The organism is Marinobacter shunpengi (assembly GCF_045449695.1).
Classification (GTDB): Bacteria; Pseudomonadota; Gammaproteobacteria; order Pseudomonadales; family Oleiphilaceae; genus Marinobacter.
On the sequence record NZ_JBJJKZ010000015.1, the window covers coordinates 401,261 to 515,188 of the forward strand.

A 113,928-nucleotide genomic window follows, 5' to 3' on the forward strand; every position below is an offset into this window, starting at 1 on the left:
GGTCTTGATGTGACCTTTGAGCCCACGCCGGAAGGCGAGCCGGTCAAGGTGATCCTCGGTGGCGAGGACGTGACCCGGGAGATCCGCACCGAGCAGACCGGCGATGACGCCTCCCGTGTCGCCGTGATCCAGGTGGTGCGGGACGCCCTGTTACAGCGCCAGCGGGACTTCCGCAAGGCACCGGGGCTGGTGGCCGACGGCCGGGACATGGGCACGGTGGTTTTTCCCGAAGCGCCGGTGAAGGTTTTCCTCACCGCCAGTGCCGAGGAAAGGGCCCAACGGCGCTATCTCCAGTTGAAGGAGGCCGGTGCGGATGTTAGTATTGACCACCTTTTAGACGAGATCCGGGCTCGCGATGAACGTGACATGAACCGTTCCGCAGCCCCGCTTAAGCCTGCAGAAGATGCGCAAGTCATTGACTCTACGGGTTTAAGTATCGAAGAGGTGCTGTCAAAAGTCATGGCCCTTGTGGGTCAGGCCTGACTGCACCCTTTTGCTATTTCTGTTGTATTTTTGAGCAGTTTTACAGCGGAAATGGCGGGTAAAGGATCCGGTGGCGGTGTGAATGCCAGCCCCTTGCCACTGCCGGATATTGCTAACAGACCGTGCTGCTGGCGGCGCGGAAGAAACTTGCGTTGATCACATAGGACACATAATGAGCGAGAGCTTTGCTGATCTTTTCGAAGAAAGCCTGAAAGAAATTGACATGCAACCGGGTTCCATCGTCCAGGGAACCGTGGTGGATATCGACAACGACTGGGTCACCGTTAACGCCGGACTGAAGTCCGAAGGCGTTATCCCCGCCTCCCAGTTCCTGAATGAAAAAGGCGAGTTGGAAATTGCTGTCGGCGACGTTGTCGATGTAGCTCTCGATGCGGTTGAAGACGGTTTCGGTGAAACCCGTCTGTCCCGCGAAAAGGCCAAGCGTGCCGAAGCCTGGAAAGTACTGGAAAAGTCCTTCGAGGCGGAAGAAGTTGTCAAGGGCATGATCAATGGCAAGGTCAAGGGCGGTTTCACCGTCGACCTGTCCGGCATCCGTGCCTTCCTGCCGGGCTCCCTGGTAGACGTTCGTCCGGTCCGCGACACCGCGCACCTGGAGAACAAGGAACTGGAATTCAAGGTTATCAAGCTGGACCAGAAGCGTAACAACGTGGTGGTGTCCCGCCGCGCCGTTCTGGAAGCTGAAAACAGTGCCGAGCGTGAAGCCCTGCTGGAAACCCTGACCGAGGGCATGACCCTGCAGGGTATCGTCAAGAACCTGACCGATTACGGCGCGTTCGTTGACCTGGGTGGCGTTGACGGCCTGCTGCACATCACCGACATGGCCTGGAAGCGCATCAAGCATCCGAGCGAGATCGTGAACGTGGGTGACGAGATCACCATCAAGGTCCTGAAATTCGACCGTGAGCGCAACCGGGTTTCCCTGGGTCTGAAGCAACTGGGCGAAGATCCCTGGGTGGATATCAAGGGTCGCTATCCGGAAGGCAGCAAGGTTACCGCCCGGGTGACCAACCTGACCGACTATGGCTGCTTCGCCGAGCTGGAAGAGGGTGTTGAAGGTCTGGTACACGTGTCCGAAATGGACTGGACCAACAAGAACATCCATCCGTCCAAGGTGGTTCAGGTCGGTGACGAAGTGGAAGTCATGATCCTGGACATCGACGAAGAGCGTCGTCGTATCTCCCTGGGCATCAAGCAGTGCGTGCCGAACCCCTGGGAAGAGTTCTCCGCGAACTACAACAAGGGTGACAAGGTGTCCGGCAAGATCAAGTCCATCACGGACTTCGGTATCTTTATCGGCCTGGACGGCGGCATCGACGGCCTGGTTCACCTGTCCGACATCAGTTGGAACGAGACTGGCGAAGAAGCCGTTCGCGAGTACAAGAAGGGTGACGAGGTTGAGACCGTTATCCTGTCTGTTGATCCCGAGCGTGAGCGTATCTCCCTGGGTATCAAGCAGCTTGAAAGCGATCCGTTTGCCGAGTTCGTACAGTTGAACGACAAGGGCTCCATCGTGCGTGGCACCGTTTCCGCGGTTGATGCCAAGGCAGCCACCATCGCCCTGAACGACGAGGTTGAAGCGGTACTGAAGGCCTCCGAAATCAGTCGCGACAAGGTGGAAGACGCCCGCAACGCGCTGAAGGAAGGCGAAGAGGTTGAAGCGAAGATCATCAGCATCGATCGCAAGAACCGCGTCATCAACCTGTCCGTGAAGTCCAAGGACGTTGAAGACGACAAGCAGGCCCTTGAAGGCGTACGCGCCAAGGCCGCTGAAACTTCTGGTGCGACCACCATCGGTGATCTTATCAAGGAGCAGATGCAGCAGCAAAACGCCAATAAAGAGTGATTCGATCCTCTTGAAGGCAAAAAAACGGGCTCTAAGAGCCCGTTTTTTTTGTCTTTTTTTCAGCATTAGCTAAACTAGCAGTGTCTTTGCCTGTTACCTAAGTCATTGGTTGGGTTAGCTGGAATCTGGCTGGTCGGGAATGGGTTGAGACTTGAGAAGCTGACTCTAGGGGTGTGCGAGGTATGGATCGCAGCGGTGCGGGTTGCTACCACGTGGAACTCCAGAGGCTTCGTAATAAAAATGAAAAGGGATGGGCCTCATGACAAAGTCTGAACTGGTCGAACTGATTGCCTCGAAACAGACTCAGCTGTCTGTGAAGGATGTGGAACTGGCTGTTAAAACGGTTATCGAGCACATGTCTCAGTCACTGGCGGATGGGCAGCGGATAGAAATCCGTGGATTCGGCAGTTTCTCCCTCCATTATCGGGCGGCCAGGACCGGTCGCAATCCGAAAACCGGAGAAGCGGTACAGTTGCCGGCGAAATACGTTCCGCATTTCAAGCCGGGCAAGGAACTGCGTGAGCAGGTCAACGACAGTATGAAGAAGGGCTACTGAACCGGTCTCCGCATTCTGGCGTTAGCCACCCGAACCCTGAATTCGGGTACAATTGGCGTGGTTCATCGTGAATTCCCAATTCCTGGAGCAGGGGTGCTATGGCAGGGTTTCAGAAGATAATTCTCCTTCTGGTCGTGATACTGGTCGCCATTGCGGTGCTGGTGTTTTCCATGAACAACCAGATGGCGGTCTCCCTCAACTTCCTGTTTTTTGAAACCCGGCCCCATGGTGTTGCGGTCTGGGTCATCCTGGGGTTCACTTTCGGTATTCTTCTTGGTGTGGTATTAACTCTTTTGGCGACTGTTCGTGTATCGGTCTCCCGACGTCAGCTACGTAAGCGTCTGGACAAGGCGGAGCGAGCCCTGGAACAAAACAGAACCCCTGACGATCGGGCGCTCTAAATGGATATGTTTTTTCAGTGGCTGCTGCTGACGGCTGCCGTCGCTGCAGGCTGGTTTATCGGACGATACTTCCGTTCCGACCATAGGGCGGCCAAGAATATCTCGGATGAGTCGTCCGTCCGAGAGCGTTTGCAGTTCCTGTTCACCAACTACTCCGACCAGGCCGTTGAGAACTTCGTCCAGTCCCTGGCGGTCAACAAGGATACCGTTGGCCTGCACCTGTCCATCGGCGCCCATTTCCGAAACAAGGGTGAAACCGACCGGGCCATCCTGATCCATCAGAATCTGCTGGCCCGCCCGGAGCTACCCGCCCATTTTTCTCCCCAGGTCACCTTCGAGCTGGCCCGGGACTATCTGGCCGCCGGCCTGCTGGACCGGGCCGAGGCGCTGTTCCACCAGTTGATGGATGACCGGGGCTATGGCGAACGTGCCGCCGGCCAGCTTATCGAGCTTTACCAGCAGGAGCGTGAGTGGGGCAAGGCAGCTCAGGTGGCCCGCACCCTGATGAAGGGTGCCTTGAACCCGAAGCTGGCACGACAGCTTGCCTATATCACCTGTGAACTGGCGGATGAGAGCCTTCACAAGGACGACCGCTGGAGCGCCCAGAAGCTGGCACGGGAAGCGCTGTCCATCGACCCTGACTGCGTCCGCGCCAGCTTTATCCTCTCCACCCTCCAGGGGCGCCAGGGTAACTACCGGGAAGCGGCCAATGCCTGCCTGAAGGTTTTCGAGCAGAATCCGGAGTTCGGTCCGGAAGCCATCGACCGTTTCATGAAGCTGGAGCGCTCCCATGGCAACGTGGGGGGCAACGTCAAGCGTCTGCGCAAGCTTTACGAACAGCACCACGGCACCAGTCTGTTGCTGGCGCTGGCGGAAGCAGTGGAGCGTTCTTCAGGCCGTCAGGCCGCCATCGACCTGCTGCGCAGCGAGCTGGAGTCCCGGCCCAGTGTGCGTGGCCTCCTCAGGCTGGTGGAGCTTGCGGGCTACGAACGGGGCCTGGCCACCGGGGAAGGTCGGCTGGTCAGCCGTATCGGCCAGTTGATCCTGACCAACCGCCCCGTCTACCGTTGCGTCAACTGTGGTTTTTCCGGCCAGCAGCTCCACTGGCTCTGCCCGAGCTGCAAGGAGTGGGAGACGGTACGCCCGATCCAGGGAGTGGAGGCAGAGTAAGGCGTTTTCTGCCATAATCCCTGCCCGAACCGTTCCGGCCCCACCGGAGCTTCCCACCGTTCGGACACAGGAGCCTGCCCATGACCGATGCCCTCGGCCCCCGTATTGTTGTTGCCCTCGATTTTCCTTCCGAAGCGCCGGCCCTGGCGCTGGTGGATACCCTGGATCCGGCCCTGTGCCGTCTGAAGGTGGGAAAGGAACTGTTTACCCGCTGTGGTCCGGATCTGGTGCGCAAGCTGCACGACCGGGGCTTTGAGGTGTTCCTGGACCTGAAATTCCACGATATTCCCAATACCACCTCGGCGGCGGTTGCTGCGGCGGCGGAGCTTGGCGTGTGGATGGTGAATGTCCATGCCTCCGGCGGTGAAAAGATGATGGTGGCCTGTCGGGAACGTCTGGAGTCCTTCGGTGCCGATCGTCCGCTGCTGATTGCGGTCACGGTGTTGACCAGCATGGGGCCGGACGATCTGGCGGGTATCGGTATTACCGACTCGCCGGCGGATCAGGTAAACAGGCTGGCAACGTTGACCCGTAACTGTGGTCTGGATGGGGTGGTGTGTTCGGCCCAGGAGGCGCCGGTCCTGAAGCGGGAGCAGGGCGCCGGGTTCAAGCTGGTTACTCCGGGTATTCGGCCTGCCAGTGCCGATCACGGGGATCAGCAGCGCGTTATGACGCCTTCTGCGGCTATGGCTGCCGGCAGTGACTATCTGGTGGTTGGTCGGCCCATTACCCAGGCTTCTGACCCTTTGGCCTCTTTGAAGGCTATCGTTTCTGAGATTTCCTGACCTGTGGGAGATTGGCCTTGTAGCCTTCTGGTTTGGTGCCAGGTCGTTCCTTCTTTTGTAGCCTTCTAGTACGTGCCTGAGGGTCAGGTCGATATCCTTTTCTGGGGGACGCCCGGCAAGTACGTCCATGCAGGGCTTGACGAAAACCGTCCCTGGTTTTCGACACCCCCAGAAAAAGCTCTCAACCGGCCCCTTTCTATCTTTGGGTGATATCGCTTTGGGCGCTTTGATCTATACACAGCGCCACACGCAGATATTGATGCAAAAGCTGCGGGACTGTTCCCGCCAAGGCGATATTCGGAAAGTTGGAGAGGGACATTTTCGGGACCTTCAAAAACATGGACGTTTTTGAAGAGCCTACAGGGATGTATTCACGGCGTGTCCCGAAAAACGTTCTCGACCTGGCACTCCTGGCACCGAGCCTGAAGGCTGCAAGGCCAGGTTCCAAAAAAGAAAGGCAAAAACGAAAAAAACCGCGTCTGAAACATCAGAGGCGGCTTTTCGGAATAGTGGCTCCCCGAGCTGGGCTCGAACCAGCGACAAACGGATTAACAGTCCGTTGCTCTACCAACTGAGCTATCGGGGAACAGTCGGTGTCGACGAGGCGCGTATATTAAAGAGCCGTTACCACCCCGTCAACCCTTTCAGTGGACTTTTTGGTGACCCCCGAGAAACCCCTCCGGAGACACCGTCCAGCTTGGTTGTACCGGCTCAGGAGAGCGCCTTCTTCAGGCGAGCAACCGCCTCCTTGAGGACATCCATACTGGTGGCAAAGCTCAGCCGCATATGCCCGGGAGCACCGAAGGCCGAACCCGGCACCAGGGCCACGCCGGCACCCTTCAGCAACACCTCGGCCATCTCCACATCGTTGGAGACATTCTCGGTCTTGTCGATGGCCCCCTGAAAGCTCGGGAACACATAGAACGTACCGTCGCCCTCCAGGCATTCCACGCCCGGAATCTCGTTCAGCGCCTTCACCAGATAATCGTGACGCTCCCTGAACGCCTTGACCATCTCGCCCACGCAGGCCTGGTCGCCCTCAAGCGCTGCCTGTGCCGCCGCCTGGGAGATCGACGCCGGGTTGGAGGTGCTCTGGGACTGGATCTTCTTCATCGCCCCGATGATCCTGGCCGGGCCTGCGGCATAGCCGATACGCCAGCCGGTCATGGAATAGGCCTTGGACACGCCGTTCAGTACGAAGGTACGGTCGTAGAGTTCCGGAGTCGCATTCAGGATGTTGCAGAACTCGCTACCTGTCCACAGAATCGGCTCGTACATGTCGTCGGTGGCGATCATGATGTTCGGATGCTTCTTCAGCACCTCGCCGATGGCCTGCAACTCCTCAAGGGAATAGGCCATGCCGCTGGGGTTGGACGGACTGTTGATCACGAACAGCCGGGTACGCTCGGTAATGGCGTCCTCCAGCTGCTTCGGAGTAATCTTGAAGCGGGTCTCGGCACTGGTCTCGATGATCACCGGCTTGCCTTCCGCCACCAGCACCATATCCGGGTAGGAGACCCAGTAGGGGGCGGGAATAATGGCCTCATCTCCCGGGTTCAGGGTGGCCAGGGCCAGGTTGAAAAAGCTCTGCTTGCCACCACTGGATACCAGTATCTGGTTGGGCTCGTAGTCCAGACCATTGTCCCGCTTGAACTTCGCGATGATCGCTTTCTTCAGCGCGGGAGTACCATCCACGGCGGTGTATTTGGTCTGACCATTGCGGATTGCTTCGATCGCCGCTTCCTTGATGTGGTCAGGGGTATCGAAATCCGGTTCCCCGGCGCCCAGGCCGATAATGTCCTGGCCGGCGGCTTTGAGCTCAGCGGCCTTGTTGGTGACGGCAAGGGTGGGGGATGGCTTGATGGCCTGTACACGGGTGGAAAGTTGAAGGTCCAAACTTGCGCTCCTTAAAGATGCGTCTGAGAGGGCTGCAGCCCGGGTAAAGTGACACCGGGTCGTTTACACAGGCTGTTTAACCCATGGATGTTACCATGGGAGCTTTGCAACGATAAGTTTCCCGCGAGGGTGGAGGTAATTCCTTGTCCAGGTTCAGAGTGGATTCTCCCTATCAGCCGGCCGGTGACCAGCCTAGGGCCATCGACGGTCTGGTGGACGGTATTGAGTCCGGGCTGGCGCACCAGACGCTGCTGGGGGTAACGGGTTCCGGCAAGACATTCACCATCGCCAATGTGGTGGAACGCATCCAGCGGCCCACCATTGTCATGGCCCACAACAAGACCCTGGCGGCCCAGTTGTACGGTGAGTTCCGGGAGTTCTTTCCGGACAACTCGGTGGAATACTTCGTGTCCTACTACGACTATTACCAGCCGGAGGCCTATGTACCGGCTTCGGACACGTTTATCGAGAAGGACGCCTCGGTCAACGAGCATATCGAGCAGATGCGCCTGTCCGCCACCAAGGCCCTGCTGGAGCGGGACGACGCCATTATCGTGGCCACCGTGTCGTCCATCTACGGCCTGGGGGATCCCCAGTCCTACCTCAAGATGATGCTGCACCTGGACCGGGGCGACGAGATTGATCAGCGCACTATCCTGCGGCGCCTGGCGGAGTTGCAGTACACCCGCAACGACGTGGAGTTCCACCGCGCCAATTACCGGGTGAGGGGAGACGTTATTGACGTGTTCCCGGCGGAATCCGAAAAAGAAGCGATCCGTATCGAGCTGTTCGACGACGAGGTGGAGAACCTGAGCTACTTCGATCCCCTGACCGGGGAGGTGCTGCGGCGGGTGCCCCGGGTCACCATCTATCCCAAGACCCACTATGTCACCCCCCGGGAAACGGTGCTTGGCGCCATCGAACGGATCAAGGTGGAACTGGACGAGCGCCTGAAACAGCTCCGGGACAACAACCGCCTGGTGGAGGCCCAGCGGCTGGAGGAGCGTACCCGCTATGACATCGAGATGATGCTGGAACTGGGCTACTGCAACGGCATCGAGAACTACAGCCGCTATCTGTCGGGTCGGGCACCGGGTGAAGCACCACCGACACTGTTTGACTACATACCGCCCAATGCCCTGCTGGTGGTGGACGAGTCCCATGTCACCATTCCCCAGATCGGCGCCATGTACAAGGGGGACCGGTCCCGCAAGGAAACCCTGGTGGAATACGGCTTCCGGCTGCCGTCGGCCCTGGACAACCGGCCCATGCGATTCGATGAATGGGAGCGGATTGCGCCCCAGATGATCTTCGTGTCCGCGACCCCCGCGAAGTACGAAGAGGAGCATGCCGGCCAGGTGGTCGAGCAGGTGGTGCGGCCCACCGGCCTGCTGGACCCGGAAATTGAAGTGCGCCCCGCTTCCACCCAGGTGGACGACCTGCTGGGCGAGATCCGCGAGCGGGTAGCGGCCGAGGAGCGGGTGCTGGTGACCACACTGACCAAGCGCATGGCGGAGGACTTGACCGACTTCCTGATGGAGCACGATGTACGGGTTCGCTACCTGCACTCGGACATCGACACGGTGGAGCGGGTGGAGATCATCCGCGACCTGCGCCGGGGCGAGTTCGACGTTCTGGTGGGCATCAACCTGCTGCGGGAAGGGCTGGACATGCCGGAAGTGTCCCTGGTGGCCATCCTGGATGCGGACAAGGAGGGTTTCCTGCGCTCGGAGCGCTCGCTGATCCAGACCATTGGCCGGGCGGCCCGGAACGTGCGGGGCAAATCCATCCTCTACGGCGATGTCATCACCGGCTCCATGCAGCGGGCCATTGATGAGACCGCACGCCGGCGGGCCAAGCAGCAGGCCCATAACGAGGAGCATGGTATTACGCCCCAGGGGCTGAACAAGAAGATTGCCGACATTATGGAGGGGGCCCACGGCGGTGGCCGGGGCCGTCGCCGTGCCGAGCGACCGGGCCAGAAGGCCGCCGAGGAGGCGGAACACTACCAGGTCAAGGCGAAGGGCAAGTCGCCGGAGGAACTGCTCAAGGATATTACCCGTCTGGAGGACGACATGTACAAGGCGGCCTCGGACCTGGACTTCGAGAAAGCAGCCCGGATCCGTGACGAGATCGCCGAACTCAAGGAAGCCGCGGTTCGCCTGGGATGATGGGCTGTTGGTAATCTTGCATTACCGTCAGTGACTTGCCAGTCTTAAGGAGCAACCTCGACAGCCCCCTGACCTTCAATCAGCCAGACGGAAGACCGGATGAGTAACCTGAAGCAGACCCTTTTCTGGATGTCCCTGTTCCTGGCCGTAGTGGTGGCGGTCTGTGCCGCGATCTACCGTCCACTGGAAACGGCCTTCATGGCCAACTGGGTTTTTAACCTGCTGATTGTCCTGGTGTTGCTGGTGGGCATCGTGCTGACCTACCGGCAGGTGCTGGTGCTGCGCCCGGAGATGCGCTGGGTGGCCCAGTTCCGTACCGGCCATTCCGGGCTGTCCGTGCTCCAGGAGCCCCGCCTGCTCAAGCCCCTGGCCAGGCAACTGGGGGAGGATGCCAAGCGGGACCAGTTCAAGCTCTCAACCATGTCCCTGCGCACGGTGCTTGACGGCATCCACAGCCGCATGGACGAGCAGCGGGAAATCACCCGCTATTTCATCAGCCTGCTGGTGTTCCTGGGGCTGCTGGGTACCTTCTGGGGTCTGTTGGGCACCATCAACGCGGTGGGGCAGGTGATCACCGGGCTGGATATGAGCCAGGAGGATTTCGGACAGGTGTTCGGGGACCTGCAGGCGGGCCTTCTGGAGCCCCTCAAGGGGATGGGCACGGCGTTCAGCTCCTCGCTGCTGGGGCTGGGCGGCTCGCTGATCCTGGGGTTCCTGGATATCCAGGCCGGCCACGCCCAGAACCGTTTCTACGACAGCCTTGAGGAATGGCTGACCGGGGTCACCAACCTGGTGGACGCCGTGGATGGCGGAGCGCCGGTGAATACTGGTGAGGGGTCGGAGCTTGAGCGCCTGCAGGCGGAGAATGAGCGCCTCAAAGACCAGTTGTCCGACCGGGAGTAACACCATGATCACGCCCGGGAGCAGCGCCCCATGATTGGTTACCGCCGTCGTGCCCGCTCGGCCATCAACATCTGGCCGGGGTTCGTGGACGCCCTGTCCGCGCTGTTGATGCTGGTGATCTTCATGCTGCTGGTGTACGTGGTCAGCCAGCTTTACCTGTCACAGACCCTGTCGGACCGGGATTCGGAACTGGCCCGGCTCAGCAGCCGGCTGGCGGAGATTTCCAGTCTGCTGGGCCTGGAGGAGGAGCGCAATGACGCCCTGGAGCGGGAAATGCAGCGGGTCCAGCAGCAGCTTGGTGAGTCACTGGCGCTTAGCGATGAACTGGAAATGGAGCTGGAGGAAACCCGGGAGCAGGCCATCAGCCGACAGAATGACCTGGAGGCGGCCCTCGACCAGGAGGAGCGCCTGTCGGCGTCCCAGCGGGCGCTTCTGCAACAGCTCTCGGACCGCATCGGGGCCCTGCAGCAGCAACTGGCCACCATCACCAGGGCCCTGGAGCTTCAGGAAGAACTGACGGCGGAGAAGGAGTCGGAGCTTAAGGATGTCAGCCAGCGCCTGAATACGCTGTTGGCGGAGCGGGTAAACCAGTTGCAGCGTTACCAGTCGGAATTCTTTGGTCGCCTGCGGGAGATCCTGCAGGACAACGAGAACATCCGGGTGGTGGGTGACCGCTTCCTGTTACCGTCGGAGCTGCTGTTCGCCTCCGGGTCCGCCAACCTTGGCGCATCGGGCCGGCGGGAACTGGACAAGCTGGCCAGTGTGCTGCTGGACGTGGTGGAAAAGATTCCGGACGATATCGACTGGATCCTGCGCATTGACGGCCATACCGATCGTATTCCCATCGATACTCCGGCCTTCCCGTCCAACTGGGAACTGTCCACGGCCCGGGCCGTGTCGGTGGTGCGTTACCTGGCGGAGCAGGGCGTTCCGGAGGATCGCATGGCGGCAGCCGGCTTTGGCGAGTTCTTCCCGGTGGCGGAAGGCCTGTCCGAGGAGGCCCTGAGGCGGAACCGCCGTATCGAGATCAAGCTCACCGACCGTTAGGCCGGTGAGCCTGCGGCTTACCGTGACCGGCGGGGACCGACAATCACCGCCGCCTGGAGGGGCTGGTTGCGACCATAACGGGCCATGCGGTCAAACACCTTCCGTTCCACCGGCAGGTACTGCTTGTCGGCGATGGTCTCACCGTCATCCACATCCACCTCCGGATCGTGCAGGTAGACGAACTGGTCGTCCATGGCGCACACGGTTACCCAGTGGGGCACGCGGCTGCGGTTGAGCTGCCAGGTGCTGATCAGGATCATCGGGACCTTGCCGGCCAGCAGGGCGCTTTCCATGTCCGACAGGGTGAGAGGGTCGTGGTGCAGCTCGATGCCGGTCTCCCCGATATCCTGCAGGAAGCCCTCGTGCACCAGTTCCAGCACCTGTTTCTTGTCCTCGCTGCGCACGGTTTCCCGGAACAGCGGGCCTTCCTGGCTGACATAGGCAGAGGCCTCGTAGCCCCGCTTCCAGGCGGCCAGGGCCAGACCATGGGGTCCGCAGCCGCCATGGCCGGCGAGCATGAAGATGGTGGTGGCCTCCCGCCAGATCCTCAGTTCCTCCAGCGTGGTCAGGGGCTGTCCGTCATGCACCGCGGCCATAGCCATGATCAGCGACGCGGGGCCGCAAGTGAACTCGGTGGACTGGGGGTAGTAGGGCACCTCGGGGAACCGGCCCCGGGGTTCATAGAACAGGATACGCCGTTCAAACCGCAGGGCATCGCCATGGTCCTCATAGTAGTCGCGCAAGGTGCCGAACTGCCGGTAACCCAGGTGGCGGTACAGGGCGATGGCGCCGTGGTTGTCGGTGCGTACTTCCAGCCGCATGATGATGCGGCCCGCTTCGGCCGCCTGCCGTTCCGATTCCCGGACCAGGGCCTCTCCCAGGCCCCGGCCCCGCATGGCGGGGGCCACCGCAATGGAATAGATCCGCGCCAGGCGGGTATTGGCCTTCATCAATACCAGGCTGTACCCCACCAGCTCGCCCTCGGCTTCCGCGAGGATAACCCGGTCCCGTGGCATGTCGATAAAGCGCCGGAAGCTGCGTCGGGAGATGCGATCCTCCTCGAAACAGCGGTTCTCCAGGCGTACCAGGGCATCGGTGTCGGCCAGCGTGGCATTGCGAAAGGTCAGATCAGCCATAGTTGTGTACAGCTCGGGCCGGTGGGTGGTGGAAGCGCGCTGATTATGGGGCAAGGGGAACCCGGAGGATAGCGCCTCTTCATGCGTAAAATCACGCACGTGCCGGTGATTGCCGACTTGAGTCCTTGACTATACTGTAGCGCGAATCCGGCGATCCTGTGGCCGGGTAACCTGTCTGGCCGGAGGGCCTTCATGTCACGTCTGCTGCTTGTGGTTGACCATGCCCGGGACTGGGCACCTTATTATCCCAGCGAGGATCTGCTGACCTTCGATCAGTATCTGCAGTTCTCTGCTCCGGCCAACAGTCGGGTACGGGTGATCAACCTGTGCCAGAGTGCCCGCTATCTCAGCCAGGGCTATTACTGCTCGTTGCTGGCGGAGGCCCGGGGGCATCATGTGGTGCCGTCGGTGATGACGCTGAATGACCTGGGGCGCAAGGGACTGTTCTCCCTGCAACTGGATGAGCTGGATCCGGCGGTGATCCAGTGGCTGGACGGAGCTGCTTCCACTGGTGACAGCAAGGGTAATCGCAGTGTCCGGGTCATGACGTTCTTTGGGCACGCGGAAGTCCCGGAACTGAAGTCCGTGGCCCGGGCCCTGTTCGAGCGTCTGCCCTGTCCGATCCTGACGGTGGAGTTCCGGCACCGCAAGGGCAAGGGCTGGCAGATTGAATCCATGAAGCCGGCGGCCCCGGCCGACTTGACGGAAGCCCAGCAGGATGCCTTCGCTGCCGCCCTGGACCGGTTCAGCAGTATTGTCTGGCGCAAGCCCCGTACCCGCCGTCGCTACCGCTTCGACCTGGCCATGCTGGTGAACCCCGAGGAGGAACTGCCACCCAGTGACCAGGTGGCCCTGGAACGCTTTGAGAAGGCCGGCCGCAAGCTGGGGATCAATGTGGAGCGCATCGGCCGCCGGGACTATATGCGTCTGCCGGAGTACGACGGCCTGTTTATCCGCGAGACCACCGCCATCGACCACCATACCTATCGCTTTGCCCGCAGGGCGGAAGCGGAGGGGCTGGTGGTGATCGACGACCCGGTGTCCATCCTGCGCTGTACCAACAAGGTGTTCCTGGCGGACCTGCTTCGGACCAACCGGGTGCCCACGCCAAAGACCCTGATCCTGTCCAAGGACCAGAAGGATGCCGCCGCCCAGGTCATCGAACAGCTTGGCTTGCCGGTGGTGGTGAAGATTCCCGATGGTGCCTTTTCCCGGGGTGTGCTCAAGGCGAAGGATGAGAAGGAACTGAAGGAGGCGCTGAAAACCCTGTTCCGCCAGTCCGCGCTGGTGCTGGCCCAGGAGTACCTGTACACCGACTACGACTGGCGTATCGGGGTACTGGGTGGTCGGGCCATCTATGCCTGCAAGTACTACATGGTGAAGGGGCATTGGCAGATCTATCAGCATGGCGAAGCCAAGCAGGTGGACAGCGGAGACTTCGATACACTGCCTACCTATGAGGTTCCCCGCAACGTGATCCAGGCCGCGCTGAGCGCCACCCGCCTGATCGGCGACGGGTTGTACGGTGTGGACATCAAGCAGTCCGGCAACCGCGTGGCGGTGATTGAAGTCAACGACAATCCCAGCATCGATTCCGGGGTCGAGGACCGCTTCCTGGGCGGCGAACTCTATACCCTGATCATGCAGGAGTTCCTGACCCGGATGGAGGCGAAGCGGCGTTAGGAAACGTTGCCTGGCTGCCAGACCTTGAGGCTGCCCAGCCAGGCCGGGTGTCCGAGTTTCGCCGTTATCTGCTCCGGAGACGGCAACCGGGCGTCGGGGGCGTCGGTGAAAAGCTCCACATGCACCTGGTTGCCAAGGTAGTGAAGGCGCAGGTGATGTTTGACGGTATCCAGCTCCGGCAGGCCCTCCCGGAAAACCCCATGGATTTCGCGGCGTGTGGGCAACTGTTGGGTGGTAATGGTGCCACGCTGGTCGTTCTCGGCGTCGATGTGGAAATTGATCAGGCGGATGTGGGGCAGGGTGTCACGCATCCGTCGGATCACCTGCATGCCGATCTGATGGCCTTCGGAAACGCTGATCTCGGGCTTCACCACGAGGTGTACATCCACCAGTATGTCGCTGCCCATCCGCCGGCTGCGGAGGTCATGGACATTGAGCACGCCCTCAGTGTCGGCCGCCGCCGTCCTCAGGAGGTCGGTATCCTCGTCCGAGAGGCCGGTATCCACCAGTTCCCGCACGCTGTTCCAGGCTAGCTGCCACCCCACGTGAGCGATGATCACTGCGATCACAATGGCGGCGACGGCGTCCAGCCAGGGAAATCCCGCCATGGCCCCGGCGGCCCCCACCAGCACCACGATGGAAGAGAACGCATCGGTGCGGCTGTGCCAGGCGTTGGCCACGATCAGGTCGGACCGGATGTGTTCACCCACACGGCGGGTGTAGCGGAAGATCCATTCCTTGCCGGCCACGGAGACCAGGGCGATGGCCAGTACCGGCCAGCCGGGAACGGTCAGCGGCATGCCCGACAACATCCGCCAGGTATTGTCCCAGGCCAGCGCGCCCCCGATGGCAATCAGGAAGCTGCCGAGGACCATTGTGCCGAGGGTTTCAAAGCGCTGGTGGCCGTATGGGTGGTCGGAGTCCGGTTCGCGTCTGGAGAGCTTCATGACGGCCAGCACAACCAGGTCCGAGATAACGTCGGTAAAGGAGTGGATGCCATCCACCAACAACGCCTGGGAATGGAACAGCCATCCGCCGAAGCATTTCAGCACTCCCAGGAGGGCATCCAGGACCATTCCGATAATGGTGACCCGTGACGCGGCCCGGAACTCAGCGTCCAGGCGCTGCTGATGACTGGATGACATGTAAACTCCTGTTAAACGGCACGGAAGGTGTGGTTCGGATCACGGAATCCTGTTCGCTTTATGCACAAGAGTCGTGCATTACTGGCGAATGACGAAATGGTAGCCTAACCGGAGTTTTTATGCTTACACGTTTGCAACTTCATGAAATTAAAGAATAAAATAACTGATCAAAAAATGATCAATCCGCAGGGAGTGGCGTGAGGCAAGGGATCTGATCGGTTGAAAAGGGATTTTCAACAGAGTTATCCACAGATTTCGTGGAAAAGGTCACAAGAGCTTAACCATACAGTCATTTAGGAGTCACCGGTATGCAACAGAAGCTACTGTGGAAAACTTCCGTTATACTCCCAGACCCGATTTTTCGGCGCGGAATAATACCAGAAAACTTTCAGATTTAACCTTTGCCGGCGTTCTTTCCGGCAATGACTCCGGGGTTTCCTATGTATACGTTGCTTCGCAGGATGTTGTTCACCCTGCCACCGGAAACCGCCCACCGGGTGGCCCTGGGTGGGCTCGACCTGGCGGCGGGCAGCGGTTTGCTGAAGCCGTTCGTTCATCCGCCCGGGGATCTCCCGGTACGGGTGATGGGGCTGGATTTTCCAAATCCCGTGGGCCTTGCCGCGGGCCTCGACAAGAATGCCGATCACCTGCAGGGGCTGGGCGCCCTGGGTTTCGGTTTTATTGAGGTGGGCACGGTGACTCCGCAGCCGCAGCCGGGCAACCCGTCGCCGCGGATGTTTCGCCTGCCGGAGCATGGCGCCATCATCAACCGGATGGGCTTCAACAATGAGGGACTGGATCACCTGGTAGGTAAAGTGGCCAACCGTCGTTATACCGGTGTGCTGGGCATCAACGTGGGCAAGAACAAGGTGACGCCGGCGGAGGAGGCGGAGTCGGACTACCGCAAGGGCATTGCTGCCGTGTACGACTATGCCGACTACATTACTGTCAACGTATCCTCTCCCAATACACCCGGCCTGCGGGACCTGCAGTTTGGTGATTCCCTGAAACGGCTGCTGGCCTCAATCAAGCAGGAACAGGCAGCCCAGCACCAGCGGAGTGGCCGCTACGTGCCCCTGGCGGTGAAGATTGCGCCGGATATGGATGACGGGGAAATCGTCTTTGTGGCGAATGCCTTGAAGGAAGCCGGTATCGACGGCGTGGTGGCCACCAACACAACCATTGCCCGGGACCGGGTAAAAGGCCACCCCCATGCCGACGAAGCCGGCGGGCTCAGCGGGCAGCCGGTGCGGGAGGCCTCGCTCAGGGTCATCCAGGGGCTTTACCGGGAACTGGGCGAGGATATCCCCATTATAGGCGTGGGGGGCATCAGCGACGGCGAGAGCGCGGCGGAGAAGATCCGTGCCGGTGCCAAACTGGTTCAGATCTACACAGGCTTTATCTATCGGGGGCCGGCATTGGTCGGGGAAGCGGTGGAAGCGATCCGGGCACTGGAAAAAGAAAGGGCCCGCTGAGCGGGCCCGTGCGGGGAATAAACCCCGTGGCGACTTGACGTCTTTATGGTGCGGGTCGAGTGGACCCGATTCTGGGTTCCGGCGTTTGGTGGAGGGGGGCCGGTGCACCCCTATACTCAAGCCAGATTGTCAATGGGTTTTGTCGTCCTGCTGACGACCTTCAAAGTGTCAGTGTTATGTGTCCGCCTGAAAGCGGTTCTGTCTCTGGTGTTGCTCGAAAAAACATCCAATTAGAGACATTCTTTCAGCCCGGAGCACGCGGGGTTGGTATCAGGGCAGGTCAGGCCGTTCCGTTGGCGGCCAACCTGTGAATGCCGGAAACGCCGGTCATGCCTTCCCAGTTGTCGGTGCGTCCTTCCCGCCAGCCGCTGAGCCATTCCTGTCTGGCCTCTGGCTGGTCCAGCGGGCAGCTGTCCTTGGATTTTCCGGACACGCCGGCCTGGTATCCCCGCTTGAATGCGCGAGCGTACATGTCTCTTTTCTGTCTTTTCATGCCGTTCCTCACCTACATGGATTTACAGAACAAGCGTGTACACGTCTGTTGTTGCCGGTTTAACAAAATCCCTGTAAGAACAAACCGCTACGGGTTTGGGGATAATGTTCCCGCAAGAACAGTCAGGATCCTGAGACGGGGAAGAACCGCTGGTTTTCCCCTCAAATTTGACGCGTCAATTACACCCTATGATGAATCCGGTGACTGAGTACAGTATTTATTTCATCTATATGACGCGGTCTTTATGTTTATGTGAAATAACCCGCCTTCAGTTACCATGCGCTACCTTTTACTGTGGGCGCGTTGGCGCAGGCTCGAGTTTCCGGAGGATGTTGTGGCTGAGCAATATGAGTATTTCGTAACCTGCCCCCGGGGCATGGACACCCTCCTGCAGGAGGAACTGGTGTCCTTTGGCCTGCATCCCCTGAAGACGGCTCCGGCGGGTGTCTGGGTCCGGGGTGGGTTGGCCGAGGGCTATCGCGCCTGCCTGTGGTCCCGACTGGCCAACCGGGTGTTGCTGCACCTGGCCACGGTGGACGCACGGTCCAACGAGGCCCTGTACCAGGGCGTCTACGATATCCCCTGGGAAAATCACCTCAAGGTGACCGGCAAGTTCCGGGTGGTGTTCTCCGGCACCAACGAACTGATCCGCAATACCCAGTATGGCGCCCAGAAGGTCAAGGATGCGGTGGTGGACCGGTTGCGGGGCAAGGGCACGGTTCGCCCCAGCGTGGACCCGAAGGATCCGGATATCACCGTGTCCGCCCGCCTGCACCGTGGCCAGGTGGAACTGGCCATCGACCTCAGCGGAGACAGCCTGCACATGCGGGGCTATCGCACCGAGAAGGGCATCGCCCCGGTACGGGAGAACCTGGCCTCGGCACTGCTGCTGCGGGCCGGCTGGCCGGATATTGCCGGTGAGGGTGGTGATTTCGTGGACCCCATGTGTGGCTCCGGCACGCTATTGATCGAGGCGGCCCTGATGGCCCTGGACCAGGCGCCGGGACGATTGCGCAAGCAGTTTGGCTTCGAGCGCTGGCTGGGGCACCAGCCGGACCTGTGGCTGGAGTTGCGCCAGGAAGCCGAGCGCCGGGCCTGGGAGGGCAAGCAGGGACGACTTCCCCGGATTATCGGTTATGACCAGGACAGCCGGGTCATCGCCACGGCCTGGCGTAATATCGCCCGGGCCGGGTTGGAAGGGCTGATTCATGTGGAAGCACGATCGATGGAGGAGTTCCGCCGTGACGGCCAGTGGGCCAGTGAAGGGCTGGTGCTGGTGAACCCGCCCTATGGTGAGCGCCTGAGCGAGCGAAAGGCGCTGGGGGCTCTCTACCAGCAGTTGGGGGAGGGTGTCCGGGAGCATCTACAGGGCTGGCGGCTGGGGGTGTTCACCGGGGTGCCGGAACTGGGGCATGCCATCGGCCTGCGCAGCCATCGTCAGTACCGTCTCTTTAACGGCAAGATCCCGGCGCAACTACTGTTGTTCGACATCAATGACGACAACGCCGTGCGCCCCCGTGAGATGTCGACGCCCGGTGAAGTCCGCCCGAGGATCAGCCATCCCGAGCGTGCGAAGATGCTGGAGAACCGTCTCCGGAAGAACCTGAAATCCCTCGGGCAGTGGGCCCGCAAGCAGAATATCCCGTGCTACCGCCTCTACGACGCGGATATGCCGGAGTTTGCCCTGGCCATCGATATCTATGGTGACCGGGTGCATGTCCAGGAATACGCGGCCCCCAAGTCCGTCGATGAGAAGAGCGCCCGGGAGCGGCTGGCGGAGGCCATGGCGGTCATCCCGGAGGTGCTGGGCGTGTCGGCGGACCATGTGGTCTGTAAGCAGCGTCAGCGCCAGAGTGGCACCCGCCAGTATGAGAAGCAGGACGTTACCGGTGAGTTCATGGAGGTGGACGAGCTGGGCAGTCGTCTGAAGGTCAACCTGAGGGACTACCTGGACACCGGTCTGTTCCTGGATCATCGACCGGTGCGGCGCTGGATTCGTGACCATGCCGCCGGCAAGCGCTTCCTGAACCTGTTCTGTTACACCGGGGCGGCGACGGTGCATGCGGTTGTCGGTGGTGCCAGTCGTTCCCTGAGCCTGGATATGTCCAACACCTATGTAGACTGGGCCCGGGATAACCTGGCCCTGAACGGTGCCGACCCGAAGCGACATCTTGTGGAACAGGCGGACTGCACGGCGTGGCTGGCCGGGAAGCCGACCCCGGACCAGCGATTCGACCTGATTTTCATGGACCCGCCCACCTTCTCCAATTCCGCCCGCATGCGGGGCGTACTGGATATCCAGCGTGACCACGGCAGGCTGATTGAGCAGGCCATGGCCCGGCTGACGTCGGATGGGGTGTTGGTCTTCTCCAACAATTTCCGGCGCTTCAAGCTGGATGAGGATCTGTCGGAGCGTTACGAGGTAAAGGACGTGACGGCCTCAACCCTGGATCGGGACTTCCAGCGTAACCCCAAGATTCATCAGTGCTGGCATATCCGTCACAAGGTGTGATGGCCCACTGGTGTGCCGTGCGGCACACTAGTCGTCGGGCCCATGGTCCGGTTCGAGGATCAGGCCTTCCTGGCGGGCGAGCAGGAGCAGGGCGTAGACGCCGTTTTCCGGTAGCTGCGGTTCAAGGCCCTGTTCGAACATGAGGTTCCGCCGGTGATCTTCGAGGGTGTCCCGGTCAATACCGGGCATCAGGTCTTCCAGGGGGGCGATCTCGAAGGGAACGGGCATATCGACGGCGTCAAAGATGAGGTCGACCAGGGTTTCGTCCGGGTCCAGTCCGTCGGTGTACACCTGCTGGTCGGGCAGGTCTTCGTGGAGCGCCCGGGCCAGCTCGATCAGGGGCACGCCCTGTTCCCGGAGGTAGCGGAGTTCTTCCTCGGCCAGTTCGGCGTCGACGGGTAACCAGCTTTCGTCCGGTTCGATTACCACGGTTTTCATGCGGCCGTCGTCGAGGCTCCATGCCATGGCGGTGGGAAAGAACAGGTTGTCGTTCTGGTAGAACTCGATATCTAGAAAGTGGGGGATGCCCTGCGGCATACTGACTCCTAAGCGTTTAACGATCAGCGACTCTGAATGGAAAGTCTACACGAGAGTTAAGGTCCGGTATTGGGTCCCCTTTTCCGGGACCTTCAAAAACATGGGTGGAACGCGACAGCGTTTCACGGGCTGGCCATGGAAGGCCGGCCCTGGACCTTTACGGCGATGCAGGAGCAATTAGCCGTAAAGGTTTTTGAAGAGCGTACAGGGATGTATTTACCGCGTGTCCCGGAAAAGGGTACCCAATGGCGGGCCGCCAGGGTAGCACGGGGTTTGAGATCAAGGTCTGGTCTCAATGTATGTTGTTGGACTGCTAGTTGGGTGCCAGGGTCCAGGTGGCGGTACAATTTTTCGAGACACGCCGTGAATCCGTCCCTGGAGGCTCTTCAAAAACGTCCCTGTTTTTGAAGGTCTCGAAAAATCGTCCCCCCACCTGGCCCCTCCGACTGCAGAGTAGTTCTCGGTGTACTGATTTGAAGGCCCCGGACAATCATCCCGGCTCCAGGCCCTCTACCATCGGAGATAACTCGAATTTGGATCGCCGCCCGTCCCTTAAACCTTTGAGGGACTCGGGATACGCTAAAGCCCTCAGTAGAGAGGGCACCGGTTCTCGTGCGATACTTCAGCCAATTGAATTCCCGTTACGAGTCTTTGAGAACCTATGGAACACACCAGCTTCAACCAGAACCTGCTCGATTTCCTCTCTACCTCTCCGACGCCCTGGCATGCCACCGGGAACATGACCCGGATGCTCGACAAGGCCGGGTTTCAGGCCCTGGACGAGCGTGAGGACTGGAACCTGAAGCAGGGGCAGGGCTATTACGTGGTGCGTAACGGGTCCTCCATCGTCGCCTTCCGCACCGGAAAACGGTCGCCGCTGGAAGCCGGCATCCGCATGGCCGGAGCCCATACTGACAGCCCCTGCCTGAAAGTGAAGCCCAACCCCGAACTGCGTCGCAAGGGCTTCTATCAGGTGGGCGTGGAAGTCTATGGCGGGGTGCTGCTCAACCCCTGGTTCGACCGGGATCTGTCGTTGGCAGGGCGGGTCACGCTGTTGGATGGGCAGGGCAAGGTGCAGGATTGTCTGGTGGACTTCCGGCGTCCGGTGGCATTTATTCCCAGCCTGGCCATCCATCTGGACCGGGAAGCCAACAGCAACCGCTCCATCAATCCCCAGACCGACTTGCCGCCGGTGCTCATGCAGGTGGCTGACGATGACAAGACCGCCTTTACGGATCTGGTGGAAGCGCAGATCAAGAAGGAGCACCCGGAGCAGGGGATCAGCAGGATCCTGGGTTACGAGCTGAGTTTCTACGATGCCCAGCCGGCCAGCCTGTCAGGGCTGAAAGACGACTTCATCACGTCCGCCCGCCTGGACAACCTGCTTAGCTGCTACATCGGCCTGCAGGCGTTGCTGGACGCCTCCGGTGACGAGCCGGCGCTGCTGGTCTGTAATGACCATGAGGAAGTGGGCAGCATGTCCGCGGAAGGCGCCCAGGGGCCGTTCCTGTCGTCGGTGTTGGACCGCTGGTGTGGTCCGGAAAACCGCAGCCGGGCGGTCGCCCGTTCCATGATGATTTCCGCCGACAATGCCCACGGGGTGCATCCGAACTACATTGACCGCCACGACGAGAACCATGGCCCGCTGCTCAACCAGGGGCCGGTGATCAAGATCAACCACAACCAGCGCTACGCAACCAACAGCCGGTCCGCGGCCCTGTACCGGCACATCAGTGACGAACTGGGCCTGCCCCACCAGAGTTTCGTAGTGCGCAGCGACATGGCCTGTGGCAGCACCATCGGCCCGCTGACGGCCGGTAACCTGGGTGTGACCACCCTGGACATTGGTGTGCCACAGTTCGGTATGCATTCCATCCGTGAGCTCTGCGGCACCCGGGATGGCTATACCCTGTACCAGGTACTCAAGGCCTTTATGGGCTGGCCGGAAGTCAATTAACCGGCCAGTCGGATCCGGGAGGAGAGTTCTGTCGCTTCCCGGGCCATGGTGTCCAGTTCCGGCACACGGCGCAGGTTTTCGTCAGCGCTTTCCCGCATCTTTTCGGCGGTTTCCGCCACGTCGGTGACGTTGCGGTTGATGTCATCGGAGACGTTGGTCTGTTCCTCCGCAGCGGTGGCGACCTGGATGGTGGCTTCGTTGATCTGCGCCATGCGATTGCTGATACCCGTCAATGTTTGCCGCACCGCCTCCACGGCTTCGGAGGTTTCGCTGGCGACGATCTCACTGGCCTTCATGAACTCGGTGGCGTCGTTGGAGCCCCGGGTGATGGTCTCCACGATGCCGTCGATCCGTGTGGTAGCTTCCTGGGTCTTGGCGGCCAGGCTGCGCACTTCGTCGGCCACGACGGCAAAGCCCCGTCCGGCCTCGCCGGCGCGGGCGGCTTCAATGGCGGCGTTGAGGGCCAGCAGGTTGGTCTGGTCGGCGATCTCGCGGATCACTCCCATGACTTCACTGACTTTGCGGCCGTCTCCGGCCAGCTTTTCGACGGTTTCCGCGGACAGGCGAATCTGCTCGCTCAGCCGGCCCATGCTGTGACTTGCCTGTTGGGTGCGTTCGTCCGCCGCCGTTGCCTCAGTAGAGGCTTCACGGGTTTCGCCGGACACGGATGTGGCGTGATTCGCCACTTCCTGGGCGGTGGCCGACATCTCGTTCATGGCCGTGGCGATCTGCTCGATCCGCTGGTGTGATTGTTCCGAATGGTCTGCAACCTGCCGCGCATTGGTCTGCAGGGCCTGACTGGTATCGGATAGCTGCCCGGAGAAGCGGTTCATCAATGAGCCGGTTTCCGACAGGAATCCATGCAGGTTACGGGCGGCGTCGGCCAGGCGTCCCAGTTCGTCATTCCGTCTGAGGGTGGCCGGGCTGGAAAGGTCACCCTCACCCAGGCGGTAGAGCTGGTCGGTCAGGGTACGTACCGGGCGTACCACGGTGCGTGACAGTACCAGGATGCAGAGCAGGGTCCCGACCAGGATGGCGGCCAGCATGATGATGCCGATCAGGGTGGTATTCCGGGTGACGGATTCGTTCAACGACGATGCATCGGCAAGGGCCTGTTCGCGGATCAGCGTTGACGCTTCTTCAATCAGTTGCGCGGGCTCCCGGTCGATGCCCTGGACCGCCTGGTCGCCTTCCCGGTGGTCGTAGTCGGCGGCAACAAAATCCTCGAAGCCTGCGCGGTAGGCCTGCCCCATGCGCCGGTGGGCGTTCTGGAAGCGGCTCAGGAGCGATCGCGCCTCATTTTCGGGCAGTTGCGGAACAAGGTTGTCCAGAGCCTGCTGTATCTCGGCTTCCTGCTCCTGGAATTGCTGCCAGTAGTTGGCCCTCTGGTCATCGTCACCGCCGCGGATCAGCACATTCTTCCATTCCTGTACCTGGGTCTTGAACCGGTTGAGGACACTTTCGGCTTGCAGGGCATGGACCATCTTTTCGCTGGCCAGGGCATGGTATTCGCGGTTGGAACTGAGGGAATGGCTGAAGTAGAAAATCGCGCAAATGGCAACCAGCAGGTTCGCGGCCAGAACAACGGAAAGCACACGGCCAAGGATGCTTCGGGAGATAAGATTCATGGGTGGATATTGGCTCCTGGTAGTGACAGGGGGTGTAGTGCGGTGACTGTTTATCGGCGATGGGGGGCGGTATTTGACGATTTTCGTATGAAGGTTTTATGACAGTCGCCGAGTCCAGAACTGCATGGGTTTTGCGGTCTGTTCCTGATCCCCAACATCCGTCCAGGCGTAACCGGCGGTCAGGCCCGGTACCAGCTGGTACCCGCGATGACTGAAGAACAAGAGGTAGAGAAAGGAGCGAAACACCTCAATCCGCAGTTGTGCCACATCGTCCAGGTAGGGCAGGATATCGTTGCCAGTGATCGGGAAAATCTGAATGGTCATGACTACTTCCATAAAAAAACCGCCGACCTTGTCGAAGGCGGCGGCTTTTTCGGAATATGGCTCCCCGAGCTGGGCTCGAACCAGCGACAAACGGATTAACAGTCCGTTGCTCTACCAACTGAGCTATCGGGGATTGGCGTCGAGATGGCGCGCATATTAAGGTCTTTGGGGGGGAGGGTCAAGCCCCTGAAAACACAGGAATCGAAAATCATCCATGTCTGAATCCGTGCTTCCCGACAGCGATAGCAATACCTTCGCCGATGACTCCATTGTGAGCGCCTACCGGGCGCCCTGGTGGCTCAGGAGTGGCCATGTCCAGTCGATCTGGCCGAGCCTTTTCCGGCAGGTGAGGATGGAAGAACCCGCCGTTGAATCCATCCCCACACCCGACAACGATGAGTTGTGGCTCGACTGGTACCGCCAGGGGGCGGATCGGGTAGCCGTTATCAGTCACGGTCTGGAGGGGCACAGCCGCAGGCCCTATGTACTGGGGTTGGCCCGGGCCCTGATGTCCGACGGCTGGGATGTGCTGGCGTGGAACTACCGCTCCTGCGGTGGCGTGATGAACCACCAGCCACGGTTCTACCACAGCGGTGCCACCGATGATCTCGACGTGGTCGTGGACCACGGACTGGCCCAGGGGTATCGGGCCATGGCCCTTGCCGGTTTCAGCATGGGTGGCAACCTGACGCTCCAGTATCTCGGGGAACAGGGGGAGGTGGTGGACAGCCGCATTACCGGCGCGGTGACCTTTTCCGTGCCTTGCGACCTGGCCGGCGGGGCGGACGTCCTGGCCAGGCCCAGTCGCCGGCTCTACATGTCTCGTTTTATCAACGACCTGCGCGCGAAGATGGCCGAGAAAGCCCGTCTGTTTCCGGACCTGATCTCCATGGATGGTTTTGATGGCATCCGGCGTTTCCACGAGTTCGATGAGCGTTACACGGCGCCGCTCCACGGTTTCGAGGGCGCCCGGGACTACTGGTACCGGGCTTCGTCGCTATTCCGCCTCAAGTATATCCGGGTGCCTGCGTTGATGGTGAATGCCGCTGACGATCCCTTCCTGTCGCAGGACTGCTTCCCGGATTCCCGGGACCTGCTGGGGCCCTGGACGACCCTTGAAATGCCCCGTCACGGTGGCCATGTGGGTTTTGTCCAACGCCATGGTGACGGCTGGTACTGGTCCGATGAGCGGGCCGTGGATTTCCTGGCTCGCCTGGGTGCCTGAGGCTATGGGGAGTTAGTCAGACGTTCCCTGGGCCACGGTCTTGTTCAGTAGCGGTTGTAGATGCGGCCAGACATTCTCCAGCAATTGCGGCTGGGCCTCACCGGTGGGGTGGATGCCATCTCCCTGCATCATGCCGTCCCGGTTATAGATTCCATCCAGGAAGAAGGGAACCAATGCGGTGTCGTGGCGGTCGGACAGTTCCGGGTACAGGTTGGCGAATAGCTGTGTGTACCGGGGACCATAGTTGGGGGGGATCTGGATGCCCACCAGCAACACCCGGGCACCGGCCTTCTGGGAGGCCTCGATCATGGCTGACAGGTTGTCCCGGATGACTGTGGGCTGGAAGCCCCGCAGGCCGTCGTTGCCGCCGAGTTCCAGGATGACAATGTCCGGCTGGTGCTTCTCCAGCAGCTCGGGCAGGCGGCGGGCGCCACCGTCGGTGGTTTCACCGCTGATGCTGGCGTTGACCACCTGCCAGTCCCCGGTGTCCTGTTCGTCCAGGCGTTGGCGCAGGAGGTTGACCCAAGCCGTCTCGGTTTCCACGCCATAGGCGGCGCTCAGGCTGTCGCCCATGACCAGGATGGTGTTGGCCTGGACGGAGGCGGACGCCAGCAATGCCATGCCGGTGAGCAGCCAGAACACGAAAACCGTTGATCTCCGGCGGGAAAATACCGTACCAATAGGCATAGTGAACATCGAGTGTCCTCTTTGCAGGTGAAAAGTGCAGGTTAAGAGTGACAGACACTGAATCAGTTCCCGGAGCAGATGTGACTGACCTTTCAAGTGGACCCAACCAGCCTTCCGAACCGATCCTGACGGTAAGCAACCTGACCCAGCGTGTTGAGCTGGGCCATGAATCACTGACCATCCTGCAAGGGGTCAGCCTTGAAATCAAGCGGGGGGAATCGGTGGCCATTGTTGGCCGCTCCGGTTCCGGCAAGACCACCCTGCTGGGTCTGCTGGCTGGCCTGGATACACCCTCGGAAGGCGAGGTGGTGCTGGAGGGCAAGGCCGTCAGCCGGCTCTCCGAGGACGAGCGTGCGGCCCTGCGGGCCCGCCGGGTGGGCTTTGTGTTCCAGTCGTTCCAGTTGCTGCCGGCTCTCAGTGCCCTGGAGAACGTCATGCTTCCCCTGGAGCTGGCGGATTTTGCCGACCCTGAATCCCGGGCCCGGGACCTGCTGGAGCGTGTCGGCCTGGGCGACCGTCTGACCCATACGCCCCGGCAATTGTCCGGGGGCGAGCAGCAACGGGTGGCCATCGCCCGGGCCTTCGCCTGCGAACCGGTCATCCTGTTCGCGGATGAGCCCACTGGCAACCTGGACAACCAGACCGGGCACGAAATCCAGGAACTGATCATGGCCCTGAACCGGGAGCAGGGCACCACCCTGGTCATGGTTACCCATGACGAGACCCTGGCCGCCCGCTGCGAGCGCCGCCTGACCATTGACGCCGGTCAACTGGAGACGGACCGGGAGGTGCCAGCCTGATGTCAGCCAGCCGTAATCTGGGGTCCGTGGCGCGGGACTGGCGCCAGCGGGATGTCCGGGTGGTACTCAGCGCCCTGGTGATCGCGGTGGCGACCGTGGCCATCATCGCGCTGTTTGCCAGCCAGTTGCAGCGCACCCTGATCACCTCGGCCAGTTCCTTCCTGGCCGGTGATCGCCAGCTTGAGGCGGAGCACGGCCAGCCCATCCCGCCGGAATGGCGGGAGCAGGCCCGTTCCCGCGGCCTTGAAACCGCCCGGATGGTGGAATTTGCCACCATGATCAGTGGTGGCGAACGCTTCCAGCTGGTCTCCGTCAAGGCCGTCAGTGACGACTATCCCCTGAGGGGGCTGGTGGAGTACCAGCCGCATCCCGATGGTGAGCGGCAGGTGCTGGATCACGGTCCGCGCCCCGGTGAAGCCTGGCTCAACCCACGCCTGATGCGCCTGCTGGAACTCGAGGTGGGCGATTCCGTGGAGATCGGTAACCTGACGCTCAAAATCTCCGGGTTGCTGGTGCGGGAGCCGGACGGCGGCTTCAATATGGCCGGGCTGGCGCCCCGGGTGATGATCCATGCGGATGATGTAGACGCCACAGGGGTGGTCCAGGAAGGCAGCCGGGTGGAGTATATCAACCTGTTTGCCGGCGATGAGGCTGCGCTGAATGCCTTTCACCAGTGGCTCGAACCCCGTCTGGAGCCGTCCCATGAATGGGAGAGTATCCGTGACGGCGCCACCCTGTCGGAGTCCCTGGACCGGGCGGAGCGTTTCCTGCTGCTAGGTGGCAGTATCGCGGTATTGCTGGCCTCGGTCGCCGTAGCGGTTGCCAGCCGCCAGTACGCCGTCGGCCAGCGGGACACGGTGGCGTTGCTGAAAACCCTGGGGCTGTCCGGCCAGCGGATCGGGCGCATGTACCTGGCGCGGCTCGCCGTGTGGGGCGTTGTGGGCATGGCTGGCGGTCTGCTGGTGGCCCTGCCCGTGTATGCGTTCCTTAATAACCTGATGGAACAGGTGCTGGAGCAGGACGTGCCCTTCGTGGTGGATGTGCCTGCCCTGGCCCCCGCACTGGCCACAGCGCTGGTGTCCCTGTTCGCGTTTGCCTACCCGCCCATCCGCCGATTGCGGGAGGTTCCGGCCATGCGCGTGTTGCGCAGCCAGCCGGGAGAACCGGACGGTCGGGCCTGGACCGATATTGCCATTGCCGTGGTGGCGATTTTCGGCCTGGTCTGGCTCTATGCCCGTGAGATCATGCTGGTACTGGCGCTGATCGGTGGCCTGGTGGCACTACTGGGCATCCTGGCGTTCCTGGGCTGGGTGCTGGTGATGGGGCTGCGCCGGGTGACCGGTGGTGGCAATGCCTGGCGCCTGGCCCTGGTGGGGCTGTATCGCCACCGTCGTTCCAGCCTGTCCCAGATTGCCGTGTTCGCCATGACCCTGATGCTGGCCAGCACCCTGGTCCTGGTGCGTTCCTCGCTGCTGGCGGACTGGCAGGCGCAACTTCCTGAACAGACGCCCAACCATTTCCTGATCAACATCGCCCCGGAGGCAGTGGACGAGGTGGAAGCCTTCTGGGATGAACGAGGGCAGGGGCTGGATACGGTCTATCCCATGGTTCGGGGACGCCTTACCGAGATCAACGGCGAGCCGGTGCGCCAGGTGGTCAGCAAGGACGACAGCGTGAACGCCCTGAACCGGGAACTGAACCTCACCTGGATGGATGACCTCCCGGAGGACAACCGGATCGTGGACGGCGCCTGGGTCAACGACCAGCAACAGGAAGGGGTGTCCGTGGAGGCGGAACTGGCCGCCGAACTGGGCGTTGAAGTGGGGGATGTACTGGGTTTCACCGTGGGCTCGGACACCATTGCCGAGCCCATTACCAGCATCCGTACCGTGCAGTGGGAAAGCATGAAGCCCAATTTCTACATGGCCTTTCCGCCCGGCGGTGCGCTGGAGGGGCTGCCCGCCACCTGGATCACCAGCTTTTACCTGCCACCGTCCCAGAAGCCGGCGCTGAACGATTTCACGCGACAGTTCCCGACGGTGTCGTTGCTGGAGGTGGACCACATTATCGAGCGCATCCAGCAGATCGTCCGCCAGGTGACCCAGGCCATCGAGGCCATCCTGGCCCTGATCCTGGCGGCATCGCTGGTGGTGATGGCAGCGGTGGTGAGCGCCACATTGCAGGACCGGCAGCGAGAAGGGGCGCTGCTGCGGACCCTGGGTGGTCAGCAGTCCCTGCTGGTACGCAGCACCATGCTGGAATTCGGCCTGGCCGGGTTGATGGCGGGTATCCTGGGCGTACTGGCTGCCGAGACGGCGGTCTGGGCCCTGCAATACCGGATGTTCGGTGGCGAGTTCCGGTGGCACTGGGCGGTGGCGCTGCCGATTCCCCTGGTCAGTGCCGTGGTCCTGGCCCTGCTTGGACGCTGGCAGTTAAGGCCAGTGCTGCAGGTGAGCCCGATGCTGTTGTTGAGGCGTCTGGAATAGTTGCGGCGCCTGGAATAACAGCGGGCATGACGGGTCAGCGGTACTGGTCCAGTATTTCCTCCAGTTCACCGCTGGCCTTCATCTGCTCAAGCCGCTTGTTGAAGGCCTCGACAAAGGACGTCCAGCCGGGGCGTACCATCAGCCGATAACCGAACTCGCTGATCGCCCGTTCACTGTGTTTGAACTTGCCCTGCCAGTCGTTCTGGCGGATGATCCACTGGCCGACTGCCATGTCTGCCACACCGGCGTCGATGCCCTGACCAAACAGCAGGAAGGTAAAGATATCCCGGTCCTGGGATACCTCGTATCTTTCCAGGGCGCCACTGTCGAACAGGGGTTGCAGTTCGGGGTACTTGTATCCCAGGGGCGTCACCAGGGTCATGCCCCTCAACGAATGCTCTCCCTGGTACCGGAAGTCCGAATCGGCGGTACTGAAGAATACCTCCCGCACCGGAACAATGGTATCGGTGAACAGGAATCTGTCCGGTTCCGCAGTCCATTCACGGGCACGGGGGGTGGCGTCGATAAGGCCATCCAGCAACAGGTCGTCGACCCGCTTGCGGGGAATCTCGTGGGCCTGCACCCGATATCCCATCCGGTCAGCGATGCGGGTCACCACGTCATAGGCAATGCCGCTGTACTCATGGTCATCGGAGACGATCAGGTAGGGCGGATAGCCACCGGTGGACACATTCAGTTTGAGGACCGGCGCCTCGCTATCGGAGGTGGTTTCGCTGGTCAGGCCGGCAACGGGAAAAACGACGAGAGCGGCCATGACAAGACGGCGGATGGGAGCACACAGCATAGACAACAGAGACCCTGTGGAGGCGGTGGTTCATGTAATTGTCAGACATCCATGCCGCAGGGTTCGGACTGAATGCTCCATGCAAGACCGCCTACCCTGGTCAGCACATTATCCAAAAAATATGCCTGGAACGCATAGACCAAGGTAAGTTGGCTGATTGTCACTGGTTTCGCTATGCGAATCAACCCGGAAAGCGCTGAAAATCCCGGGACTCAGAGCGATTCCTGCCGCGCAGAGTGCTAACCCCAGGCTTTTTCAAGTATGTTCTGTATATCTTTCAGTGAGGCCTCACGGGGATTGTAGATAATGGCACCATCATCCAGTGCCTGGCGGGCGATGGCGTCCAGTTGATCTTCCCGGATCTTGCCGGTCTCCCGGAGCGTTCGGGGAAGCTCACAACGGTGGTGCAGCTCATCCCGCAGGTGACGGATAGCGGATATGGTGGCTTCGGCACGTCGGGAGGCGGGCGTTGCGGTCCAGACTTCCGGCCCCTCCAGGTACAGCAGGAGTTCCGACAGCGGCCCGCGTATCTCCTCCAGGTTGTACTCCAGCACATAGGGCAGGTAGAGGCTCATGCACAGGCCGTGGGGCAGGTGGCAGAGGGCGCCGGTGGCATGCCCCAGGGCGTGGACCAGTCCCACCATGGAGTTGGAAAAGGCGATGCCCGCCATGGTGGAGGCTTCCGCCAGATCCAACCGGCCCTGCTCGTCCCTCGGGTTGTTCATCACCGTCAGCAGGGAGTGACCGATCTTTTTGACCGCAGCGGTGGCATAGGCATCGCTGAGCGGGTTCTTGGCCATGCAGGTATAGGCTTCGGTGGCATGGGTCAGTGCATCCATGGCCGTGGCGGCGGTAATCTGCGGTGGCAGTGTCAGGGTCATCCGGGGGTCGATGATGGCGGCATTGGGCAGCAGGAACGACGAGGTGAATGGCAGCTTGACCGACCGCTCCCGGTCCGCGATCACCGCCACCGAAGTGACTTCGGAGCCGGTGCCTGCGGTGGTGGGGATGACGAAGAAGGGTCTGAGCGGCCGGGTGAGGACGCCCGCGCCGCTGTACTCGGCGATATCGTCGCCACCCTCGGACACCAGGATGTTGACGGCCTTGGCGGTGTCGATGGACGAGCCGCCGCCAATGGCTATCAGCGCGTCGCACTGTTGCTGGCGGTAGAGGTTGGCGATGTCCCGGACAATGGTGGTGGACGAGTCCGGGGGTACCTCGTCATAGATGGCGGCAATGGTGACGTCGCTTTCCTGACAGGCGGCAATCACCGGATCCAGCAGACCCGCCGAGCGGACGCCCTGGTCGGTCACGATCATGGGGCGGGTGGATGCAATGCCGGTCAGTTCGTAGGGCAGGTGCTCCAGGGCGGCCTGGCCGGCGATAACCTTGACCGGGCAGTAGAACTCGTAATAACGGCTCATATCGGCAGTGCCTCCTTTCTCAGATCCCGGATCATACCGGTGAGCACCCGGCGATAGATGCCGATGGCGCCAGGTACCTTCTCCAGCAAGCCAAGATCCGCCGGGTACTCCTTAACAGCCCGGCTGGCGATCAGTCTTGGCAGGATGATGGACTCCAGACGGTTAAGGATTCGTGTCATGCGGACGCCGTAACCGATATCCCCATCGACCACCATGCGGTCGTTGGCAAAGGCCTCCGTGGTCTTTTCCTGGAACGACAGCACCAGGAAGGCATGGGCCATGTGCTTGAAGCGGATGGACAGGTCCACCTTGCCATCATAGTCACCGCCCAGGTATCGCAACTCACCCTGGCCGGTATGTTCCAGCACCAGCGACGGACCGGATGGCAGCACCATCATCTGGAAGATAAAGCCTTCCGGCAACGGACGGGCGTCGTCGGTCACCTTCTGGTCACTGCGGGAAATGGCCTCCAGGGCGTGGCCCATGAACCGGAACATGGTCCGGACGTACTGTCGTCTGGCCCTGAGGGCGGCGGAACGGGTCAGCTTTGCAAGCATGGGCGGCACCTGTGCTTTGAGCCTGGGAAAGCCTTTGTCGGAAGAATCCACAGATTGGCCGTGGCTTTTCCGACCTCTTACTGCCGTTTTAGAGTTATTGCTCTAACAAGTCAATGCCTGAATCAGGGACGGGGTGGGGATGAAGAAGGCCCGGCGGGGGATAGATTCCCGCCGGGCCCTCAGCGTCACGCAGTAGTTTAACGAATCACCCAGACGGGGCACTACGCCTGGTTACTGCAGGTTGGATAGCTTGCGACGGGCTTCTTCGCCGATCTCGCCCCCGGCCTTGGCAACTTCATTGTAGTAGGCGGCCGCCTTGTTCCGGTCACCCCTCTGGGCGGCGATATCCCCCAGTCTCAGGTAGGCGATGGAGGTCGGAACCACCTGGGCGGAGGCTTCCAGGTCCGCCTGCGCCTTATCGATGTTACCCTTGTCCAGTTCATTCAGGCCTCGATACAGGCGATAGCTGAACATCTCCGGATACAGCTCCACGGCGCGGTCGTAGTCTTCCGTCGCTTTCTCGGGGTTTTCCAGTGCTTCCTGGATCCGTGCCCGGGTGGCGAAGAACGCTGCCTCGCGGGGGGCCATCTCGATCGCCTCGTTGACCTTGGCGAGAGCAGCCTGGTAGTCCTCTTCGCCGGCCAGTTTCAGGGCTTCGTCGTGCAGCTCATAGGCGGGCTGTAGACGTTTGGCTTCGGCAATCCTGTCCTGATACTCCTCACGGCCCCGGTAGCCACCGGTGCCGTACTTCTCGGCCAACTTGCGATTCGCGTCCACGCGGGCCTGGGAAGGCGGGTGGGTGGCAAACAGACCATCGATAAAGCTGGACTGCTGTCCCTCGGACAGCTTGAGGAAAATTTCCTGAAGCTCAACCGCCGCCTGGGGATCGTAGCCCGCCTCCACCATGTACTCGATGCCATAGCGATCCGATTCCAGTTCGTGGGACTGGCTGTACTGGGCCAGGGCCATCTGGCTGCCGACGGCTGCACCGCCCATGATCAGCCCGCCCCATTCGTTATCACCCAGGGCCAGGCCAATTCCGGCCATGCCGGCACTCAGCAGCATCCCCTGTTGCATCCGCTGTACACTGTGGCGGGCGGCAGCATGAACAATCTCATGGCCCAGGACCGAGGCGAGCTGGGCCTCGTCTTCCAGCTTGACCAGCAGGCCCCGGTTGATGGCGATCTTGCCCCCGGGCAGGGCCCAGGCGTTGGGCACGCTGCTGTTGAGTACGGCGAACTCGTAGGGCAGGTCGGGGCGGTCGCTGACCTCGGCCAGCTTGTTGCCCACCTCCTGGATGTAGACGGTCAGTTCCGGGTCCAGGTAGAAGCGCCCGCCCTGGGTCTGGATGGTGGGCTGGTAGTTCTCCCGCCCCATCTGGTGTTCCTCACCCTCTCCAATCAGCGACAGTTGCGTCTTCCCGGTTACGGGATTGGTGGCACAACCGCTGGTCATCATGACCAGGGCGCTGATCAGAAGTAGAAGAGCCATCCTGGCCCTGCTGGAATAACATGGTTTCACTGGGATCTCCTTGCCAGATTACGTCTTTGGTCCTGTAATGTTGTCCTGACCGTCCGGTTTTCCGGGGGCGATGCCGGCCCTTGCGGAAAGTGCGGAACGGAACACTGCCAATGATAACGGAATCTGTAGCCGGAGCTAGTGGGCAATGTTCAGGGGAAACCTGAAATGGGGTATGATCCCGGCGCGTTTTCCCGGTAAATCACAGGACTGCTATGACTGACAAAGACCTCGCGGACCGTGTCGAACGGTTCATCAACACCCTGAACCAGGCCCGGGAACTTGGCCTGACCGTGGTGGATGCCGCCCCGGGGCAACTGACGCTGAGCCTGCCCTACAGCGAACGGATCATCGGTAATCCGGAAACCGGTGTGATCCATGGTGGCGCCATCACCACGCTGATGGATACCACCTCCGGTTCGGTGATGATCTGTGGCCTGGACGATTTCGAGCTTTGTCCCACGCTGGACCTGCGGGTGGACTACATGCGCCCGGCGGAACCGGGCAAGCCGGTCCATGCCCGGGCGGAGATCCGCAAGATGACCCGCAACATCGCCTTCACCCGCTGTGAGGCTTTCCAGGAAGACGGTGAAGTGGTTGCCACCTGCGTTGGTACCTTCATGCGTATCGGCAAGGAGGCAACACCCAAGGCCTTCCGTGACATGATCGCCGGGGTAGAGCAATGAACGGTACCGCAATGAACATGGCAGAGGTGCTGCGGGAAACCCGCAAAACCGGTGATTTCACACCGCTGCTTGAGAGCATCCCTTATGCTGGCTACATCGGCCTCCAGTGCGAACGCTTCGGAGATGACCTGATCTTCCGCCTGCCCCGAAAGGACTCCAACCTGGGTAACCCGCTGCTGCCGGCCATCCATGGCGGCGTGATCGGTGGGTTCATGGAAGTATCTGCCGCTATCTACCTGATGATGTCCCAGGACACCTTCCGGGTGCCCCGGATCGTGGACTTCTCCCTGGACTACCTGCGCGCCGGCCTGGACCGGGAGACCTACGCCGAGTGCCACCTGACCCGCCAGGGCAACCGGGTGGCCAACGTGATGATCAATGCCTGGCAGAAATCCCGCCGGGAACCCATCGCCACCGCGAGGGCGCATTTCCTTCTGGACCAGTGACGTCGGACGTCATCGCTCACTCACAAGCCTTGAAAAGCCCGGCCGGGCCCCCAAATTTAGCTCCACGTAATGGTTAACCGCGCCGTTTGCCCTGACTGAGGCAGGCGGCGCCTGTCGTATTCGTGTGTGCAAGAAAGCAGGAGACACCCCACCATGACGGTTGAAACCCGCAAAGAAACCCTTGGCTTCCAGACCGAAGTGAAGCAGTTGCTTCAACTGATGATCCACTCCCTGTACTCCAACAAGGAAATCTTCCTGCGGGAGCTGATCTCCAACGCGTCCGACGCGGAAGACAAGCTGCGTTTCGCGGCCCTGAAGGACGACAGCCTGTACGAAGGCGATCCGGACCTGAAGATCCGCCTGGACTACGATGCCGAAGCCGGCACCGTCACCCTGACTGACAACGGTATCGGCATGAGCCGGGACGATATCATCCAGAACCTGGGCACCATCGCCAAATCCGGCACCGCCGAATTTCTCAAGCAGCTCTCTGGCGATGAGAAGAAGGACAGCAAGCTGATCGGCCAGTTTGGCGTCGGTTTCTACTCCGCCTTCATTGTGGCGGACCGGGTGGAAGTGTTTACCCGTCGTGCCGGCAGTGACAAAAGCGAAGGCGTGCACTGGGAATCCAGCGGTGATGGCGAGTTCACCATCGAGAACGTGGATCTGGACAACCGCGGCACCCGCATCGTGCTGCACCTGAAGAAGGACGAGAAGGACTTTGCCGACGGCTGGCGCCTGCGCAATCTGGTGAAGAAGTACTCCGACCATATCTCCTTCCCGGTCGTCATGAAGGTCGAGTCCGAGGAAGAGGAGCAAAAGGACGAGTACGAAACTGTCAACGACGCCACCGCCCTGTGGACCCTGCCGCGTACCGAGATCAAGGACGAAGAGTACAAGGAGTTCTACAAGCATATCGCCCACGACTTCGAGGACCCGCTCACCTGGTCTCACAACAAGGTGGAGGGCAAGCTCGACTACACCAGCCTGCTGTACATCCCCAAGCGGGCGCCCTTCGACCTGTACAACCGTGAAGCGCCCCGTGGCCTGAAGCTCTACGTACAGCGGGTGTTCATCATGGATGACGCCGAGCAGTTCCTGCCCCTGTACCTGCGCTTCACCAAGGGCGTAATCGACTCCAACGACCTGTCTCTGAACGTGTCCCGGGAAATCCTGCAGAACGACAGCACCGTGGAATCCATCCGCAACGCCATGACCAAGCGGGTGCTGGACATGCTGTCCAAGATGGCCAAGAAGACTCCCGAGGACTACCAGACGTTCTGGAATGAATTCGGCTCCGTGCTCAAGGAAGGCCCGGCGGAAGACTTCGGCAACCGCGAGAAAATCGCCGGCCTGCTACGCTTTGCCTCCACCCACACTGGCGAGAGCACCCAGGACGTGTCCCTGAACGACTACATCGGTCGCATGAAAGAGGGGCAGAACAAGATCTACTACATCACCGCCGACAGCCATACGGCAGCCAGCAGCAGCCCCCACCTGGAAGTCTTCCGCAAGAAGGGCATCGAGGTGCTGATCCTGTCCGACCGCATCGACGAGTGGATGATGGGCTACCTCAACGAATACGACGGCAAGCAACTCCAGGACGTGGCCCGGGGCGACCTGGACCTGGGCGAGGTGGAAACCGAGGACGACAAGAAGCAGCAGGAAGAGGCCGAAAAGGAACACGAAGGCCTATTGGAACGCCTCAAGACCGCCCTGCAGGACCGTGTCCAGGAAGTCCGCGTCACCAAGCGCCTGACCGACTCACCGGCCTGCCTGGTGGTTGGTCAGTTCGACATGGGCAACCAGATGAAGAAGATCATGGAAGCCGCCGGGCAGAAGGTACCGGACAGCAAGCCCATCTTCGAAGTTAACGTGGACCACCCGCTGGTCCAGCGCCTGGAAAGCGAGAAGGGCGACGAACGCTTCAGCGAACTGTCCGCCGTCCTCTTCGACCAGGCCACCCTGGCGAGCGGTGAACAGCTTAAAGATCCGGGTGCATATGTCAGCCGGCTTAACCGGTTGTTGTTGGAGCTTTCAAACTAGCCCTGGATAGTTAAGGGTTTCCCCGTGATTCAGGGGTGCGACTCGGGATTATTTTATGGGACCTTCAAAAACATGGACGTTTTTGAAGAGCCTACAGGGACGTATTTACGGCGTGTCCCATAAAATGATACCGAGTCGCACCTGCCACCCAACGCAAGAAAAACCATGCAAGAAATCATCGTGGACATCCAGATCGGACCGGAAGAGTGGATCAAGCTCTATAACGGGGCGGCCAGGGATGTCCATACCACGGCCCGGGACGGACGCTCCGTCCGCTTCCCGGCCCGTATCCTCTCCCGCTTCTACCTCCGTGATGGCATTCACGGCAGCTTTCGCATCCTGTTCGACAACCAGGGCAAGTTCGCCTCCATTGAACGACTGACATAGCCGATCGCTATCCCGTCTGTCATCCTGACTGTCACCGATAAATCAAAGCTTTCAGGAAATTACTTTTAATCAATTTCATCTCTTGATGGTCTGCGGGCTATGGTGTGGTCGTACCGATCAGGAAGGAGTTGAGCCATGTCAGTTATCAACGCGAAAGCGATTGCCCCTGGAAAGAGACACTGACCATCCTGGTGAGTTACTGGGGCAACTATGCCATGGCCCAGTAACAACCTGACGGGAACCCAGCGACTCATGGAGCACCATAGCCATCCGCTATAAGGGTGTTAGAAAAGCTTCAAGTCGATCAGGAAGCAGGCGCCCGAGGATGACCTATATTAAGGAGTGCTCTTGCCAAAGATGCCCTTTGCCAATGCAGTAAACAGGAGAGACCGATGACAGATAATAACAGTGGCGGTAAGTGCCCCGTCATGCACGGTGGTAGCACTTCAGTAGGCCAGAACAACACCGACTGGTGGCCGGAAGGTCTGAACCTCGACATCCTGCACCAGCATGACCGCAAGACCGACCCGATGGGGGAGGACTTCGACTATCGCGAGGAAGTCCGCAAACTCGACTTCGAGGCCCTCAAGAAAGACATGCATGTCCTGATGACCGACAGCCAGGACTGGTGGCCGGCCGACTGGGGGCACTATGGCGGCCTGATGATCCGCATGGCCTGGCACGCGGCCGGCAGTTACCGGCTTGCCGATGGTCGTGGTGGTGGCGGTACCGGTAATCAGCGCTTTGCACCGCTAGCCTCATGGCCCGACAACGTCAGCCTCGATAAGGCACGTCGTCTGTTGTGGCCGATCAAGAAGAAGTACGGCAACAAAATCAGTTGGGCTGATCTGATGATCCTGGCGGGCAATGCCGCCTATGAATCCATGGGCCTGAAGACTTTCGGTTTCTCCTTTGGCCGCGAGGATATCTGGCACCCCGAGAAAGACGTCTACTGGGGAGCGGAAAAGGAGTGGCTGGCGCCATCCGACGAGCGTTACGAGGATGTGGAAAACCCCAGCACTATGGAAAATCCGCTGGCGGCGGTGCAGATGGGGCTGATCTACGTCAACCCGGAAGGTGTTAACGGCAATCCTGATCCGCTCAAGACCGCCGAACAGGTGAGAGAGACCTTTGCCCGCATGGCCATGAACGATGAGGAAACCGCTGCCCTGACAGTGGGTGGCCATACCGTTGGCAAGTGCCACGGTAATGGTGACGCCGACGCCCTCGGACGGGAACCGGAAGCCGCCGACGTCGAACAGCAAGGCTTCGGCTGGCACAACCCCAACATGAACGGCAGGGCCAGCAACGCCGTAAGCTCTGGCCTTGAAGGCGCCTGGACCAAGGAGCCCACCAAGTTCGACATGGGGTACTTCGACATGTTGCTGGACCATGAGTGGGAACTCCGTAAGAGTCCCGCCGGAGCCCAGCAGTGGGAGCCTGTCGACATCAAGGAAGAAGACAAGCCCGTGGACGCCAGTGATCCGTCCATCCGCCACAACCCGATCATGACCGATGCCGACATGGCCATGAAGATGGACCCGACCTATCGCGCGATTCTTGGGGATTTCCGCAAGAATCCCGAGAAGTTCCGGGACGCCTTCGCCCGGGCGTGGTTCAAGCTGACCCACCGGGACATGGGCCCGAAACCCCGCTATATCGGTCCGGAAGTCCCCGACGAGGACCTGATCTGGCAGGATCCGATCCCGGCAGGAAACACCAACTACGTCGAGGAGGTGGTCAAGGAAAAGATCGCCGACAGTGGCCTGTCCATCGCCGAAATGGTCAGTACCGCCTGGGACAGCGCCCGTACCTACCGTGGCTCTGATATGCGCGGTGGCGCCAACGGTGCCCGTATCCGTCTGGCACCGCAGAAGAACTGGCAAGGCAACGAGCCCGAGCGCCTGGCCAAGGTGCTGAGGGTCTATGAACAGATCTCCGCCGATACCGGGGCCAGCGTTGCTGACATTATCGTGCTCGCTGGCAGCGTGGGTATCGAGAAAGCCGCGAAGGCCGCGGGCCACGATATCCGCGTACCTTTCCTCAAGGGCCGCGGTGACGCCACCGACGAGATGACCGATGCGGAGTCCTTCGACCCGCTGGAGCCGCTGGCGGATGGCTTCCGCAACTGGCTGAAGCAGGACTATGTGGTCAAGCCGGAGGAAATGCTGCTGGACCGCGCCCAGCTTATGGGCCTGACTGCCCCGGAGATGACCGTGCTGATCGGTGGCATGCGTGCCCTGGGCGCCAACTATGGCGGCACGAAGCACGGTGTGTTCACCGACCGTGAAGGCCAGTTGACGAACGACTTCTTTGTCAACCTGACCGACATGGCCTACGCCTGGAAGCCGACCGGCAATGGCCTCTACGAGGTCCGTGACCGGAAGACTGACCAGGTGAAGTGGACGGCTACCCGGGTGGACCTGGTGTTCGGCTCCCACTCCATCCTCCGGGCCTATGCCGAGGTGTACGCCCAGGATGACAACGAAGAGAAGTTCGTGAAGGACTTCGTGGCTGCCTGGACCAAGGTCATGAACAACGACCGTTTCGACGTCCAGTCCTGAAACTGACCCGGCGCCCTTAGGGGCGCCGGTTTTCCCGCCTGTTCACGCTCCCCGAATTGCCTTACAATCCGTTCCCGTTCATTTCCTGACCATCGACCCCCTATCGGGAGCATCCATGCGAATCATTCTGGCCCCCATGGAAGGCCTGGTTGACGCCCCCATCCGGGAAACCCTGACCGGGGTAGGTGGTATCGACCGCAGTGTGACCGAGTTTATCCGGGTCACCCATGGCATGCTGCCGCCCCGTATCTTCTACAAGTACGCCCCGGAATTGCACCACGGCTGCGTGACCCGGGCGGGTACGCCGGTGGCTATCCAGTTGCTGGGCTCCAACCCGGAAATGATGGGCCGACACGGTGTACGCGCTGTGGAACTGGGGGCAGGGCAGGTGGATATCAATTTTGGTTGTCCAGCCAAGACCGTCAACAGACACAAGGGCGGTTGCGTGCTGATGCGCGAACCCGAGTTGATGCACAACATCACCGCCGCCGTCCGCCGGGCCGTGCCGGAGCACATTCCGGTCACCGCCAAGATGCGCCTCGGCTATGACGACCGCTCCATGGGGCTTGCCTGTGGCCAGGCCCTGCAGGAGGCCGGTGCCGCCGAGCTGGTTATCCATGCCCGCAGCAAGGTGGACGGTTACCGGCCGCCGGCCTACTGGGAGGAAATTGCCCGGGTGAGGGAAGTGCTTGATATCCCCGTTATCGCCAACGGTGAGATCTGGACCGTGGAGCAGTACTGGCGCTGCCGGGAGATCTCCGGTTGTGACGATGTCATGATCGGTCGGGGCCTGATTGCCCGCCCGGACCTGGCCCGGCGAATCAGGGCCAGCCAGACAGGGGAGCAGGTTACACCCATGACCTGGCCTGAAGTCGTCGCGTTGATCGAGGAATACGCCGCCGCCCTGCAGACCCGCCTTGAGGACCGCTTCGTCACCGGTCGCATCAAGCAGTGGCTCAATTATCTGCGGCTGGGGTTTAACGAAGCCGAGCAACTCTGGCCCCGGGCCCGCAGGCTCCGGGAAGTCGCTCCCATGCTGGCCTGCCTGGGCACCTCTGGTAGTGACCGTAAAGTCGCCTGATCCTTCTCTGTCCTTATCGTAACTTTCGCCGAAGCACTGGTTGTTATTGAGGTTTTGCCGTAACCCCTGCCCCGGCGCCCTTGAAGTTATGGCATGCCGGGGCAAGGGTGGTTGGTAGACACCCCTTTTGTCCAGCCGACGGAGGTAAGCCGATGACTACCAACGCGGTAAAATCACGCTCCAATTCACACGCCTCTACCGAGCGTCGCAAGGTCTACCTCGTTGATGGCGCCAGGACGCCGTTCCTGAAGGCCAGGGGCCGGCCAGGACCTTTCTCCCCGGTAGACCTGGCGGTGCAGTGTGGTCGCCCTCTGCTGATGCGCCAGAACATACCCGCCGACGCCTATGACCAGGTTATCCTGGGCTGCGTGAACGTGGTGCCATCGGAGATGAACCCGGCCCGGGTGGCTGCCCTGAGGCTGGGCATGGGGGAGGCCATGCCCGCCTTCACGGTACAGATCAATTGCGGTTCGGGGATGCAGTCCCTGGATACCGCCTACAAGTACATCCGCGAGGGCAGTTCCGATCTCATCCTGGCCGGGGGCACGGAAGCCCTCAGTCACGCCCCCATGGTGCTGGGTCGAGATGCCGTGGACTGGCTGGCCGGTCTCAACAGCGCCTCGTCCCCTCAGGATTACGTCCGGCAGGTAACCGACTTTTCTCCTTCGGACTTCAAACCCCAGGTCAGCCTGGAAAAAGGTCTGACCGACCCGGTGGTGGGCCTGAGCATGGGCCAGACTGCCGAAGTGCTGGCCCAGCAATTCAATATCAGCCGGGAAGCCGCGGACCGGTACGCCGTCACCAGCCACCAGCGCCTGGCCAGGGCCGTAGACGAGGGCTGGCTGGAGGACGAGGTTATTCCGGCGGTGGCACCGGACGGCACCCTCCACCAGCACGACGACGGGGTGCGGCCCGACACCTCGGAAGATGCGCTGGCGGGCCTCAAGCCGGTGTTCGAACCGCCCTACGGCAAGGTCACCGCCGGTAACAGCTCCCAGGTCACCGATGGCGCCAGCTGGATGATCCTGGCTTCCGAAGAGGCCGTGAAAAAGTACGGCCTTGACCCCAAGGCCGTGATTGTGGACAGCGAATGGTCCGCGCTGGACCCGAAGATCATGGGCCTGGGCCCGGTGCTCAGCGCCAGTGCCATCCTTAAACGCCATGGCAAGGGCCTGAACGATATGGACCTGTGGGAAATCAACGAGGCCTTTGCCGCCCAGGTGTTGGCCTGCCTGGAGGCCTGGGAGGACGAGGAGTTCACCTGGGCGGCCCTGGGCCTGGATGAGCCCCTGGGACGACTGGACCGGGAACGGCTGAATGTGGACGGCGGCGCCGTGGCCATCGGTCACCCGGTCGGCACCAGCGGTAACCGTATCGTTCTGCACCTGATGAACGCCCTTCGCCGCAAGGGCCTGAAACAGGGTATGGCCACTGAATGTATTGGCGGCGGACAGTCCGGCGCCATGATGATTGAAGCCCTGTAGCCGCTGTTCCATTCGTTTTCCGAAAAGCCCATTGCGGGGGAAGGAGGACACCATGACCGGTCACATTCTTCAGACACTGGCCACCCTTGAGATGGAAAGGGGGCCGGAGCAGCCAACGGATAGCGCGGAATGGAGCCACTGGAAGCTGGCCCTGGACCAGCAGGGTGTTGCCTGGCTGACCTTCGACAAACAGGATGCTTCTGCCAATGTGGTTTCCACGGAAGTGCTGGAAGAACTGGAATCCATTCTGGACCGTCTCGATCAGCAGCGCCCCGAAGGCCTGGTGATTCGATCCGTCAAGGCCAGCGGTTTCTGCCTGGGCGCCGATATTGGCGAGTTCAGTCAGTTGGAGTCCCGGAACGAGGCGGCGGAGAAACTCGCCCGGGCCCATGAGATAGTCAATCGCCTGGAACAGGCACCCTATACCACCGTTGCGGTGATCCACGGCTCCTGCCTGGGTGGCGGTCTGGAACTGGCCCTGGCCTGCGACTACCGCCTGGCGATCCCCGGGGCCAAGCTAGGTTTCCCGGAAGTGAGGCTGGGGCTGCACCCAGGGCTCGGGGGCACCGCCCGGCTGACGCGCCTGATTGACCCCATGGAAGCCATGACCCTGATGCTCACCGGCAAGACGGTTCCCCACCAGAAGGCCCTGAAACTCGGCATCGTCGACCAGGTGATGGAGGAGCGCCATGTCGCAGCGGCAGTTGCCGCCGCCGTGAAAGGTGATATCGACCCGTCCAGCCATGGCTTGCGGGGCCGGGTGCTCAGTACCGGCCCAGCAAGGCAGTTGGAAGCCCGCCAGATGAGGTCAAAAAGTGCCGAAAAGGCGCCGCCGGAACACTACCCGGCGCCGGAAGCCCTGATCCGCCTGTGGGAAAAGCATGGGGGTGACGATGATGCCATGCTCCGCGCGGAGGTCGCCTCCTTTGCCGACCTGCTGATGACCGAAGCTTCCCGCAACCTGGTGCGGGTCTTCTTCCTGCAGGAAAAAATGAAGGGCCTGACCCGTACCGATGCGGAACCGGTCCGTCATGTCCACGTGGTGGGCGCGGGTGAAATGGGGGCGGACATCGCCGGCTGGTGCGCGTTCAATGGCTTGTCCGTCACCCTGTTTGATATGGAACCGGAGAAGGTCGCCAAGGCGGTTGGCAAACTGTCGGACCTGTGCGACCGGAAACACCGCTCCCCCGCTGAACGCCGGGAGATCCTCGATCGTCTGATGCCCGACTTCGGCAATAACGGGGTTGAACATGCGGATCTGGTGCTGGAGGCAGTACCCGAGAAGGTGGACATCAAGCAGAAGGTGTACGAAGAGGCCGAGGCGCGCATGAAGGATTCCGCCATCCTGGCCACCAACACTTCCAGCATTCCCCTGGAAACCCTCCGGGACAAACTCAAGGAGCCCGGTCGGCTGGTGGGCCTGCACTTCTTCAATCCGGTGGCCATGATGCCGCTGGTGGAAGTGGTGAGCCATGACCAGGTGGACCAGGACCTGGTCCGCCGGGCACTGGCCTTTACCGGCCAGATCGACCGCCTGCCGGCACCGGTGACCACGACCCCCGGGTTCCTCGTCAATCGTGTGCTGACGCCCTACCTGGTGGAAGCCATGGTGATGCTGGACGAGGGCATTGCCGCTGAAACCATTGATCGGGAGGCGGAAAAGTTCGGCATACCCGTGGGACCGGTGGAACTGGCCGACCAGGTGGGACTGGATATCTGCCTCAGCGTGGCGACTATGCTCCGCGACCGGCTGGACACACCGATGCCGCCACCGCCGGCATGGCTTGAAGAGATGGTGGAAAACGGTGACCTGGGCCGGAAGACCGGCAAGGGGCTGTATCACTGGAACAAAGGCAAGGCGGACAAGAAGGACAAGGTGCCGAAGGCTCCCGGGGACACCCTCGACCGCCTGCTGCTGCCTATGCTTAATGCCTGCCGGGCTTGCCTTAGGGAGGAGGTTATCGACAACGAGGACCTGGCAGACGGCGCCATGATCTTTGGCACCGGCTTCGCCCCGTTCCGGGGAGGTCCCATGGCCTATGCCCACCGGCGGGGAGCCGAGGATATCCGCCGCACTCTCGACACCTTGGCGCAACGCTATGGTGACCGGTTCAGTCCCGACCCCGGCTGGCCCCGGGACGACACCAGCGAGACCGAAGGTGTCCCCAGGCAGGCGAGCTGATCGCCCGCCTGCCTGGGTAGGACATCAGGCCGGCTCCGTGGCCTGTCCCTGACCCCTGAGCTGGACAACGTCGGCACGGGGTGGGGCACCGAACATGCGGCTGTACTCCCGGCTGAAATGGGACGGACTCTCATAGCCGACCCGATAGCTGGCAGTGGCAGCTTCCAGGCCCTCTGCCAGCATCAGCCGCCTCGCCTCGTGCAGGCGGAGTTTCTTCTGGAATTGCAGGGGCGACATGCGGGTCACCTGCTTGAACGTGTGGTACAGGGTGGATTCGCTCATGTTGACGGTCCGGGCCAGCTCACGAACCCTTAAAGGCCGATCGTAACGATCCTTCAGTGCCGAGATGACCCGGGAAATCCGGTGTGCCTGGGAGTCGGTGGCGGCAAACTTGCGCATGCGCGGCCCCATTTCCCCCATCAGGCTCCGGTAGATAATCTCCCGTCGGGCCAGGGGTGCGAGCACGGGAATGTCCGCCGGAGTATCCAGTAACCGCAGCAGCCGGTAGAGGGAATCCTGCATGGCCTCATCCATGGGTGACATGCACAGGCCGCATTCCACTTCGCTACAGATATCGCCGGCGTCATACCTGGGTACCTTGTCGCCCAGTTCCAGCAGCAGGTCCGCCACTTCCTCGGGCGGTACGGTCAGTTTTGCCGCCAGATAGGGGAGCTCGGGGGTGGCGTGCTCCACCCGCCCCAATACCGGCAGGTGAACGGAGCTGGCCAGGTAGGTCAGGGGAGTGTACTCGATCCGCCGGTCACCGAACTCTATGGTCTTGGTGCCCTGAATGACGAAACACAGGGACGGTTCGTACACCGAAGAAGCGCAGCTGGTGGGCTGGTCACTGCGGATCAGCTCCACGCCTTCGATGGCGGAATCCTGTATACCCTGCTGGTTGGTCCATTGGCTGACCACACGTGCCAGCTGTTGTTGGGTAGTGCTAATGGGGCGGGTGGAAAATCCGGGCATGATGGCAGTCATTCGGCGCTCCTCCTTGTCGGCGGAAGTATAATCCTTCGCAGCCTGAATCGTACGTTTATTCAGGTACCCTTGCAGGATCAGGCAATCAACAGACAGAAATCGGCAACCCGTTCCTCCCCCCCCGTCCCAGCCATCAACGGGTAAGTGAAATGTGAAACAGGACTGCAACCGTACAGTCACTATAACGGTTTTTCCCACCATTCAGCCCGGTTTTCATTACTGACAAGAGCCAGTTACAGAATCAGGCAATCTTCCGGCAGTAACCCGCTACCGCCATCATCCCTCGCGTCCTTATCTTAGATGATCTTCCGGGGTAACCGCCCTGGACCGGTTGAGGCCATGATAGGCCATAGCTATGACAATCATGAAAAAAGCCCTGAATGTCATGGTTGACCTCAAGTTAACTTGAGGAAATAGATTGGATGTCGAATCAAACCCCACCCAACCGACTTGTTGTTCGATCCAACCCGGATCATTCAGTGGACGGGAACGCCCAAAAGGCGGTCCGAAAGAAAATGCGGAGCGAGGAACCATGGAAAGTCTGACAGGAAGATATCTCAGCGGATTCGGCCGGGCGCTGGCCCTGGCTCTATTGCTGACAACGGCGCTGGCCGGATGCCGGGCCCAGAGTGAAGAGACCGCGGTCGCGCCACCGCCACCGGAGGTGGATGTGGCCGAAGTGGTGGTCCGGCCGGTGACCCTGTGGGAGTCGTTTACCGGCCGTGTCGAGGCTGCGGAAACGGTGGACTTGCGGCCCCGGGTCAGCGGATATATCCAGGAAGTGGCCTTTGAGGAGGGGGAACTGGTGGAAGCCGGGGACCTGCTGTTCCAGATTGACCCACGTCCCTATGAGGCCCGGGCCCAGGCAGCACGGGCGGATCTGGCCCAGGCCAGGAGCGGGCTGGAGCTGGCGAGCAGTGAGGCCAGGCGCGCCAGAACCCTGCTGGAAAGCCGGGCCATCTCCCGGGAGGAGCATGACCAGCGTCAGGCGGCACTGATGAACGCCCGGGCGCGGGTGGATGCTGCAGAAGCCGCCCTGGATACCGCCGAACTGGACCTTCAGTACACCCGGGTAATCGCGCCGGTCAGTGGCCGCACCGGTCGTGCCCTGGTAACCCGGGGCAATCTGGCCAACGCCGACCAGACGCTGTTGACCACGGTTGTGTCGGTGAACCCGGTGCACGTTTACTTCCAGGCGGATGAAAAGACCGCGTTCGAGAGCCGGCAACTGATGGCTAGCGGCCATGCCCAGGCCCTGCGTATTGATCTTGGTGGCGGGGACGGCGAGACGTACCGGGGCCAGCTCGACTTCGTCGACAACCGGCTGGATCCCGGCACCGGGACCCTGCAGTACCGGGCGGTACTGGACAATCCCGACGGCCTGATCCGGCCTGGCCAGTTTGCCCGGGTGGAAATGCCGGTGGCAGAGCTTGACCAGGCGCTGCTGGTGACCCGCAAGGCGGTCCTCACCGACCAGGACCGACGGTTCGTGTACGTGGTGGATGACAGCAACCGTACGGCGCGCCGACAGGTCACCACCGGTCGGCAGGTGGATGACCTGCTGGTGATCCGTGACGGGCTCAGCAGCGGAGACCGGGTCATCGTCAATGGTGTGCAGAAGGTCTTCGGGGCCGGGATGGAAGTGAACCCGCAACGGGTTGCCATGGAAGCACTGGACACACGCCAGGACGACACCATCGCGGTAGTCCAGCCCTGACCGCAGCCCGGCCGTAAACCGGCCGGGCTGATATCCGGCACATTAACGAGTAAACCCGACGAGCCAACCAGGGTCGTCGTCCAGGAGTTATTGCCATGAATTTCTCCCGATTTTTCGTGGACCGCCCCATCTTTGCGGCGGTCCTGTCCATTATCATCTTCGCCATCGGCCTGATATCCATCCCCAACCTGCCGGTCAGCGAGTACCCGGAGGTGGTGCCGCCGTCGGTGGTGGTGCGTACCGTCTACCCCGGCGCCAACCCCAAGGAGATCGCCGAAACCGTGGCAACGCCGCTGGAAGAAGCCATCAGCGGGGTTGAGGACATGATGTACTTCAAGTCCGTGGCCGGATCGGACGGCGTGCTGCAGATGACCGTAACCTTCCGGCCCGGTACCGACGCCGAGGAGGCCACGGTGCGGGTGCAGAATCGCGTCAGCCAGGCTGAGGCACGGTTGCCGGAGGCGGTGCGACGCCAGGGAGTGACCACCCAGAAACAGTCGCCCACCTTCCTGATGGTGGTGCACCTGACATCACCGGATGCCACCTACGACACCCTGTACCTGCGCAACTATGCGCGGCTGCATGTGCGGGACCGGCTGGCCCGCATCCAGGGGGTAGGGGATGCCCAGATCTTCGGTGGTGGTGACTACGCCATGCGCGCCTGGCTGGATCCGGAGCGAATCGCCGCCCGGGGGCTGACCGCCAGCGATGTGGTCCGGGCCATGCGGGAGCAGAATGTGCAGGTGTCCGCTGGCCAGATTGGCGCCGAACCGGTACCGGACAGCGATTTCCTGACCCTGATCAACGCCCGTGGACGCCTGGAAACCGTCGAGGAGTTCGGGAATATCGTCCTCAAGCGGGGCGATAACGGCGAACTGCTGCAACTGGAGGACGTGGCCCGTCTGGAGATGGGGGCCGGCGACTACACTCTCCGTTCCCAACTGGACGGCAAGGACGCGGTGGCCATCGGCATCTTCCAGGCACCCGGCGCCAATGCCCTAGATATCCGTGAGCAGGTCGTTGCTACCATGGACGAGCTGGAGACCCGGTTCCCCGACGGGGTGGAGTACGAGGCCGTCTACGACACCACCATCTTCGTGAGTGATTCCATAAAAGCCGTAGTCGCCACCCTGCTGGAAGCAGTATTGCTGGTGGTGTTGGTGGTCACCCTGTTCCTGCAGACCTGGCGGGCCTCGATCATCCCGTTGCTGGCGGTGCCGGTATCCGTGGTGGGTACCTTTGGTGCGCTCTTCCTGCTGGGCTACACCATCAATACCCTGACCCTGTTCGGGCTGGTGCTGGCCATCGGTATCGTGGTGGACGACGCCATCGTGGTGGTGGAGAACGTCGAACGCAATATCGAGGAGGGCCTGAGCCCGCTGGCGGCAGCCCACCAGGCCATGAAGGAAGTATCCGGCCCCATCATCGCCATCGGCCTGGTGCTGTGTGCGGTGTTCGTGCCCATGGCCTTCCTGTCCGGCGTCACCGGCCAGTTCTACCGGCAGTTCGCGGTGACCATCGCCATCTCCACGGTGATCTCCACCGTCAACTCGCTGACCCTGTCCCCGGCGCTGGCGGCCATGTTGCTCAAGCCCCACAGCGCCCCCAAGGACCGGCTGCAGAGGGTGATCGACTTCCTGTTTGGCTGGCTGTTCCGGCCCTTTAACCGCTTCTTCAACGCCAGTGCTGAAAAGTACCAGGGGGGTGTGTCCCGGTCCCTGCGCCGGCGTGGCGCGGTATTCGTGGTCTACGCCCTGCTTCTGGTTGGTACCGGCCTGATGTTCAGGACGGTGCCTCCGGGCTTTATCCCGGTCCAGGACAAACTCTACCTGATGGCCGGGGTGATCCTGCCGGAAGGGGCCTCCCTGGACCGGACCGACGAGATGCTGCAACAGGTGACCGACATTGCCATGGAGACGGAAGGGGTGGAGCATGCCATCGCCTTCCCGGGGCTGAACGCCCTGCAGTTCACCAATACGTCCAATACCGGGGTGGTGTTCTTCCCCCTCAAGCCGTTTGACGAGCGCAGCCTCAGCGCGGAGGAGATCAATGCCCGGATCAACCAGCAGATCGGTGGGCTGAAGGAGGGCTTTGCGTTCTCGTTCATGCCGCCACCGATCCTGGGGCTGGGTAATGGCTCCGGCTATCAGCTGTTTATCGAGGACCGTGGCAACCTGGGCTACGGCGCCCTGCAGGATGCGGTCAACCAGTTTCAGGGGGCCATCAGCCAGACACCGGGCATGGGTTACCCTATCAGCAGTTACCAGTCCAACGTACCGCAACTGGATGCGGAAGTGGACCGGCTGAAGGCAAAGGCCCAGGGCGTGCCGATGACGGAGCTGTTCGCCACCCTGCAAACCTACCTGGGGTCCACCTATGTCAACGACTTCAACCGCTTCGGGCGTACCTGGCAGGTGATCGCCCAGGCCGACGCCCCCTACCGGGACAGCGTCGAGGACATCGCCCGGCTGCGCACCCGTAATGACCAGGGTGAGATGGTGCCCATCGGGTCCATGGTGGACATCCGTCAGACCTTCGGGCCGGACCCGGTGCTGCGCTATAACGGCTATCCGGCGGCGGACCTGGCCGGCGAGGCAAACCCCAGGGTGCTGTCCTCGGCCCAGGCCATGGACACGCTGAGGGCCCTGGCGGAGCAGACGCTGCCGGCTGGCATGGCTTTCGAGTGGACGGACCTGAGCTACCAGCAGGCCACCCAGGGCAATGCCGCTCTGGTGGTGTTCCCGCTCGCCATACTGCTGGTGTTCCTGGTGCTGGCGGCCCTCTATGAGAGCTGGACCCTGCCGCTGGCGGTCATCCTGATCGTGCCCATGTGCATGCTCTCCGCGCTGATCGGTGTCTGGTTCGGTGGTGGCGACAACAATATCTTTGTCCAGGTGGGTCTGGTGGTGCTGATTGGCCTCGCCTGCAAGAACGCCATTCTGATCGTGGAGTTTGCCCGGGAACTGGAACTTCAGGGCAGGGGTGTGGTGGAGGCGGCGCTGGAGGCCTGCCGGTTGCGGCTGCGGCCCATCATCATGACCTCCATCACCTTCACCGCTGCCGTGGTGCCGTTGGTGCTGGCCACCGGTGCCGGCGCGGAGGTCCGAGAGGCGCTGGGCACTGCCGTCTTCGCCGGCATGATCGGGGTCACCCTGTTCGGATTGTTCCTGACACCGGTGTTCTACGTGGCCCTGCGCAAGCTGTCCGGTAGTCGTCCACTGAAGAGCCACCACACATCCACCCTGTCACCTGGCGAGGGTGAGGATACGGATCATCAGGATGAAAACGCATTTCCGGGAGGTAGCCATGCTTAAGGCAGTCACCATGACCTGTCTGCTGATCCTGCTGGCGGGTTGCGCCGTGGGGCCGGACTACGAGACGCCAGCGACGCCGGAGCTGACAGAGTTCGAGGCTGGTCGCCAGACGGTGGACGGAGAGATGAACCCGCAGCGGTTCTGGCAGGGGTTCGATGATCCGTTGCTGGCACAACTGATCGAGCAGACTCTGGAGGCCAACCATGACCTGGCCGTCGCCGTGGCCCGTTACGACCGAGCGGCGGCCCTGCTGTACGGCGCCGAACGGGACCAGTGGCCCAGCGTAACGGCCAGCGGATCAGCTGCCGAGCAACGCCTGGCGAACATAGAGCAGTCCCCGCCCGGAACCGGTCCCGATCGGATCCAGCGATATCAGGTCGGGGTGGCCGCCGAATGGGAACTGGACCTGTTCGGCCGGTTGCGCCGTGCCACCGAGGCCCAGAGGGCCGAGCTGGAGGCTGCCGGCGCCGACCTGGGAACCGTCCAGGTGGCGCTGGTCGGTCAACTGGCCAGCAGCTACTTCGAGCTGCGGGGCCTGCAACAGCAGTACCGGGTGGCGCAGCAGAGTGTAGAGTTGCAGCAACAGTCCCTGGACATTGTCGAGGCTCGCCTCGACGCCGGCCGTGGCACCGACTTTGACGTGGTACGTGCCCGTGCCCAGGTGGAGCGCACCAGCGCCGAGCTGCCCCGGCTGCAGGCCGGCATCCGCGCGGCCATGCACCGTATCGCGGTGCTGACCGGCCAGCCGCCGGTGGCATTGGTGGAAACCCTGTCACCCGCCGTGGGCCTGCCTGAAGCCCTGCCGGAGATTCCGGTGGACACCCCGGGCAACGTGTTGCGACGTCGTCCCGATATTGCGGCGGCGGAGCGACGGCTGGCGGCCGCCACCGCCCGTGAGGGCGTGGCCACCGCCGACCTGTTTCCACGCTTCACCCTGGCCGGGCTGCTGGGTTCCGTGGCAGCGGACACCAGTGACCTGCTCAGCGGTCCGGCGGAGTCCCGCCGCGTTGTCCTGGGCATCGACTGGACCTTCCTGGACCATGACCGGGTCCGAGCCCGTATCGAGGCGGCCGGCGCCGACAGCCGGGCGGCTCTCGCCGGCTACCAGCAGGCGGTTCTGGTCGCGCTGGAAGAGGCGGAAACCAGATTGGTTCGATACCAGCAGGCCCAGGAACGGGAAGGGCGCCTGCAACGGGCCATGACCGATGCGGGAACAGCGGTGGAACTGGCCCGTACCCGTTATGAGCAGGGGCTTATCGGTTACTTCGAGCTGCTGGCGGCGGAGCAGGAGTTCACCACCACCCGGGACCAGGCGGTGCGCAGCCGGACCGAGGTAATCCTGGCCATGGTGGACGTCTACCGGGCGCTGGTGGGGGCGCCGGGGTAGGCCTGTTGGCCACAGAGGTATGTGGTCACGGCGTTTGACAGCAACGATGGAGGCAATGAAAACTACATGGAAACCTGCGGCCTGGCCGGTTGGTGACGACTGTACCCAGGCCGTTGGATACCTCTCCCGGTACTAACCGATGGCCTGCGTAGAGTGATGGAGCCGCCATGACCGACCCGAACGTCGACCAACCGCTGACCATCAGGATTGGCCACGAGGAACTGGTGATCCGTCGTCGCTATGAGCTGCTGAGCATCACCAACGACTTCCTCATCGCGATCTGGTTCCTGGTGGGCAGCATACTCTTCCTGTTTCCGGAGTATGAGACGGTGGCCATCTGGCTGTTCATCATCGGCAGCTTCCAGTTCCTGATTCGCCCCACGATCCGGCTGGCCAGTCACATCCACGTTCAGCGGGTTCCCCCGAGCCACTGGGACAACTGACGCGCATTAATGTCTGCGCGCAGGGCAGTTCCTGTACGGCGTAGTAGTGGGGTATGCTGGGCCGTTCAGGTGCCTGGACAATCTTGAAAAGGAGTGACAATGAAGGTTCTGGTGGCGTTAATCCTCGGGGTGGGAATGATCGTGTCGGCATCGCTGCTAAAGGATGGCCTGACGAAAATGCGCACCGGCGATCGGTACGTAACCGTAAAGGGCGTAGCCGAGCAGGAGGTTAATGCGGACCTGGCGCTCTGGCCCATACGCTTCGCCGCCACCGGTGAGACCCTGGAGGAGGCCCGGGAGAAGGCCCGTAGCAGCCGCGATGGCGTGATGGCCTTCCTCAAGCTCCAGGCCATCGACGAGGACGCGGTGGAACTCCAGCGCATGGACGTGGTGGATACCCACGCCAATCCTTACCAGCCGGATAACGGCGCCCGCAAGTTCATCATTACCCAGGTGCTGATGGTGCGCACGGAGGCGGTGGACAAGGTGCGCCAGGCCGCCCAGGGCGTCAGCGACCTGGTGGACTCCGGCGTGATCCTGTCATCGGATTATGGCCCCACCGGTCCAACCTACCTGTTTACCCGCCTCAACGATATCAAGCCGGACATGATTTCAAAGGCCACGGCGGCAGCCCGGGAATCCGCACAGCAGTTTGCCCGGGATGCTGATGCCGAGCTGGGTGGCCTGCGCCGGGCCAACCAGGGGGTGTTCCAGATCCTCGCCCGGGACCAGGCCCCCGGTGTGACCGCTGAACAGCAGCCCGTCAAGACGGTGAGGGTGGTGTCCACCTTCGACTATTATCTGGAATAGCTCTTACCTGCGAATAACGCTCTCAACTCAACGAATCGAGGGACTCGCCGGCATAGTTCTGTTTGAGCAACGCCACGGCGGCCTCGCCGAAGTGATCGAACCAGAACTCCCCCAGGGCCTTCAGGTTGCTGATGTTCTTGGGGGAAATATTGTCCATGTCGTCGGCCACGGTGAGTTGGAAGCCGGGCATCCTGGCCAGGGGCGAATTGACCCGGATGTATTGTCCCGGTCGGCAGAAGGTCATGGCCTGATAGGCGGATACCTGTTCATTGCCCAACAGGTTGAAAATCTTGCCGTGGCCAATCCAGCCCAGGGCTCCCCAGGTCGCTGAATCCTGACCCGGAACAAACCGCGTGGGTTTGCCGGTACCCACTGAGAGTACCTGGAGGTTTTCCAGGGTGGCGCCGTCGCAGTGGCGAAGCGCCTCGGCCATGGCACAGACGCTGGGATTGTTGCTGATCACGCCCCCGTCAACCAGCCAGTCCTCGTCTCCGCTTTCCAGGTAACGCACCCGCTTGGTAGGGAAATAGGTGGGGGCGGCGGAGGAGGCATCCACCACATCGGCGGACTTTAGCTTGCGGTATTCCGGTTTGGTGCTCTTGAGCACCACCGGGTGATTGCACTCCACCCCATGGGCAACGGCCAGCACGTGTTTATTGCCAGGCACATCATCAAGGGTGTGGTCGCCAAAATACTCCCTGAGCACCTTGGTCTTGCCCTTGCCTTCGTATTTGGGGGCGTTGATTCCGTCAAGCTCGAACCAGCCTCTGTTCTCCGAAAAGATCATCCTCGCGGTCTTCACGTTATACAGTTCCGAGATGTGTTCCATGGTCAACTCGGTGGTGGCCAGGGCCACCGCGATAATGGCCCCGGTGCTGGTGCCAGCCCAGAGATCCACGGTTTTCCTGAGGTCCAGGTTGTCCTTCTTCAGTTCCTTCTCCACCAGTGTGAGGAAGCGGGCAGTAGCGGCACCGCGTATGCCGCCGCCGTCCAGCGAGAGGATGGTTTTTTTCATGGGTCTGCTCCTTGCTATGCGCCCTCCGGCGCGGGCTGGTCAGGCGGCCCGGCTCAGGGAGTGGCGGTCATTTTTGAACCGGACACCGGCCAGGTAGGTCAGGCTGAAGAACAGGAAGGTCAGGTCGTTGATATAGCCGGGCGGAAGACCACTGAAGCTACCCCATTTTATAACTCCCCTTAAGGACCTGCTTCCTGCAGACGCAGGGTGTCCCTGAATGGAGGGCATAATACGTGCCACTGCGCCTTAATGAATAAAAAATCAAGTAATAACAGTTGAGTGGCGCGATTTCGTTATGGGAGGCTTAATACCCCCGGTTGATTCATAGATATTGTCCCTGCACGGCGCTGGTCGGCAGGTTTCCACATCAATCTGATTTTCATGAAATAATTCCGCATTATAGTAGCGCGTTATGTGTGGTTGCTATTTATGCAGAATGATCTGTTAATTCAGTCGACGCTAAAAACCCTTTCCTCTAACGACAAATATATCCATGACTGACGGAGTTTATTAAAAATGTCAGTAAGATAGAGACTGGGTGCCGGTAGATATTTCAGCAAAATTAATGATTTGCAATGAAATGTGGCGGCCATGCCAGCAACCACTGAGCCAATGCGAGAAGCCAGGACTGACCAGCTCTCCCCATCTGCACGGGTGGTAAGCAAACTGACATGAACCGAAAAACCTGTCGAACTGATGGCAGCCGCCACGGTCGGGCCATTGCTTTCGGCCATGGCGGACAGCCCCTTATATCGTGGGCTGGTTCCCAGACTGTTAGGATAATCGGCGTTTTCGCAGATATCCGCCCGGAGAGCTCCCATGCCCGACATCGACACTCCCGCCATCTATCTGGCCGGCCCGGAAGTCTTCCTCGATGAGGATACGCGGACGGCCATCATCACCGAAAAGCAGTCTATTCTGTGGCGTATGGGAATGTACGGCCTGGACCCGATGGACAATGAGCTGTGGCTTCCCGATGACACCCCGCCAGCGGAGAAGGCACTGGCGATCTACCAGGCCAACAAGGACCTGATGGACCGGTGCGACGGTGCCCTGGTCAACCTGACCCCCTTCCGTGGCCCCAGCGCCGATGCCGGTACCGTGTTTGAGTCCGGCTACCTCGCCGCCCGGGGGACGCCAATGATCGGCTACACCCTGTCCGCCGAGGACTACCAGCAGCGCGTTCCCCAACCAGGCCTGTCGGGTGTGGATGACCAGGGCAGGGCGATCGAGCAGTTCGGGCTGATGGACAACCTGATGATTGAGGCCGGCATCCTCGGTACGGGCGGTGAGGTCTTCCGGGGCACGCAAACTGGCATCAGGCATGGTGAGTTGTTTGATGCGGTCCTGTTTGAGACGTCAGCCAGGGCGTTGTGGTCCCTGCTGGAGCGCTAGGGGATAGCGAGTTAGCTACCGTGTCTGTTCCCCAGAGGCTACCCAAGGTTACCAACCGTCCGGGAAGCCGGTGTTGGGCTAACTTGCTTAACGTTTCTATCATAAATTGTTACAAAAATCATGTATTTTGAGAGTATCTTTTCGGTCGTCCTGACCCATACTGAACGGGTTGTCGCAGAAGCCAAGGGGAAAAGGGATGTTGTTCGCGCTGAAACGTTCGGAAAAAATTGCTGCAAATGAACCCGAGACAGAGAACCGGGACAGGGAATTCGAGGCGATCCGTCACAACATCGGTTATATCGAGTTTACACCGGACGGTCGTATCCTGGATGCCAATGACCTCTTCCTGGGCGTGGTCGGCTACGCACGGCACGAGATTGTCGGGCAGCATCACCGGATGTTCTGCAAACCGGAGTATGTCCACAGCGATGATTACCGGCGGTTCTGGGAGAGCCTGGCCAATGGTGAGGGCCACAATGGTTCCTTTGAAAGGCTGAACCGCGACGGCGAAGTGTGCTGGCTGCAGGCCTGCTACTTCCCAGTCACGGATGTCGACGGCCAGGTGGTCAAGGTCATCAAGCTGGCGGCGGATATCACCCAGGAACGCAAGGCCCTCCAGGACCGGGAGGCCCGCATTGGCGCCCTGGACCGCTCACTGGCGGTCATCGAGTTCGAGCCGGATGGCACCATACTCTGCGCCAACCGTAACTTCCTCCAGGTGATGGGCTACGATCTCGACGAGATCAGCGGCCAGCACCACCGCATATTCTGCGATGGCGCCTTCTATCGGGAGAATCCGGACTTCTGGCGCAAACTGGCCGCCGGTGAGTTCTTTTCCGGCCAGTTCGAACGGCGGGACCGCTCGGGCAATCCGGTATGGGTGGAAGCCACCTATAACCCCATCTTCAATGACGATGGCCAGGTCTACCGGGTCATCAAGTTTGCCTCCGACATTACCAGTCGCGTCAGGGCCTTCCAGCAGACCATGGCGGTGGCGTCCACCACATCCGACGAGACGTCCGCCATCACCGGTCAGGCCAAACGCTCCCTGGACGCGGCCGTCGCCAGCACCGATGATATCGCCAGCCAGATCGCCTCCGCCAGTGAGAGCAGCGACCAGCTTAACCAGCAGGCCGGCAATATCACCCGGATCGTGTCCACCATTTCAGCCATCGCCGAGCAGACCAACCTGCTCGCCCTGAACGCCGCCATTGAAGCGGCCCGGGCCGGCGAATCCGGGCGAGGGTTTGCCGTGGTAGCGGACGAAGTTCGCCAGCTTGCCAAACGCACTGCCGAAGCCACCAACGAGATTGGCACCGTAGTCGAACAGAACGCTGGCCTGATCCAGACCATCCACGGCCAGATGAATGCCATCCGCGAGGGCTCCGAAGTGGAGAAGGAACGGATTGCCAGTGTTACCACAGGGCTTAACGAGCTGGATGCAGCGGTGGAACGCATGACCGACGCGGTCCGCGCCCTGGGCCGGCAGGAATAAGGTTACCAATGGCCAGGCCGGAAACGCCTGGCTTTCCTCGGCCCTGTTGCGTTATGCGTGCTCCATTTACCGTAACCGAATGACGTCACGAAACGCAGTTATTCTCAAGCCTCATTGACGTGTGTCACGAGACGCAATGCACTTTGCTGCATGATCATATCCGCCCGTTTGTTTGGTAACTCTCCGGAATTCTGGCTGAATGCGCAGCGATCTGTTGATCTTTGGACGGCGGCTCAGTCGGTCAAGGAAGAAGTGGATCGGATCAAGCCGCTAAATGCTGCATAATCAGGCCATGAATAGGATTCCAGAATCTCTGCATCGCGGCTTTGGTTCCGTTCCGCAGCCGCGCGTGCGGAGCGGTGGGATACGCATAGGCTTTCGAATTGTCATAAGGAGTGCGGCCGATGGGCCTGAGGGTTGCTGCCAGGCAGGATTTACCAAGGATCGTCGAGATCTACAACGCCGCGATTCCGACTCGCCAATCGACAGCGGATACGGAAATGGTCACGACGGAGGCCCGCCTTGAATGGTTTGAGAAACACCAGCCAGAACGGCGACCACTCCTGGTCTACGAAGAGGAAACCGGGATTGTCGCATGGTTAAGCTTTGAAGATTTTTACGGCAGGCCGGCGTACCAGCATACGGCTGAGCTAAGCATTTACATTACGCCTGAGCACCAAGGTCGCTCGGTAGGGAAGATTCTGTTGCAGGCGGCTGAAGAGATGGCGCCGCGACTGGCCGTGCACACGCTTGTCGGTTATGTCTTCGCTCACAATACGCCGAGTATGCGCCTGTTACAGGCTTTCGGGTATCAGGAGTGGGGGCGAATGCCGGATGTGGCGACGATGGATGGCAAGGAGTACAGCCTCTGCATCATGGGCAAGCGTCTTGTGAGTCGTTCCGGTATCGAACAATCCACTCCAACCGACCGCTAGATCGCTGCGCACTTTACCGGCGACCAGGCTTCATCGTCATGTACACACAAAAACGAGGAATCACGGATTAATTCGAGCCATATTTTCTGGCCAGTGTTGGCCCAGGTGTTCCTGACATTGACTATGTATATCGTGCTCGGGGTGAGGAAGGCCAGGGCTCCTACATCGAATCCGGATGCTGTTCTTGCGCGACATACCAGTACTAGGAGCCAGATGGCCGGAATCACGCATCTGGCCCTATAAAGAGAACTTTTCACCATGCCAGACGTTCAACATATCAGCACCTACATCCATCGTGCCCCGGAGGATGTCTATGCTTTTGCTTCCAATCCCGAAAACCTGCCTCGCTGGGCAGCGGGATTGGCCAGCTCTGAAGTTAAAAGGGATGAGGGTGTATGGGTGGCGGAAGCCCCCTTCGGTAAGGTGAAGATCCGGTTTGTGGAAGAGAACACCCTGGGTGTTATGGATCATGATGTTGAGCTGGATTCGGGGGTGGTCGTCCATAACCCCATGCGGGTTGTGCCCAATGCTGAAGGAAGCGAGTTCATCTTTACCTTATTGCGTCAACCTGGAATGTCCGACGCGCAGTTCGCAGAAGATGCGCGGGCCGTTGAGAAAGACCTCCAGACCTTGAAAGAACTTCTTGAGAGCACTGCTGAATGACCTATCGTTGCTCCACTCGTTGAGCCCCAGAATAATGCCAGGCACGGATTGGACTTCCCCCCCGTCGCCTGAAGCGCCGGGGGTTACCTCGTTATCCGTGTAGTTCGTCGGTAAGGACAGGGATATTTCGGGCATCCGTCGATGGCTGCGGGGCGCTGGACGTCGTAAATACCAGCGTCTCCCCGTCATTTGGCACCCGTAGCCGGGCGCCCAGGTTATCCCGCTCGCCCATGGCCCGGATCTGTTCCCGGGTCACCGGGCAGTGGTCCAGGGATTCGAGGTGGTTGGCCACCACGATGCCGGTGCTGATCCGGGCTACCGACCGGACATCTTCAACCCCCATGATAATTTCCCCGCCAATATCGAAGTTGGCACCGCCTGCGGGCACCACACACACATCCGGCTGGTTCTGCAGGATGCAGCGGCGGACGTCGTCGGTGAGGATGGTGTCCCCGGCGATGTATACGCTGGGCTCCCCGGGAAACTCCAGGAAGTAACCGTGGCCATGGGCCATGAACCGACCCACCAGCCCGCGACCGTGAAGGCAGGGCACCGGAGTCAGCTCGCCTCCCAGGAAGGCCTGGCGCAGCCCCGGCTGTAGCGGCACCACCGACAGGCCCTTGCGCGACAGGAAGTCGGCGTCCTCCGCCATGCAGTACACGGGGATGTCATGCTGGCGCAGCCACTTTGCCCCGGCCCGGTCCAGGTGATCAAAGTGGCCTTTCTGGCAATGGGTGATCAGGCAGTGGGTGACGGTTTCCAGTTCCGCACTGGTGTTTACGGGCAGCCCCACCAGTGGGTTGCGGCGGCGTGACCGGGTGGCGTACTTCAGGGGTGGAATGGCGCCCATGGGAGCCAGCATCGGGTCCACCAGGATGTGGTGACCGCCGATCTCCACGATGATGGTGGCGTTTCTTAACTGCGTGATGTTCATGACGACCTCCTTACTTCAGACGTCATCATTGTGCGGTGACTGGCCGGTGGTTAGTATGGCATTTAACGACATAAATAATGCGGATAACGCCATATGAACATCGGTCTGCTGCTTTACCGGGATTGCCTGCCCGCCGGGCTGTTTGGTTTCTCCGACCTGGTGACGGCGGTAAACCAGCGGGCAGGCCGTGAGCTATTCCGTTGCCAGTGGGTGAGTGAGCCGGGTGGCCCCTTGCCGACTGCCAATGGCATTACTCTGGCCACCGAACGCCTGGGTGAATCCAGACTGGATGGTGTACTGGTACCCGGTGCGTGGCGCGATGCCGGCAATGCCGTGACCGATGCCGATGATGGCCTGGTGGAGGTCCTGGCTCGATTGCCGGCATCAACCCGGTTGTGGAGCTACTGCACTGGGGTGTGCCTGGTGGCCCGTACCGGTCGCCTGGATGGCGGCCCGGCCACCACGACCTGGTGGCTCCGGGAGCTGGCCGGAAGCCGGTTCCCCCGGGTTGACTGGCGACCCCATCAAACCCTGGTTCGCACTGGCCATGATGATACCGCCGCAGGCGTTAACGGTTACCTGCCACTGGGGCTGGCGCTGCTGGAGGAGCAGTGCGGTGGCCAGGCGGTGGAGGAGATCCGCCGGCATATGGTGCTGCCTCGGCCGGAGGACCACCACACGCCCCTGCAGGACGTTCCGGGCCTGTTCCGGCAAAGCCTCTGGTTACGTGAGGTGATCCGTTGGGTGGAGCAAATGCCCGCCCACAGCCTCATCATTGACCGGCTGGCCGAATTCATGCACACCTCGCCCAGGACCCTGCAACGTCGGGTGCTGAAAGAGAGCGGCCACCGGTGCGGCCAGTTGATGCGGCTGGTGAAGCTCAATCAGGTGGGGGAACAGCTCATCAGCACCGACCGGCCCCTGGCGGCCATCGCCGACGGGCTCGGCTTTCCGGATGAGGCCAGCCTCCGGCGCAGCTTCCGGCAGGTATCCGGTATGACGCCAGGAGAGTACCGGAAGCATTTCGGGCGATAGGCCCGCCCGTTGTCGATTCGTGACTCGACGTCTCACACGCCATTGTCTGCCTGTAGTTCCGGAAACAGGTCAGCCAGCGACTGGCGCATGCGTTTTACATGGGAGCCCGGCCAGTAGATACGGCTGCAGCCGGGGCATACCAGGAAAGGCCCCGGGAGTGCGCGGGATCGTACAGGCACCCGGGCAGTGATCTCGTCGGTGGTGGCCGCCCGCAGGCGGCTGTTACACATCAGGCAGCGGTTGAACAGGTCGTCGGTGGGCGATAGCCCGAAGGTCCGGGCCACCCGGTCGAGCTGGGTGAGGGGGCGGCCGGACGTGAGCAGCAGTCCCTGATCGGGTCGCAGAAAGGTGATCAGGTGCCGGTCGCGGGTCAGCAGGATCCGTTGTTCACGGTTGGCAAGGGCGACCAGGTCGTGGTCGTCGATGTCAGGACTGTAGGTGGTGTCAAAGCCCAGCGCCCGAAGCCATCGGGCCAGTCGCCCGAGCATGGCGTCGACGGCAAATCGCGGTGTCGATTCCGGCTGTTCCGTCATCATGTTGGTCCGCCATATCGGGTGACAGAGCCGTTCCTTTCTCGTAGTCATTCATGCGGCGGTACCCGTTGGGCCGCCGCACAAGGGGCCGTGTTGCCTAGCCGGCTTCTTCGTCGTAATGCGGGTAGGAATGCTTGAGGGTTGCGTGGTTCAGCAGCATCTCCGCCTTCAGGTGCTCGCCGGTGGCGTCATAGATACGGGAACGGACCCAGTAGGACTCGGTGCGTTTGCTTTCCGACAGGGCAACGATCTCACGACGGATCAGGTAGTCCTCGCCCACAAACAGGGGGCCATCGATCATGCGGATTTCCTGGTCGGCGAACAGGCCAACGGCCGGCTGTTTCACCGGGAACTTAGCGGTCTTGCTGGTGTACTCGGCAAGCACGCTGACCATCTCCAGGGGGATGATCGCACGGCCCCAGGGGGAATCGGCGCCGTCGCTGTACCAGGGCGAGTGCTCGGTAATCCGTTCCAGCTTCTGGTTCAGCGAGAAGGGGTAGAGGTTACCCATGTGCTGGTCGGCGTCCATGCGCACCGGCTCATCCTCCGCACCGGTCATGCCGACCTGGAGATCGGAAAGGATCACCAGCTTCTCCGGTGGCCGTAACCTGGCCATACGCTGCTCAAGCAATGTCTCGCCGCCTTCGGGGCCCAGGCTGGCACTGGCTTCCAGAACCGGTGTGCCATCCGCCTTCTCGGCCCACGCCCGGACCCGTTTCGCGCCGGGGGCGGGTTGCTCGACAAAAGCCCGCACGCTTTCACCTTCCACCACCATGTTCTGGAAATGGGCGGAGAAGCAGCCACGCTCATACCACTCCTTTCCCCAGATTGCTTCAAGCAGGGGCGCAAACTGGCTGAAATGGGTCGGGCCTTCGATGGGCCCGGCCTGGAAGCCGAGTTTTTCCGCCATGCTGTCATCGTGTATGGAGGAATGGCCGCTGTATTCCTGGTCCGCCAGCATCTGCCGGGGTTGTCTGAGTGGGCCACACAGGTGTATCGGGGTATCAAAACTCATGGGCGTGTCCTTGATTGTTGTAGGGAAACTCGCCGCGTTATTGTACCCGATTTCACAGGTCCAACTCATGATTGAACAGGACATTGCCCAGCCCCAGCACGATGCGATCTACCGCGTCTTCATCGGAGGCGGCGGGGGCCGGGTTTTCCCTGCGGACCGAATGAAGCAGGTCCAGCAGTCTTATCACCAGATCCACCGGCGCGAACTGGTCCGGCGCGGTGGCGATGGACTGATGGGTGTAGGTGAGGGCATGGTCCACGATGACGGCGCGGGACGTACCCAGGCCGACGGTGTCCAGTTCCAGGCAGGACTGGTACCGCTCTTCCCGTTCCAGTCGCAACGCCTCCTGGCAGATCTCACCGGACTGCTCGGGCGAGGCGTGGTCCCGCATCAGGGCGGCCAGTCGTAACTCCACGGTGCCTTCCTGGCACTGTTCTTCGTATTCGTGCTGCACCGTATGCCGCGCCTGGGGCAGGAACTTGCGTACGGCATTATGCCGGGCCTGGTCGATTGCCGGTTGCTCGGCGGTATTGATCAGCGTGGACATCAACCGGGTGCTGTGGGTCAGGTAGGTCCAGAGTTCCGGTGGAATGGCCTCCGGCTCGGCCGGCAGTACCCGGCATATGGACCTGAACTCAAAGTAGAGGCTGGTGACTTCGTGCTCGGGAAAGCCGGAGCAGTGGACGATACGGGACAGGCCCACGCGGTCCATGTCTGCCAGCAACTGGGGCGCCAGCAGCAGGATGTAGTGTTGGGCACCTGGTGAGAGTGGCTTGTCGATAACGGATACCTCTGGGGTTTTCCAGCGCGTCCACCGGTACGCTTCCGTTTCAGTCTATACCCGGAAACCTCACCGAGAAAGCGAAGCCCGAACGGAAAGTTCCGAACAGGTACGCAAATACGGAAACCCGAATGACTCGAACGACGTGATTGCGGAGATCCTGAATCCCGGGTTACCTCAGTGGTGGGGCGCGGACTGGTACACGGTTAAGCTGCTGGCCGGGTCTGGTTACCTTGTAGCCGGTTTCCTATCTGTCGTTCTGAACATGCTGTCGGGCAGAAAACGCGAATGGAGTGGGCGGGCCAGGAGGGTCCGGTCGCTCCGGCAAACGTGCGGGGCAGCCATGGTGGTTAACGACTGCCCCGGACGGGCCGTAGACAACCACAACAAATGGAGTCCCGATAATGAAACCTTCTGTAATTGTTCCACTACTGGCTGCGGTTCTCTCGACGCAGACAATAACGGCGATGGCGATCGACAACGGTCGCTATGCCATCATCTCCCGCCACAGCGGCCTTGCCCTGGATGTGGACGGCAACAGCACTGCCGATGGTGCCAATGTGGTCCAGTGGGAATACACCGGGGACGAAAACCAGCAGTTTAACGTCACCAACCTTGACAATGGTTACTACACCATTCGCCCGGTACACAGCGACAAGTCCCTGGACGTATGGGAATGGAGCACGGAGCCGGGCGGAGAAATCCGCCAGTGGCAGTTCAGCGGCGGCTACAACCAGCAGTGGGCCATCGACAACGCCGGCAACGGCTACCACACCATCAGCTCCCGCCACAGCGGGCTGCCGCTGGACGTCTGGACATGGAGCACGGCCAATGGTGGCGATATCCGCCAGTGGTCCTCCACTGGCGCCGTGAACCAGCAATGGCGCTTCCAGCCGGTGGACGGAGGTGACGATGGTGGTTCTGGCTCGAACCCCGGCGGTCCCGTTGGTAAAGGATCCAGCTGTGAATCCACCGGCAGCCGTTTCGTACCCGAGACCATCGTGGTCAACGGCGGCACCTTCGACGGCCAGTGCCAGACTTTCAACGCCAGTTCCGCCCTGGGCGACGGTGGCCAGAGCGAAGGCCAGGACCCGGTATTCCGCCTGGAGAACGGGGCCACCCTCAAGAACGTGATCATTGGCCAGAATGGCGCGGATGGCATCCACGTCTATAACGGCGGCACCCTGGAAAACATCCTATGGATGGATGTGGGCGAGGACGCCATGACCGTCAAGTCCGAGGGCAACGTCACCGTCCGCAATATAGAGGGCTACAACGGCTCGGACAAATTCCTGCAGGTGAATGCCTCAACCAACCTGACCGTGTCCAACTGCGTTGTCGACAACATGGGCAAATTCCTGCGCCAGAACGGCGGCACCGGATTCGAGATCAATGTCACCGTCGACAATTGTGATATCTCCAACATGAGTGAGGGCATCTTCCGGACGGACAGCTACAGCTCCACCGCCCATATCTCCAACAGTCGCCTGCGTAACGCTGGCCGGGTCTGCATCGGAAACTGGGCGAGCTGCACCAGCTCCGGCCTGTCCAACTTCTGACCGGGTGGCGGAACTGCCGGGGGGCGAACACTGCCCCCGGCAGTCATGATTGGAATCAGTCCTCAAGCCAGTCCCCGATGGCCGGCACCACAGACTCGTCCGTCACGATACCCAGGTGCGAGGCACCGTCAATCACTCGTACATCCCCTTCCGTATACCGGTTCACCACCGGCCTGAACTTCTCCGGATAGAAGAGCCCGTCATCGCTTCCAACCAGCACCAGTAGCGGTTGTTTGATGGCAGAGAGCGCTTCCGTGTAGTCCCGGGGGGCATAGCCGGTGTTGAGGCGGTAGGAGTAGCTCAGCGTCTCGGTGCCGTCCCGCACGTCCGCCGGCATGTTGAACCGGATCACGGGCAGGTTGTTGAGTGCGCTGATGCCCAGGTTGTTCAGCAGGGTCAGGCCGATAATGCGTCGTGTGTAGGGGGTGGCCCAGCCGGAACCGTCGGGGCGGATGGTGGGCGCGTTGTATTGCAGCCAGGGCGCCAGCAGCAGGTAACCATCAGCCTGTTCGCCATAGCGGCTGCCGGCGAATCGCAGCGCCAGGCCGCCACCGGAGGAGTGGCCGCCAATCACCAGCGTGGCTTCCGGCCGGTCCCTCCGCACGTGATCGATCAGGTCCGCCAGGTCGTCCACCAGTTGATTGGTGTAGTCGATATCGCCCCGGCGTATCGGGGCGGGGCCATGCCCCCTCAGATCCGGCGTTATCACATTGGCATAACCGCCAGCGCTGATCCGGCGGGCCATTGGCGCCAGGTATCGGCTATGCCAGCCGGAGCCGTGCAGCAGTATCAGCACTTGCTCGGAGTCGGAGGGGTAGAGTCGGTAGGAGAGGGTGTTGCCGTCACGGGCCTGGTAGCCTTCCAGGGGCGGCAGTTCACCGATATCACCGGTCAGCGCCCCGAAGGACAAAGGCTCCTTGTCGGCGGGTGGTTCACGATGGGAATCGCTGATGATCAGCCCCATGGCGACGAGCAGGTAGATCATCAGAGATACCAGGACGGACAGGCCGACCCTCACTGCAATCGTTCTCACCGGTGACCTCGTTCAGGCGGTTCATGCTGGTGCAGGACACGACACTACCAGTCAACCTGCTCCACCTGATACCCCCGGTCTTCCAGCAGGGCCAGGACACCGTCGTCTCCGACCAGATGCAGGGCCCCGAAAAGGACCAGCTCAATGTCCCCGGTGCCCAACAGGCGTTCGATCTCCGGTATCCAGTCGCGGTTACGGTCCACCAGGATCATGTCGTACAGGTCCGGAAACCGGTCTACCCAGCGTTCCAGGCCCGCGGCCGCCAGTTTTCCCGTATCGCCGTTACGCCAGGCGGTGCGGATGGATTCCATGTCCCGGGGGAGTTGCTTCATTTCCAGGATGGTATGCCGGATCAACTCGTCTTCCTGCCCCTTGCCCATATCGACCAGGAACTGGATCTGCTGGTCCGGGGATTCCAGGTAGCCAAGTTCCTTGCCGTCGTTCAGCGCCTGTAGCCGGAAATACTGGTCCACCCCCGCCTCAGTAAGGCCAAGTTGCTGAAGTTCGAGTACGGATAGCGTCATCGACAGCATGCCGGGTTTTAGCCGGAAAAGCGGGGCGGTGGGTATGTTTCTCTCTTCCAGGTAATCCCTGAGCAGGTCGACGGTGTCATCGGAAAGGTGCTGGAGCACACTGTTGTCACCGGAGTAGGTGGTGGCCATCAGTATTTTCCGCTGGTACTCGGTGGTCTGCAGGGCCGCGATGTCGGTTTCCAGCACGACCATGTCCGAGTCCTGGTAGGCGCTGGTGAAGCCGTCGGGAAGGGGATAGTCGTCCTTGCTCAGGAGGTGGATGGTGCCGCCGACGTAGAGGTAGTGGTCGCCTTTCGTGACCTTCCAGACCGATGTGTCGGCGTGGGCGGACAGGGCCATTGTCCAGAGCAGGGTGCCTGTCAGAAGCAGGGCGATAGGGGCCAGCCAGTGCTTTTTCATGGTGATTCCTTGTGGTTGTTTCCTTTGCGGCCAGTTTACCTATACCAGTCTTGATCTCGATACCATCCGGCCCCAGATCCTTTAATAAGGCAAGACAAAAAACTGGTCAATCAAGGGAGGCGGCCATGTACTCCAGGATTTTGGTACCTGTTGATCTCGCCCACATCGACAAGCTTGCCAAGGCGCTGAATACGTCCATCGACATCGCCAAGCACTATAATGCGGCCCTGCACTACGTCACGGTGACCAACCGGACACCATCGTCCGCAGCCCACAGTACCCGTGAGCTGGAGGACGAGCTGCGGCTGTTTGCGGAGGAGCAGGGCAGGGACCATGGCATCGATACCAGCTACTCGTTGATCGAGTCACCGGATACGGTCGTTGAGCTGGAAAAGCGACTGGTTAAAGCGGCCGACGAGACCGGGGCGGACCTGATCGTCATGGCGTCCCATGTGCCCGGCATTGGCGACAAGCTGCATTTCATCCGGTCCAATGCGGCCAATCTGGTGCGGGATGCGAAGATCTCGGTGTTTGTGGTGCGTTGACAGAGACGGGGCAGGGTGAAGGTGGTTCCTCTGTATCCCGGTCATGGGAACACAGGCGTGGCCGGAAACGGGAAATTCCCGGCCACGTCAGGGGCAGGTTCAGCGACTATTCTTCACCAAGGGCCCTGAACTGGTCGACATAAGGCCTGACGACCTTGATGTCCTCCTGCGAGGCACGGTCGGCGGCGGCCAGCATATTCCTCATGTTCCTGGCCATCTCATTCATACCGCGCTGTGTGGCTTCATGGGCCTCGGGGTCGATGTCCGGATTGGCCATGGACTCAACCATCTTCCGCTGCTCCGGGGGCATGTCCTGGATCGAGATCGCCATGGTTGCGATAAACACACGGTCCCCTACATCTGCCCATTGCTCGATGTTGTCAAAACCGTGGTCTTCCACAATCTCTTCCAGGCGATCCCTGGCTTCCGGGGAGTCGTCCAGGGTGCTCAGTGAACTGGAGATGGGACGACCCATATCATGGTTTTCGGGTTCCATCTCGGTGTCCAGTTCCGGAAATTCCTCCCGTAGCTTTTCAGTGTCGTGCATGCTGTCGATAAAAGACTGCACCTGGTCCTCCGTGAGGGACGCGGCCTGGGCGAGGCCGGAGAGCATCAGGCCGAAAAGCACGGCGGTGCAGAAACGAAGGGTGGCGGAAAGAGTGGGCGTAAAATCAGTCTGGGTTTTCATACGGGTCTCCTTGTGTCACGTCTTCGGCTCTTCCTCCCTGAAATGGGAACAGGCTGAGCCGACCCGATAAGGACCATACCACGAGTGACAGAAAAAACATCAACTGACTACAAACGGAACCCTGTCAGCCAGGTCAGGACCGTATCCTCGTGTGTCTGGATCCACGTGGCCGCAACCACCTCAACGGGGGTTCCGCCTTGTAGCTCCCTCAACATGTCCAGCAGTTCCGGGTTGCTGATGACGAAATTGTCCAGCAGTGTCGCGAGCTCCCTGGAGGTCTCAGCCAGATCGCTCCGATAGGCGACCCTCAGTCGAACTTCGGGCCAGGAGGTGCCTTGGTCGGGCAACTCCGATTGCCGGGCACTGATGATCTTTTTCCAGAGCGCCTTGTCGTGGGCCGGTTCGTCAACCAGGCGGATATCCGGGTTGGTAAAGAGGGCGTCGGGGTGGTAGCAGAAGAATAACGTCGGCACGCCTTGCCGGCTATTGCGGTCCAGCAACATCTGTTGGACATCGCGATCGAAGACATGAAACTGGTAGAACCGGTCCAGCCCGTAGGCCTGTAATCGCCGGCGCTCGATGTCAACGGAAGTCCAGCCGTCGGTGCCGATCCAGATATCCCCCTTGCCATCTCCGGTCATATCGAACCGGCTGGCCATGGTTGGTGAGTTCAGTTCTTCCAGGGATAACGGTTTGCCGTCACCCGCGTTGCCCGCTGTGTAGCACAGTCCCTGTTTGCCGGTGACGGACTGCTGGCCGAGGCTGACACTGCCAAAGGCACGGACGTAGCGACGAATCAGGTCATGGTTGTTTTCCTCCCAGATCTCCGGGTGAATACTGATGCCACCGTCCTCGTCATCCATGGCCACGAACGCCTGCTCGGTGGGTACCGGTGAAGCGATACGGGCGCGGAACTCGGTATGCTGATCAATGATACCCGCCAGGATGTGTGCCTTGAGGCGGGCTGATGGCCAGTTCGGAGCCACCACATGGACGGCTTGGGTGGGATCATCGGTACTGGCCATGAGTGGCGAGTTCTCTGCCGTTGGCGGACGGTTCAGGGAATCGTACATCAGGCCATAGCCAAAACCGCTGAACAGGAAGACAAAGATCCCGAAGATCCAGTAGGAGCGGCCGCGGCTGTGGAGGGATTGTGCCCGCTCATCAATAACGGTCTGGATGCGGTCCTGGACGGCCCGGACCTGGGAAGAGTCCGCATTGTGCCCGGCGTGGCTATTGAGGTAGTCCAGCATATGAGAGCAGGCCTGGCCGTGGTCGTGGCGCACCTGGGCGTACTTGTCCCGTTCGTGAATGATCAGCAGCAGGTAGATCATGGAGGTGGCCACGATCAGCGCAAATATCCCGGCCGACAGGCTGTCCGGTCGAAAGACCAGGGAAAAGAATACGTTGGTGGCTCCCAGCAGTATCAGGATGATCATCTCCTCTGCGGGAATTCGGTCGCTCTCCAGGGTCATCAGTTTGTCACCGACACGGAACAGCGCCAGCAGGTCAGCCCGCGCAGCCTCGTCACGTCTGACCAGCGGCACCAGGGCATACTTGAGTTTTTCCACGTGGCCCTGGGTGTCTGCCAGGGCAGAAAGGCTGGTAAAGGCCCGCAGGAAGCTGTGCATGTGCCAGAGTGCGTACTGCCGGATATGTCCGAGGAAGGTCTCGCGGTCCCCGCCATCAGCGGTGACGGAGGGGCGCTCCAGGACTGCCAGCAACTGCTCGTGGAACTCCCCCAGCAGGCTTTCCCGTTCCCGGTTCAGGGATGTGGTGCGCTCCAGGGCGAAGGAGGCCAGCAGGACAAAGAACACTGTGGATACCGCCAGCAGGTCATAATAATGGTCGATGGTGAACAGGGGGGCGAACAGCAACCAGATCCCGATCAGACAGACGGAAACGAACAGGACAAGCAACGAGGAACGCAGGGGGTAGCGCAGTCCCAGGAAGATGTTGGAGGAAACGATCAGTACCGATGCGATGGCCTCGTACTGATTGAGGAATCGCCCCTGCATGAGGGCCAGGATGATCACCGCACCCACCGGCATCAGGTACCAGAGGGCGCTAATGGAGGCGTTCTTGGCATTGAACACCGACAGGTCGTAGAGCAGGCTGCCTACACCCAGAATAACGAAACCGACGAAACCAAGCAGTAACAGGTCTGACGTGGTGGCTTCCGGTACCGGATCGCCCGATAACAGGAAGGCAGCGATGAGTAATGGCGCCGCAACGGTACGCACGCCAGTTTCCGTCAACAGGCCCAGCCTGAAGCCATCAAGCCCCAGACTGCGATCTTCCGACAGGGCCTGCCAGGCATCCATACATTTCATGCGGAAGAAGCAGTTAACCGCCATGGCCAGGCCGCCCAGGCCGGCAAGCCCCATGGTATTCAGCATCGGGCTGTCCAGCAGCAACCAGTCCGCGACATCGAAGTTTGGTGTGGTGAGTACCAGGAATCCGGCAAAGGCCGCCCCGGAGAATATGTAGTCGTTGATGGAGGTTTTCCGCCGGTCCCGGCGCAGGGCGCTATCGATGTAGAAAAACAGGATGGGCCAGGTTTCGAACACCAGGATGGCAATGACATCGAAATCGGTTGTCACCTCCAGCGCAAAATACAACAGCAGATGATTGGCGCAGATCAGGAAGCCGGACATGAGGGTCGGCAGAGACACCCGGCGGAGGTTACTCCGCTCCAGGAGCTTCGGGACAAGTCGCCGGTCCTGGCGAAGCAGCACTACTGCGGTAAAGGCCAACATGCTCAGCGCAGCCAGCGTATGGGCCACGGCCGCGACGTAGAAGGTTCTGAGCTGGTCAACCAGTTCGTTTACCAGCGGTGGGTATAGCATCCACAGGCCTACGGCCACGATCATGAGCGTTAATGGATGGCGGAAAAGACCGCTCAGGATGTGGGGCACGTCGCCTGTCCTCCTGACAGTAGGCTATGACTAAAAGCGCCTATCATACCGAAACTGGGCCGGGGATCAGTGGGCACTTTGTAAAACGAGGGCATCTGGTGGAAAGGTCATGATCAGTTTCCGCCATCCGGTGAGATGGAAGCTGGTGTCAGACAGGGTGAGTAAGGGATGGGTAGCCAGGCACCGGGAACGGACGGCGCCATGCCCGGTGTAGGGCATGACGCTCGTCGGGTGCCTGGATCGGACAGGTATTGCCGGGCTTACGCCAGTCGGGCGTAGGCGTGGCCACCGTCCACGGCGATGGTGTCACCCACCACATAGTCGCCGGCCCTGGAGGCCAGGTAGATAGCAGCGCCGGCCATGTCTTCGTCGTTACCCACGCGGCCCGCCGGTGTCTTCCTGGCCACTTCGTCGGCCTCGTCCCGGGCGGTGCGGTTCATCTCGGACGGGAAAGGCCCGGGGGCGATACCGGTCACCACAATGCCATCATTGATCAGCCTGGCGGCAATACGACGGGTCAGGAAGATCAGGCCGGACTTGGAGGCATGGTAGGAATAGGTTTCCCACGGATTCAGCCGGATGCCGTCGATGGAGCAGATGTTGATCACCTTGGCGGGCTGCCGGTCGGAGGCGCCGGCCTTCAGCATGCCGTGCAGGGCCTGGGTCAGGAAGAACGGAGACTTCAGGTTCAGGTCCATGACCTTGTCCCAGCCATGCTCCGGGAATTCCTCGAAATCCGCACCCCAGGCGGCGCCTGCATTGTTCACCAGGATATCCAGGTGATCCTCCCGGGACTTGAGTTCTTCGGTCAGCGCCTTGCAGCCATCGACGGTGGACAGGTCCATGGGCAGGGAAATGCAGCGCCCGTTACCCTGGGACAGTTCCTCGGCGGCGGCGTTGCACTGCTCGGCCTTGCGGGACGAGATATAGACCTTGGCGCCCTGGGCGATAAAGCCGGCGGCGATCATTTTCCCGATCCCCCGGGAGCCGCCGGTGACCAGGGCAACGCGGCCTTCCAGTGAAAACAGATTCTCGAACATGCCTGTAACTCCTTGGTTTGGTTGTTGGTTTGAGCGTTATTCGCAGGGAGCCTGTATGGTCAGGGCCAATCTGTAACCTTCGCCTGGCCCTGAGTTCTCCATTGTTGTAGCGGAACAGCATAGCCCAGGACAGGCTATTATTCGAGCGGTTGCTCGCTTTTGCTGCCTCCGGTGCTTCGCTTCGGGTAGAGGGGGCGTGATAGATGGCCTGTAGTGTTCTGGCCAAGGTCGGGAACGGCGAATTTCCGGCGGTAGGCACCGGGAGTCACCCGGGCGATCCGCTTGAACAGGCGACGAAATGCTGCCGGGTCCTGGTAGCCGACGTCCCAGCCAATCTGGTCGATGGCGGCATCGGTCTGTTCAAGCCGTCGTTTGGCCTCCTCGATGCGAACACGCTGCACGTAGTCGATAGGAGAATAGCCGGTGGCCCGTCTGAACCGACGCTCCAGGGAACGGGGCGACAGGTTCGCTATGGCGGCCATTCCTGCAACGGGACCCGCGTCCGTGAAATGCGTTTCCAACCAGTGCTGGGCTGCCCGGATCAGTGAGTCGCCATGCTGGACCGGGGGCAGAAACGGGAGGTAGGGCGCCTGGCCTTCGGCATGCTGCTCAAGCATTTCGAACTTCGCCATGGCCCGGGATGCGCCCGGGCTGACAAAACGGCCAATCAGGTAGAGGACGAGATCCTGCCAGGATGCCCCGCCGCCAGACATGACCAGTTCCTCTTGCTGTCCCGCGGTCAGGAGCACTTCATTCAGGCACAGTTCCACCTCGTGGAAACAGGCCCTGACAACGGGCTCTATGGCCCAGTGCGTGGTGGCCCGCTGGCCATCAAGCAGGCCGGTCTCCGCAAGGATGACCAGCCCGGTGCAGGCTGAACAGAGCACGGTGCCGGTACCATGCATGGCCTGTAACCACTCCACCAGTTCGGGATGCCGGCCTGGCCGCCAATTCTGGTCGACCGCCATGGTCGGTACGATGACGATATCGGTGCTGACGACATCACGGAACGCACGCTGGATGGTAATCGGCAAACCGCTGGCGGCTGCCATGGTGGTCTGCTCAGCACCAACAATCTCCACCTGGAACGGGCTGACCTCCGGAATGTCATCATAGAAGCTGGCAAGCACGGGAAAGGCGTTCAGCACCTCGTAAAGGCCGGCAACCGGCATCGACAGGGTGCCCGGAACGGCGACCAGGGAGACATGGAGTGGTGCCCCGGGTGCCATGTTTGTGCTCCTTTGACGGAAATGGACCGGTCTGGACGAGTTTGGCACTTCCTGATCGAGGCCTCAATGGCCACGATTATCAGGGAAAGGCGCCAACAGGCACTCCCTGCTCCGGCGCCGGATGAAATCGGCAGGAGGAAACCGACATGAAGGCAATCAATGACGCCAAACTCGACCAGTTCGTACAGCAGGCCATTGGTGACCTGGCCGCCGGCTTCGGTGGCGTGATGGTTAGCCTCGGGCATAGATGCGGTCTTTACAGGGCCATGCACAATGCCGGCCCCCTGACCGCCAGGGCACTGGCCGAACGTGCAGGCTGCGCCGAACGGTATGTGCGGGAATGGCTCAACAGTCAGGCTGCAGGCGGATACGTTGAGTATGACAGCACCGGAGAGACCTACGAACTGCCCCCCGAGCAGGCCATGGTCCTTGCCGACGAGGACAGTCCCGTGTTTGTGCCGCCAGCCTGGGAGGTACCGGCTTCGGTGTGGTTCGACGAGGACAAACTGATCCATGCCTTCCGCACGGGGGAGGGCATTCCCTGGGGGGAGCATCACCACCGGCTATTCTGTGGTAGTGCCGCCTTCTTCCGGGCACCATACCGGGCCAATCTGGCGTCCAACTGGTTACCGGCGCTGGATGGGGTGACCCAGAAGCTTGAAGCCGGCGCCAAGGTGGCCGATGTGGGGTGTGGATATGGCCATTCCACCATCATCATGGCCGAACATTATCCGGACTCCAGATTCGTCGGCTTTGATGCGCACCCGGATTCGGTTGCCGCCGCCCGGGAAAATGCCAGGAAGGCCGGTGTGGATGACCGGGTGAGCTTTGAGACGTCCACCGCCAAAACGTTTCCCAAAGGCGGCTACGACCTGGTGTGCTTTTTTGACTGCCTCCATGACCTTGGTGATCCGGTCGGCGCCGCCCGCCACGCGGTTGATACGCTGGCGGAGGACGGCACGGTCATGCTGGTTGAGCCCTTCGCCCACGACAGGGTAGAGGACAATCTCAATACCGTAGGCCGTCTGTTCTACTGCGGCTCGACCACAATCTGCTGTCCCCATTCGCTCTCGGAGGACGTCGGGCTGGCGCTTGGTAACCAGGCGGGAGAGACCCGTATGGCGGAGGTTTTCAGGAACGCCGGCTTCAGCCATTTCCGTCGTGCCACGGAAACGCCGTTCAACATCGTTTACGAGGCAAAGCGATAACCAACAAGGAGTTAAGACCGGTCAGCGGCCCTAATCGGGGACACTATCACTGATCTGGTTTTTCAGGGGCAGGACCTTGCAGCGTCCTGCTCTGACCAGCCCTCTCAATAATGATCGTCTGTTCTTCGCCTGTCCTGGCCTGCCCCATGAGTTGCAGGGCGTGGCGGTGGTGCTCCACGTCAGTTCCATTCCAGGACACCAGGCGGTCCCCCCACTGAAATCCGAATTCCGCAGCGGCCGATGCCGGTTGAACCCCGATGACAAAGGTCTGTTGCTCATCGCTGGTGGCAGTGGATAGCCCCCAACGAAGCATACGCTCGGAATGCGGGTAGCCATTGCCGTCCAGACGCCAGTCCATAAAGGCAAACCGATAGCGATGAAACTCCTGGCGCCGGAAATGCCAGGTGTTGTCTCGGCCAAAACCAATCGCCTGCTGCAGTACGGTCAGGTCGAGTTTCCAGCCATTGCCGGCGTTCTGAAGAAACCAGGGGGAGCACTGGCGTTCATCCATGCCGTACCGGAGCACCGCAAACTGCCCGTCAGTGGATGTCAGTACCTCTCCTTCGCTACAGGCTCGATAGGCGCGAACCACATTGTCCATCTGGGCCGGCGTCATGGTCCATTCGGCGAGCATCCTGCGGGTGGCCCCGGTGTAGATTGGCAAGTCGGGGTTATCATTCCGGTTGTCCATGGCGTGGAGATAGGCGTCGACAGTCTGCCTTGGTCCGCCCTGGGGGGCTGCCATGCCTGATGGTTGCGTAGTGTCTGACGAAGGCCGGCCCTTGCCCAGATCGGCGTCCACGGTCGCGCCCGCGCCGCCGGTTGCCGCGGGCAGGGTAGAGGGATCAAAGGCCTGGTTGGCTTCAGCCTCCTGGGCGCGGGTCACGATCAGTTCGGTGGTGGCCACGATACCGTCGGCAACACGTCCATCGCGGAAAAAGGGCACCATCTGCCGGTGTTCGAGGTAGCTGATCAGGGCGTCGGGATAGACACCTTCAAGGGCCTGGGAAACTTCAATCCGTACCTGGTCCTGTTCGGGGTCCAGCAACAGCAGAAGGCCTTTACCGTTCTCGCTGCGACCACCCACCGCAAGATTCTCAAACCACTCTACGGAACGTCGGTTAATGTCGGCGTGGCCGTCTTCAATCACCACGCGGTAGTCGATGCCGTGGTCCTCCAGCAGATGTGCGTGGTAGTTCTCCAGATAGGCGGCCTGGCCTTCGCTCAGCAGGCCGGTATGGTCTTCAAGCCACGAATCAGGCCGGGAACAGGCGACAAGCAGCAGTAGCGCCAGGGCATTAATCGAAAACCGGAGTAACGGCATCCTCTGCCTCCTCATCGGCTTCAAAGTAGGCCTTGCGCTGAAGCTGCCCAAGGCTGGCCCAGAGGTTACCCGGTATCCGACGAATGGCGGCGTTATAGGCCTCCACGGCATCGTTGTATCGCATGCGGGCAACGTTGATGCGGTTTTCCGCGCCCTCGATCTGCGCCTGAAGGGTAAGGAACTGGTCGGAGGAGTGTAGTCGCGGGTAGTTCTCCACCACCGCCATCAGGTGCCGGGACTGGACAGAAAGTTGTGCCTGGGCCCGGGCGATACGCCGCAGCGTTTCCTCATTCTTCGGTGCCTCGCTGGCAGAGGTGGCGGTGGCCTCTTCGGCGGTCGTGCTGGCGCTGTTTACAGCCTCCAGTATCCGGGAAACATTGGCATTGGCCTGCTGCGCCCGGCCTTCCACGACGCCCTGCAGGGTTTCCTGCTCATGTTCGAGATAACGGGAGACGGTGGCTACCAGTGAGGGGATCAGGTCATGGCGCCGCTGGTAATTGCTTTCCAGTTGCGCCCATGAGGAGTCCACTGCTTCTTCCTTGCTGATCAGTTGGTTATAACTCCAGAGAAGTCCGGCGACGATCACGATTGCAAGCACAAGCATGATGATCGGTTTGAGATCCCTCGATCGGTTACGTTCCATGAATCCGGTCGCTCCGTTATCAGAATTTTTGATAGCGATAGCCTATCTGATCCCTGTCCCCATAGTCCATCGGGGCATCGCTCTGCGACATGGAGCCTGATGGTACTTGGTCAGCCCCGGGCCGCCCGCGCCGCATGCAGCTTCTTGTAGCTGTCGATCAGCCGCTGGTGTTTCTCCAGCCCTTCAAGCTGCATGTTGGTGGGTGTCAGTCCATGGAAGCGAACGGTGCCGTTCACCGATCCCACCACCGCGTCCATGGTATCGTCACCGAACATGCGACGCAGGTTGACGATGAAGTCGTCCAATTCCAGCTCGTCATCCAGGGCGATCTCCAGCACCGCGTTTACGGCCTGGTAGAACAGGTTGCGTTCCACGGTGTTGTCGTTGAACTGCAGGAAGGCTTCCACCCGTTCCAGGGCTTCCTCGTGCTGCCCCAGCGCCAGGTTGATCAACAGCTTCAGTTCCAGGATGGTGAGCTGGCCCCACACCGTGTTTTCGTCGAACTCGATGCCGATCAGGGTGATGATGTCCGTGTAGTCGTCCATCTGGCTTTCTTCCAGACGCTCTACCAGGTCATTGAGCTGGTTATCGTCCAGGGCGTGCAGGTTGAGGATGTCCTCGCGATAGTCCAGGGCCTTGTTGGTGTTGTCCCAGATCAGGTCCTCCACCTCGTAGACCTCGGAATAGCCCGGCACCAGGATGCGGCAGACCGGCGCGCCCAGGTCATCATGGACCATCATGTAGGCTTCCTTGCCCAGGTCGGCGAGGATGCCGAACAGGCGGTCCGCTTCCTCCTCGTTGGTGCCTGAGAAGTCCCAGTGGCTGAATTCGATATCCGCTCGCGCACTGAAGAAACGCCAGGACACCACGCCGGTGGAGTCGATAAAGTGCTCCACGAAGTTGTTGGGCTCGGCCACCGCCTGGCTGTTGAAGGTGGGCGGCGGTACGTCGTTCAGGCCCTCAAAGCTGCGGCCCTGTAGCAGTTCCGTGAGACTGCGCTCCAGGGCCACCTCAAAGCTCGGGTGGGCGCCGAAGGAGGCAAACACCCCGCCGGTGCGCGGGTTCATCAGGGTGACACACATCACCGGGAACTGGCCGCCCAGGGAGGCATCCTTCACCAGCACCGGGAAACCCTGCTTCTCCAGGGCGTTAACCCCCTCAAGGATGTGGGGATACTGCTCAAGCACGGACAGCGGCACATCCGGCAGGACAATCTCCTCCTCGATGATCTGCTTCTTAACCGCCCGCTCGAAGATTTCCGACAGGCACTGCACCTGGGCCTCATGGAGGGTATTGCCGGCACTCATGCCGTTGCTCAGGAACAGGTTCTCGATCAGGTTGGAGGGGAAGTACACCACCTCGCCATCGGACTGGCGGACAAAGGGCAGGGACACAATGCCACGGTCCGCCCGACCGGAGTTGGTATCGATCAGGTTGGAACCGCCCAGTTCGCCGTCCGGGTTGTAGATGGCCAGGCAATGGTCGTCCAGGATGCCCTTGGGCAGTTCATCATCCGGCCCCGGCTGGAACCATTTCTCACTGGGGTAGTGGACGAACTCGCTGTTGGCGATCTCCTCCCCGAAGAACTGGTCGTTGTAGAAGAAGTTGCAGCTCAGCCGCTCAATGAACTCGCCCAGGGCCGAGCACAGGGCACTCTCCTTGGTGGCGCCCTTGCCATTGGTGAAGCACATGGGCGAGGCGGCATCGCGGATATGCAGTGACCATACGTGGGGCACGATATTACGCCAGGAGGAAATCTCGATCTTCATGCCCAGCTCCGCGAGGATGCCGGTCATGTTGGCGATGGTCTGCTCCAGGGGCAGGTCCTTGCCTTCGATAAAGGTGCGGTGGTCTTCGTCCGGCTCCTCCATCAGCAGGGCCTGGGCCTCCTCGGCCAGGCTCTCCACCGGTTCGATCTCGAACGTCGGGCCGGTCTGTACGACCTTTTTCACCGTGCAGCGGTCGATGGAGCGCAGGATACCCTGTCGGTCCTTGTCGGAGATGTCCTCCGGCAGCTCCACCTGGATCTTGAAGATCTGGTTGTAGCGATTCTCCGGGTCAACGATGTTGTTCTGGGACAGCCGGATGTTGTGGGTCGGAATGTCCCGGGCCTTGCAGTACACCCGCACGAAATAGGCGGCACACAGCGCCGACGATGCCAGGAAATAGTCGAACGGGCTGGGCGCCGAGCCATCGCCCTTGTAACGGATAGGCTGGTCCGTAACGACGGTAAAGTCGTCGAACTTGGCTTCCAGGCGGAGGTTGTCGAGGAAGTTGACGTTGATTTCCATGGTGAAAGATCCGGAAATTGGAGAATGTTGGCGAAGCGGTGCCATTAATGGCGGCCATTATCCAGTTTTTGGGGCCTTCCGTCTTGTGGGGTTGTGCGTAGAAAAGCCTGTTGGCACAGGGCCCACGTAGAAACCACCATGTCTCTTGACGGTACCGTGGCGCGGCCTCAGACTGATTTCACTTACCCGGAATACCGTTATGAGCGCAATCGGAACCCGCAACTTGCCCCGATGGCAGTCCATGCCCGCAGGGATGGCCGTGGCGGCGCTTGCGCTGGTTTTCCTGTGTGCCATCACCCAGGCCAGTGCCCGGCCCACTGATACCGGGCCAGCCTTCTCTCACCAACTACATCACCTGGCGGTTGCCAGCCACAGCGCCCTCCTGAGTGTCACCGAGCCGGATAAACTGGCCAGCGATCTGCTGGACAACGACCAGATACCACCGGTGTGGGCGCCAACGCCGGATATTCGTCCGGGTTCCAGGTTGGCATCCCCTGTACCCGGGGGAGCAAGTCCTGGCCTGCTGGCCAGCCCAGACTATCTCATTCCCCCGCTCAGGGCCCCGCCCATCGGGTAATCCTTCGTCGTTACCACTCGCCTGCCTGGCCCCGGCCTGGCGGCGTCAACACGCTTGAATCAGGGATTACCCATGAAATCGTTACGCTCACGGGCCGTTGTCTACGGCCTGGTGATCGTGCTCGGGCTTCTGAGCGCGATCCCGAACCTGCTGCCGGCTTCCCTGGCAGAAAGGGTGCCGGCCTGGTACCTGGATAACACTGTCTCCCTGGGACTCGACCTCCAGGGCGGTTCCCACCTCTTGCTGGAGGTGGATGACCGTGAATTGCTCGCCGCCAACCCGGACCTGCCCCCGGAGGAGGTCACCCGGGATGGGGTGGAACGCAGCCTTGAGGTGGTACGGCGACGGCTGGACGAAACCGGTCTGGTGGACCCGACCATTACCCGCCAGGGCCACAACCATATTCTGGTGCAGATGCCGGGCGTGGCGGATCCGGCCGAGATCCGGGAACTGCTGGGTACTACCGCGAAGATGAGTTTCCATTGGGTGACCAGCCGTACCGGCGACGACACAAGCTTCATGGTGCCGGACACCGCCGGCGAGCGTGAGTACCGTCTGGAAAAGCGGCTGGCCATGGCTGGAGAACACATTCGGGATGCCCGGATGGCTTTCAACCCCGATACCGGAGAGCCCGTGGTGAATTTTCGGCTGGACGGTGAGGGCGCCCGGCAGTTCGGTGCCATGACCCGGGACAATATCGGGCGTGCCCTGGCGGTGGTACTGGACGGCCAGGTTATTACCGCACCGGTGATTCGGGACGTGATCCCGGGGGGCAGCGGAGAGATCAGTGGCGCCTTTACTCCCACCGAGGCCACTAACCTGGCACTGCTGTTACGGGCCGGCGCCCTGCCGGCACCTTTGCATGTGATTGAGGAGCGCACTGTCGGCCCCGACCTTGGCAGCGACGCCATCACCATGGGGGTAACCACCGGGCTTGCCGGAGCCGTCCTGGTGTTCGCCTTCATGGTCGCCCTCTACGGCCGCTGGGGGCTGATCGCCTGCCTCGGGCTGACGGTCAACGTGGGCCTGGTGTTCGGTGTGCTCAGCCTGCTGGGCGCCACCCTGACGCTGCCCGGTATTGCCGGCATCATCCTTACCGTCGGCATGGCGGTGGACGCGAATATCCTGATCAATGAGCGGATACGTGAGGAGTTGCGCAGGGGACGGCCCGCCTGGATGGCGCTGCGGGAGGGCTTTGCCCGGGCCTACGGCACCATCATCGACTCCAACGTGACTACGTTGATCGCGGTCAGCCTGCTGTTTCTGTTTGGCAGCGGACCGGTCCGTGGTTTTGCCCTGACCATTGGTATCGGGCTGGTGACCTCGCTGTTCACGGCGGTGGCCTTTACACGGCTGGTCATGGAAGGGTGGATTCGCGGTCGCGAGCGTGAGCCTCTGGCCATGCCGGGCATAGCGGCCCTGGAGCGGCTCAGCGAGCGGGGCGTCAATGTCATGCGCGGCCGGTATCTGGGGCTGGCGCTATCAGGGACATTGTCGCTGGCTTCGGTGGTACTGTTCTTCCAGCCCGGGCTGGACTACGGCGTTGATTTTACCGGCGGCACCCTGGTGGAGGTGAGCGCCCCCGGCGTGGCTGTGGAGGACCTGCGTAATACCCTGCAAGTCCGGGACCTGGGGAGTGCATCCATCCAGGAGGTGGGGGGCGAAGGCCGGTTCATGGTGCGGCTGCCGGTGGAGGAGGGCGGTACGGAACGGATCACCCACCGGGTGGATGAGGTGAAGCAGGCGGTTACGCAGGTGCAGCCGGATGCTGAGTTCCCGAAAGTCGACATGGTAGGTCCCAAGGTCAGCGGCGGATTCAGTGACGCCACCATACTGGCCGTCCTGCTGGCGGGTGTTGGTATGCTGGGTTACCTGTGGGTGCGATTCGAGTCGCACTTTGCCGCGGCCGCCACCCTGACCATTGCCCTGGACCTGACCAAGACCATTGGCTTCTTTGCACTGACGGGCGTGGAATTCAACCTGACGGCGGTTGCCGCGCTGCTGGCGCTGATCGGTTACTCGGTCAACGACAAGGTGGTGGTGTTCGACCGCATCCGGGAAAACCTGCGTGAGCACCCCGATATGCCCATGCTGGACCTGCTCAACAAGAGCATATCGTCCACGTTGACCCGCACGGTGTTCACGTCGGTGACCACGTTCCTGGCGATCCTGCCCATGGGGATAGCCGGCGGTGCCGCGGTGTCCAGCTTTGCCCTGCCCATGCTTTTTGGCATCGTTATTGGCACCAGCTCGTCGGTGTTTATCGCCTCGCCGATTCTGTATTACTTCAGCCAGAGACGGGCCCGCCGGGGCCTGCCCCAGCTTCGTCCGACGGCGGAGGAAGTGCGCCGGGAACTGGACCTGATTCCCTAGTAACTTTCTGATCTCCTCATCACAAATGGACGGGCCGGATGATGTATTGCCTGTAGGTAATGACCAAAAATGTGGTAAAACACCGGCCTGGACGTGACTGATGTTGCCTATCCCGGTTTTCTGTTGGGCGGGTAGCCCGACGTCTCTACCCATACCTGGTGCGGTATGAAAAATCATGCAAGGAGAGATAACCATGAGCCATGAAGGAACTGCCTTCTCACCCAGGCCGCTGGCCAGGGCCATTCGCTTCGGATTGCTTGCGGGCAGTGTCGCCGGCATCGGCCTGCTGGCGGGCTGTACCGACGGCGGTAGCGGACGCTTTGTGGATGCGGACAAGAGCACGATCGGTGATCCGGTCAAGGGCGAACTGACCTCCGGCAGCGAGATCAACCTGAAGGACGGTTCCCGTCACGGCCGCCACTGGATGTGCGGCGGAGATAGCGACGCCGGCGTGCTGTACCAGGTGAAGGCGCCGTTCCTGTCACAGGTCTCGCTGTACGATGACAACGGTGACTGGCTGGGCAGTGCCCGCTCCGAGCTGGAGGGTGAGGCCGGGCTGCTGCTCAGCGCTGACGAGGGATGCGTTCTCGTGGTGATCAGCGGCGAGGACCAGAACGACTATGGTCCTTATGCCCTGGAGCCGGAAAAGGCAGCAGCGAGTGATGAGCTGGCGGATGGCCGGACGATTGCCGGAACCGCCGGGGAGGAGTCCCGCCATGCCTTCACGGTGGAGGAGGCCTCCCAAGTTGCCCTGCGTCTTACCGGTGGCGGCAATGCCACGGTGACCCTCGGTAGTGAGGGGCAGGCTGCCAGGGCCTATCGCTGCGGCGACAGCCAGCAGACCCTGACCACCTACCTGGAGCCGGGTGCCTATGAAGCGGTTATCTCCCCGGACGGGCGCAGGAAACTGCCGATGGATGAGCGCTGCGAGGATACCTTTGCCAGTACCGGAGACGGCTACCGCCTGTCACTGGACATTTCCGGCCTGGCCAAGGGCGAGCGTAACGGCGGCCCGTTGCGGGGCGGAGATCAGATTACCGGTACCCTGACCGGACCTTCGGCCGTCAACGAATACACATTGGATATCGAGGAACCGACCCAGGTGAACCTGCTGGTGTCGTCCCTGGAATTCGACGCCATGCTGAAACTCTGGGGTGGCGAAACCAACATCGAGGTGGACGATACCGATGGCAGCACCGATCCACTCCTCAACACCTTGTTGATGCCGGGCAGCTACCGGGTGCAGGTGGCTGGCTTCGATGACGAACACGGTGCCTATTCCATCGACCTGGCCACGTCGTCCTTTGACGGTGAGTTCAGGAACGGCGGTGAACTGCCCGTTGGCGAGACGCTGCACGGCATGGCCGACGGCTCGGGGGTGAACGCCTACACCCTGACTCTGGAGCAGGCGTCCGACCTGAACATCGGGGTCTTCTCCTCTGCCTTCGATACCATGCTGAGCCTGTCAGGCCCCGGCGTGTCCGTCACTGATGATGACGGCGCGGGCGATACCAACTCACGGATCTCCACGGTTGTGGGGCCGGGTGAATACCGTGTGGAAGTGTCCAGCTACGCCGGCAATGCCTCGGGCGCGTTCCGCCTGGAAGCCAATGTCACCCCCTATGACGGTGAGATCAGCGAGGGCTGTGAGGAAAACCAGGAAGGCGTCTGCACCCTTGAGCCGAACACCACCATCCGAGGGGTGCTTAACGATGGCAGCCAGCAGTACGATTTCGTGCTGGAGCAGCCGTCACAGGTGGTTGTCAGCATGGATTCCAGTGCTTTCGATACCCTGTTGGCCCTGGAGGGCGAGGGCACCAGACTGAGCGACGATGATGGCGGCGGCATGACCAATTCCCGGATCAGCACCATGCTGGAAGCCGGCACCTACCGGATCACCGCGGACACCTACGATGGTGTGGGGCCCTATACGCTGAGGCTGCAGTCTACGCCAGCACAATAGTGGTGTGAACGGGCCTGGCCAGGTGCGTTTGATGGCGCCTTGCCGGGCTCGACTTTTCCATCCATCGGGAGCATTTGCCTCAGCGGGTGCGCCCCGGTTCCCGAACCTTACTTCCATGCCTTAGCCGGTGCAGAAGTGGCTCCCGAAAGCGGCGTTAGCCCCCGTTGGCAGCAGGCATCGCCTCATCCGGGCTGCTACTCAGGATTGCCAGCACCTTCTGAACATGCTCCGCCGTCTCATTCCCCAGCGGGGTGAGATATCCGCCATCCCTTTGCGTAATCAGGCCTTTCCGGTAAAGACGTTCCGCCGCGTCCACCAGCTCCAGTGGGGCGGAGTGCTGGTGCACTTTGATACCTTCCCGTGAGGAAGCACCGTCAAACATGGCCAGTAGATTGAGTTCGCTGAGGTGGTCGTTGTTAAAGGGCATAGCGATTTCCTTTTACTTGTTGTTTTGGCGACGAAAGTCGAGCCAGGAACAGGCCATTGGCTGGCACGGCCGCCTTCCGCAGTGTCGTCCAGATGCGACTTTTTGTCCATGGGAACTCACAGCCCCAGAGCGCCCCGTCGCAGCCAGTCGTGTACAAACGCCAGTTTGTGACGGGCATGCTCCGACAGCACGAACGGATAGAGATCCGATAGCCCCATGGACCGGTTGACATGGTTGATACCCACTGCCAGCGCTGCGGCAATATGGATCAGCCGCTGGGCGTCCGGTTCTGAATAGGGGTCCCAGTCCGGACCTGGTATCTGGGCGGATGACAGGCCGGTGGCCACGAAACTGTCGGCAATGTCGGTCAGGTGCAGCAGGTGCGCGGTGGTTTCTGCCCAGTCCTCATGAGGGTGGGCGGAAGCGTAACTGGTCAGGTAGAAACGCCGCCATTCCGCCGGAGGGCCGTTTTCATAGTGATACTGAAGGGCAGCCGGATAATCGATCCGCTCATCACCGAACATGGCGCGGAAAGCGTCCAGGAAATCGTCCCGCAGGCTCAGGCGCCACCAGAGCATATGGGCAATCTCGTGGCGCATATGGCCTATCATGGTGCGATAGGGCTCCTGTAGTGCCTCGCGGCGTGTCGTCACCAGAATGGGATCCACCTCGGCCACACTGATAGTGACCACGCCCTGAGCATGTCCCATGGGGACCGGGGTTGGCCCTTCCGCCAGCAGGTGAAACACGGGGCGGGCACCTGGATCTTCCGGGCGGAACCAGTGCCAGCGCCCAAGATTGTCCAGGGCCCACCGCTTGGCTGCCTCGGTCAATGCCCAGTTGGGGACGGCGTTCTCGATGGTAGGGTCCGGTGCCAGGGCGGTCATCGCACAGGAACGGCAGAAGGCACCGGCTTCCGGCGCGATCCAGTTACAGGCGATCCGGTCGCGATTGGCACAGAACGGCGGTGTGGGCAGGAAGGCTCGGGCCTGGGGATCATACGCGACCGGCGTACCATCGGCCGTCGCCAGGTTATCGAACCAGAGGGAGCCTGAACCAACGGGATTGGCGAAGATGCGCATGGTGGTCGCTCCTTGGGGGCTTCAACCACCATACTGCGGGACAGCCGCGCCTGTTCACAAGCCACCTCTGCAAAAGATTCATTGCATGATGGACAGGAACGGCGTCCAGGGGGCGCCTGGTCTTCAGGCTACAGCGCTATCCCGAGGTTGCGCAGATAATCGTCGTAGGTGCCGCTGAAGTCGGTGACGCCGTCCTCTGACAGTTCGATGATCCGGGTCGCCAGGCTGGAGACGAACGCCCGGTCGTGGCTCACGAAGATCAGCGTACCTGCGTAGTGCTCCAGGGCGAGGTTCAGGGCCTCGATGGATTCCATATCAAGGTGGTTGGTGGGCTCGTCCATGACCAGCACGTTGGGTTGCTGCAGGATCAGTTTGCCGAACAGCATGCGACCCTGCTCGCCACCGGAGATGACCTTTACCGGTTTGATAATGTCATCGGCGGAAAACAGCATGCGTCCCAGGGTGCCCCGCACCAGTTGCTCACCACCATCGGTCCATTGCGACATCCAGTCATACAGGTTGTCATCGCTGGCAAAGTCGTCGCCGTGCTCCTGGGCGAAATAGCCCACCTCGGCGGCGTCCGCCCATTTGACGGTGCCGGTCCGGGGCGCCAGGTTATCCACCAGCGTGCGCAGCAGGGTGGTCTTGCCAATACCGTTGGGGCCGATGATGGCCACCCGCTCGCCGGCTTCGATCTGCAGGTTGAGGTTACGGAACAGGATGTCCTCCTCGAACCCCTGGCTCACCTTGTCCACGACCACCGCCTGACGGTGCAGCTTGCGGCCCTGGTCGAACCGGATAAAGGGACTCATACGGCTGGAGGGGCGGATTTCCTCAAGCTGGATCTTGTCGATCTGACGGGCCCGGCTGGTGGCCTGCTTTGCCTTGGAGGCATTGGCGGAGAACCGGCTCACGAAGGTCTGCAGCTCGGCGATCTGGGCCTTCTTCTTGGCGTTGTCCGCCTGGATCCGCTCCCGGGCCTGGGTGGCGGCCGTCATGTACTCGTCGTAGTTGCCCGGAAACTGACGCAGTTCGCCATAGTCCAGGTCGGCCATGTGGGTACACACGCTGTTCAGGAAGTGCCGGTCGTGGGAGATGATAATGATGGTGCTGTCCCGCTCCATCAGGATCTGTTCCAGCCAGCCGATGGTGTTGATGTCCAGGTGGTTGGTGGGCTCGTCCAGCAGCAGGACGTCCGGGTCGGAGAACAGGGCCTGGGCGAGCAGCACCCGCAGTTTCCAGCCGGGTGCGATCTCGCTCATGGGGCCATTGTGCTGTTCCAGCGGAATGCCCAGCCCCAGCAGAAGCTCCCCGGCCCGGGACTCAGCGGTGTAGCCGTCCAGTTCGGCGTACTCATTCTCCAGCTCACCGACGGCCATGCCGTCCTCTTCGGTCATCTCCGTTTTGGCGTAGATCCGCTCCCGCTCGGCATGCACCCGCCACAGCTCTTCATGCCCCATGATGACGGTATCCAGCACGCTGTAGTCTTCATAGGCGAACTGGTCCTGGCGCAGCTTGCCCAGACGGATACCCGGCGACAGCATGACCTGTCCGCTGCTGGGCTCCAGCTCCCCACCGAGTATCTTCATGAATGTGGACTTGCCGCTGCCATTGGCGCCGATCAGACCGTAACGGTTGCCCCCGCCAAACTTGACGGAAACGTTCTCGAACAGGGGGGTTGCCCCGAATTGCATGGTGAGGTTCGCGGTGGAAATCAAAAGAAACCGTCCTGGGGGAAGGAGGGCAGCGCCGCCCGTTGAGCGCGACGTTGCCCGAAAAATTGGGCGCACAGTGTACAGCGTGGCCGACCGGAGTCATAGCCTGCCGGGTACGTACATGCCCGATCCCCGCATGGGTGTCCGGGCAACAGTGACATTGATACAGGCACCAACGTGAGGACGGTTCATGGTCATCATGAAGGACGGGGCCCTCGACAAGAACATGCTTCGATAAACCGGACTGTCTTGTCATTCCGTAGATCAGGTCTCGAAAACTACCTATGACATTATTTTACAATCATTCGCCTGTACTGAATGTAATGTGGCGCGTCTGCCATCCGGCCATCGGCCGATGGATGGATGCGCTACCGAAGGATCAAATTGACGGTCCGAACGGACAGCAGGGGAATACGATAGTGAACGTTGCGATGGAACAGGCCGACAATATCAATCTGGATAGCTGGAGTCTGCCAAGCTTTGACGTACAGCGCCAGAGTTGGGATGTACCGCCAAGGCAGGAATGGCGCATTGAGAGCAAATTCCGCCAGACCTGTGCCCGGGCTAAGACCAGCACCCTGTTCAGACGCTTCAACGGCCATTACCTGGCGATACAGACTCACCGCCGCAAGCGGGAACTGCCTGAGCAGGTCATTGACCTGACCTTCGTGGAGTCGCAACCGAGGGAAGTGAAGGATCATCGCTACACACTCTGGTTCGTGGCCACATGCCTGCTGACCATACCCGCGATCATCTACTCGCTGGTGCCGTTCTCCCCGTTATGGCTCGGGGCGCCGGTGGTTGTGGCACTATTGCTGATGGTGGCGGCCGTAGGGCTGAGGAAACACCACTTCGATTTTCTTGCCCTCAACAGCGATGTTGTACTTTTCCGTGTCGATGCCCTGAATTCCGACGAAGAGAGGGTGAAGGCCTTTATCGAAACGGTCTGCGCCGGGATCGAGCGGGGGCAGCGTGAACTGCCCGAGGGCAAGCAGAGGCTTCCGCTGGCGGTGGCGGAAATGCGCCGGCTGTCCAGGGATGGCGTGATTACCGTTAATCAGTACGAGGCTATCAAGCGGCACTGGTTTGCGTTGTAGTCACTAGCCACAGGCTTCAAGAAGAAAACCCCGACCATCGGGCCGGGGTTTTCCAGGGGAAACCGGACGCGCCGTTTACATCATGCTATCCACGCGCTCACGGGTTTGCGGGTTGCTGCTGTAGGCTGCGGCAATCTCATTGTAGGTCCGGACATTCAGGTCTTCGTCCTCAATGACGCCAATCATTTTTTCGTTGGCTTCCTGCTGCAGTTTCTGGGCCTGTTCCTGATCACCGGCGGACTCGATCTTGGCCATGTACTCGTCCCGGATGTCGTTGATACCGTCCTGGGCTGAAGCAAACTTCTGCAGCTCAGCGTCCTCAAAGTCAGCGGCAGCGCCCTGCTGACTTCCCATGGTGGTACCACCCTGCTGTTGTCCGCTTTGCTGCTGGGTTTCCTGAGCGAGGGCAGGGCCCGCAGCGAGCAGTGCCATGGATGCGGCCAGGGAGGTCAGAAGCTTGGTCATAGTAATCTCCTTAAAGAGTGTTTGTGCAATTCTGGGTACGAAAATTTGGGACGTCCCAAAAATGATTGCACCTGGCTACCTACAAACCCTGTGCCAGTTTGCACGGTCACGGAAATTCTTAATTTAATGCATAAAAATCAGATAGATAAGTAGAATTTGGTATTAATCACCCTTAATGCACTCTGTGTCATTCTGCCACATGAGGCGGTTATGGTGTGGCATCGGGGCAGTTGGTACTCGGGCGCCGGCGACAGTAGCCGGTTACGTCACGTACTGCACCTCTGAAATCACCCTGTCTTAAAAGTGTCGACATTATTTACACTTGTGAGATGAAAGGGACTGGAGAGATGTCGGGATCTAGGGTAGACAAGGCTTTCGGGGGACTGGCGTATTATTTGCTTATTGTGCCGCGTCAGGGCGGACGTCTCCGTCTGACTTTGCATGGTGATAAAAAGCTATAAGGAGATAGTATGAAAAAGTCTACCGCATTGCTTGCAGGCTGCCTGATGTCATTTTCGGGTATGTCGAGCGCGGCATTGATTAACTTCACCGGGTCAATTGACTACCACAACGACGTTATTTACACCTATTTTTCATTGGACGCTGACGCCACTGATGTCAGAGTCTGGACCGATTCGTTCATGGGAGGGGCTAACTTCGACCCGATTACGGCACTTTGGGAGAGCGATGGCACCCTGATCAACGAAAATGATGACAACGACGATATTGATCCTGCCACCCAGACTCATTATGACTCGGGTTTCAGCCTCGACTTTCTGAGTGCGGGTGACTACGTTTTCACTGTGGCCACCTATAACAACTGGGCAAGCGGGAACAACCTCGCGGATGGTTTCAGTTTTGATAATGAAGCACCGATAGCTCTCAGTGACTGGACTCAACCTGCTAACAGCTCTGACATGGGACCAAACTGGAGTGTCTGGCTGGATGGCGTTGATCGTGCTACCAATCCTTCCGATCCCTCTGATCCCGCGGCAGTTACTGAATCCAGTTCGCTTGCGCTGCTGAGCCTTGGGCTGCTGGGTTTGGGTGTACGGCGGTTGGCTAAAGCTAAAGCCTGATTATTGCCTGGAATAATACGAAAGCCACTACGCTGAACAGGTGTTGTGGCTTTTTCTTACTTTGTTTTTAACGGGTTACCCGAGAGACGTCTGCTTTTCGCCCGTACCACTTCCGTCAGAAAATCCATCAGGGCGTGTATCCGCACTACGCCCCGCAGGTCCGGATGCATCAGGAACCACAGGCCGTATTCCAGCTCAGGGATGGGGGAGGTGAGCTGGACGATGTCCGGGTCCATGTCTGCCAGATAGCATGGCAGTACCGCCAACCCCATGCCAGATCGGATAGCGCTGAAGATACTGACCAGGGTATCGACCCGGTAGACACAGGAAGCCTTCAGTTCATTGTTGTCCATCCACTGATCCACTGCCGAGTCCTGCAGTCTTGGCCCGGCACCAATCCATGGTTGGCTGGCGAGGTCCTTGATGGGCGCTCCCGGGTTCAGGCCAAGGCTGCGGTGACCATAGACGGCCTGGCCAATCTTGGTCAGTGGTCGCCCGATCAGGTTCTCCGGCGGGCGGTTTGAAGGGCGGATGGCGACGTCGGCTTCCCGGCGTGTCAGGTTGAATAGCTGGTTGGAGACGGCAACGTCCAGCACGATTCCCGGGTACCTGTGCCGGAAGGCCGTGAACATGGGCGCCAGCACTCCCATCAGCAGGGAGTCAGTGGTGGTGACCCAGATTTCGCCACTGGGTTCCAGGTCACGACCGGCAACCTTACGCTCCGCAGCCAGGGCGGCCTCATCCATAATCCGGGCGGTAGCCGCCAGTTCCTCTCCCGCCAGCGTGGGCTGGTAACCGGTACGACTCCTCTCGAACAGGGTAACGCCCAGGCGTTGCTCGATATCACCCAGCCGGCGGAAGATCGTGGCATGGCTGACGCCCAGGGCACGGGCCGCACCGGACAGTGAACCGCCGGTCACGATGGCCAGGATAACCTCGAAGTCGTTCCAGGCAAGGTGACTGCGGGCATTATCGTTCCGTGCGTGTGGTTGACGGGCCTGATTGGTTGTTCGTTTTTGCAAAGTTCGTCTTCACCTTTAGGGAATAGTTTGCAGTTATGAAGCATATTAGCATGTGTCTGAACCCATGAGACAACCACGACGTCCGAAGGGACGGCGTGAAGGAGGGCAGGGCCATGATCATTTCAGCTGAGGTACAACACGTTTATCCGGGCAGCGCGACGATGCGCAGGGAGAACGAAGCGGAGAAGCGTCCCGTTGACAGTGTGCCTGGTGACACCATCCCGCCCCGATACCGGGACGGGCGGGGAGGCGTAGCACTGGAACGGGTCCAGAAGGACCGGCGGGAAGCGAGGCGACAGGTTGTGCGGGCTATGATGCGTCGCCTTGGGGACGTGTGGGGTTGATCGCTATCCCGGAGGGAGTGAGAAGAAGTTGCCGTGAAAGCCAAACGGCACCGCGTGTGGCACCTTGATCCGCGCCAGCTCCGTGAAATCGGACGCATCCAGTACCAGCAGGATCGAATGGCCGGCTGTGGTGTCCAGCACCAGGGACAGGATCACCCCGTCATCCTCGTCCCGGGTGCCTGGCCTCGGAACGAACACCGGCTCACCAGGGTAACAGCCGACTTCAGACCAGGTGTCGGTTTCACCTGTCTCCAGGTCGATCTTGTGCAGGGTGTCGAAGAAGGATGCCCCGGGACTGGTACCCGCGGCATACACATAACGGTAGGCCTGCCCGGCGCGCCCTCGGTAGTCAAAGCGGGGCAGTTCCACTGACGCCTCAGCCAGGGTATGCAATGAAACCGCGCTATCACCCGCAAGATCGACAGTACAACGTGTCAGCCTGCCGGTCGCGGTGATGGATGCCCCCGACCTGAGATGGTCCAGATAAAGCTGGTTAACCACCGAGGCATCGGGAAAGGCGATCAGGTCCACGTTTAGCTGGCCGTCCTGCTCAAAGGCATTAACGTGGTGAAAGCTGAAGAAGGCGTCTGCCTGTGCGGTTTTCACCACCTCACCGGTATCCTTGTCGATGATGTGGAAGCGTGTTCCCCGCTCCGGCTCCCATCGATAGTTCTGAATAAAGGGACGGTTGCGAAGCAGGAAGCTGAGTGGATTGGTGACCAGCGGGAACTCGGTCAGTATCAGGTAACGGTCACTCATGCCGAACGAGTGCATATAGGCGGGTCGTTGGATGTCGATGGTGGCAACCACCTGAGCGTCCGTCGACCCCACATCAATCCGGTACAGACGGTACCGGCTGACCCGACCGAACTCCAGCAGATAGTTATACTGGCACTGGCGCCTGGCATCGAAGTGGGGGTGCGCCGTAGTGATCTGTCCGGGCAGGGAGGGCTGCAACGCCTCGCTGTCCAGGGTGGCCAGACTGTCCGGATCGAAGGCGACCGGATGGGGCGTTTCTGTCAGCGCCACGGTATGGTCGCCGATCCGGCTGGTGTTGACGTTGCCGTTGTCGCCGGACTTAGGTCTGGAAGACAGCCGGAGCGTCTGTAGCATTGTTGGCCGCGGGTTGGTGGCAAACTCAGGCCGCCGGATGGTGCCGGCGGCCCCGGCCTCCCGGTAGGCGTTGCTGCGCAGGTAGCGGTTGGTATACACCACACGGCCGTGGTGGAAACGGAACCGGTGCAGCATCGCGAGCCCGTCAAACCAGTGCTTATAGGAGGCTTTTCCCACCTCGAACCGTGCCGGGCCCGTGCGAAGCAGGTCGCCTTCCAGCCATTCCGGTAGCTGTCCGTGGCAGGGCAGTTCCGTCTCATCCAGTTCCTGATCCAGCGTGCTGAATCCCAGGGCACTTCCGGTTGTTGTCATGATCCTGTCTCCTGTTAATCACACGGCACACTAAGGGCTGGTGGTTGGCGTTTGGTTAAGTGGGGTTGACCTGTCGAAGGGCCAGCGCAGGATGCCCGCGCTGTACAACGCCCACCAGACGGCAAGTGGCTGGAAGGCGAGCCGTAGCCAGTAATACCACTGACTGCTGGGCAGGCCGTCGACATTCAGCCCCTGAACGGCGTTATGGACATTGGCTGGGAACACGGCAATGAAGTACACCGCCAGCAGCAGTCCTGCCCATCGTCGCAGCGCGGGAAGCAACAGCCCCAGGCCACCGGCTATTTCGCAGAGTCCGGTCAGTGCTATAACCACCTCCGGCCACGGCATCCAGGTTTCAATCATGGCAAGATACCGCTCAGGGGTGAGCAGGTGATCCACGCCAAAGAACACCAGGGCGATGGCCAGTGCCAGCCGCATGCAGGCGCGGCCATCACGCAGGGATTGGACGCCCAGCCGACCAAAGAGCCAGGCCAATCCGGTGAGAACAAGCAGGGAAAGGAAGAAAATCATGGCTGACCCCGTATAATGTAGACACCGTAAACATAAACTTGGAAGTAGGCACTGTCAACATTGAGCGCTAAAAAGACCGACTATCATCACGGTGACCTTCGGGGATCGCTATTGGACGCGGCCCGGGAAACCCTTGAGCAGAAGGGCGTCAACGCCCTCAGCCTGCGTGACCTGGCACGCCGTACCGGGGTGTCCCACGCGGCGCCATACCGGCATTTCGCCAACCGGCAGGATCTGCTGGTGGCATTGGCGGCGGAAGGCTTTAACGAGCTGGCCCGTCGGTTACGGGCGGAGGAAGGGCAGGGGGATTCCCTTAAGGCCATGGGGCAGGCCTACGTCCGTTTTGCCGTCAGCAACCCATCGCTCTATAAGCTGATGTTCAGCCCCGAACTGGACCGCAAGAAGCCTGAATTACTGGCCGAGGCCGCCGGGGGCGCTTTCGGGCTGTTGCAGGACCATACCGCCACCAGCGAGCAGGACCCGAGCGGTACGCTCGCCGCCTGGTCCATGGTCCACGGCCTGTCACAGATCCTGATTGACCGCCTGATTGCGGATCATCTGCTGGAGCCGGACCAGCTACCGGCGCTGGTTGAGTCTGTGCTCGGGCACCTGGAGATGCCCGGGTAGGGACGAGCGCATTTTCATCGCTTCACCCTGTCGAAATCCCCTCTGCTGATTCGACCAGTCAGTAGGAGCATTGGCTGACCACGATAAAAATGCAGTGGCAACCGATGTCCGGGTCCATCGATAAAGGAGCGTAAACCATGACCACCGAATCCCACCCCGTTGTGTCCCCGGAAGAATGGCGTGCTGCCCATGCCGCCCACCTGGCCCGGGAAAAGGCGCTGACCCGCCAGCGCGACGCCCTGCGGGCCGAACGCCAGGCGTTACCGTGGGTGAAGGTCGACAAGGCGTATGTGTTCGACAGCCAGGAAGGCGGGAAAAACCTGGCGGACCTGTTTGAGGGGCGCAGCCAGCTTATCATCAAGCACTTCATGTTCGGCCCCGGCTGGAAGGAGGGCTGTGTCGGCTGTTCCTTCGAAATGGATCATATCCAGGCGGCGTTGCAGCATCTGGAGCAGCACGATGTAAAGTTTGCCGCTGTGTCGCGGGCGCCGCTGGCGGAAATCCTGCCCTTCAAGGAGCGCATGGGCTGGCACTTTGACTGGCTGTCGTCGTATCAGAGCGACTTCAACTACGACTTCCATGTGTCCTTTACCGAGGAGCAGGTGAAGGCGGGCAAGGGCTACTACAACTTCACCGAGACCGACATTCCGGTGGAGGAACTGTCCGGTCTGAGTTGCTTCTACCGCGACAGCGTCGGCGACGTCTTCCATACCTTTTCTGCCTTCGGGCGTGGTGCGGAGGAAGTGCTGGGCACCTATATGCTGCTGGACATGACCGCCAAGGGAAGGAACGAAACCGGCCCCAGCTTCAACCTGACCGACTGGGTACGGCACCACGACCGGTACGATGCAGGCGGCCATGTTGATGAAACCGGACGTTACCGGAGTGAGGCGAGTTGTTGCCACGAGAGTGAGTAGAAATGGCCAGGATCAAAAGCCCACCATGGCCGTTGTTGGCAAGTGGCGGGCGAGGTTGGAGCCTGATTAGGCATCCTGTTGATCTGCTCTACTGTTCATCACCAAACGCCGAGCGATGAAACTCGGCGGCCGCCTCAACTTCCTGGACGCCGGGTTCCTTGAGTATGGGGGCCTCTCCGCCGGCGAGCACCTCCAGGACCGCATGGACGCCCCGGCTCAGGGATGTCAGGTTGTACCCACCTTCCAGGATGCAGGCCAGCCTGCCCCCGCAGTGCTTGTCGGCGATGTCACGGACGATGCTCGTCATGGCCTTGAAGCCGTCATAGGTGACGTTCAGGGCCATGTCATTGCGATGGGCGTCAAATCCGGCCGATACCAGGACAAGATCGGGTTGATAGTAATCGGCGGCGGGCACAAGGATGTCCCGGAAAACTTTCTCGAAGGCAATGTCTCCGGCGGTTTCCGGTAGCGGTACGTTGATGGTGTAGCCCTCGCCAAGACCGACACCCACGTCCTCCAGGTGCCCCGACCCCGGATAGAAAGGCGCCGCGCAGTGAGTATCGAAAAACAGCACGTTGGGGTCGGCCCAGAAGATATCCTGGGTACCGTTGCCGTGGTGGGCATCCCAGTCAATGATCAGAACGCGCTCACAGCCGAGCTTGGCGTGGGCATGGGCAGCCGCCACCGCGACGTTATTGAGCAGGCAGAAACCGCGGGCACGAACCGGCTCGGCGTGGTGACCGGGTGGTCGTACCAGGGCGAAGGCACTGTTCGATTCGCCCGCTACCACACTCTCCACCGCCGCGATGGCATTGCCGGCCGCTGCAGTGGCAGCTTTGATGCTGTCTGGTGACACGGCGGTTGTGTCCCTGTCCAGCCAGGCCCGCTGGCCTGCAAGGGAGAAAAGATGGTCCAGATAGGACGTGGTGTGGACCCTGGCGAGCTGTTCGTAGCTTGCCGGAGGCGATCCGTATCGAAACTGGACGCCGGCCACCGGGTGGCTGTCCAGGTAGGCTTTCAACTCTGACAGCCGGCCGGGGTGCTCCGGGTAAGTCCACTTGAACTCCAGCTTCTCGAGAATCGTGCGGACACGCTTCTCCACCCGGCTGGGCATGAAGGGCAGCTCTACCTGGGGGTCGTGCCCCAGCATTACCTCGTCGTAGAAGACACTGACTGTACGGTCACCGATCACAGGCCCCCCTTTTAGGCGTACTTTCTATCTATCTCTCATGAGACTAGCCGCAATGGGACTGAAATGGGAGGAATTGGCGCGTTTACGTTATTCTGCTGCCCCGGTTTGTACCTACCAAATAAATTAGGTGATTGGGCCGGAGTAGGTTACTGTGCAGGGGTAGAAAAGATTCGTTACGAACTTAAAAAATATGACGCTTATCTGGTAGTTGTTGGTAGTACACCGTCCTGTTTTCGAGTCCTCTTATTTTTTCCGCACAGCGCTGACCAGCCATCATTCCGATGACCTGGCGGCAACCAGAATGATTGATCTCAGGATATCTTGATATGTCTAACACTACCGGTACGGTTAAGTTCTTCAACGAAGCAAAAGGCTTTGGTTTCATCACTCGTGAAAGCGGCCCGGACGTATTCGTCCACTTCAGCGCCATCCAGAGCAGCGGTTTCAAAACCCTGGCAGAAGGTCAACAGGTTGAATTCAGTGTCAGCCAGGGCCAGAAAGGCCCCCAGGCGGACAATGTTGTTGCTATCTGAATAGCGACGGCATGACCAGAAAGGCAGCTTCGGCTGCCTTTTTTGTTGCCATTTCAAGAGAGCCGCTACTGGCTGATTGACGCAACAGCCTGCTCGACCCGTTCGGCGCCTGCGCTGATCCGGCGGACAATGTCCTCTACACTGGCCACCTCGGCCCTGCCGGTTTCCGCAACCCCGGCAACCTCGCTGATCTTGCTGACGACTTCCGAGGTCAGGGTCAGGTTCTCGTTCACCACTTTCTCGATCTCGGACGTGGACTCACCGGTACGGGCCGCCAATTGCCTGACTTCATCAGCGACCACGGCAAAGCCGCGCCCCTGATCGCCGGCCCGGGCCGCCTCGATGGCGGCGTTAAGCGCCAGCAGGTTCGTGCGATCCGCCACTGACGCGATGGTGCCGATGATCCGCTCAATGCTCTTGGACTGGGCATCGAGTTTTTCAATGACCGCTGTCGCTACCCCGATCCGGTCACGGATGCGGTCCGAGGTTCTCAGTGATGCAGCCAGCGACTCGGCTGCCTGCGCGGCATTACGGGAGGTTTCGGTGGCCGTGGTGGATGCCACTCCTGCGGCATTGCTGGTGCGTTCTGCCTGTTCAACGTGGTCGGTGATGTCGCTGGCGAATTTGACCACCTTCCAGACGTTCCCATCTTTATCGAGAATCGGGTTATAGGAGGCTTCAAGCCAGAGCGTCGAGCCATCCGCCCGCACTCGCTCGAACTTGCCCGATTTGAATTGGCCCTGGCGAAGCTGGGCCCAGAAATCCGGGTTCTCCTGGTAGAAATCCGGTTTGCAGAACATCCGGTGGTGTTTTCCCCTTACGTCATCCAGCCGATAGCCTACCGCATTGAGAAAGTTGTCGTTCGCTACCCGGATCTCACCATCGGGGGTAAATTCGATCACCGCCATTGAACGGTTAATGGCGTTGAACACGGCGGCCTGGCGGGTGGTTTTACGGTGCTCCGCCGTCACGTCATAGGCCAGCTTGATGATATGGGAAACGCGATTCTCGGGGTCCCGTATCGGGAAGTAGCTGGCCTGCAGCCACAGCTCCGCTCCGGTTTTGCTCTTACGCGGGAAGGTCCCGGTCTGCTTCCTGCCCTTTGCAAGCTGATGCCAGAATGACTGGTACTCCATGGTGCTGGCATGGTCCGGATCGCAGAATATCCGGTGGTGACGGCCCTGGATCTCTTCCAGTTCATAGCCGACCACATCAAGAAACAGTGCATTTGCCCGCAGTATGGTGCCATCGGGCTTGAAATGAATACAGGCCACGGAATCCTCGATGGCGTCAATCGTGGATTCCAGTTTCTGTATCCTGGCTTGCTGGACTGCTAGTTGCTGCTTACGGCGGTTCGCGAACATCTACGGGTTACCTGGCGCGGTTGGGGCTAAAGAGAGTAAGGGGGTAGAGGAAACAGGGGTGATCCGTTCTCTCGAGGCAAGCATTACGCTGCTGGTAGCCCGTTGGTTCGCCCGGAATTGTCAAGCTTTGTCATATGTTCGCAAGGCCTTTGGCGCAGGTGGCAACGGGCCCGATCTGGTCAACCCGTTGCTTCCTGCCTGCTACTGGCACCATGGCCAGACGTAACTCTAGAACCCGTACAGGGCCTTCAGGTGCGCCATGAACTGAGGGCGGTCTGCAGCGGCGTCCGCACGAACTTTTTTCACATGGGGGCGTTCTTCCATGCGCGCGCAGTAGGCATCCAGCCCGGGCACGTCTGACAGTGGATCCCGGTCCAGGAAGGCCTTGCCGACGTTGCGCACGATGGGCAGGTTCAGGATCGCCGCGATATCCGCCAGGGTGAACTGGTTGCCATAGGCAAACGGTTCAAAGGTCGACAGCTTCGGCAGCGCTGCGGCGGCCTTGTCCAGGCTACTCTCCACTTCCTTCAGCACCACCGGGTCGGGAGTGGAGCCGGTCAGCAGGTTGGGAATCAGGCGGCGGGCCACCAGCTCGAAGTAAAGCTCGATGAACTGGGACAGTTCCTGCACCTTGGCAATATCAAAGGGCGAGGCTGGCAGCAGGGAAGGTTCCGGGTAGGCCCGTTCGATGAAGTCCAGAATGGCGCGGGATTCGCTGATAAAGCCTTCGTCGGTTTCCAGTGCCGGCACCTTACCCATCGGGCTTTTGTCCAGGTACTCGGGCTTGTACTTCGGACCGACGCCGGTATAGGAGAGCACCTCTTCGAACTCGATGCCCTTCTCTAGAAGAGCGAGCTTGGGGACGTTGTAGTAGTTGCTGGCGGAGAAGCCGTGGAGTTTGAGCATGGTGGTTTCCGTTATTGGTGTTGGCAGGTTGTCGATTGAAAGGGCACAGCATAGCAGGCTTTTGGTGACCGGGCTCAAGCCCTGTCAAATCGTTCCGGGCGGAAAGGGGCGAGGTCGACGGCCGGGGTTTCCTCGTCCAGCAACTGGCCGATGACTTCCGCAGAACCGGCCGACAACGTCCAGCCGAAGGTGCCGTGGCCGGTGTTGAGTAGCAGGTTTTCCTGCCGCCCCCAGCCCAGCAGGGCAGGGCCATCGGGAGTCATGGGGCGGAACCCGGTCCAGGGCTCTGCCTGGCCAAGGTCGGCGGCGCCGGGAAAGCGTGAGGTGAAGGCTTCCCGCAGTACTTGCAAACGCCTGGCTGGAATCCCGCGATTGAAGTCGGCCAACTCCACAAAACCGGTCACCCGAACCCGGTTCCCAAGACGGGTCATGGCCACCTTGTAGCCATGATCCACCACGGTGGACAGGGGTGCCTTCGCAGGATCATCTATGGTGCCGGTAAGGGAATAACCTTTCACCGGATAGATGGGCAGGCTGAGGCCAAGGGGCCGGGCCAGACCGCGGGACGCGCAACCGGCACAGAGCACCACCTGGTCGGTTTCCTGGTAGTGTGCAGGTGATGGGGCTTCTTTCTTACCTGCCCGGTGCTCCTCGGGAGCTCTTTGCACCCAGGCGCCCCGTATGCGCCCATCGCGCAGGTCCCAGTCCTTGATAGCGGTGCGGTATTGAAACTCTACGCCACGGGATTCACAGGCCCGGGCCAACGCCTGCGTAAAGTGGTGGCAATCGCCGGTGCCGTCACCGGGCATTCGCAGACCGCCCGTCACGGGGCCCGGGCCCTGCATGCCGGGCTCCTGTTGCCGGACCGCCTCGGGGCTGAGCCATTCATGGTCAACGCCCAGTCTATCCAGTACCTGGGCTTTCTGACGCAGGGCCGTGCAGGCGGCCTGATCGTTCGCCACTTCCATCAGGCCCTCATGTTGACCATCGAAGCTCCCTTCGGGGGGCTCCTCCAGCGCCTGGAAACAGTGCCGGCTGTACTCAGCCAGCTCCAGCAGGGCTGCATGGCTCTGGTTATAACGATGATGGCTCAGGCTGCAGCGGGCCGTCATGGCGAGGAATTGCAGGGTGCGCGGCGACCAGGGCGTGGTGATCTTGAAGGGGCCGTACTTGCTGAACAGCCCCTTCAGGGCCTTGCCCACCATATCGGGCGCGGCCCAGGGATACACATAACCGTAGGAACGCTGGCCGGCATTGGCCCGGCTGGTTTCCAGGGCCGCGCCTTCCAGCGGATCGACCACGGTGACCCGGTGTCCTCGTTGGACCAGCGACCAGGCGGTGGTTACACCCACCACACCGGCGCCGACGATCAGTACGTTCATTGGACTTCTCCTGATCCATCGAAAGGTGGATTTGGCAGGCTGTTCAGATCACCTGGGAGGCGATCAGACACAGGTGGTCAGTTGCCAGTCATTATGGGTCAGGGGCACCGCTTCCCGCTCGCCCACCAGCACGGTATTGCTCATGCCGATGCCCCATTGGCCGGGCAGGCGTAGGCACAGTGGCAGGTGAAACACCATGCCCGGGGCGAATTGCCGTTGCTGCCCCCGGGCAATGTAGCCCGTGCCCTCGACCCAGCTGGGTGGAAACTGCGCGCCCACGGAGTAACCGAACACGCCGGAGAAGAACACCTCACCGGCCACAGGTGCCAGTGCTGCTTCCGCCGCCTGGGCAGCGTCGTCAAAACGGTTGCCGGGGCGCATGGACTCCAGCAGGGCATCAGGGATACGGTGACAGACATCCCTTAGACGAAGCATCTGATCGCCGGGCTCGCCGGCTACAACCGTGCGCATCATGGGCGCGGTATAGCGCTGGCGGACGGCGCCGAACTCCAGGAACACCGGGTCGCCGGGCTGGATGATACGTTGCTGGTGATTCAGGTGGATTACGCTGATGCGCGGACCGCTGGTGACAATGGGCTGCATGCTCATGAACTCACTTCCCGCCGCCAGCATGGAGCTGGCACCGGCGGCGGCAATGGCATTCTCATCCACTCCCGGGCGGATCATGGCAATGGCGGCCTGGAGGCCAGCCTCGGTGATACGGGCACTGTCCCGCAGGCACTCGATCTCGGCTTCCGTCTTGATCAGACGGACGCCGGCAAGCAGGTCGCCACAGGCCTCAAATCGCTCCCGGCCCAACTGGGCGATCAGTTTATCCATCACCCCATAACGCAGTCCGGCATTCCAGGGGTCAATGCCTACGTGACGGCAACCGCGCAACTGCGAGACCAGGGGTTCGACCACGGATTCGATGTCTTCCCACTGATACCCGGAAATCTCATCCACCCAGGCCGTGGTGACCGCCGGCCCGGTCTCAATGGACGGGACCTGCAGGAAACAGTGGTCGGCACGAAACACCAGGGCGGCATGGACCGAGACCTCGAAGGTCCTGTAACCGGTCAGGTAATTCAGGCTGGCGGGGTCGGTCACCAGCAGGGCATCCAGTCCTCGCTCGGCCATGGCCTCGGCCACCCGGCGACGGCGTTCGGTGAACTCCTCCGGGGGGAAGAAACGCTCGGTGCCGGCGCTGGATTCGGTCAGGGCGGTGCGGTAGGCATTGTGGTCCATCAGCAGGACTCCAGTCGACGCGGGCCTGATGACACACTAGCGCAGATTTCGGTAGTTCGGGAAGCAGTGGACGGCATAGGTCCCGAACATTCCAGAATCCCTGTTGTGTGGGCGGCGATCGTAGTGACGGGCTCGCGTCTTTCCAGATTCAGTTGGACTGAAAATCCCAGTCCGAGAACAGGGTGGGCCCACGCACCTCCAGGCCCAGCGCCCGCAGCCAGTCGGCGGTGACCTCATTGGACTGGTGCAGGAACCAGTAATCCTGGGGGTAGGGCACGAACTCAAGCTCATAGATCGGCTGGTACTGGCGCGTTTCCGCATTATCGAAATGATCGTCAAGGCGTTTACGTAACGCGACAACGCGGCTTTGGCTGATCTGGAAGGGGATGGCTTCGATATAACCTTCGGGTATGCCCGGGACCGGCCCGCCACCCTCAGGGGGACGACTCAGGATGCCGCGGCCGATGGCAGCCCGGGTTGGCCAGAGGATCGCCTGCATCGCGCGAAATGGTCCCGTTTCGTCAAGTGCATACCAGCGCCATTCGCCATGGCTGTAGCGCCTCCACTGGCCGTCCGGGCCAGGCAGCACAAGGCTGGCATGGCGACCATGGTTCACCAGATAGGCCCGGGTTGGAGACGTCGGGTCTTCCGGCACCGTCACGTGGTTGGCGCAGCCGCTGGTGACCGCAACGAGGATCGCCAGGGACGCCAGCAACACCAACCGGACCCCGCGGGCCACGGTTATCCCCACACCACCTGGAGGGGGAACATCCGGTCTGTTACTGGTGATAGCGGCGGTAGGCTTCAGATCCGCCCAGAATCAGAGTTGCGAGTGCGCCCAGGGCGCCGATCGCCAGTCCGGTCTTGGCAGCGGTGGAGACGTGATCATCCCGGAAATGGCCCCGCACCCGCTTCAGCTGGCGGTTGGCTCCACGCCTAAGGCGTTTCGTTCTGGTGGGGGACTGCTCCTGATAATACCAGACACCGGCGATAAGCCCGATAACGCCCAACACGAGCGTTGAAATGCCCACGGTCTGGGCGGAGGGTTTGTGAAAGTGACGGGTATCCATGCGACGTCCTCCTGATGAGTAAACCGAATGCATTGATGGATGGGATTGTCGGTACAACGGCGCAGTTCTTTCCTGGGAAGTGGCTACCTACTAAACGTAGGTCTGCACCCCGGTCTTGGCAAGCATCGTTGCACTCGTCGTCAATCTCCCTCAACACCCGGTGCTGGCAGACAACCAAAGCTGGTCGTTGCCCAGGCGCTACAACTGGATTAAAGCCATGAAGCCGGATACATCCAGATGACCTGGCGGTGAGGCTGTGTCCGGAGCAGGGCAAGGACTGGACGACTGGTGGATCTGAGCCTCTACCTCAATGGGCCCATTTCAGCCATCTTTCAGGTTGATCTGCTTTGAACCGGTAGAGGCTTCCCGTCCACTTTTACCCTTGCCTACATACTCAACCGTACCGCCGGCTTTTAGAAAAGCGTCAGTCTGCTCCTTGATCATGGCGGTCGTTAAAGTGGCTTTCTCGGGTTTTTTGCTCATGACGTTCTCCAGGTTAACGGTTGGCCTATTCGCCAACTTCAAGGATCCATGATATCCGAACCAGGAATAAATTGTTGGAGAAGCCATTCAAACCGGAATCTCACATTGCCTTGCCAACCGTAAAGAGGGAGAAAAGTGCCCCAGAATCCTCCTGGTTAACGTCCGGATTAACGCCCCTTTCAGCGACACCATGAAGGTCATGACGATGATCGGTGCCAATGAGGACATCCCTTGGGCCGTCGTGGTTTCCGGTGTTATTTGTTTGTGGATTTACCAAACAGCACCAGTTCAATACCCGTCACCGCAGAACCTGCCAGCGCGGCCATTGCGCCCAGGAACAGAAGCCAGGCGGTAGCGTCATTGAAGCGTCCGGTAACGGTATGGGCCATGTCACCGCCTGGACCCTGGGAGAACTGATATCCGAAGAAAATCAGGACCAGACCCACCGCAAGCAGCACAAGCGCCAGAATTCGATGGCTGGCCATTTGGGGGCCTCCCGACACGGTTTCATCCCTATCGACAGGCTGTCCAGCTCCCGTGATGCTCTTCGTGCGCTGATAGCTGGCTACCCTGTCAGCAACCTTTTTTATGTTCCGGTTCTCATCCTCGTAAACTTCCATGAGCTGATCTCCAGGTTCGCCCCCTCCGGTTCCTGCCTCTTACCATGAGCTCAGGCAGAAGCAGGCTGAAGTTCCGAAAATAAAGGAAGTGACGGCTCTGGTCGGTGCGTTGTCGAACGTAGGCCCGCACCGGGTTTTTCAGCCACGGTCAGCTTCGCTTGTCCGCCTCTCTCAGACAGCTGCCTTTAGTGGTGGCACTTCCTGATGCAGAAACCATTTCTCTGTCACAACTTTGCGGGTAAACCAGTGGGAGCGCATCAGTGTGCCGGCCAGTGGTGTCCTGACCCAGTCCGGTAACTGCCAGCGGTTGTCCTGTGACGCTGCGCGGCTGCCGAAACGTTGGGCGATGGCGTCGCTGTATGGCTGAAGGGCTGTGGCTGAATAGCGTGTCGTGGCCCGGATCACCTCCGCGGCGATCAGGGCCGATTCGATGGCGGGCCGTATGCCTTCGCCACTCTGGGTATAGGCAAGACCGGCGGCATCGCCCAGCAGCATCAGCCCGTCATCCACCAACGGTCGGTGGGCGTGGTCGTAGAGCAGGTAGGCGTGCCCCTTGAAGCGGCCGGGCAGGTCGGGGGGGATGCGGCCGGTGTGTTTCATCTCCTCGACAAAGTGGTGCAGGTGATCCGACAGTTTGTGATTGTCCTCCCGGCCCAGTCCGATATTCAGATAGTCGCCCTTACGGAAGATCCAGGCATAGCCTTTTAGGTCGCGGCAGAACCAGAGTTCCGGGGTGTCGCCGCTGGCCCGGCAGGTTTCCGCCTGCTCCGGTGTCATTCTGAACTCCACTTCCTTGGCCGCAACGACCGTCTCATGACTGCCGGGGCCATCCCCCAGCAGACGGGCAACAGGGCAGAAGTGACCACCGGCACCAACCACCAGGGGAGCCCGCCAGCGGCCGTTAACCAGCCAGTCGCCGTTCTCACGCTCGATGGATTTCACTGGTTCCCCGAGCACCTTGTCACAATCGGTTCGCTCCAACAGGTAGTGGTCAAACTCACAGCGGCGGATGCCATAGCTGACAATCTCGCCATGGTCGTTCTCCACCGGCGCCTGTCCCATCATGCCGATGCGGAAGCGGCGGATAGGTTGCAGGGTGCGGCCGACGCCGTAGTGCTGGGGGTCAATGGAAAGGCTGGTCATGACTGCGGGGGTTACCCAGCCGGCGCAGGTCTTGTCCCTGGGAAACGCCTGTTTGTCGATCAGAAGCACCCGTTTGCCGCTGCCTTCGAGTGCGGTGGCGAGTGTGGACCCTGCCGGGCCGGCGCCGATGATGATCAGGTCGTAGGTGTCCATCAGGCGTCCTCCGGTGTTGCAGGGGCGGTATACAGATCCTGCCGACTGCGGGGGATATGGTTGTTTTCCCCATGGCTGAAAAGCACCTGGAACAGTTGCAGGGAGCCCGCGCGGAAGGCACCGATGGAGCCGGACAGGTACATGCGCCAGGCCCGGGTGAAATGCTCGTCGTACATTTCCGTAACCCTGCCTTCGTTCTGATCGAAACGCTCTTTCCAGTGGGTCAGGGTCTGGGCGTAATGCAGGCGCAGGTTTTCCACATCCATCACCGAGAAGTCGTTGGCTTCGCAGATGCCCATGAACTCGCCGATGCTGGGCGGGTAGGCCCCGGGGAAAATCCGTTTCTCGATCCAGGCATTCATCAGCATGGGCCGGTTGCGGCCTATGCTGTGGAGCAGGGCGAGTCCGTCCGGCTTCAGGCTGCGCTTGATCAGGTCGGACAGCGCCCGGTAGTGCTCCTTGCCAACGTGTTCGAGCATGCCGATGGAAACAAAGGCGTCGTATTCGCCGCTGATGTTGCGGTAGTCGTCCTCCACGTAGTCGATCAGATGGTCCAGGCGCTGCCGCCTTGCCTCTTCCCGGGCATAGGCAATCTGTTCCCGGGAGATGTTGTAGGCGTGGACGTTAACGCCGTAATGACGGGCCATGTAACGTGCCAGTCCACCCCAGCCGCAGCCGGCTTCGACCACGGTCATGCCCGGCCGCAGGCGGAGCTTGCGGCAGACGTGTTCCAGCTTTGCCAGTTGGGCCTGCTCAAGGGTGGCGTCTGGTGTTTCGTAATAGGCACAGGTGTACTGCATTTCGGCCCGGTCGAGCCACAGGCGGTAGAAATCGTTGCCCAGGTCGTAATGGTGGTGGATATTCTCTTTGGCTTCGTCGATGCCGGTGGAACGGGGCGCATGATTCTGCCATAGCGTCTCAAGCCACCTGGGCCAGTTCTGCATGGCCCGGTGTACGTGCCGGTATAGCGTCTCCAACAGATCCGGCAGGTCGCCATCCGGCAACTGCAGCCGACCGGCACTGTACAGGTCACCAAAAGCCAGGTTGGGGTTGGCGGCCAGGGACCGCAGCGCTTTGGGGTCGGTCAGTTGCAGGGTGAACTCTGCCGGGTTTCCCTCCGGTTCTATGGTCTCGCCGTTCCACAGCAGGAACCTGACCGGAGGAGACCCCGCCATACGCAGGAGTTTGGCAATCATCCAGCGCTCGTAACCGTGCGGCTCACGATTCACCTGCAGGTCTTCCAGCGGCAGGGTCAGCACATGTCCCTGGCTGTTGGTGGGTTGAAGTGGTGTCTGGTCGTTGTCCCTTGCGGTACTGTCACTCATGGCTACTCTGCTCCCTTGTCGTGCTGTCGTACATGAGCCCGTCTTCGTGAGGTACGGTTATCTTGTCAGCTGAAGGGGCGCGTCCCGATTGCATGGCTGAGAATCGCCAGTCTTTTTCAGTATAAAAAATAAACAGGATTTGTCATCCATACCAGGAGAGGGCCGGTGTCCTATGGCAGGCCGGGCACCGGCATGGAGAAGTGTCCGGTTTGGTGAGTGTCTGTTTCCGTTCTCTCGAGGGGCGCTACTAAATGTGGGCTATTCTGGATAGGCACTCGGTATATTCACGCGTTGCTTGCCCCAGGTCTATTTGCCCGAGTTCAATCATGGTATCTAAACCCTCCAGTTTTGCATCATTCATTCGGGCTTCCGAGATCTTCCCCGTTAAGTCATTAAACTTTAATAGCCCATTGGCGATCACCGTTATCATCGACATAAGGCTTGCCAGCAAACACAGTACTTGCCACAGCGGTAAATCCAGAGATTCGGACACTTTGATCTGACCAACAAACCCGTCACCCCCAAAACCCGGGCCCGCCGTAAAGGCCGCCGCCAACGCGCCGCACACAATGGAAGTGGTCATCAGCATTGTGTTCCTGGGTTCCGCTTTCCCAAGGTACCTGGCCAGTTCTTTGCGTTTCGCAGCTATTTGTTGTTGTAGTCTGTCCTTTTCATTACGGTTTTCTGTCATTGAAGCTGCCCTCCCTGTGTTGAAAGCGTGTTCGTATGGACTAACTCCGGTGCAATGGACACTGTTAGTCTATGAGAGAAGCATAGAGGAATAGACAGGAGCGGCCAACGTTGCCCCCCTGATCCGTCTGGATTGTCCATGGTCCCTTTATGGATGTGTCGATATTGTTTACACCCCGTTATGAGGCCCGAGGCCAGTCGTTTGAATCAGAACGCTAATTGCTGTTGGCGTTAATAATGCTTTGGTTTTGGTGGGTTTAGATCTATGGGGAATCGGCAATGGTTAATCGATCCGGTTTGTCTGTTATCAACCTGGTAGCGTTACTCTCTCTGCCGGCGCGCACGTGCAGGCGATGCCAATCGATCATCCCAACCACTGGGAGTGATCTGACTGTATAAATAATTCGGGACTGGAAAACAGATCTGTCCCTGTTATGGGTATGGGCTTCAATTTTTGAAGCCAAATAAGGCAGTTGCTAAAGGAGATGGCTATGAAAGTGACATTGACGGTTGGGGCCATATTCCGCCCCTTGATACTCGTATTGTTGCTTGCAGCCGGCATGGCTGGCTGCAACACCATGGAAGGGTTCGGCAGGGACGTAGAATCAGCAGGAGAGAAAATAGAAGAGCAGGCGGATTAAGGCCCGACCGGTTGAGCTATCGAAAAGATGAGCTGTGAACGTATTTCTGTGATGACGAAGGGCAGGAAGTCACCCGGAGGTTAACCATGCCCTTCGTCAGCCAGTACGGCTGAGTCCCCACGCGCAACAGATCGATGAGGCCAGCAGGCAGAGCAGGGCAGGCGACGACGGGCAGCCTGACCTGACGACTTCCCTCAATAGAACACCGCTTACTGGCGCCGGGCCAAGGGATAGGCTTGACCTGAAATCGGGAAAACGGGCCCGAAATCCGATGATCTGGATAAGTGTTGATCAGTTTGGGGCTCGGTGATGTCCGCAGTGCAATTTGCCGGGTATCGGCTTGGGATTGGAGGTTCTCTCTTTGGGGCGCCTGTCCAGTTTGCCATTCACAAGTCACGTGCCAAAACCTGGCTCGTCAAATCTTTACCGAAGCTGTGGTATGGCTCTTCCTCGATCAACTGGAACCCGGCCCGGTCGTAAATCCTGCGTGCGTCAGTCAGTTCACTGTTAGTCCAAAGGACTATCCTCTTGTATCCGATTTGACGCGCGAACCGTAGACACTCGTCCACGAGGCGACTTCCGATTCCAAGACCACGGGCGAAAGGGTCGACGTAGAGGAGGCGAAGCTTAGCGGAGTTCTCATCCTGGCGGACGATGAACACGGAACCGACCACCTTGCCATCTTTTTCCGCGATCCAGCATCGCTCTGAAGCCGGGTCGAACTGTCGCAAGAATTTCGCGACGATCTCAGCGGCCAGTGCCTCGTACTCGTTGTTGTAACCATATTCCTGTGCATACAGGGCAGACTGCCGGTAGACAACCCAGCCCATATCGCCCGGCTGAGGGTCTCTCAGGATGTAGCTTTGCGATGGCTCGCCCAGCACGCTTCGGATTTGGCCCATTGCGTCGACCAGTTCCTGCTGGGCCGGCTCGGACAGTTTGTCCAACATGGTGCTGACTTCGCGCCGCGATGCATCGTTCAATGGCTTGAACGTCGCTAGCCCCTTGTCCGTAAGTTTCAGTTGAGTCGCCCGAGCATCGGTTGGGGAGCGAGACTTGGTGATCAGCCCTTTCTTCTCAAAACCCGAAACTACACGGCTTACATAGCCTGCGTTAAGACCGAGCCCGCGGCACAGGTCGGAGCTGGTGAGCATCTGGCAATGGGCCAGTTCATACAGGATGCGGACCTCTGTGAGCGAAAATTCGCTATCCAGCAGGTATTCATGGAGCACGCCAATCTGACGAGTGTAGAAGCGATTGAAACTGCGGATTTGCTCAGCACGGTCTTCATACCGGTTGAACGACATTTGGGAGCCCCTTATATGTTTGCCTAAGGCAACAGTATCAATGCCAAAGGCAAGCAATGCAAGAGTATGGTCAGCCCTTCGAAGGGTCGTGCTGCTATCAAATCTCCTGTGGCCTCAACAAGGAGTTCATTTTATCGGAAGTTGCTGATCCAACCGTCAATATCGCTTGGCCTTATACGTTTTTTCGAGTGCCTGTCCATGGTTTCTCGCCCCGCTCACCGTTCCCGGCTTCGTTTCCTACCGGCGGGCTTTCCGGCGGTCCATCGCTGCGGCAATGTCCTCTTCGTACGCCTCGCCCCAGTTGCAAAGCGGCTCCATGGCCCGCACCAGACTCGTACCGAAGGGCGTCAGCGAGTAGTCGACGCGCAGCGGGATCTCCCCATAGTCGGTTCGCTGGACGACGCCGTCGGACTCCAGCTCCTTCAATTGCTGGATCAACATTTTGTCGCTCACGCCCCGGACGCTTCGTTTGAGCTCGCCGTAACGCGTCGGGCCCTTGTTTAAAAAGAACAGAATCAAAGGCTTCCACTTCCCGGAGATCACGTGCAGCGTCGCATGCAGGCCGCAAATGAAACGTGGGTTTTCTGAGTTTTCTTTCGCCATAACGGGTACTTACCAAAAGGTGCATACTTGAACATTTGTAAGTGGTTTATATATCGTGAAAGCGAATCGAGTCAACACACACGGAGACCCAACCATGAGTCGGCTAAACGGTAAAATCGCACTGATCACAGGCGGAGCCAGCGGCATCGGCCTGGCTTCGGCCCAACGCCTCATCGACGAAGGCGCCTTCGTCTTCATTGCCGGACGGCGCCAGGACGTCCTCGACAAAGCGGCTGAAACACTGGGATCCAACGCCCGGGGCGTCCAGACGGATGTGACGAAACCGGAGGATCTCGACCGCGTCTTCGAAACGATCCAGAAAGAAAAAGGGCACCTGGACGTACTGGTGGCCAACGCGGGCGTCGGCGAGTTCGCCAGCCTGGGACAGATCACCGGGGAGCACTACGACTACATCTTCGACATCAACGTCAAAGGCACCCTCTTCACCGTCCAGAAGGCCCTGCCTCTGATGAAGAACGGCGGCTCCATCATCCTCACCGGTTCCACGGTGGGCAGCATGGGGACCCCCGCCATGAGCATCTACAGCGCCTCCAAGGCGGCCGTCCGAAACCTGGTGCGCAGTTGGGCGCATGATCTCAGGGGCACCGGCATTCGCGTGAACGTCATGTCTCCTGGCCCGACCAAAACAGACAAGGTGATGGAACTGCTCCCTTCCGAAGCCCTGAGTGAGATGAAACGGACCGTACCGCTTGAGCGTCTGGGCGATCCCAGGGAAACCGCGGGCGCGGTGGCATTCCTGGCGTCCGACGACAGCAGCTTTATGACGGGGAGCGAGGTGTTCGTTGACGGGGGCTACGCGCAGGTTTAGGGGTTAGGCAGGGAACGGTGGGGTAATTGGGACAGGGTAACGTTTTCCTGCCCCTTCTGGTGCCTCGGTGTCCTCCTGCGCTGCAGCCAGACACCAAGTACGCCAGTACTCAGCAGTAGCAACGGTGCCGGCTCGGGTATATCGCGGATGAGAAGTTCAGCACTGCTGCCCACGATGTTGAAACCGGCCCCAAACCCATTGGGCGTAAAGACGCCCTGGCGATTCGTGTCGAGCAACATGTCTCCGAGAGAGTTAGATGAGGCAAAACAGAGGAGGGTCAGGCCTAGCTCTTACATCACCAATGGCCTGCATCCGGAAAATCCAGGAAAGGTTCATGTACAACGGTTAGACCATCCGTTGAAAGACACCGTCTTTGCGCAGCAAATGACGCAGGGCTGCCGCGATATGGCCGGCAATGAGTACGCCCAGCGTTATCGCAAGCCACCCATGTATGTAAAACAGGCGGGAGGCGAGCGCCTCGTCCTGGCCTACAAAAGGCATCGCGGGCAGACTGAAATCGCCCACTATGGTCAGAGCCGGAAACGCTGTCACACCGGCCCAGCCAAATAACGGTGTCAGCACCAGCAGTAGGTAGATGAGGTGATGTACGCTCTTGGCCGCCATTTGTAAGGTGCGCGGCATTGATTCCGGATAGGGCGGGGCTTTCATTCGGAATTTCACCACGATCCGAACAATGATCAGCAATAGCACGGTGAAGCCAACGGCTTTGTGCACACTGTATAAGGTGTTCGTCAGTGCCCCCCAGACGTCCGCTTCCGCACGCGAAGCCATCCAGAGACCAACGGGTATCAGCGTCAGAACCATCAGGGCCATTACCCAATGCAATACCCGCCAGCCAGCGGGGTATTTCTGGATTTGTGGCATACGCTCTCCCTCTGCAATCGTTTACCGCCGCTACAGCGAGTCCGTTTAGGTGGCCAACCGGGCGTAGGTGTCGTCCGAGGCAAAAACGTCTGCGCCTGGCTCAAGCTAATGGGGGACTGAGTCCGGATTCACCCTGGACCGGCGCATTTCACCCGTATCAATATTGAACCGGTGTTCGACAGTAAAGAAGTTAAAGAAGTGCTTGTCCATCATCTGATTGTCTTGCCCGTCGCAAACGGCCATTCCCAAGTGCCTGTCCACGGCAGATCCATCTTAGAGCTCGAGTCGGCCGGGAAAGCATATTGCGGTTACTCTTCTGCTTCTTTCTGAATGTCTTCACCAGCAGCTAAAAGAAGAGAGGGTTTTCTTTGCCCCGGACGTGTACTCTGGCAACTTTCTCGGGCACCTACACTGCTGCAAAGGTTTTTTTATGGCGCGTTTTGATCAGATTGGCACCGCAACCATCCCTGGCAAGGGCACCCAGCTGCGCCTTTTGAGGCGCAATGACGAGTTCTCTATCCGCATTGCTGGCAGCTCCGGTGAGCTGATGAACAGCCGCCTGCATGGATCCGAGGATGCCCTGGCGACCCTTGCCTGCGAGCGCCTGGCTGACCACGCGGCCCCCCGAATACTGATTGGCGGACTGGGTATGGGCTTTACACTGGCAGCGGCGCTTGCCTCACTGGGGCCCAATGCCGAGGTGGTCGTGGCCGAACTGGTGCCGGAGGTTGAAGCCTGGAATCGCGGGCCTTTGGGGGAGGCTGCGAGTTATCCGCTGCGTGACCCCAGGGCAAAGGTCCATATCGGTGACGTAGCTGAACTGATCCGCTCATCGCAGCAAAGCTGGGATGCGATTCTGCTGGATGTCGATAATGGGCCAGAGGGCCTGACCCGTAAAGAAAACGACTGGCTCTATACAACGGCCGGCATTGCGGCGGCCCAGGCGGCTATCACGCGAGAGGGTGTGTTGGCCTACTGGTCTGCGGGACAGGACCCGGCCTTTACCGAGCGACTCAGGCGGGCGGGGCTGTCGGTGGATCCGGTAACGGTAAGGGCCCACCGACCGGGCAAGGGCGCCCGCCATGTTATCTGGCTGGCCTGGTAGGGTGGCGAACTAGTGTCCCGTGCGGCTAATTCGCTGATCTACTGAGCCACTGAGAGCCTTGAGAGCAAGGCGCGGTGGCGAAGGTTTGGTGGTTCCAAATCGAGCCGGCGCAACACGGCTATCAAGGCTCTCAGTGGCTCCCGAAGGGCGAGACGCTGGGGCCTCTGGCCGGTGTTGCCAGCCCTTGATGTGGAACCACCACACCGGCGGACTGGCGCCTTGGCCAGAGGCTCCAGCGTCACGCAGTAGGTCAGCGAATTAACCGCACGGGACACTAGTCCTCATCGTCCTGCTGACGTTCCCGGCGTTCCTGCTCTTCCTCTTTGGCCGCGTCGATGACGTCCATGATTTCGTCCACATTGGCGGCGGTTTCGTCGTGCTGGAACAGCCCCGTCAGCGGGCTGTCAGGATGCAATTTACCGGATTCGTAAAGGTCCCAGATCTCGCCAGCGTAGTTGGTATCCATCAGTTCCGGAGCGAAACGGCCAAAATACCGACGCATGTTGTTCACGTCGCGCTGGAACATGCGCTCGGCGTTGTTGTTGCCGGCCGCATCGACCGCCTGGGGCAGGTCTATAATCACCGGCCCCTGGGGATCCACCAGTACGTTGAACTCTGACAGGTCACCATGGACCAGCCCGGCGCACAGCATGCGAACCACCTCGTTGATAATACGGCGGTGGTAATCGATGGCCTGTTCGTGGCTGAGCGTGACATCGTCGAGGCGTGGCGCTGCTTTCCCGGTCTCATCGGCAACCAGTTCCATCAGTAACACCCCATCCACGAACCCGAAAGGCTCGGGAACGCGGACTCCGGCGGACGCCAGGCGGTAGAGTGCATCAACCTCGGCATTGAGCCAGGCATCTTCCTGTTCCTTCTGACCGTACCGGGTTTTCTTGCCCATAGCCCGGGCCCGCCGTGTATTGCGGACCTTGCGTCCCTCCTGATATTCCACGGCCTGCTTGAAGCTGCGTTTCTGCGCCTCCTTGAAAACTTTGGCGCACCGCAGGGTGTCACCGCAGCGCACGACATAGACCTGCGCTTCCTTGCCACTCATCAACTGGTACAGCACGTCGTCCACCAGGCCGTCGTCTACCAGGGGTTGTAACCGTTTTGGAACTTTCATAATGCCTTATGGGTAGCTGTGTTTGGCCTGGCAAGGCTTGCGGCAGGTCCTATGGACACTGCCCAAGCGGTGTTTGCTGCCGAGGAGCAGTCGGCAGTATAGAACTCTGTGGCGATAAAAGGCAGTTTCAGGTCAAAGGGAGGTGTAACCCCGCCAATTTTAACCGCTCCCTTCCGAGACCGACTATTTCCAGAGTCAGCGACAGAGCATGGCAGGCAACGACGAATGGCCTAATTCCCTTGGTTCGTTGAAGTTTTCTTACCTGCGAGGTAGCCTTGCATGGGTCATTCGCAGCGGTTCATGGAGGGAAGCGCTTAACATTTCGATTCCTTCCCTCCTGACGATGTGCGACCAACCAAACACTATTATCCGTTCTGGTCTCTCGACGGAAAACATCTCTGGCAATAAATGCTGGTCGCATGGTGGCATGCAGCACGTTTTACTTGCCGAAGATCTGGCTCAATGGCTTAGCAACGCAAACATCAACGGGATGGGGCAGCGAGAGCAAATTGATCCCGCGACATTCCAGAATGACCTTGAAGGGAGAACTGGCATCATATTCTTCAAGGACTATTGGTCAAGGGGTAATGAATCAGACGCGAATCGAAGTGGCGACCATATTGATCTATGGAACAAGAATGAAATAACCAGCTCTTCAATGTTGTATCGGTCCTTTGCCGAATTTTTCGGTATGGTGTCAGATTTGAATAAAAGTAAGAAGATCTGGTTCTGGGAGGTGAAGTGATGTTACAAGGAAAACGCGCATTATTTTCTGCTGGTTTTGTCACTATCATAACACTAGTGTCCAGTTTTCTGGTCTTTTTATATAGTTATAATAGTATTACTGATTCAGTTTTGACGGATGAACAGCGGCTGGAGGGATCGAGATTCGTTTTCTCTGTCACATTGCCCAGCTATCTCGCAATTTCCGTTCTGATTGGTACGGTTGTGTTTTTATTGATGAGGCGTACAAAGTAACCAGACGAAAAGAGCCTTTCCACCTCTGTAGCACAAATCCGGGTCAGCAAAGTAGGCCTGTCCCGGTTCCTCCTCAACCAGATATCGCCAGCACTGGTTCCGATCAGCGAGTTCTGCGCCACTTCAGACACTGCTCATCTTGGGGATCTTTGCAAGTGAAACGCTTCAGGGATAGTGACTTTATGAAGACTCTTCCGGAGTCGATATCGGACATCCTGCTTCAGGTATTCATGCTTGGGGGTGTGGTAGTGGCCCTCGCGGCCTGGTCTTATGTGGGTAACTGGTTGGCGT

At 60.5% G+C, this 113,928-nt stretch carries 102 protein-coding genes and 2 tRNA genes (1 of these 104 running past the window's edge); 50 read left to right on the forward strand and 54 right to left on the reverse strand.

The genetic code is table 11. The features are described from left to right. The 6 genes from cmk to pyrF all read left to right on the forward strand — a co-directional run. Positions 1 to 483, forward strand: the 3' portion of a protein-coding gene (cmk, locus tag ACJO2E_RS14075) for a (d)CMP kinase (RefSeq protein ID WP_406964643.1). The gene continues 207 nt to the left of window position 1, outside the view; only the last 483 of its 690 coding nucleotides appear in the window; its start codon lies beyond the left edge, outside the window; it ends in the stop codon at positions 481 to 483. 172 nt (positions 484 to 655) lie between these two features. Beyond that, positions 656 to 2,347 (forward strand): 30S ribosomal protein S1, encoded by a 1,692-nt coding sequence (gene rpsA, locus ACJO2E_RS14080; protein WP_406964644.1) that lies wholly within the window; start codon positions 656 to 658, stop codon positions 2,345 to 2,347. Between the two features lie 259 nt (positions 2,348 to 2,606). Then, on the forward strand, positions 2,607 to 2,903 hold the full coding sequence (locus ACJO2E_RS14085; protein ID WP_248231122.1) for an integration host factor subunit beta: 297 nt from the start codon (positions 2,607 to 2,609) through the stop codon (positions 2,901 to 2,903). A gap of 98 nt (positions 2,904 to 3,001) precedes the next feature. Next, complete coding sequence (locus tag ACJO2E_RS14090) at positions 3,002 to 3,304, forward strand: LapA family protein (RefSeq protein WP_406964645.1); 303 nt, start codon at positions 3,002 to 3,004, stop codon at positions 3,302 to 3,304. Further along, complete coding sequence (gene lapB / locus ACJO2E_RS14095) at positions 3,305 to 4,474, forward strand: lipopolysaccharide assembly protein LapB (RefSeq protein WP_406964646.1); 1,170 nt, start codon at positions 3,305 to 3,307, stop codon at positions 4,472 to 4,474. A gap of 80 nt (positions 4,475 to 4,554) precedes the next feature. Further along, positions 4,555 to 5,259, forward strand: coding sequence for an orotidine-5'-phosphate decarboxylase (gene pyrF, locus ACJO2E_RS14100; protein ID WP_406964648.1), 705 nt, complete (start codon positions 4,555 to 4,557; stop codon positions 5,257 to 5,259). Positions 5,260 to 5,769: 510 nt separating this feature from the next. Here pyrF and ACJO2E_RS14105 read toward each other — a convergent pair. Together ACJO2E_RS14105 and ACJO2E_RS14110 are read right to left on the reverse strand one after the other, a co-directional pair. Next, positions 5,770 to 5,845: transfer RNA gene (locus ACJO2E_RS14105), tRNA-Asn, on the reverse strand. 125 nt (positions 5,846 to 5,970) lie between these two features. Beyond that, positions 5,971 to 7,155 (reverse strand): pyridoxal phosphate-dependent aminotransferase, encoded by a 1,185-nt coding sequence (locus tag ACJO2E_RS14110; RefSeq protein WP_406964649.1) that lies wholly within the window; start codon positions 7,153 to 7,155, stop codon positions 5,971 to 5,973. Between the two features lie 143 nt (positions 7,156 to 7,298). Here ACJO2E_RS14110 and uvrB point away from each other — a divergent pair, with 143 nt between their 5' ends. From uvrB to ACJO2E_RS14125, 3 genes are all read left to right on the forward strand, one after another. After that, the gene (uvrB, locus tag ACJO2E_RS14115) at positions 7,299 to 9,326 is read left to right on the forward strand and encodes an excinuclease ABC subunit UvrB (protein ID WP_406964650.1); all 2,028 of its coding nucleotides are present in this window, start codon (positions 7,299 to 7,301) and stop codon (positions 9,324 to 9,326) included. A gap of 99 nt (positions 9,327 to 9,425) precedes the next feature. Next, entirely contained in the window at positions 9,426 to 10,229 is an 804-nt protein-coding gene (locus ACJO2E_RS14120; protein WP_406964651.1) for a flagellar motor protein MotA, read from the forward strand. Positions 10,230 to 10,259: 30 nt separating this feature from the next. Continuing rightward, on the forward strand, positions 10,260 to 11,276 hold the full coding sequence (locus ACJO2E_RS14125) for a peptidoglycan -binding protein (RefSeq protein ID WP_406964653.1): 1,017 nt from the start codon (positions 10,260 to 10,262) through the stop codon (positions 11,274 to 11,276). Positions 11,277 to 11,293: 17 nt separating this feature from the next. On the opposite strand, the gene ACJO2E_RS14130 is transcribed toward ACJO2E_RS14125, so the two are convergent. Next, positions 11,294 to 12,412: a peptidase C39 family protein gene (locus ACJO2E_RS14130; protein WP_406964655.1), complete on the reverse strand. Its 1,119-nt coding sequence runs from the start codon at positions 12,410 to 12,412 to the stop codon at positions 11,294 to 11,296. A 192-nt stretch (positions 12,413 to 12,604) separates the two neighbouring features. Between ACJO2E_RS14130 and ACJO2E_RS14135 the strand changes: the two genes are divergently transcribed. Further along, positions 12,605 to 14,095, forward strand: coding sequence for a RimK family ATP-grasp domain-containing protein (locus ACJO2E_RS14135; protein WP_406964656.1), 1,491 nt, complete (start codon positions 12,605 to 12,607; stop codon positions 14,093 to 14,095). Here the strand turns inward: ACJO2E_RS14135 and ACJO2E_RS14140 are convergent. Next, on the reverse strand, positions 14,092 to 15,240 hold the full coding sequence (locus ACJO2E_RS14140) for a cation diffusion facilitator family transporter (protein WP_406964657.1): 1,149 nt from the start codon (positions 15,238 to 15,240) through the stop codon (positions 14,092 to 14,094). The genes ACJO2E_RS14135 and ACJO2E_RS14140 overlap by 4 nt on opposite strands. A gap of 440 nt (positions 15,241 to 15,680) precedes the next feature. On the opposite strand from ACJO2E_RS14140, the gene ACJO2E_RS14145 reads away from it, so the two are divergent. Further along, positions 15,681 to 16,715 carry a quinone-dependent dihydroorotate dehydrogenase gene (locus ACJO2E_RS14145; protein WP_406964658.1) on the forward strand — a complete coding sequence of 345 codons (1,035 nt, stop codon included), beginning with the start codon at positions 15,681 to 15,683 and terminating at the stop codon, positions 16,713 to 16,715. Positions 16,716 to 16,995: 280 nt separating this feature from the next. Here the strand turns inward: ACJO2E_RS14145 and rmf are convergent, their stop codons facing one another. Further along, complete coding sequence (gene rmf / locus ACJO2E_RS14150; RefSeq protein WP_328188620.1) at positions 16,996 to 17,208, reverse strand: ribosome modulation factor; 213 nt, start codon at positions 17,206 to 17,208, stop codon at positions 16,996 to 16,998. A gap of 334 nt (positions 17,209 to 17,542) precedes the next feature. On the opposite strand from rmf, the gene rlmKL reads away from it, so the two are divergent. Further along, entirely contained in the window at positions 17,543 to 19,720 is a 2,178-nt protein-coding gene (rlmKL, locus tag ACJO2E_RS14155) for a bifunctional 23S rRNA (guanine(2069)-N(7))-methyltransferase RlmK/23S rRNA (guanine(2445)-N(2))-methyltransferase RlmL (protein ID WP_406964659.1), read from the forward strand. Between the two features lie 27 nt (positions 19,721 to 19,747). On the opposite strand, the gene ACJO2E_RS14160 is transcribed toward rlmKL, so the two are convergent. Continuing rightward, positions 19,748 to 20,257 (reverse strand): hypothetical protein, encoded by a 510-nt coding sequence (locus ACJO2E_RS14160; RefSeq protein ID WP_406964660.1) that lies wholly within the window; start codon positions 20,255 to 20,257, stop codon positions 19,748 to 19,750. Positions 20,258 to 20,918: 661 nt separating this feature from the next. Here ACJO2E_RS14160 and ACJO2E_RS14165 point away from each other — a divergent pair. Then, entirely contained in the window at positions 20,919 to 22,214 is a 1,296-nt protein-coding gene (locus tag ACJO2E_RS14165) for a M18 family aminopeptidase (protein WP_406964662.1), read from the forward strand. Here the strand turns inward: ACJO2E_RS14165 and ACJO2E_RS14170 are convergent. The 3 genes from ACJO2E_RS14170 to ACJO2E_RS14180 all read right to left on the reverse strand — a co-directional run bounded on the left by ACJO2E_RS14170 (position 22,211) and on the right by ACJO2E_RS14180 (position 24,299). Further along, positions 22,211 to 23,842, reverse strand: a complete 1,632-nt coding sequence (locus ACJO2E_RS14170) for a methyl-accepting chemotaxis protein (RefSeq protein ID WP_406964663.1) — start codon at positions 23,840 to 23,842, stop codon at positions 22,211 to 22,213. The genes ACJO2E_RS14165 and ACJO2E_RS14170 overlap by 4 nt on opposite strands. A 96-nt stretch (positions 23,843 to 23,938) precedes the next feature. Next, positions 23,939 to 24,166, reverse strand: coding sequence for a hypothetical protein (locus ACJO2E_RS14175; RefSeq protein WP_406964664.1), 228 nt, complete (start codon positions 24,164 to 24,166; stop codon positions 23,939 to 23,941). A 57-nt stretch (positions 24,167 to 24,223) separates the two neighbouring features. Continuing rightward, positions 24,224 to 24,299: transfer RNA gene (locus ACJO2E_RS14180), tRNA-Asn, on the reverse strand. A gap of 81 nt (positions 24,300 to 24,380) precedes the next feature. Between ACJO2E_RS14180 and ACJO2E_RS14185 the strand changes: the two genes are divergently transcribed. Next, positions 24,381 to 25,391, forward strand: coding sequence for a YheT family hydrolase (locus tag ACJO2E_RS14185; protein ID WP_406964666.1), 1,011 nt, complete (start codon positions 24,381 to 24,383; stop codon positions 25,389 to 25,391). A 12-nt stretch (positions 25,392 to 25,403) separates the two neighbouring features. Here ACJO2E_RS14185 and ACJO2E_RS14190 read toward each other — a convergent pair whose 3' ends face one another. Beyond that, the gene (locus ACJO2E_RS14190; protein WP_406964787.1) at positions 25,404 to 26,078 is read right to left on the reverse strand and encodes an arylesterase; all 675 of its coding nucleotides are present in this window, start codon (positions 26,076 to 26,078) and stop codon (positions 25,404 to 25,406) included. 80 nt (positions 26,079 to 26,158) lie between these two features. On the opposite strand from ACJO2E_RS14190, the gene ACJO2E_RS14195 reads away from it, so the two are divergent. Both ACJO2E_RS14195 and ACJO2E_RS14200 read left to right on the forward strand, forming a co-directional pair. Then, positions 26,159 to 26,878: an ABC transporter ATP-binding protein gene (locus ACJO2E_RS14195; RefSeq protein ID WP_406964667.1), complete on the forward strand. Its 720-nt coding sequence runs from the start codon at positions 26,159 to 26,161 to the stop codon at positions 26,876 to 26,878. Continuing rightward, complete coding sequence (locus ACJO2E_RS14200) at positions 26,878 to 29,364, forward strand: ABC transporter permease (RefSeq protein WP_406964668.1); 2,487 nt, start codon at positions 26,878 to 26,880, stop codon at positions 29,362 to 29,364. Before ACJO2E_RS14195 ends, ACJO2E_RS14200 begins: the two co-directional genes overlap by 1 nt. A gap of 34 nt (positions 29,365 to 29,398) precedes the next feature. Here the strand turns inward: ACJO2E_RS14200 and ACJO2E_RS14205 are convergent, their stop codons facing one another. From ACJO2E_RS14205 to ACJO2E_RS14220, 4 genes are all read right to left on the reverse strand, one after another. Further along, the gene (locus ACJO2E_RS14205; RefSeq protein WP_406964670.1) at positions 29,399 to 30,139 is read right to left on the reverse strand and encodes a substrate-binding periplasmic protein; all 741 of its coding nucleotides are present in this window, start codon (positions 30,137 to 30,139) and stop codon (positions 29,399 to 29,401) included. Positions 30,140 to 30,408: 269 nt separating this feature from the next. After that, on the reverse strand, positions 30,409 to 31,593 hold the full coding sequence (locus ACJO2E_RS14210; protein WP_406964671.1) for an iron-containing alcohol dehydrogenase: 1,185 nt from the start codon (positions 31,591 to 31,593) through the stop codon (positions 30,409 to 30,411). Next, on the reverse strand, positions 31,590 to 32,150 hold the full coding sequence (locus tag ACJO2E_RS14215; protein ID WP_406964672.1) for an SCP2 sterol-binding domain-containing protein: 561 nt from the start codon (positions 32,148 to 32,150) through the stop codon (positions 31,590 to 31,592). Before ACJO2E_RS14215 ends, ACJO2E_RS14210 begins: the two co-directional genes overlap by 4 nt. Before the next feature lie 231 nt (positions 32,151 to 32,381). Beyond that, positions 32,382 to 33,641: a M48 family metalloprotease gene (locus tag ACJO2E_RS14220; RefSeq protein ID WP_406964673.1), complete on the reverse strand. Its 1,260-nt coding sequence runs from the start codon at positions 33,639 to 33,641 to the stop codon at positions 32,382 to 32,384. A 242-nt stretch (positions 33,642 to 33,883) separates the two neighbouring features. On the opposite strand from ACJO2E_RS14220, the gene ACJO2E_RS14225 reads away from it, so the two are divergent. The 8 genes from ACJO2E_RS14225 (at position 33,884) to ACJO2E_RS14260 (ending at position 44,544) form a co-directional block, all read left to right on the forward strand. Continuing rightward, positions 33,884 to 34,354, forward strand: a complete 471-nt coding sequence (locus ACJO2E_RS14225; protein WP_406964675.1) for a PaaI family thioesterase — start codon at positions 33,884 to 33,886, stop codon at positions 34,352 to 34,354. 11 nt (positions 34,355 to 34,365) lie between these two features. Beyond that, positions 34,366 to 34,800: a PaaI family thioesterase gene (locus tag ACJO2E_RS14230; RefSeq protein WP_406964788.1), complete on the forward strand. Its 435-nt coding sequence runs from the start codon at positions 34,366 to 34,368 to the stop codon at positions 34,798 to 34,800. Between the two features lie 153 nt (positions 34,801 to 34,953). Further along, positions 34,954 to 36,846, forward strand: a complete 1,893-nt coding sequence (gene htpG / locus ACJO2E_RS14235) for a molecular chaperone HtpG (RefSeq protein ID WP_406964676.1) — start codon at positions 34,954 to 34,956, stop codon at positions 36,844 to 36,846. A gap of 165 nt (positions 36,847 to 37,011) precedes the next feature. Further along, positions 37,012 to 37,233, forward strand: coding sequence for a DUF2835 domain-containing protein (locus tag ACJO2E_RS14240; protein WP_406964677.1), 222 nt, complete (start codon positions 37,012 to 37,014; stop codon positions 37,231 to 37,233). Between the two features lie 392 nt (positions 37,234 to 37,625). Continuing rightward, a complete protein-coding gene (gene katG, locus ACJO2E_RS14245; protein ID WP_406964679.1) occupies positions 37,626 to 39,797 on the forward strand; it encodes a catalase/peroxidase HPI in 2,172 nt (723 codons plus the stop codon). A gap of 115 nt (positions 39,798 to 39,912) precedes the next feature. Further along, the gene (locus tag ACJO2E_RS14250; RefSeq protein ID WP_406964680.1) at positions 39,913 to 40,878 is read left to right on the forward strand and encodes a tRNA dihydrouridine synthase; all 966 of its coding nucleotides are present in this window, start codon (positions 39,913 to 39,915) and stop codon (positions 40,876 to 40,878) included. A gap of 152 nt (positions 40,879 to 41,030) precedes the next feature. Then, on the forward strand, positions 41,031 to 42,362 hold the full coding sequence (locus ACJO2E_RS14255; RefSeq protein ID WP_406964682.1) for an acetyl-CoA C-acetyltransferase: 1,332 nt from the start codon (positions 41,031 to 41,033) through the stop codon (positions 42,360 to 42,362). Positions 42,363 to 42,414: 52 nt separating this feature from the next. Continuing rightward, positions 42,415 to 44,544, forward strand: a complete 2,130-nt coding sequence (locus ACJO2E_RS14260; protein WP_406964683.1) for a 3-hydroxyacyl-CoA dehydrogenase NAD-binding domain-containing protein — start codon at positions 42,415 to 42,417, stop codon at positions 44,542 to 44,544. 24 nt (positions 44,545 to 44,568) lie between these two features. Here ACJO2E_RS14260 and ACJO2E_RS14265 read toward each other — a convergent pair whose 3' ends face one another. Next, complete coding sequence (locus ACJO2E_RS14265; RefSeq protein WP_406964685.1) at positions 44,569 to 45,528, reverse strand: AraC family transcriptional regulator; 960 nt, start codon at positions 45,526 to 45,528, stop codon at positions 44,569 to 44,571. Positions 45,529 to 46,060: 532 nt separating this feature from the next. Here ACJO2E_RS14265 and ACJO2E_RS14270 point away from each other — a divergent pair. From ACJO2E_RS14270 to ACJO2E_RS14290, 5 genes are all read left to right on the forward strand, one after another. Beyond that, positions 46,061 to 47,245: an efflux RND transporter periplasmic adaptor subunit gene (locus ACJO2E_RS14270; RefSeq protein ID WP_406964687.1), complete on the forward strand. Its 1,185-nt coding sequence runs from the start codon at positions 46,061 to 46,063 to the stop codon at positions 47,243 to 47,245. A gap of 95 nt (positions 47,246 to 47,340) precedes the next feature. Further along, on the forward strand, positions 47,341 to 50,559 hold the full coding sequence (locus ACJO2E_RS14275) for an efflux RND transporter permease subunit (RefSeq protein WP_406964688.1): 3,219 nt from the start codon (positions 47,341 to 47,343) through the stop codon (positions 50,557 to 50,559). Next, entirely contained in the window at positions 50,552 to 51,946 is a 1,395-nt protein-coding gene (locus ACJO2E_RS14280) for an efflux transporter outer membrane subunit (protein ID WP_406964689.1), read from the forward strand. The genes ACJO2E_RS14275 and ACJO2E_RS14280 overlap by 8 nt, the downstream gene beginning before the upstream one ends. Positions 51,947 to 52,113: 167 nt before the next feature. Further along, a complete protein-coding gene (locus tag ACJO2E_RS14285; RefSeq protein WP_406964690.1) occupies positions 52,114 to 52,389 on the forward strand; it encodes a YrhK family protein in 276 nt (91 codons plus the stop codon). Positions 52,390 to 52,488: 99 nt separating this feature from the next. Beyond that, complete coding sequence (locus ACJO2E_RS14290) at positions 52,489 to 53,199, forward strand: SIMPL domain-containing protein (RefSeq protein ID WP_406964691.1); 711 nt, start codon at positions 52,489 to 52,491, stop codon at positions 53,197 to 53,199. 22 nt (positions 53,200 to 53,221) lie between these two features. On the opposite strand, the gene ACJO2E_RS14295 is transcribed toward ACJO2E_RS14290, so the two are convergent. Together ACJO2E_RS14295 and ACJO2E_RS14300 are read right to left on the reverse strand one after the other, a co-directional pair. Further along, positions 53,222 to 54,214 carry a patatin-like phospholipase family protein gene (locus ACJO2E_RS14295; RefSeq protein WP_406964692.1) on the reverse strand — a complete coding sequence of 331 codons (993 nt, stop codon included), beginning with the start codon at positions 54,212 to 54,214 and terminating at the stop codon, positions 53,222 to 53,224. A gap of 449 nt (positions 54,215 to 54,663) precedes the next feature. Beyond that, the gene (locus ACJO2E_RS14300; RefSeq protein ID WP_406964693.1) at positions 54,664 to 54,948 is read right to left on the reverse strand and encodes a hypothetical protein; all 285 of its coding nucleotides are present in this window, start codon (positions 54,946 to 54,948) and stop codon (positions 54,664 to 54,666) included. 85 nt (positions 54,949 to 55,033) lie between these two features. On the opposite strand from ACJO2E_RS14300, the gene ACJO2E_RS14305 reads away from it, so the two are divergent. From ACJO2E_RS14305 to ACJO2E_RS14320, 4 genes are all read left to right on the forward strand, one after another. Continuing rightward, positions 55,034 to 55,609, forward strand: coding sequence for a nucleoside 2-deoxyribosyltransferase (locus tag ACJO2E_RS14305; protein WP_406964694.1), 576 nt, complete (start codon positions 55,034 to 55,036; stop codon positions 55,607 to 55,609). Between the two features lie 196 nt (positions 55,610 to 55,805). Next, positions 55,806 to 57,104 (forward strand): methyl-accepting chemotaxis protein, encoded by a 1,299-nt coding sequence (locus ACJO2E_RS14310; protein WP_406964695.1) that lies wholly within the window; start codon positions 55,806 to 55,808, stop codon positions 57,102 to 57,104. 404 nt (positions 57,105 to 57,508) lie between these two features. Then, positions 57,509 to 58,039, forward strand: coding sequence for a GNAT family N-acetyltransferase (locus ACJO2E_RS14315; protein WP_406964696.1), 531 nt, complete (start codon positions 57,509 to 57,511; stop codon positions 58,037 to 58,039). Positions 58,040 to 58,297: 258 nt separating this feature from the next. Next, positions 58,298 to 58,702 (forward strand): SRPBCC family protein, encoded by a 405-nt coding sequence (locus ACJO2E_RS14320; protein WP_406964697.1) that lies wholly within the window; start codon positions 58,298 to 58,300, stop codon positions 58,700 to 58,702. 91 nt (positions 58,703 to 58,793) lie between these two features. On the opposite strand, the gene ACJO2E_RS14325 is transcribed toward ACJO2E_RS14320, so the two are convergent. Then, positions 58,794 to 59,636, reverse strand: a complete 843-nt coding sequence (locus ACJO2E_RS14325) for an MBL fold metallo-hydrolase (protein ID WP_406964699.1) — start codon at positions 59,634 to 59,636, stop codon at positions 58,794 to 58,796. Between the two features lie 93 nt (positions 59,637 to 59,729). On the opposite strand from ACJO2E_RS14325, the gene ACJO2E_RS14330 reads away from it, so the two are divergent. Beyond that, the gene (locus ACJO2E_RS14330) at positions 59,730 to 60,671 is read left to right on the forward strand and encodes a GlxA family transcriptional regulator (RefSeq protein ID WP_406964700.1); all 942 of its coding nucleotides are present in this window, start codon (positions 59,730 to 59,732) and stop codon (positions 60,669 to 60,671) included. 32 nt (positions 60,672 to 60,703) lie between these two features. Here ACJO2E_RS14330 and ACJO2E_RS14335 read toward each other — a convergent pair whose 3' ends face one another. From ACJO2E_RS14335 to ACJO2E_RS14345, 3 genes are all read right to left on the reverse strand, one after another. Continuing rightward, on the reverse strand, positions 60,704 to 61,207 hold the full coding sequence (locus tag ACJO2E_RS14335) for a Mut7-C RNAse domain-containing protein (RefSeq protein WP_406964701.1): 504 nt from the start codon (positions 61,205 to 61,207) through the stop codon (positions 60,704 to 60,706). Between the two features lie 94 nt (positions 61,208 to 61,301). After that, positions 61,302 to 62,219, reverse strand: coding sequence for a hypothetical protein (locus ACJO2E_RS14340; protein WP_406964702.1), 918 nt, complete (start codon positions 62,217 to 62,219; stop codon positions 61,302 to 61,304). 52 nt (positions 62,220 to 62,271) lie between these two features. Beyond that, the gene (locus tag ACJO2E_RS14345; protein ID WP_406964703.1) at positions 62,272 to 62,943 is read right to left on the reverse strand and encodes a hypothetical protein; all 672 of its coding nucleotides are present in this window, start codon (positions 62,941 to 62,943) and stop codon (positions 62,272 to 62,274) included. A gap of 461 nt (positions 62,944 to 63,404) precedes the next feature. On the opposite strand from ACJO2E_RS14345, the gene ACJO2E_RS14350 reads away from it, so the two are divergent. After that, positions 63,405 to 64,559 (forward strand): pectate lyase, encoded by a 1,155-nt coding sequence (locus tag ACJO2E_RS14350; protein ID WP_406964704.1) that lies wholly within the window; start codon positions 63,405 to 63,407, stop codon positions 64,557 to 64,559. Between the two features lie 55 nt (positions 64,560 to 64,614). Here ACJO2E_RS14350 and ACJO2E_RS14355 read toward each other — a convergent pair whose 3' ends face one another. After that, positions 64,615 to 65,592, reverse strand: coding sequence for an alpha/beta hydrolase (locus tag ACJO2E_RS14355; protein WP_406964705.1), 978 nt, complete (start codon positions 65,590 to 65,592; stop codon positions 64,615 to 64,617). A gap of 44 nt (positions 65,593 to 65,636) precedes the next feature. Beyond that, the gene (locus ACJO2E_RS14360; RefSeq protein WP_406964706.1) at positions 65,637 to 66,524 is read right to left on the reverse strand and encodes a TraB/GumN family protein; all 888 of its coding nucleotides are present in this window, start codon (positions 66,522 to 66,524) and stop codon (positions 65,637 to 65,639) included. 125 nt (positions 66,525 to 66,649) lie between these two features. Between ACJO2E_RS14360 and ACJO2E_RS14365 the strand changes: the two genes are divergently transcribed. Continuing rightward, complete coding sequence (locus tag ACJO2E_RS14365; protein ID WP_406964708.1) at positions 66,650 to 67,069, forward strand: universal stress protein; 420 nt, start codon at positions 66,650 to 66,652, stop codon at positions 67,067 to 67,069. A gap of 106 nt (positions 67,070 to 67,175) precedes the next feature. On the opposite strand, the gene ACJO2E_RS14370 is transcribed toward ACJO2E_RS14365, so the two are convergent. The 4 genes from ACJO2E_RS14370 to ACJO2E_RS14385 form a co-directional block, all read right to left on the reverse strand. Further along, a complete protein-coding gene (locus ACJO2E_RS14370; RefSeq protein ID WP_406964710.1) occupies positions 67,176 to 67,757 on the reverse strand; it encodes a hypothetical protein in 582 nt (193 codons plus the stop codon). 107 nt (positions 67,758 to 67,864) lie between these two features. After that, positions 67,865 to 70,675 carry a glycine betaine ABC transporter substrate-binding protein gene (locus ACJO2E_RS14375; RefSeq protein ID WP_406964711.1) on the reverse strand — a complete coding sequence of 937 codons (2,811 nt, stop codon included), beginning with the start codon at positions 70,673 to 70,675 and terminating at the stop codon, positions 67,865 to 67,867. 260 nt (positions 70,676 to 70,935) lie between these two features. After that, the gene (locus ACJO2E_RS14380; RefSeq protein ID WP_406964712.1) at positions 70,936 to 71,715 is read right to left on the reverse strand and encodes an SDR family oxidoreductase; all 780 of its coding nucleotides are present in this window, start codon (positions 71,713 to 71,715) and stop codon (positions 70,936 to 70,938) included. A gap of 137 nt (positions 71,716 to 71,852) precedes the next feature. After that, the gene (locus ACJO2E_RS14385; RefSeq protein WP_406964714.1) at positions 71,853 to 72,944 is read right to left on the reverse strand and encodes a GlxA family transcriptional regulator; all 1,092 of its coding nucleotides are present in this window, start codon (positions 72,942 to 72,944) and stop codon (positions 71,853 to 71,855) included. Between the two features lie 155 nt (positions 72,945 to 73,099). Between ACJO2E_RS14385 and ACJO2E_RS14390 the strand changes: the two genes are divergently transcribed. Beyond that, entirely contained in the window at positions 73,100 to 74,152 is a 1,053-nt protein-coding gene (locus ACJO2E_RS14390) for a class I SAM-dependent methyltransferase (RefSeq protein ID WP_406964789.1), read from the forward strand. 46 nt (positions 74,153 to 74,198) lie between these two features. On the opposite strand, the gene ACJO2E_RS14395 is transcribed toward ACJO2E_RS14390, so the two are convergent. The 3 genes from ACJO2E_RS14395 to ACJO2E_RS14405 form a co-directional block, all read right to left on the reverse strand. Further along, positions 74,199 to 75,476: a TPM domain-containing protein gene (locus ACJO2E_RS14395; protein ID WP_406964716.1), complete on the reverse strand. Its 1,278-nt coding sequence runs from the start codon at positions 75,474 to 75,476 to the stop codon at positions 74,199 to 74,201. Further along, positions 75,451 to 76,119, reverse strand: a complete 669-nt coding sequence (locus tag ACJO2E_RS14400) for a LemA family protein (protein WP_406964718.1) — start codon at positions 76,117 to 76,119, stop codon at positions 75,451 to 75,453. Before ACJO2E_RS14400 ends, ACJO2E_RS14395 begins: the two co-directional genes overlap by 26 nt. Positions 76,120 to 76,229: 110 nt before the next feature. Beyond that, positions 76,230 to 78,410, reverse strand: a complete 2,181-nt coding sequence (locus ACJO2E_RS14405) for an OsmC domain/YcaO domain-containing protein (RefSeq protein ID WP_406964719.1) — start codon at positions 78,408 to 78,410, stop codon at positions 76,230 to 76,232. Between the two features lie 199 nt (positions 78,411 to 78,609). Here ACJO2E_RS14405 and ACJO2E_RS14410 point away from each other — a divergent pair, with 199 nt between their 5' ends. From ACJO2E_RS14410 to ACJO2E_RS14420, 3 genes are all read left to right on the forward strand, one after another. Beyond that, a complete protein-coding gene (locus ACJO2E_RS14410; RefSeq protein ID WP_406964720.1) occupies positions 78,610 to 78,987 on the forward strand; it encodes a hypothetical protein in 378 nt (125 codons plus the stop codon). Positions 78,988 to 79,059: 72 nt separating this feature from the next. Continuing rightward, positions 79,060 to 81,360: a protein translocase subunit SecD gene (gene secD, locus ACJO2E_RS14415; protein WP_406964721.1), complete on the forward strand. Its 2,301-nt coding sequence runs from the start codon at positions 79,060 to 79,062 to the stop codon at positions 81,358 to 81,360. A 193-nt stretch (positions 81,361 to 81,553) separates the two neighbouring features. Further along, a complete protein-coding gene (locus ACJO2E_RS14420) occupies positions 81,554 to 83,323 on the forward strand; it encodes a hypothetical protein (protein WP_406964723.1) in 1,770 nt (589 codons plus the stop codon). Positions 83,324 to 83,477: 154 nt separating this feature from the next. Here ACJO2E_RS14420 and ACJO2E_RS14425 read toward each other — a convergent pair whose 3' ends face one another. The 3 genes from ACJO2E_RS14425 to ACJO2E_RS14435 all read right to left on the reverse strand — a co-directional run bounded on the left by ACJO2E_RS14425 (position 83,478) and on the right by ACJO2E_RS14435 (position 86,550). Then, positions 83,478 to 83,750 carry a TIGR02647 family protein gene (locus tag ACJO2E_RS14425; RefSeq protein WP_406964724.1) on the reverse strand — a complete coding sequence of 91 codons (273 nt, stop codon included), beginning with the start codon at positions 83,748 to 83,750 and terminating at the stop codon, positions 83,478 to 83,480. Between the two features lie 116 nt (positions 83,751 to 83,866). Continuing rightward, a complete protein-coding gene (locus tag ACJO2E_RS14430; protein ID WP_406964725.1) occupies positions 83,867 to 84,832 on the reverse strand; it encodes a zinc-binding metallopeptidase family protein in 966 nt (321 codons plus the stop codon). Positions 84,833 to 84,960: 128 nt separating this feature from the next. Beyond that, complete coding sequence (locus ACJO2E_RS14435; RefSeq protein ID WP_406964726.1) at positions 84,961 to 86,550, reverse strand: ABC-F family ATPase; 1,590 nt, start codon at positions 86,548 to 86,550, stop codon at positions 84,961 to 84,963. A 416-nt stretch (positions 86,551 to 86,966) separates the two neighbouring features. Between ACJO2E_RS14435 and ACJO2E_RS14440 the strand changes: the two genes are divergently transcribed. Then, positions 86,967 to 87,644 (forward strand): hypothetical protein, encoded by a 678-nt coding sequence (locus ACJO2E_RS14440; protein WP_406964727.1) that lies wholly within the window; start codon positions 86,967 to 86,969, stop codon positions 87,642 to 87,644. Positions 87,645 to 87,719: 75 nt separating this feature from the next. On the opposite strand, the gene ACJO2E_RS14445 is transcribed toward ACJO2E_RS14440, so the two are convergent. Then, positions 87,720 to 88,109 carry a DUF4168 domain-containing protein gene (locus tag ACJO2E_RS14445; protein ID WP_406964728.1) on the reverse strand — a complete coding sequence of 130 codons (390 nt, stop codon included), beginning with the start codon at positions 88,107 to 88,109 and terminating at the stop codon, positions 87,720 to 87,722. A 470-nt stretch (positions 88,110 to 88,579) separates the two neighbouring features. Between ACJO2E_RS14445 and ACJO2E_RS14450 the strand changes: the two genes are divergently transcribed. Further along, complete coding sequence (locus tag ACJO2E_RS14450; RefSeq protein ID WP_406964730.1) at positions 88,580 to 89,188, forward strand: DVUA0089 family protein; 609 nt, start codon at positions 88,580 to 88,582, stop codon at positions 89,186 to 89,188. 56 nt (positions 89,189 to 89,244) lie between these two features. On the opposite strand, the gene ACJO2E_RS14455 is transcribed toward ACJO2E_RS14450, so the two are convergent. Beyond that, the gene (locus tag ACJO2E_RS14455; RefSeq protein WP_406964732.1) at positions 89,245 to 90,210 is read right to left on the reverse strand and encodes a LysR family transcriptional regulator; all 966 of its coding nucleotides are present in this window, start codon (positions 90,208 to 90,210) and stop codon (positions 89,245 to 89,247) included. Between the two features lie 113 nt (positions 90,211 to 90,323). On the opposite strand from ACJO2E_RS14455, the gene ACJO2E_RS14460 reads away from it, so the two are divergent. Next, positions 90,324 to 90,554: a hypothetical protein gene (locus ACJO2E_RS14460; RefSeq protein ID WP_406964733.1), complete on the forward strand. Its 231-nt coding sequence runs from the start codon at positions 90,324 to 90,326 to the stop codon at positions 90,552 to 90,554. A gap of 3 nt (positions 90,555 to 90,557) precedes the next feature. Here the strand turns inward: ACJO2E_RS14460 and ACJO2E_RS14465 are convergent, their stop codons facing one another. Both ACJO2E_RS14465 and ACJO2E_RS14470 read right to left on the reverse strand, forming a co-directional pair. Then, the gene (locus ACJO2E_RS14465) at positions 90,558 to 91,979 is read right to left on the reverse strand and encodes a carotenoid oxygenase family protein (protein WP_406964734.1); all 1,422 of its coding nucleotides are present in this window, start codon (positions 91,977 to 91,979) and stop codon (positions 90,558 to 90,560) included. 30 nt (positions 91,980 to 92,009) lie between these two features. Beyond that, entirely contained in the window at positions 92,010 to 92,510 is a 501-nt protein-coding gene (locus tag ACJO2E_RS14470) for a DoxX family protein (RefSeq protein WP_406964736.1), read from the reverse strand. 60 nt (positions 92,511 to 92,570) lie between these two features. Between ACJO2E_RS14470 and ACJO2E_RS14475 the strand changes: the two genes are divergently transcribed. Together ACJO2E_RS14475 and ACJO2E_RS14480 are read left to right on the forward strand one after the other, a co-directional pair. After that, complete coding sequence (locus ACJO2E_RS14475) at positions 92,571 to 93,137, forward strand: TetR/AcrR family transcriptional regulator (protein ID WP_406964737.1); 567 nt, start codon at positions 92,571 to 92,573, stop codon at positions 93,135 to 93,137. A gap of 137 nt (positions 93,138 to 93,274) precedes the next feature. Further along, a complete protein-coding gene (locus ACJO2E_RS14480) occupies positions 93,275 to 94,054 on the forward strand; it encodes a DUF899 domain-containing protein (RefSeq protein WP_406964738.1) in 780 nt (259 codons plus the stop codon). 88 nt (positions 94,055 to 94,142) lie between these two features. On the opposite strand, the gene ACJO2E_RS14485 is transcribed toward ACJO2E_RS14480, so the two are convergent. After that, positions 94,143 to 95,246 carry a histone deacetylase family protein gene (locus ACJO2E_RS14485; RefSeq protein WP_406964739.1) on the reverse strand — a complete coding sequence of 368 codons (1,104 nt, stop codon included), beginning with the start codon at positions 95,244 to 95,246 and terminating at the stop codon, positions 94,143 to 94,145. A gap of 326 nt (positions 95,247 to 95,572) precedes the next feature. Here ACJO2E_RS14485 and ACJO2E_RS14490 point away from each other — a divergent pair, with 326 nt between their 5' ends. Further along, positions 95,573 to 95,779 carry a cold-shock protein gene (locus tag ACJO2E_RS14490; protein ID WP_406964740.1) on the forward strand — a complete coding sequence of 69 codons (207 nt, stop codon included), beginning with the start codon at positions 95,573 to 95,575 and terminating at the stop codon, positions 95,777 to 95,779. 65 nt (positions 95,780 to 95,844) lie between these two features. On the opposite strand, the gene ACJO2E_RS14495 is transcribed toward ACJO2E_RS14490, so the two are convergent. The 11 genes from ACJO2E_RS14495 to ACJO2E_RS14545 form a co-directional block, all read right to left on the reverse strand. Then, entirely contained in the window at positions 95,845 to 97,143 is a 1,299-nt protein-coding gene (locus ACJO2E_RS14495; protein ID WP_406964741.1) for a methyl-accepting chemotaxis protein, read from the reverse strand. 228 nt (positions 97,144 to 97,371) lie between these two features. Beyond that, complete coding sequence (locus ACJO2E_RS14500; RefSeq protein WP_406964743.1) at positions 97,372 to 98,049, reverse strand: glutathione S-transferase family protein; 678 nt, start codon at positions 98,047 to 98,049, stop codon at positions 97,372 to 97,374. Positions 98,050 to 98,123: 74 nt separating this feature from the next. Next, on the reverse strand, positions 98,124 to 99,431 hold the full coding sequence (locus ACJO2E_RS14505; RefSeq protein WP_406964744.1) for a D-amino acid dehydrogenase: 1,308 nt from the start codon (positions 99,429 to 99,431) through the stop codon (positions 98,124 to 98,126). 63 nt (positions 99,432 to 99,494) lie between these two features. Beyond that, positions 99,495 to 100,679, reverse strand: a complete 1,185-nt coding sequence (locus tag ACJO2E_RS14510; protein WP_406964746.1) for a M24 family metallopeptidase — start codon at positions 100,677 to 100,679, stop codon at positions 99,495 to 99,497. Positions 100,680 to 100,827: 148 nt separating this feature from the next. Beyond that, positions 100,828 to 101,418 carry a hypothetical protein gene (locus ACJO2E_RS14515; RefSeq protein WP_406964747.1) on the reverse strand — a complete coding sequence of 197 codons (591 nt, stop codon included), beginning with the start codon at positions 101,416 to 101,418 and terminating at the stop codon, positions 100,828 to 100,830. Between the two features lie 40 nt (positions 101,419 to 101,458). After that, positions 101,459 to 101,749 (reverse strand): hypothetical protein, encoded by a 291-nt coding sequence (locus ACJO2E_RS14520; protein WP_406964748.1) that lies wholly within the window; start codon positions 101,747 to 101,749, stop codon positions 101,459 to 101,461. A 321-nt stretch (positions 101,750 to 102,070) separates the two neighbouring features. Continuing rightward, a complete protein-coding gene (locus tag ACJO2E_RS14525; protein ID WP_406964749.1) occupies positions 102,071 to 102,232 on the reverse strand; it encodes a PFL_1563 family small protein in 162 nt (53 codons plus the stop codon). A 254-nt stretch (positions 102,233 to 102,486) separates the two neighbouring features. Next, entirely contained in the window at positions 102,487 to 102,852 is a 366-nt protein-coding gene (locus ACJO2E_RS14530; protein WP_406964750.1) for a DUF3185 family protein, read from the reverse strand. Positions 102,853 to 103,023: 171 nt separating this feature from the next. Then, entirely contained in the window at positions 103,024 to 104,148 is a 1,125-nt protein-coding gene (locus tag ACJO2E_RS14535; RefSeq protein WP_406964751.1) for an NAD(P)/FAD-dependent oxidoreductase, read from the reverse strand. Beyond that, a complete protein-coding gene (locus tag ACJO2E_RS14540) occupies positions 104,148 to 105,473 on the reverse strand; it encodes a class I SAM-dependent methyltransferase (protein ID WP_406964753.1) in 1,326 nt (441 codons plus the stop codon). Before ACJO2E_RS14540 ends, ACJO2E_RS14535 begins: the two co-directional genes overlap by 1 nt. A 247-nt stretch (positions 105,474 to 105,720) precedes the next feature. Beyond that, entirely contained in the window at positions 105,721 to 106,164 is a 444-nt protein-coding gene (locus tag ACJO2E_RS14545; RefSeq protein ID WP_406964754.1) for a hypothetical protein, read from the reverse strand. A 490-nt stretch (positions 106,165 to 106,654) separates the two neighbouring features. On the opposite strand from ACJO2E_RS14545, the gene ACJO2E_RS14550 reads away from it, so the two are divergent. Continuing rightward, positions 106,655 to 106,804 carry an entericidin A/B family lipoprotein gene (locus tag ACJO2E_RS14550; RefSeq protein ID WP_406964756.1) on the forward strand — a complete coding sequence of 50 codons (150 nt, stop codon included), beginning with the start codon at positions 106,655 to 106,657 and terminating at the stop codon, positions 106,802 to 106,804. 386 nt (positions 106,805 to 107,190) lie between these two features. On the opposite strand, the gene ACJO2E_RS14555 is transcribed toward ACJO2E_RS14550, so the two are convergent. Further along, entirely contained in the window at positions 107,191 to 108,111 is a 921-nt protein-coding gene (locus tag ACJO2E_RS14555) for a bifunctional helix-turn-helix transcriptional regulator/GNAT family N-acetyltransferase (protein WP_406964757.1), read from the reverse strand. A 237-nt stretch (positions 108,112 to 108,348) separates the two neighbouring features. Beyond that, positions 108,349 to 108,714, reverse strand: a complete 366-nt coding sequence (locus tag ACJO2E_RS14560) for a winged helix-turn-helix transcriptional regulator (RefSeq protein WP_406964759.1) — start codon at positions 108,712 to 108,714, stop codon at positions 108,349 to 108,351. A 94-nt stretch (positions 108,715 to 108,808) separates the two neighbouring features. On the opposite strand from ACJO2E_RS14560, the gene ACJO2E_RS14565 reads away from it, so the two are divergent. Continuing rightward, entirely contained in the window at positions 108,809 to 109,543 is a 735-nt protein-coding gene (locus tag ACJO2E_RS14565) for an SDR family NAD(P)-dependent oxidoreductase (protein ID WP_406964761.1), read from the forward strand. Here ACJO2E_RS14565 and ACJO2E_RS14570 read toward each other — a convergent pair. Further along, positions 109,540 to 109,782 carry a PEP-CTERM sorting domain-containing protein gene (locus ACJO2E_RS14570; RefSeq protein WP_406964762.1) on the reverse strand — a complete coding sequence of 81 codons (243 nt, stop codon included), beginning with the start codon at positions 109,780 to 109,782 and terminating at the stop codon, positions 109,540 to 109,542. The two genes, ACJO2E_RS14565 and ACJO2E_RS14570, sit on opposite strands and share 4 nt — an antisense overlap. 106 nt (positions 109,783 to 109,888) lie before the next feature. Next, a complete protein-coding gene (locus ACJO2E_RS14575; RefSeq protein ID WP_406964763.1) occupies positions 109,889 to 110,428 on the reverse strand; it encodes a cytochrome b in 540 nt (179 codons plus the stop codon). Positions 110,429 to 110,858: 430 nt separating this feature from the next. On the opposite strand from ACJO2E_RS14575, the gene ACJO2E_RS14580 reads away from it, so the two are divergent. After that, positions 110,859 to 111,533 carry a polyamine aminopropyltransferase gene (locus tag ACJO2E_RS14580; protein WP_406964764.1) on the forward strand — a complete coding sequence of 225 codons (675 nt, stop codon included), beginning with the start codon at positions 110,859 to 110,861 and terminating at the stop codon, positions 111,531 to 111,533. A 274-nt stretch (positions 111,534 to 111,807) separates the two neighbouring features. Here the strand turns inward: ACJO2E_RS14580 and ACJO2E_RS14585 are convergent, their stop codons facing one another. Further along, a complete protein-coding gene (locus ACJO2E_RS14585; RefSeq protein ID WP_406964765.1) occupies positions 111,808 to 112,659 on the reverse strand; it encodes a PA4780 family RIO1-like protein kinase in 852 nt (283 codons plus the stop codon). 208 nt (positions 112,660 to 112,867) lie between these two features. Between ACJO2E_RS14585 and ACJO2E_RS14590 the strand changes: the two genes are divergently transcribed. After that, entirely contained in the window at positions 112,868 to 113,404 is a 537-nt protein-coding gene (locus ACJO2E_RS14590; protein WP_406964767.1) for a T6SS effector amidase Tae4 family protein, read from the forward strand. Positions 113,405 to 113,928: the final 524 nt, after the last annotated feature.

Bases quoted from the DNA above. Each gene is read 5' to 3' on its own strand.
- lapB (WP_406964646.1), top strand. From the start codon at position 3,305: ATGGATATGTTTTTTCAGTGGCTGCTGCTGACGGCTGCCGTCGCTGCA.
- ACJO2E_RS14315 (WP_406964696.1), top strand. From the start codon at position 57,509: ATGGGCCTGAGGGTTGCTGCCAGGCAGGATTTACCAAGGATCGTCGAG.
- ACJO2E_RS14220 (WP_406964673.1), bottom strand. From the start codon at position 33,641: ATGGCTCTTCTACTTCTGATCAGCGCCCTGGTCATGATGACCAGCGGT.
- ACJO2E_RS14320 (WP_406964697.1), top strand. From the start codon at position 58,298: ATGCCAGACGTTCAACATATCAGCACCTACATCCATCGTGCCCCGGAG.
- ACJO2E_RS14590 (WP_406964767.1), top strand. From the start codon at position 112,868: ATGGCAGGCAACGACGAATGGCCTAATTCCCTTGGTTCGTTGAAGTTT.
- ACJO2E_RS14445 (WP_406964728.1), bottom strand. From the start codon at position 88,109: ATGACCAAGCTTCTGACCTCCCTGGCCGCATCCATGGCACTGCTCGCT.
- ACJO2E_RS14205 (WP_406964670.1), bottom strand. From the start codon at position 30,139: ATGGCCGCTCTCGTCGTTTTTCCCGTTGCCGGCCTGACCAGCGAAACC.
- ACJO2E_RS14465 (WP_406964734.1), bottom strand. From the start codon at position 91,979: ATGACAACAACCGGAAGTGCCCTGGGATTCAGCACGCTGGATCAGGAA.
- ACJO2E_RS14175 (WP_406964664.1), bottom strand. From the start codon at position 24,166: ATGACCATTCAGATTTTCCCGATCACTGGCAACGATATCCTGCCCTAC.
- ACJO2E_RS14270 (WP_406964687.1), top strand. From the start codon at position 46,061: ATGGAAAGTCTGACAGGAAGATATCTCAGCGGATTCGGCCGGGCGCTG.
- ACJO2E_RS14120 (WP_406964651.1), top strand. From the start codon at position 9,426: ATGAGTAACCTGAAGCAGACCCTTTTCTGGATGTCCCTGTTCCTGGCC.
- rmf (WP_328188620.1), bottom strand. From the start codon at position 17,208: ATGAAAAGACAGAAAAGAGACATGTACGCTCGCGCATTCAAGCGGGGA.
- ACJO2E_RS14385 (WP_406964714.1), bottom strand. From the start codon at position 72,944: ATGGCACCCGGGGCACCACTCCATGTCTCCCTGGTCGCCGTTCCGGGC.
- ACJO2E_RS14410 (WP_406964720.1), top strand. From the start codon at position 78,610: ATGAGCGCAATCGGAACCCGCAACTTGCCCCGATGGCAGTCCATGCCC.
- ACJO2E_RS14480 (WP_406964738.1), top strand. From the start codon at position 93,275: ATGACCACCGAATCCCACCCCGTTGTGTCCCCGGAAGAATGGCGTGCT.
- katG (WP_406964679.1), top strand. From the start codon at position 37,626: ATGACAGATAATAACAGTGGCGGTAAGTGCCCCGTCATGCACGGTGGT.
- ACJO2E_RS14230 (WP_406964788.1), top strand. From the start codon at position 34,366: ATGAACATGGCAGAGGTGCTGCGGGAAACCCGCAAAACCGGTGATTTC.
- ACJO2E_RS14240 (WP_406964677.1), top strand. From the start codon at position 37,012: ATGCAAGAAATCATCGTGGACATCCAGATCGGACCGGAAGAGTGGATC.
- pyrF (WP_406964648.1), top strand. From the start codon at position 4,555: ATGACCGATGCCCTCGGCCCCCGTATTGTTGTTGCCCTCGATTTTCCT.
- rpsA (WP_406964644.1), top strand. From the start codon at position 656: ATGAGCGAGAGCTTTGCTGATCTTTTCGAAGAAAGCCTGAAAGAAATT.
- ACJO2E_RS14380 (WP_406964712.1), bottom strand. From the start codon at position 71,715: ATGTTCGAGAATCTGTTTTCACTGGAAGGCCGCGTTGCCCTGGTCACC.
- ACJO2E_RS14510 (WP_406964746.1), bottom strand. From the start codon at position 100,679: ATGGACCACAATGCCTACCGCACCGCCCTGACCGAATCCAGCGCCGGC.
- secD (WP_406964721.1), top strand. From the start codon at position 79,060: ATGAAATCGTTACGCTCACGGGCCGTTGTCTACGGCCTGGTGATCGTG.
- ACJO2E_RS14470 (WP_406964736.1), bottom strand. From the start codon at position 92,510: ATGATTTTCTTCCTTTCCCTGCTTGTTCTCACCGGATTGGCCTGGCTC.
- ACJO2E_RS14085 (WP_248231122.1), top strand. From the start codon at position 2,607: ATGACAAAGTCTGAACTGGTCGAACTGATTGCCTCGAAACAGACTCAG.
- ACJO2E_RS14490 (WP_406964740.1), top strand. From the start codon at position 95,573: ATGTCTAACACTACCGGTACGGTTAAGTTCTTCAACGAAGCAAAAGGC.
- ACJO2E_RS14520 (WP_406964748.1), bottom strand. From the start codon at position 101,749: ATGGATACCCGTCACTTTCACAAACCCTCCGCCCAGACCGTGGGCATT.
- ACJO2E_RS14420 (WP_406964723.1), top strand. From the start codon at position 81,554: ATGAGCCATGAAGGAACTGCCTTCTCACCCAGGCCGCTGGCCAGGGCC.
- ACJO2E_RS14170 (WP_406964663.1), bottom strand. From the start codon at position 23,842: ATGAATCTTATCTCCCGAAGCATCCTTGGCCGTGTGCTTTCCGTTGTT.
- ACJO2E_RS14365 (WP_406964708.1), top strand. From the start codon at position 66,650: ATGTACTCCAGGATTTTGGTACCTGTTGATCTCGCCCACATCGACAAG.
- ACJO2E_RS14575 (WP_406964763.1), bottom strand. From the start codon at position 110,428: ATGCCACAAATCCAGAAATACCCCGCTGGCTGGCGGGTATTGCATTGG.
- ACJO2E_RS14505 (WP_406964744.1), bottom strand. From the start codon at position 99,431: ATGAACGTACTGATCGTCGGCGCCGGTGTGGTGGGTGTAACCACCGCC.
- ACJO2E_RS14570 (WP_406964762.1), bottom strand. From the start codon at position 109,782: ATGTTGCTCGACACGAATCGCCAGGGCGTCTTTACGCCCAATGGGTTT.
- ACJO2E_RS14310 (WP_406964695.1), top strand. From the start codon at position 55,806: ATGTTGTTCGCGCTGAAACGTTCGGAAAAAATTGCTGCAAATGAACCC.
- ACJO2E_RS14160 (WP_406964660.1), bottom strand. From the start codon at position 20,257: ATGCCGCAGGGCATCCCCCACTTTCTAGATATCGAGTTCTACCAGAAC.
- ACJO2E_RS14190 (WP_406964787.1), bottom strand. From the start codon at position 26,078: ATGCCTATTGGTACGGTATTTTCCCGCCGGAGATCAACGGTTTTCGTG.
- ACJO2E_RS14215 (WP_406964672.1), bottom strand. From the start codon at position 32,150: ATGCTTGCAAAGCTGACCCGTTCCGCCGCCCTCAGGGCCAGACGACAG.
- ACJO2E_RS14260 (WP_406964683.1), top strand. From the start codon at position 42,415: ATGACCGGTCACATTCTTCAGACACTGGCCACCCTTGAGATGGAAAGG.
- ACJO2E_RS14350 (WP_406964704.1), top strand. From the start codon at position 63,405: ATGAAACCTTCTGTAATTGTTCCACTACTGGCTGCGGTTCTCTCGACG.
- ACJO2E_RS14395 (WP_406964716.1), bottom strand. From the start codon at position 75,476: ATGCCGTTACTCCGGTTTTCGATTAATGCCCTGGCGCTACTGCTGCTT.
- ACJO2E_RS14450 (WP_406964730.1), top strand. From the start codon at position 88,580: ATGAAAAAGTCTACCGCATTGCTTGCAGGCTGCCTGATGTCATTTTCG.
- ACJO2E_RS14540 (WP_406964753.1), bottom strand. From the start codon at position 105,473: ATGAGTGACAGTACCGCAAGGGACAACGACCAGACACCACTTCAACCC.
- ACJO2E_RS14325 (WP_406964699.1), bottom strand. From the start codon at position 59,636: ATGAACATCACGCAGTTAAGAAACGCCACCATCATCGTGGAGATCGGC.
- htpG (WP_406964676.1), top strand. From the start codon at position 34,954: ATGACGGTTGAAACCCGCAAAGAAACCCTTGGCTTCCAGACCGAAGTG.
- ACJO2E_RS14135 (WP_406964656.1), top strand. From the start codon at position 12,605: ATGTCACGTCTGCTGCTTGTGGTTGACCATGCCCGGGACTGGGCACCT.
- ACJO2E_RS14405 (WP_406964719.1), bottom strand. From the start codon at position 78,410: ATGGAAATCAACGTCAACTTCCTCGACAACCTCCGCCTGGAAGCCAAG.
- ACJO2E_RS14305 (WP_406964694.1), top strand. From the start codon at position 55,034: ATGCCCGACATCGACACTCCCGCCATCTATCTGGCCGGCCCGGAAGTC.
- ACJO2E_RS14225 (WP_406964675.1), top strand. From the start codon at position 33,884: ATGACTGACAAAGACCTCGCGGACCGTGTCGAACGGTTCATCAACACC.
- ACJO2E_RS14340 (WP_406964702.1), bottom strand. From the start codon at position 62,219: ATGAGTTTTGATACCCCGATACACCTGTGTGGCCCACTCAGACAACCC.
- ACJO2E_RS14425 (WP_406964724.1), bottom strand. From the start codon at position 83,750: ATGCCCTTTAACAACGACCACCTCAGCGAACTCAATCTACTGGCCATG.
- ACJO2E_RS14495 (WP_406964741.1), bottom strand. From the start codon at position 97,143: ATGTTCGCGAACCGCCGTAAGCAGCAACTAGCAGTCCAGCAAGCCAGG.
- ACJO2E_RS14255 (WP_406964682.1), top strand. From the start codon at position 41,031: ATGACTACCAACGCGGTAAAATCACGCTCCAATTCACACGCCTCTACC.
- ACJO2E_RS14430 (WP_406964725.1), bottom strand. From the start codon at position 84,832: ATGCGCATCTTCGCCAATCCCGTTGGTTCAGGCTCCCTCTGGTTCGAT.
- ACJO2E_RS14290 (WP_406964691.1), top strand. From the start codon at position 52,489: ATGAAGGTTCTGGTGGCGTTAATCCTCGGGGTGGGAATGATCGTGTCG.
- ACJO2E_RS14250 (WP_406964680.1), top strand. From the start codon at position 39,913: ATGCGAATCATTCTGGCCCCCATGGAAGGCCTGGTTGACGCCCCCATC.
- ACJO2E_RS14500 (WP_406964743.1), bottom strand. From the start codon at position 98,049: ATGCTCAAACTCCACGGCTTCTCCGCCAGCAACTACTACAACGTCCCC.
- ACJO2E_RS14280 (WP_406964689.1), top strand. From the start codon at position 50,552: ATGCTTAAGGCAGTCACCATGACCTGTCTGCTGATCCTGCTGGCGGGT.
- ACJO2E_RS14125 (WP_406964653.1), top strand. From the start codon at position 10,260: ATGATTGGTTACCGCCGTCGTGCCCGCTCGGCCATCAACATCTGGCCG.
- ACJO2E_RS14585 (WP_406964765.1), bottom strand. From the start codon at position 112,659: ATGAAAGTTCCAAAACGGTTACAACCCCTGGTAGACGACGGCCTGGTG.
- ACJO2E_RS14565 (WP_406964761.1), top strand. From the start codon at position 108,809: ATGAGTCGGCTAAACGGTAAAATCGCACTGATCACAGGCGGAGCCAGC.
- ACJO2E_RS14130 (WP_406964655.1), bottom strand. From the start codon at position 12,412: ATGGCTGATCTGACCTTTCGCAATGCCACGCTGGCCGACACCGATGCC.
- ACJO2E_RS14530 (WP_406964750.1), bottom strand. From the start codon at position 102,852: ATGGAAGTTTACGAGGATGAGAACCGGAACATAAAAAAGGTTGCTGAC.
- ACJO2E_RS14535 (WP_406964751.1), bottom strand. From the start codon at position 104,148: ATGGACACCTACGACCTGATCATCATCGGCGCCGGCCCGGCAGGGTCC.
- ACJO2E_RS14550 (WP_406964756.1), top strand. From the start codon at position 106,655: ATGAAAGTGACATTGACGGTTGGGGCCATATTCCGCCCCTTGATACTC.
- ACJO2E_RS14165 (WP_406964662.1), top strand. From the start codon at position 20,919: ATGGAACACACCAGCTTCAACCAGAACCTGCTCGATTTCCTCTCTACC.
- ACJO2E_RS14400 (WP_406964718.1), bottom strand. From the start codon at position 76,119: ATGGAACGTAACCGATCGAGGGATCTCAAACCGATCATCATGCTTGTG.
- ACJO2E_RS14335 (WP_406964701.1), bottom strand. From the start codon at position 61,207: ATGATGACGGAACAGCCGGAATCGACACCGCGATTTGCCGTCGACGCC.
- ACJO2E_RS14580 (WP_406964764.1), top strand. From the start codon at position 110,859: ATGGCGCGTTTTGATCAGATTGGCACCGCAACCATCCCTGGCAAGGGC.
- ACJO2E_RS14460 (WP_406964733.1), top strand. From the start codon at position 90,324: ATGATCATTTCAGCTGAGGTACAACACGTTTATCCGGGCAGCGCGACG.
- ACJO2E_RS14360 (WP_406964706.1), bottom strand. From the start codon at position 66,524: ATGAAAAAGCACTGGCTGGCCCCTATCGCCCTGCTTCTGACAGGCACC.
- ACJO2E_RS14210 (WP_406964671.1), bottom strand. From the start codon at position 31,593: ATGAGCCGTTATTACGAGTTCTACTGCCCGGTCAAGGTTATCGCCGGC.
- ACJO2E_RS14140 (WP_406964657.1), bottom strand. From the start codon at position 15,240: ATGTCATCCAGTCATCAGCAGCGCCTGGACGCTGAGTTCCGGGCCGCG.
- ACJO2E_RS14285 (WP_406964690.1), top strand. From the start codon at position 52,114: ATGACCGACCCGAACGTCGACCAACCGCTGACCATCAGGATTGGCCAC.
- ACJO2E_RS14300 (WP_406964693.1), bottom strand. From the start codon at position 54,948: ATGGCCGAAAGCAATGGCCCGACCGTGGCGGCTGCCATCAGTTCGACA.
- ACJO2E_RS14370 (WP_406964710.1), bottom strand. From the start codon at position 67,757: ATGAAAACCCAGACTGATTTTACGCCCACTCTTTCCGCCACCCTTCGT.
- ACJO2E_RS14265 (WP_406964685.1), bottom strand. From the start codon at position 45,528: ATGACTGCCATCATGCCCGGATTTTCCACCCGCCCCATTAGCACTACC.
- ACJO2E_RS14200 (WP_406964668.1), top strand. From the start codon at position 26,878: ATGTCAGCCAGCCGTAATCTGGGGTCCGTGGCGCGGGACTGGCGCCAG.
- ACJO2E_RS14295 (WP_406964692.1), bottom strand. From the start codon at position 54,214: ATGAAAAAAACCATCCTCTCGCTGGACGGCGGCGGCATACGCGGTGCC.
- ACJO2E_RS14555 (WP_406964757.1), bottom strand. From the start codon at position 108,111: ATGTCGTTCAACCGGTATGAAGACCGTGCTGAGCAAATCCGCAGTTTC.
- ACJO2E_RS14145 (WP_406964658.1), top strand. From the start codon at position 15,681: ATGTATACGTTGCTTCGCAGGATGTTGTTCACCCTGCCACCGGAAACC.
- ACJO2E_RS14560 (WP_406964759.1), bottom strand. From the start codon at position 108,714: ATGGCGAAAGAAAACTCAGAAAACCCACGTTTCATTTGCGGCCTGCAT.
- ACJO2E_RS14185 (WP_406964666.1), top strand. From the start codon at position 24,381: ATGTCTGAATCCGTGCTTCCCGACAGCGATAGCAATACCTTCGCCGAT.
- ACJO2E_RS14330 (WP_406964700.1), top strand. From the start codon at position 59,730: ATGAACATCGGTCTGCTGCTTTACCGGGATTGCCTGCCCGCCGGGCTG.
- ACJO2E_RS14090 (WP_406964645.1), top strand. From the start codon at position 3,002: ATGGCAGGGTTTCAGAAGATAATTCTCCTTCTGGTCGTGATACTGGTC.
- ACJO2E_RS14275 (WP_406964688.1), top strand. From the start codon at position 47,341: ATGAATTTCTCCCGATTTTTCGTGGACCGCCCCATCTTTGCGGCGGTC.
- ACJO2E_RS14525 (WP_406964749.1), bottom strand. From the start codon at position 102,232: ATGAGCAAAAAACCCGAGAAAGCCACTTTAACGACCGCCATGATCAAG.
- ACJO2E_RS14545 (WP_406964754.1), bottom strand. From the start codon at position 106,164: ATGACAGAAAACCGTAATGAAAAGGACAGACTACAACAACAAATAGCT.